104 protein-coding genes and 8 tRNA genes (1 of these 112 running past the window's edge) are annotated in these 115,343 nt (G+C 52.8%); 41 read left to right on the top strand and 71 right to left on the bottom strand.

Features of this window, described 5'->3' with window-relative positions:
* Positions 1–335: 335 nt before the first annotated feature.
* The 5 genes from H6F67_RS01160 to H6F67_RS01180 all read right to left on the bottom strand — a co-directional run bounded on the left by H6F67_RS01160 (position 336) and on the right by H6F67_RS01180 (position 5,142).
* Complete coding sequence (locus H6F67_RS01160; RefSeq protein ID WP_190762504.1) at positions 336–608, bottom strand: DUF3143 domain-containing protein; 273 nt, start codon at positions 606–608, stop codon at positions 336–338.
* Positions 605–1,216, bottom strand: coding sequence for a J domain-containing protein (locus H6F67_RS01165; protein WP_190762506.1), 612 nt, complete (start codon positions 1,214–1,216; stop codon positions 605–607). Before H6F67_RS01165 ends, H6F67_RS01160 begins: the two co-directional genes overlap by 4 nt.
* A gap of 136 nt (positions 1,217–1,352) precedes the next feature.
* Entirely contained in the window at positions 1,353–2,570 is a 1,218-nt protein-coding gene (locus H6F67_RS28290; RefSeq protein WP_190762508.1) for an O-antigen ligase family protein, read from the bottom strand.
* Positions 2,570–4,012: an undecaprenyl-phosphate galactose phosphotransferase WbaP gene (gene wbaP / locus H6F67_RS01175; RefSeq protein WP_190762510.1), complete on the bottom strand. Its 1,443-nt coding sequence runs from the start codon at positions 4,010–4,012 to the stop codon at positions 2,570–2,572. Before wbaP ends, H6F67_RS28290 begins: the two co-directional genes overlap by 1 nt.
* Before the next feature lie 14 nt (positions 4,013–4,026).
* Positions 4,027–5,142, bottom strand: a complete 1,116-nt coding sequence (locus H6F67_RS01180) for a glycosyltransferase (RefSeq protein WP_190762512.1) — start codon at positions 5,140–5,142, stop codon at positions 4,027–4,029.
* Positions 5,143–5,349: 207 nt separating this feature from the next.
* On the opposite strand from H6F67_RS01180, the gene H6F67_RS01185 reads away from it, so the two are divergent.
* The 3 genes from H6F67_RS01185 (at position 5,350) to H6F67_RS01195 (ending at position 8,762) form a co-directional block, all read left to right on the top strand.
* Positions 5,350–6,144 (top strand): ABC transporter permease, encoded by a 795-nt coding sequence (locus H6F67_RS01185; protein ID WP_190762513.1) that lies wholly within the window; start codon positions 5,350–5,352, stop codon positions 6,142–6,144.
* 4 nt (positions 6,145–6,148) lie between these two features.
* Complete coding sequence (locus tag H6F67_RS01190) at positions 6,149–6,955, top strand: ABC transporter ATP-binding protein (RefSeq protein ID WP_190762515.1); 807 nt, start codon at positions 6,149–6,151, stop codon at positions 6,953–6,955.
* A gap of 64 nt (positions 6,956–7,019) precedes the next feature.
* Complete coding sequence (locus H6F67_RS01195; RefSeq protein ID WP_190762517.1) at positions 7,020–8,762, top strand: sulfotransferase family 2 domain-containing protein; 1,743 nt, start codon at positions 7,020–7,022, stop codon at positions 8,760–8,762.
* Positions 8,763–8,783: 21 nt separating this feature from the next.
* On the opposite strand, the gene H6F67_RS01200 is transcribed toward H6F67_RS01195, so the two are convergent.
* From H6F67_RS01200 to H6F67_RS01230, 7 genes are all read right to left on the bottom strand, one after another.
* Positions 8,784–10,769 (bottom strand): glycosyltransferase, encoded by a 1,986-nt coding sequence (locus H6F67_RS01200; RefSeq protein WP_242020438.1) that lies wholly within the window; start codon positions 10,767–10,769, stop codon positions 8,784–8,786.
* A 97-nt stretch (positions 10,770–10,866) separates the two neighbouring features.
* Positions 10,867–12,693, bottom strand: coding sequence for a glycosyltransferase (locus tag H6F67_RS01205; protein ID WP_190762519.1), 1,827 nt, complete (start codon positions 12,691–12,693; stop codon positions 10,867–10,869).
* Between the two features lie 153 nt (positions 12,694–12,846).
* The gene (locus H6F67_RS01210) at positions 12,847–14,076 is read right to left on the bottom strand and encodes a glycosyltransferase (protein WP_206753876.1); all 1,230 of its coding nucleotides are present in this window, start codon (positions 14,074–14,076) and stop codon (positions 12,847–12,849) included.
* Positions 14,049–15,821, bottom strand: a complete 1,773-nt coding sequence (locus tag H6F67_RS01215; RefSeq protein WP_190762522.1) for a methyltransferase domain-containing protein — start codon at positions 15,819–15,821, stop codon at positions 14,049–14,051. Before H6F67_RS01215 ends, H6F67_RS01210 begins: the two co-directional genes overlap by 28 nt.
* 236 nt (positions 15,822–16,057) lie before the next feature.
* Positions 16,058–17,251: a bifunctional 2-polyprenyl-6-hydroxyphenol methylase/3-demethylubiquinol 3-O-methyltransferase UbiG gene (locus H6F67_RS01220; protein ID WP_190762524.1), complete on the bottom strand. Its 1,194-nt coding sequence runs from the start codon at positions 17,249–17,251 to the stop codon at positions 16,058–16,060.
* Between the two features lie 53 nt (positions 17,252–17,304).
* Positions 17,305–18,417, bottom strand: coding sequence for a methyltransferase domain-containing protein (locus H6F67_RS01225; RefSeq protein WP_206753877.1), 1,113 nt, complete (start codon positions 18,415–18,417; stop codon positions 17,305–17,307).
* Positions 18,418–18,622: 205 nt separating this feature from the next.
* Positions 18,623–19,309, bottom strand: coding sequence for a hypothetical protein (locus tag H6F67_RS01230; protein WP_396797461.1), 687 nt, complete (start codon positions 19,307–19,309; stop codon positions 18,623–18,625).
* Positions 19,310–19,853: 544 nt separating this feature from the next.
* Between H6F67_RS01230 and H6F67_RS01235 the strand changes: the two genes are divergently transcribed.
* Positions 19,854–22,235 (top strand): glycosyltransferase, encoded by a 2,382-nt coding sequence (locus H6F67_RS01235; protein WP_190762530.1) that lies wholly within the window; start codon positions 19,854–19,856, stop codon positions 22,233–22,235.
* A 337-nt stretch (positions 22,236–22,572) separates the two neighbouring features.
* On the opposite strand, the gene H6F67_RS01240 is transcribed toward H6F67_RS01235, so the two are convergent.
* Complete coding sequence (locus tag H6F67_RS01240) at positions 22,573–22,875, bottom strand: isochorismate lyase (RefSeq protein ID WP_190762532.1); 303 nt, start codon at positions 22,873–22,875, stop codon at positions 22,573–22,575.
* Between the two features lie 6 nt (positions 22,876–22,881).
* A complete protein-coding gene (thrS, locus tag H6F67_RS01245) occupies positions 22,882–24,714 on the bottom strand; it encodes a threonine--tRNA ligase (RefSeq protein ID WP_190762534.1) in 1,833 nt (610 codons plus the stop codon).
* Positions 24,715–24,899: 185 nt separating this feature from the next.
* Between thrS and H6F67_RS01250 the strand changes: the two genes are divergently transcribed.
* Positions 24,900–25,220 (top strand): DUF2605 domain-containing protein, encoded by a 321-nt coding sequence (locus H6F67_RS01250; RefSeq protein ID WP_190762536.1) that lies wholly within the window; start codon positions 24,900–24,902, stop codon positions 25,218–25,220.
* Between the two features lie 198 nt (positions 25,221–25,418).
* Positions 25,419–25,709, top strand: a complete 291-nt coding sequence (locus H6F67_RS01255; protein ID WP_190762538.1) for a DUF2973 domain-containing protein — start codon at positions 25,419–25,421, stop codon at positions 25,707–25,709.
* Positions 25,710–25,749: 40 nt separating this feature from the next.
* Here the strand turns inward: H6F67_RS01255 and cutA are convergent, their stop codons facing one another.
* On the bottom strand, positions 25,750–26,082 hold the full coding sequence (gene cutA, locus H6F67_RS01260) for a divalent-cation tolerance protein CutA (RefSeq protein WP_190762540.1): 333 nt from the start codon (positions 26,080–26,082) through the stop codon (positions 25,750–25,752).
* 4 nt (positions 26,083–26,086) lie between these two features.
* Complete coding sequence (locus tag H6F67_RS01265; RefSeq protein WP_190762543.1) at positions 26,087–26,998, bottom strand: pentapeptide repeat-containing protein; 912 nt, start codon at positions 26,996–26,998, stop codon at positions 26,087–26,089.
* A 133-nt stretch (positions 26,999–27,131) separates the two neighbouring features.
* Between H6F67_RS01265 and H6F67_RS01270 the strand changes: the two genes are divergently transcribed.
* Complete coding sequence (locus H6F67_RS01270) at positions 27,132–27,803, top strand: DUF2834 domain-containing protein (RefSeq protein WP_190762545.1); 672 nt, start codon at positions 27,132–27,134, stop codon at positions 27,801–27,803.
* Here the strand turns inward: H6F67_RS01270 and H6F67_RS01275 are convergent.
* Both H6F67_RS01275 and H6F67_RS01280 read right to left on the bottom strand, forming a co-directional pair.
* The gene (locus H6F67_RS01275) at positions 27,800–28,141 is read right to left on the bottom strand and encodes a DUF4870 domain-containing protein (protein WP_190762547.1); all 342 of its coding nucleotides are present in this window, start codon (positions 28,139–28,141) and stop codon (positions 27,800–27,802) included. The genes H6F67_RS01270 and H6F67_RS01275 overlap by 4 nt on opposite strands.
* An 88-nt stretch (positions 28,142–28,229) precedes the next feature.
* Positions 28,230–29,162 (bottom strand): Sll0314/Alr1548 family TPR repeat-containing protein, encoded by a 933-nt coding sequence (locus H6F67_RS01280; protein WP_190762549.1) that lies wholly within the window; start codon positions 29,160–29,162, stop codon positions 28,230–28,232.
* Positions 29,163–29,429: 267 nt separating this feature from the next.
* Between H6F67_RS01280 and H6F67_RS01285 the strand changes: the two genes are divergently transcribed.
* Complete coding sequence (locus H6F67_RS01285) at positions 29,430–30,287, top strand: ABC transporter permease subunit (RefSeq protein ID WP_190762551.1); 858 nt, start codon at positions 29,430–29,432, stop codon at positions 30,285–30,287.
* A gap of 40 nt (positions 30,288–30,327) precedes the next feature.
* A complete protein-coding gene (locus H6F67_RS01290) occupies positions 30,328–31,512 on the top strand; it encodes a glycosyltransferase family 2 protein (protein WP_242020439.1) in 1,185 nt (394 codons plus the stop codon).
* Positions 31,513–31,514: 2 nt separating this feature from the next.
* On the opposite strand, the gene xth is transcribed toward H6F67_RS01290, so the two are convergent.
* Both xth and H6F67_RS01300 read right to left on the bottom strand, forming a co-directional pair.
* A complete protein-coding gene (xth, locus tag H6F67_RS01295) occupies positions 31,515–32,300 on the bottom strand; it encodes an exodeoxyribonuclease III (protein WP_190762553.1) in 786 nt (261 codons plus the stop codon).
* Positions 32,301–32,327: 27 nt separating this feature from the next.
* Positions 32,328–33,311 carry a carboxylesterase gene (locus H6F67_RS01300; RefSeq protein ID WP_199304183.1) on the bottom strand — a complete coding sequence of 328 codons (984 nt, stop codon included), beginning with the start codon at positions 33,309–33,311 and terminating at the stop codon, positions 32,328–32,330.
* Positions 33,312–33,901: 590 nt separating this feature from the next.
* Between H6F67_RS01300 and infB the strand changes: the two genes are divergently transcribed.
* A complete protein-coding gene (gene infB / locus H6F67_RS01305; RefSeq protein WP_190762555.1) occupies positions 33,902–36,877 on the top strand; it encodes a translation initiation factor IF-2 in 2,976 nt (991 codons plus the stop codon).
* A 129-nt stretch (positions 36,878–37,006) separates the two neighbouring features.
* Here the strand turns inward: infB and H6F67_RS01310 are convergent, their stop codons facing one another.
* On the bottom strand, positions 37,007–37,246 hold the full coding sequence (locus H6F67_RS01310) for a hypothetical protein (RefSeq protein ID WP_190762557.1): 240 nt from the start codon (positions 37,244–37,246) through the stop codon (positions 37,007–37,009).
* A gap of 150 nt (positions 37,247–37,396) precedes the next feature.
* Here H6F67_RS01310 and H6F67_RS01315 point away from each other — a divergent pair, with 150 nt between their 5' ends.
* Complete coding sequence (locus tag H6F67_RS01315; RefSeq protein WP_190762559.1) at positions 37,397–37,858, top strand: Lrp/AsnC family transcriptional regulator; 462 nt, start codon at positions 37,397–37,399, stop codon at positions 37,856–37,858.
* Here the strand turns inward: H6F67_RS01315 and H6F67_RS01320 are convergent.
* The 15 genes from H6F67_RS01320 to H6F67_RS01385 all read right to left on the bottom strand — a co-directional run bounded on the left by H6F67_RS01320 (position 37,836) and on the right by H6F67_RS01385 (position 48,873).
* Positions 37,836–38,786, bottom strand: a complete 951-nt coding sequence (locus H6F67_RS01320) for a putative 2-dehydropantoate 2-reductase (protein ID WP_190762561.1) — start codon at positions 38,784–38,786, stop codon at positions 37,836–37,838. The two genes, H6F67_RS01315 and H6F67_RS01320, sit on opposite strands and share 23 nt — an antisense overlap.
* Entirely contained in the window at positions 38,783–39,226 is a 444-nt protein-coding gene (locus tag H6F67_RS01325) for an N-acetyltransferase (RefSeq protein WP_190762563.1), read from the bottom strand. The genes H6F67_RS01320 and H6F67_RS01325 overlap by 4 nt, the downstream gene beginning before the upstream one ends.
* A gap of 99 nt (positions 39,227–39,325) precedes the next feature.
* Positions 39,326–40,087: a phycobilisome rod-core linker polypeptide gene (locus H6F67_RS01330; RefSeq protein ID WP_190762565.1), complete on the bottom strand. Its 762-nt coding sequence runs from the start codon at positions 40,085–40,087 to the stop codon at positions 39,326–39,328.
* An 81-nt stretch (positions 40,088–40,168) separates the two neighbouring features.
* Complete coding sequence (locus H6F67_RS01335; RefSeq protein WP_190762567.1) at positions 40,169–40,912, bottom strand: phycobilisome rod-core linker polypeptide; 744 nt, start codon at positions 40,910–40,912, stop codon at positions 40,169–40,171.
* Positions 40,913–41,054: 142 nt separating this feature from the next.
* Complete coding sequence (locus tag H6F67_RS01340; RefSeq protein WP_190762569.1) at positions 41,055–41,864, bottom strand: phycobilisome rod-core linker polypeptide; 810 nt, start codon at positions 41,862–41,864, stop codon at positions 41,055–41,057.
* Positions 41,865–41,878: 14 nt separating this feature from the next.
* A complete protein-coding gene (locus H6F67_RS01345) occupies positions 41,879–42,499 on the bottom strand; it encodes a HEAT repeat domain-containing protein (protein WP_190762740.1) in 621 nt (206 codons plus the stop codon).
* A 2-nt stretch (positions 42,500–42,501) separates the two neighbouring features.
* Entirely contained in the window at positions 42,502–43,302 is an 801-nt protein-coding gene (locus H6F67_RS01350) for a HEAT repeat domain-containing protein (RefSeq protein ID WP_190762571.1), read from the bottom strand.
* Entirely contained in the window at positions 43,302–43,550 is a 249-nt protein-coding gene (locus tag H6F67_RS01355; RefSeq protein WP_190762573.1) for a phycobilisome linker polypeptide, read from the bottom strand. The genes H6F67_RS01350 and H6F67_RS01355 overlap by 1 nt, the downstream gene beginning before the upstream one ends.
* A gap of 37 nt (positions 43,551–43,587) precedes the next feature.
* The gene (locus tag H6F67_RS01360) at positions 43,588–43,935 is read right to left on the bottom strand and encodes a phycobilisome linker polypeptide (RefSeq protein ID WP_190762575.1); all 348 of its coding nucleotides are present in this window, start codon (positions 43,933–43,935) and stop codon (positions 43,588–43,590) included.
* Between the two features lie 166 nt (positions 43,936–44,101).
* A complete protein-coding gene (locus tag H6F67_RS01365; RefSeq protein ID WP_190762577.1) occupies positions 44,102–44,983 on the bottom strand; it encodes a phycobilisome linker polypeptide in 882 nt (293 codons plus the stop codon).
* A 148-nt stretch (positions 44,984–45,131) separates the two neighbouring features.
* On the bottom strand, positions 45,132–45,620 hold the full coding sequence (cpcA, locus tag H6F67_RS01370; protein WP_190762579.1) for a phycocyanin subunit alpha: 489 nt from the start codon (positions 45,618–45,620) through the stop codon (positions 45,132–45,134).
* Positions 45,621–45,685: 65 nt separating this feature from the next.
* Positions 45,686–46,210: a phycocyanin subunit beta gene (locus H6F67_RS01375; protein ID WP_190762581.1), complete on the bottom strand. Its 525-nt coding sequence runs from the start codon at positions 46,208–46,210 to the stop codon at positions 45,686–45,688.
* Between the two features lie 4 nt (positions 46,211–46,214).
* A complete protein-coding gene (locus H6F67_RS28010; protein ID WP_277874544.1) occupies positions 46,215–46,346 on the bottom strand; it encodes a hypothetical protein in 132 nt (43 codons plus the stop codon).
* Positions 46,347–46,781: 435 nt separating this feature from the next.
* Positions 46,782–47,738, bottom strand: a complete 957-nt coding sequence (locus H6F67_RS01380; protein ID WP_396797469.1) for an RluA family pseudouridine synthase — start codon at positions 47,736–47,738, stop codon at positions 46,782–46,784.
* Between the two features lie 10 nt (positions 47,739–47,748).
* Positions 47,749–48,873 carry a calcium-binding protein gene (locus tag H6F67_RS01385; RefSeq protein WP_190762582.1) on the bottom strand — a complete coding sequence of 375 codons (1,125 nt, stop codon included), beginning with the start codon at positions 48,871–48,873 and terminating at the stop codon, positions 47,749–47,751.
* Positions 48,874–49,364: 491 nt separating this feature from the next.
* On the opposite strand from H6F67_RS01385, the gene H6F67_RS01390 reads away from it, so the two are divergent.
* Positions 49,365–49,985 carry a hypothetical protein gene (locus H6F67_RS01390; protein ID WP_190762583.1) on the top strand — a complete coding sequence of 207 codons (621 nt, stop codon included), beginning with the start codon at positions 49,365–49,367 and terminating at the stop codon, positions 49,983–49,985.
* A 22-nt stretch (positions 49,986–50,007) separates the two neighbouring features.
* On the opposite strand, the gene H6F67_RS01395 is transcribed toward H6F67_RS01390, so the two are convergent.
* Complete coding sequence (locus H6F67_RS01395) at positions 50,008–51,003, bottom strand: aspartate carbamoyltransferase catalytic subunit (protein WP_190762744.1); 996 nt, start codon at positions 51,001–51,003, stop codon at positions 50,008–50,010.
* Positions 51,004–51,083: 80 nt separating this feature from the next.
* Here H6F67_RS01395 and H6F67_RS01400 point away from each other — a divergent pair, with 80 nt between their 5' ends.
* A complete protein-coding gene (locus tag H6F67_RS01400; RefSeq protein ID WP_190762585.1) occupies positions 51,084–51,611 on the top strand; it encodes a hypothetical protein in 528 nt (175 codons plus the stop codon).
* 76 nt (positions 51,612–51,687) lie between these two features.
* Here the strand turns inward: H6F67_RS01400 and puuE are convergent, their stop codons facing one another.
* On the bottom strand, positions 51,688–52,593 hold the full coding sequence (gene puuE / locus H6F67_RS01405; RefSeq protein ID WP_190762587.1) for an allantoinase PuuE: 906 nt from the start codon (positions 52,591–52,593) through the stop codon (positions 51,688–51,690).
* Positions 52,594–52,663: 70 nt separating this feature from the next.
* On the opposite strand from puuE, the gene H6F67_RS27560 reads away from it, so the two are divergent.
* Positions 52,664–53,272 carry an MGMT family protein gene (locus tag H6F67_RS27560; protein WP_242020440.1) on the top strand — a complete coding sequence of 203 codons (609 nt, stop codon included), beginning with the start codon at positions 52,664–52,666 and terminating at the stop codon, positions 53,270–53,272.
* A 252-nt stretch (positions 53,273–53,524) separates the two neighbouring features.
* Here H6F67_RS27560 and H6F67_RS01420 read toward each other — a convergent pair whose 3' ends face one another.
* The 3 genes from H6F67_RS01420 to H6F67_RS01430 all read right to left on the bottom strand — a co-directional run bounded on the left by H6F67_RS01420 (position 53,525) and on the right by H6F67_RS01430 (position 56,175).
* Complete coding sequence (locus tag H6F67_RS01420; protein ID WP_242020441.1) at positions 53,525–54,115, bottom strand: L,D-transpeptidase; 591 nt, start codon at positions 54,113–54,115, stop codon at positions 53,525–53,527.
* A 74-nt stretch (positions 54,116–54,189) separates the two neighbouring features.
* Positions 54,190–55,569, bottom strand: coding sequence for a DUF4335 domain-containing protein (locus tag H6F67_RS01425; RefSeq protein ID WP_190762588.1), 1,380 nt, complete (start codon positions 55,567–55,569; stop codon positions 54,190–54,192).
* 21 nt (positions 55,570–55,590) lie between these two features.
* On the bottom strand, positions 55,591–56,175 hold the full coding sequence (locus H6F67_RS01430) for a DUF3038 domain-containing protein (protein ID WP_190762590.1): 585 nt from the start codon (positions 56,173–56,175) through the stop codon (positions 55,591–55,593).
* A gap of 306 nt (positions 56,176–56,481) precedes the next feature.
* Here H6F67_RS01430 and H6F67_RS01435 point away from each other — a divergent pair, with 306 nt between their 5' ends.
* The 3 genes from H6F67_RS01435 to H6F67_RS01445 all read left to right on the top strand — a co-directional run bounded on the left by H6F67_RS01435 (position 56,482) and on the right by H6F67_RS01445 (position 61,804).
* The gene (locus tag H6F67_RS01435; protein WP_190762593.1) at positions 56,482–60,141 is read left to right on the top strand and encodes a response regulator; all 3,660 of its coding nucleotides are present in this window, start codon (positions 56,482–56,484) and stop codon (positions 60,139–60,141) included.
* 242 nt (positions 60,142–60,383) lie between these two features.
* Positions 60,384–61,247 carry a protein-glutamate O-methyltransferase CheR gene (locus H6F67_RS01440; RefSeq protein ID WP_242020442.1) on the top strand — a complete coding sequence of 288 codons (864 nt, stop codon included), beginning with the start codon at positions 60,384–60,386 and terminating at the stop codon, positions 61,245–61,247.
* On the top strand, positions 61,247–61,804 hold the full coding sequence (locus tag H6F67_RS01445) for a chemotaxis protein CheB (protein ID WP_190762595.1): 558 nt from the start codon (positions 61,247–61,249) through the stop codon (positions 61,802–61,804). Before H6F67_RS01440 ends, H6F67_RS01445 begins: the two co-directional genes overlap by 1 nt.
* A 20-nt stretch (positions 61,805–61,824) precedes the next feature.
* Here the strand turns inward: H6F67_RS01445 and H6F67_RS01450 are convergent, their stop codons facing one another.
* From H6F67_RS01450 to H6F67_RS28440, 3 genes are all read right to left on the bottom strand, one after another.
* Complete coding sequence (locus H6F67_RS01450; protein WP_190762597.1) at positions 61,825–62,676, bottom strand: MBL fold metallo-hydrolase; 852 nt, start codon at positions 62,674–62,676, stop codon at positions 61,825–61,827.
* Between the two features lie 132 nt (positions 62,677–62,808).
* Positions 62,809–64,023, bottom strand: a complete 1,215-nt coding sequence (locus H6F67_RS01455) for an AAA family ATPase (protein ID WP_396797496.1) — start codon at positions 64,021–64,023, stop codon at positions 62,809–62,811.
* Positions 63,993–64,160, bottom strand: coding sequence for a hypothetical protein (locus tag H6F67_RS28440; RefSeq protein ID WP_396797474.1), 168 nt, complete (start codon positions 64,158–64,160; stop codon positions 63,993–63,995). Before H6F67_RS28440 ends, H6F67_RS01455 begins: the two co-directional genes overlap by 31 nt.
* 304 nt (positions 64,161–64,464) lie before the next feature.
* Between H6F67_RS28440 and rsmI the strand changes: the two genes are divergently transcribed.
* The 8 genes from rsmI (at position 64,465) to H6F67_RS01495 (ending at position 71,405) form a co-directional block, all read left to right on the top strand.
* Complete coding sequence (gene rsmI, locus H6F67_RS01460; protein WP_199304184.1) at positions 64,465–65,340, top strand: 16S rRNA (cytidine(1402)-2'-O)-methyltransferase; 876 nt, start codon at positions 64,465–64,467, stop codon at positions 65,338–65,340.
* Positions 65,337–66,047, top strand: a complete 711-nt coding sequence (locus tag H6F67_RS01465; RefSeq protein ID WP_190762603.1) for a hypothetical protein — start codon at positions 65,337–65,339, stop codon at positions 66,045–66,047. The genes rsmI and H6F67_RS01465 overlap by 4 nt, the downstream gene beginning before the upstream one ends.
* 38 nt (positions 66,048–66,085) lie before the next feature.
* Positions 66,086–67,504 (top strand): phosphoglucomutase/phosphomannomutase family protein, encoded by a 1,419-nt coding sequence (locus H6F67_RS01470; protein WP_190762605.1) that lies wholly within the window; start codon positions 66,086–66,088, stop codon positions 67,502–67,504.
* Positions 67,497–67,724, top strand: coding sequence for a lipopolysaccharide assembly protein LapA domain-containing protein (locus H6F67_RS01475; RefSeq protein ID WP_190762607.1), 228 nt, complete (start codon positions 67,497–67,499; stop codon positions 67,722–67,724). Before H6F67_RS01470 ends, H6F67_RS01475 begins: the two co-directional genes overlap by 8 nt.
* Before the next feature lie 235 nt (positions 67,725–67,959).
* On the top strand, positions 67,960–69,969 hold the full coding sequence (locus H6F67_RS01480) for an elongation factor G (RefSeq protein ID WP_190762609.1): 2,010 nt from the start codon (positions 67,960–67,962) through the stop codon (positions 69,967–69,969).
* 203 nt (positions 69,970–70,172) lie between these two features.
* Positions 70,173–70,976 carry a hypothetical protein gene (locus H6F67_RS01485; RefSeq protein WP_190762611.1) on the top strand — a complete coding sequence of 268 codons (804 nt, stop codon included), beginning with the start codon at positions 70,173–70,175 and terminating at the stop codon, positions 70,974–70,976.
* A 52-nt stretch (positions 70,977–71,028) separates the two neighbouring features.
* A complete protein-coding gene (locus H6F67_RS01490) occupies positions 71,029–71,256 on the top strand; it encodes a hypothetical protein (protein WP_190762613.1) in 228 nt (75 codons plus the stop codon).
* Positions 71,256–71,405, top strand: coding sequence for a PIN domain-containing protein (locus H6F67_RS01495; RefSeq protein ID WP_190762615.1), 150 nt, complete (start codon positions 71,256–71,258; stop codon positions 71,403–71,405). Before H6F67_RS01490 ends, H6F67_RS01495 begins: the two co-directional genes overlap by 1 nt.
* A gap of 177 nt (positions 71,406–71,582) precedes the next feature.
* Here the strand turns inward: H6F67_RS01495 and H6F67_RS01500 are convergent, their stop codons facing one another.
* Genes H6F67_RS01500 through H6F67_RS01510 form a run of 3 tightly spaced genes read right to left on the bottom strand, consistent with a single transcriptional unit; the run spans position 71,583 to position 72,672 of the window.
* Entirely contained in the window at positions 71,583–71,816 is a 234-nt protein-coding gene (locus tag H6F67_RS01500; protein WP_199304185.1) for a type II toxin-antitoxin system RelE/ParE family toxin, read from the bottom strand.
* Positions 71,817–71,844: 28 nt separating this feature from the next.
* Positions 71,845–72,048: a hypothetical protein gene (locus H6F67_RS01505; RefSeq protein ID WP_190762617.1), complete on the bottom strand. Its 204-nt coding sequence runs from the start codon at positions 72,046–72,048 to the stop codon at positions 71,845–71,847.
* 60 nt (positions 72,049–72,108) lie between these two features.
* The gene (locus H6F67_RS01510; protein WP_190762619.1) at positions 72,109–72,672 is read right to left on the bottom strand and encodes a hypothetical protein; all 564 of its coding nucleotides are present in this window, start codon (positions 72,670–72,672) and stop codon (positions 72,109–72,111) included.
* Between the two features lie 389 nt (positions 72,673–73,061).
* On the opposite strand from H6F67_RS01510, the gene mutS reads away from it, so the two are divergent.
* The 5 genes from mutS to H6F67_RS01535 all read left to right on the top strand — a co-directional run bounded on the left by mutS (position 73,062) and on the right by H6F67_RS01535 (position 79,190).
* Entirely contained in the window at positions 73,062–75,719 is a 2,658-nt protein-coding gene (mutS, locus tag H6F67_RS01515) for a DNA mismatch repair protein MutS (protein ID WP_190762620.1), read from the top strand.
* Between the two features lie 430 nt (positions 75,720–76,149).
* Positions 76,150–76,653 (top strand): DNA recombination-mediator protein A, encoded by a 504-nt coding sequence (locus tag H6F67_RS01520; protein WP_190762622.1) that lies wholly within the window; start codon positions 76,150–76,152, stop codon positions 76,651–76,653.
* Entirely contained in the window at positions 76,654–77,064 is a 411-nt protein-coding gene (locus tag H6F67_RS01525; protein WP_190762624.1) for an MAPEG family protein, read from the top strand.
* Between the two features lie 22 nt (positions 77,065–77,086).
* The gene (locus H6F67_RS01530; protein WP_190762626.1) at positions 77,087–77,578 is read left to right on the top strand and encodes a YajQ family cyclic di-GMP-binding protein; all 492 of its coding nucleotides are present in this window, start codon (positions 77,087–77,089) and stop codon (positions 77,576–77,578) included.
* 25 nt (positions 77,579–77,603) lie between these two features.
* Positions 77,604–79,190 (top strand): glycosyltransferase family 39 protein, encoded by a 1,587-nt coding sequence (locus H6F67_RS01535; RefSeq protein ID WP_190762628.1) that lies wholly within the window; start codon positions 77,604–77,606, stop codon positions 79,188–79,190.
* Here the strand turns inward: H6F67_RS01535 and H6F67_RS01540 are convergent, their stop codons facing one another.
* From H6F67_RS01540 to H6F67_RS01565, 6 genes are all read right to left on the bottom strand, one after another.
* The gene (locus H6F67_RS01540) at positions 79,191–79,997 is read right to left on the bottom strand and encodes an SGNH/GDSL hydrolase family protein (protein WP_190762630.1); all 807 of its coding nucleotides are present in this window, start codon (positions 79,995–79,997) and stop codon (positions 79,191–79,193) included. It abuts the gene before it with no gap.
* Between the two features lie 107 nt (positions 79,998–80,104).
* Positions 80,105–80,935: an SDR family oxidoreductase gene (locus tag H6F67_RS01545; protein ID WP_190762632.1), complete on the bottom strand. Its 831-nt coding sequence runs from the start codon at positions 80,933–80,935 to the stop codon at positions 80,105–80,107.
* Positions 80,936–81,035: 100 nt separating this feature from the next.
* Positions 81,036–81,794: a cobalt-precorrin-6A reductase gene (locus tag H6F67_RS01550; protein ID WP_190762634.1), complete on the bottom strand. Its 759-nt coding sequence runs from the start codon at positions 81,792–81,794 to the stop codon at positions 81,036–81,038.
* A 2-nt stretch (positions 81,795–81,796) separates the two neighbouring features.
* Positions 81,797–82,552: a class I SAM-dependent methyltransferase gene (locus H6F67_RS01555; RefSeq protein WP_190762636.1), complete on the bottom strand. Its 756-nt coding sequence runs from the start codon at positions 82,550–82,552 to the stop codon at positions 81,797–81,799.
* A 98-nt stretch (positions 82,553–82,650) separates the two neighbouring features.
* On the bottom strand, positions 82,651–82,962 hold the full coding sequence (locus H6F67_RS28295; protein WP_313926746.1) for a hypothetical protein: 312 nt from the start codon (positions 82,960–82,962) through the stop codon (positions 82,651–82,653).
* Between the two features lie 42 nt (positions 82,963–83,004).
* Positions 83,005–83,514 (bottom strand): DUF411 domain-containing protein, encoded by a 510-nt coding sequence (locus H6F67_RS01565; protein ID WP_199304186.1) that lies wholly within the window; start codon positions 83,512–83,514, stop codon positions 83,005–83,007.
* 131 nt (positions 83,515–83,645) lie between these two features.
* Between H6F67_RS01565 and scpB the strand changes: the two genes are divergently transcribed.
* Positions 83,646–84,179, top strand: coding sequence for an SMC-Scp complex subunit ScpB (scpB, locus tag H6F67_RS01570; RefSeq protein WP_396797481.1), 534 nt, complete (start codon positions 83,646–83,648; stop codon positions 84,177–84,179).
* Between the two features lie 55 nt (positions 84,180–84,234).
* Here scpB and H6F67_RS01575 read toward each other — a convergent pair whose 3' ends face one another.
* Both H6F67_RS01575 and H6F67_RS01580 read right to left on the bottom strand, forming a co-directional pair.
* Positions 84,235–84,450, bottom strand: coding sequence for a hypothetical protein (locus H6F67_RS01575; protein ID WP_190762639.1), 216 nt, complete (start codon positions 84,448–84,450; stop codon positions 84,235–84,237).
* Positions 84,451–84,513: 63 nt separating this feature from the next.
* Positions 84,514–85,428, bottom strand: a complete 915-nt coding sequence (locus H6F67_RS01580; protein WP_190762641.1) for a calcium-binding protein — start codon at positions 85,426–85,428, stop codon at positions 84,514–84,516.
* 139 nt (positions 85,429–85,567) lie between these two features.
* Here H6F67_RS01580 and H6F67_RS01585 point away from each other — a divergent pair, with 139 nt between their 5' ends.
* The 6 genes from H6F67_RS01585 (at position 85,568) to H6F67_RS01610 (ending at position 94,615) form a co-directional block, all read left to right on the top strand.
* On the top strand, positions 85,568–87,178 hold the full coding sequence (locus H6F67_RS01585) for a gamma-glutamyltransferase family protein (RefSeq protein ID WP_199304187.1): 1,611 nt from the start codon (positions 85,568–85,570) through the stop codon (positions 87,176–87,178).
* A 122-nt stretch (positions 87,179–87,300) separates the two neighbouring features.
* Positions 87,301–88,344, top strand: a complete 1,044-nt coding sequence (gene glpX / locus H6F67_RS01590; RefSeq protein WP_190762643.1) for a class II fructose-bisphosphatase — start codon at positions 87,301–87,303, stop codon at positions 88,342–88,344.
* 360 nt (positions 88,345–88,704) lie between these two features.
* Entirely contained in the window at positions 88,705–89,994 is a 1,290-nt protein-coding gene (locus tag H6F67_RS01595; RefSeq protein ID WP_190762645.1) for a glutamyl-tRNA reductase, read from the top strand.
* A gap of 175 nt (positions 89,995–90,169) precedes the next feature.
* Complete coding sequence (locus H6F67_RS01600) at positions 90,170–91,222, top strand: aldo/keto reductase (RefSeq protein WP_190762647.1); 1,053 nt, start codon at positions 90,170–90,172, stop codon at positions 91,220–91,222.
* A 246-nt stretch (positions 91,223–91,468) separates the two neighbouring features.
* Positions 91,469–92,929, top strand: coding sequence for a BamA/TamA family outer membrane protein (locus tag H6F67_RS01605; RefSeq protein ID WP_190762649.1), 1,461 nt, complete (start codon positions 91,469–91,471; stop codon positions 92,927–92,929).
* A 96-nt stretch (positions 92,930–93,025) separates the two neighbouring features.
* A complete protein-coding gene (locus tag H6F67_RS01610) occupies positions 93,026–94,615 on the top strand; it encodes a glucose-6-phosphate isomerase (protein ID WP_190762651.1) in 1,590 nt (529 codons plus the stop codon).
* A 65-nt stretch (positions 94,616–94,680) separates the two neighbouring features.
* On the opposite strand, the gene H6F67_RS01615 is transcribed toward H6F67_RS01610, so the two are convergent.
* The 4 genes from H6F67_RS01615 to H6F67_RS01630 form a co-directional block, all read right to left on the bottom strand.
* On the bottom strand, positions 94,681–95,571 hold the full coding sequence (locus H6F67_RS01615) for a ferritin-like domain-containing protein (protein ID WP_190762653.1): 891 nt from the start codon (positions 95,569–95,571) through the stop codon (positions 94,681–94,683).
* Between the two features lie 17 nt (positions 95,572–95,588).
* Positions 95,589–96,296: a ferritin-like domain-containing protein gene (locus tag H6F67_RS01620; RefSeq protein ID WP_190762655.1), complete on the bottom strand. Its 708-nt coding sequence runs from the start codon at positions 96,294–96,296 to the stop codon at positions 95,589–95,591.
* A 199-nt stretch (positions 96,297–96,495) separates the two neighbouring features.
* Positions 96,496–98,562, bottom strand: coding sequence for a hypothetical protein (locus H6F67_RS01625; protein ID WP_199304189.1), 2,067 nt, complete (start codon positions 98,560–98,562; stop codon positions 96,496–96,498).
* 207 nt (positions 98,563–98,769) lie between these two features.
* Positions 98,770–99,048, bottom strand: a complete 279-nt coding sequence (locus tag H6F67_RS01630; protein WP_190762659.1) for a hypothetical protein — start codon at positions 99,046–99,048, stop codon at positions 98,770–98,772.
* A 474-nt stretch (positions 99,049–99,522) separates the two neighbouring features.
* On the opposite strand from H6F67_RS01630, the gene H6F67_RS01635 reads away from it, so the two are divergent.
* From H6F67_RS01635 to H6F67_RS01645, 3 genes are all read left to right on the top strand, one after another.
* Positions 99,523–102,120: a CHAT domain-containing protein gene (locus tag H6F67_RS01635; protein ID WP_242020443.1), complete on the top strand. Its 2,598-nt coding sequence runs from the start codon at positions 99,523–99,525 to the stop codon at positions 102,118–102,120.
* 164 nt (positions 102,121–102,284) lie between these two features.
* The gene (locus H6F67_RS01640) at positions 102,285–105,077 is read left to right on the top strand and encodes a calcium-binding protein (protein ID WP_190762661.1); all 2,793 of its coding nucleotides are present in this window, start codon (positions 102,285–102,287) and stop codon (positions 105,075–105,077) included.
* Positions 105,074–107,593, top strand: coding sequence for a filamentous hemagglutinin N-terminal domain-containing protein (locus H6F67_RS01645; RefSeq protein WP_190762663.1), 2,520 nt, complete (start codon positions 105,074–105,076; stop codon positions 107,591–107,593). The genes H6F67_RS01640 and H6F67_RS01645 overlap by 4 nt, the downstream gene beginning before the upstream one ends.
* Before the next feature lie 35 nt (positions 107,594–107,628).
* Here the strand turns inward: H6F67_RS01645 and H6F67_RS01650 are convergent, their stop codons facing one another.
* From H6F67_RS01650 to H6F67_RS01705, 12 genes are all read right to left on the bottom strand, one after another.
* Entirely contained in the window at positions 107,629–108,324 is a 696-nt protein-coding gene (locus H6F67_RS01650) for a DUF928 domain-containing protein (protein WP_190762665.1), read from the bottom strand.
* Positions 108,325–108,360: 36 nt separating this feature from the next.
* On the bottom strand, positions 108,361–110,688 hold the full coding sequence (locus tag H6F67_RS01655; RefSeq protein ID WP_199304190.1) for a CHASE2 domain-containing protein: 2,328 nt from the start codon (positions 110,686–110,688) through the stop codon (positions 108,361–108,363).
* An 11-nt stretch (positions 110,689–110,699) separates the two neighbouring features.
* Entirely contained in the window at positions 110,700–111,593 is an 894-nt protein-coding gene (locus H6F67_RS01660) for a DUF1822 family protein (RefSeq protein ID WP_190762667.1), read from the bottom strand.
* A gap of 13 nt (positions 111,594–111,606) precedes the next feature.
* Positions 111,607–112,239 carry a sigma-70 family RNA polymerase sigma factor gene (locus H6F67_RS01665; protein ID WP_190762669.1) on the bottom strand — a complete coding sequence of 211 codons (633 nt, stop codon included), beginning with the start codon at positions 112,237–112,239 and terminating at the stop codon, positions 111,607–111,609.
* Positions 112,240–112,413: 174 nt separating this feature from the next.
* Positions 112,414–112,486, bottom strand: a tRNA-Phe gene (locus tag H6F67_RS01670).
* 1 nt (position 112,487) lies between these two features.
* Positions 112,488–112,573, bottom strand: a tRNA-OTHER gene (locus tag H6F67_RS01675).
* A 3-nt stretch (positions 112,574–112,576) separates the two neighbouring features.
* A tRNA-Arg gene (locus H6F67_RS01680) sits at positions 112,577–112,653 on the bottom strand.
* Positions 112,654–112,753: 100 nt separating this feature from the next.
* Positions 112,754–112,839, bottom strand: a tRNA-Tyr gene (locus H6F67_RS01685).
* 30 nt (positions 112,840–112,869) lie between these two features.
* A tRNA-Glu gene (locus H6F67_RS01690) sits at positions 112,870–112,946 on the bottom strand.
* 154 nt (positions 112,947–113,100) lie between these two features.
* Positions 113,101–113,171: transfer RNA gene (locus H6F67_RS01695), tRNA-Trp, on the bottom strand.
* A 128-nt stretch (positions 113,172–113,299) separates the two neighbouring features.
* A tRNA-Arg gene (locus H6F67_RS01700) sits at positions 113,300–113,373 on the bottom strand.
* Between the two features lie 3 nt (positions 113,374–113,376).
* A tRNA-Glu gene (locus H6F67_RS01705) sits at positions 113,377–113,453 on the bottom strand.
* Positions 113,454–114,207: 754 nt separating this feature from the next.
* Here H6F67_RS01705 and H6F67_RS01710 point away from each other — a divergent pair.
* Positions 114,208–115,343, top strand: partial view of a filamentous hemagglutinin N-terminal domain-containing protein gene (locus H6F67_RS01710; protein WP_190762672.1) — the beginning only. It continues 1,972 nt past the right edge of the window; the window shows 1,136 of its 3,108 coding nt (coding positions 1–1,136); it begins with the start codon at positions 114,208–114,210; the stop codon falls past the right edge of the window.

A 115,343-nucleotide genomic window follows, 5' to 3' on the forward strand; every position in this document is an offset into this window, starting at 1 on the left:
AAGATTTGGGTCGGTCAAGTTTCTGTTTCAATTAGTCACACATTGTCAAACCTTTGCTTTTGCCAAAGCATTTATGTACGGCTACTGTTCATCTCCTATTTAGGATTGCTGTACCAACTCGGCTTTTCCGCTTGCTGGCCGATTCGCTTCTGGCTGATGCAGAACCTATCATGACTACGGACAGCAGGATATTTTTTCTCTTAACTGTTAATCATTTGCAGATGTTTTGCTCGGCCAGTTAAACAAAACCACATCGCTGCATTCGTGCTGCAATGTGGCATTTGTCCGCTGAGTGCAATTAGAGCACTGTCGGTTTGGTAGATGGAAAAAAGTAATTAGGGGCCAGAAAAAATTGCTTCGTCCAGGTCGCGACGACTGAGCGAATATTTGAACGATCGCACAATATCGCGATCGTCTGCTCCCGCATTTAAATAGCGCACGCTGAGCGAATCGACATCCAAGCAGATATGGGCACGCCAAGTTTCTCGATCGATCAGCCAGCAGTGCAAATCTTCGGGATCGCGATCGCAGCCTTGCGAAATCAGCCAGTTTTCGATTTCCGGCAGCGGATGGTTGTAGAGCGGCGTGTTGGCAGGCGGAAAACTCATAGGTCAGTAGAGGAAATGGGCAAATCTGATTCGACAGCGGCATCTGGACTGGGCGCAACCTGCTCTAGAGCGCTGCTTGCAGGCGAGTGAAATGCGATTTCGCCGCGAGTCCAGCCGATCGCCACAACCAGCAGCAAGCAGGCGACAAACGTGACTCCCAAGATAAATAGCGCAAACAGTTCGCCGGGCGAAAGCGGTCGCTCGACTGGCTCTAGGTATGCGCTCGATCGCTTGCCGCGCTCGGAGACCGGGCGATCGAGATCGAGCGGCGCTTGAATCACCGAAAAGCGCGAATGGCCGTGCTTCAAATCATAAGCGGCTCGCCGCTCTGGACTGCTGAGCATCGCATAAGCTTCATTCAACTGGTGAAACTTGGCCGTTGCGATCGGCGGCGGCAAACTCGTCGTATCCGGATGGTAAAGCTTACTCAGTTCTCGATAAGCACGACGAATCTGCTGCGTTGAAGCCGCAGGATGAATTCCCAACACCGCGTAGCAGCTTGCTTGTTCTGCCCCAGTGCGCCCCGAAACCGCTCCTGGAGCGCTTTGCGATGCCGTACCGGGAGCGCTTTGCGATCGCGCCGACTCCGCTTGATTTGCGTCCGCCATGCCTTGCAAAGAAAGATAACGGTTTTTGTTATTCTACAGTGGTTTTTGGGTTGGCGATACCGTTCCGCCAGCTTCGCGATCGAGTGTCGAGGATTGGCAAAGCAGCGCGGACTGTGGGCGAAGCAAAGGCTGTTCCTCAGTCCTGAGTTCGCATAGGAGGTTCGATCGCAGGAGAACTTGCCGCATACAGCGCTGCCAAAATCACCCAGTTCAGCACGTTGATTCGCGCATCGTAGAAGGTGACATCCAGCAGGGAAAAGGCAATGCAGCTCCAAAAAGCAAGGCAGTAGCCGATCAAAACGGCGCGGTAGGACGGTTCGATCGCTCCTTCCATGAGCCTGCGAACTGTGCGGTAGCAAATCCAGCCGACCAGCAGCGTCAGGGCGATCGTGACGAGCAATCCGGTTTCGCAGCCGAGCAGCAGCCAAAAATTGTGCGGGTGAAAGGCCGGATAAGCTTTGCTGATCGGCAAATCGTCATACAGCAGCTTGTAGTTGCCCAAGCCCCAGCCGAGCAAGGGTCGATCGCGAATGAGATCGATCGCAAATCGCCAAATTTCAACGCGCGGATCGTGCGTCCAACTGCCGACGGATAAAGCGCGTCCGCCAATGCCAAAGACTGCTGCCGCTACGACGATCGCGCCCAAACTGGTCAATCCAGTGATCAGCAGTTTGCGATTGACCTTGACGCACAAGCTAAAGACGACCAGTTGCGAGATTGCCACCAAAAAACCGTTGCGCGACCCGGAGCAGAAGATGCCCAGCAGGTTCAGAAAGGTGGCGCTGTAGAGCAGGGCGCGATCGCTTTGGCTAGCCGTTTTGAATCGCGAATATAGAATCAATCCGAGTCCCAAGCCCAAGACCAGCAGCAAATAGCAGGCGAGGGCGTTGGGCTGGTCAAACATCACCATTGCGCGGCCTTGATCAGGAGCACGACGAACCCAACGCGCGATCGCCAGTCGGCGCATCGATCGCGGGTAATCCCAGTTCTTGAGCAGATATTCGCCCAGCGCAATCAGATTGATGGGAATGCTGGTGAGCAAAATCGGCATCGCCAGTTGCTCTAGCGCGATCGCCGTTCGCAGCAAGACGGGCACAAAGGCGAACAGAAGAAAAAACGGCAGAAAATTCGCAAGCTGCAAAAAAGCTTCACCTTTGTCGTGCGCGAAGCTGGAACTAAGCAGAAGAAGAGCGCTAATCAGCAGGAGCGTGTTGCGGGCGATCGGGTCGAGGCTCGATTTGCGAAACCGGACGATCAGCCGCACCAAAACGCCAAACAGTCCAGCTAAGCTGACGTAGTAGAGAAACGGCAGTCCTCCCACGAAGACATAAAACAGTTTGCTCGTTCTGCCCACTAGTACGCTCCCTCACCGGATACCACAACCCAAATTGTCCGCAGGAGAATGTACAGATCCAGCCAGACCGACCAGTTGCGGACATAGTAGGCATCAAGATTAACGCGCTCTTGGTAGGAAACGTTGTTGCGGCCTGAGACCTGCCACAATCCGGTCAGTCCGGGTGTGACTTTGGTGTAGAGCGAGAACTTTTCGCCGTAGCGGGGAACTTCTTCATCCACGATCGGACGCGGCCCCACCAAGCTCATTTCGCCTCGCAGAATGTTCCAGAGCTGCGGCAGTTCATCCAGGCTGGTGTGCCGCAAGAACCGCCCGACACGAGTAATGCGCGGATCGCGCTTGAGTTTGTGGTCTTGCTGCCACGCGATCGCCAGTTCCGGGTCTAGCTCAAAATGTGCTTTCAGGGCTTGGTCGGCATCCCACACCATCGATCGAAACTTCCAGGCTTTGAAGTGCCGCCCGTCTCGTCCGATCCGAATTTGACGGTAGAAAATGGGACCACGCGAATCGAGCTTGATGGCGATCGCGATCAAAACAATCACAGGCAAGATCAAAATGCCGCCGATTGCGGTGGTTGTGCGATCGATCAAAAACTTGACCAGTCGCGATCCGGGCAGCAAAAGCTGCTGGCGAATTTCCAATCCTAAAACGCCACCAAGATCGCGAGCCGTCACCCACAAACTCGACAGGCCAAACAAATCCGGAATGATCAGCAGATGCGGAAAGGTTTGGCCGTAGCGTTCCAGCAGGTTCAACAATTTGCCTCTGGGCACTCCGGGCATCGCGACGATCGCATAGTGAATTTGCCGAGATTTTGCCAGTCCGGGAGCCAGTTCGATTCCCCCGACGACCGGAACGCCGTGAATCGATCCGTGTTTGGCCGGATCGTCATCGAGAACCAGAACAGGTTTGAGGCCGATTCCCGGTCGCCGCTTGAGCGTGCGAATCACCAGTTCTCCGGTTTTGCCGCCGCCCAGCACCATGACGGGATAGCCCCACCACGATCGACGCGCGAACGCCCGCCTAACGCAAACGCGACCGAGCAGCACAAAAATTAACGTGAGTCCCCACGCCATCAGGAACACGCCCCGCGAATAGACTTCACCTTCGCGCCGCAGAAAAATCGTGGCGGCTAAGGCCAAATACATCAGCGTGGTGGCAAGACTGGTGCGGCGGAGTTCTTCAACGGGCGTAATGGTCACACCAGGATAAAGTCCGATCGCCGCGAACGCCAGCAAAAACAAGCCCAGCACAGGCCAAAGCTGCCAGTACAAGCTGGGATGATATTGCCCATCGAAATACAAGCGGATGTAGACGCTGCTGATTCCAGCGAGACTGAGCGCGATCGCATCAGCACTCACCATCAGGGCAACCGTTTGCCACGATCGCGTCGAAACCGACAGTGCTGATAGCGCAGGCTGTAACGTGCGGTTAAGCTGCATTGCCATTCCTCTCCTCACGCTATTAACTCTATGCCATCCTTCCGCTGAAAATCTGTCCATTTTTGTTCGACAAATGCCCCAAATTCTCGCTGAAAGCGATCGATCGAAAAGCGATCGGCGTTTTGCCGCAATAAATCCGGCTCAAATCGCGCTCCCGCCTCAAATTCCTGCACGGCATTCATTAAGCTTTCCACCGTCTGATCGGGAAACAGGATGCCCGTCTTGCCCGGAATCACAACTTCTGTTGCGCCGCCTTTGCCATACGCGATCACAGGTGCGCCCGCCGCCTGCGCCTCGACCAGCGAAATGCCAAAATCTTCCGCAGCCGCATACACAAACGCCTTGCAGTGCGAGAGATAGGACGCGATCGCTTCTTCCGACTGCGGCGGCAAAAACTGCACGTTCGGTTGAGCGATCGATCGAATTTTTTCCGCCTCGCCGCCCGCTCCGATCACGACTAAAGGCAATCCCAAACGGCTGAACGCTTCGACGACAAGATCAACCCGCTTGTAGGGCACAAACCTGGACATGATCAGGTAGAAGTCGTCGCGCTGGACGGCTGGACGGAAGCGATCGATCGCCACAGGCGGATAGATGACGGTGGCCGATCGTCCGTAAGTTTTCTGGATGCGTCGAGCGACAAATCGTGAATTTGCCACAAAATGATCGACGCGCTGAGCCGTCGCGTAATCCCACAATCGCAGGTAGTGCAAAATCGCAGTGGTCAAAATGCCTTTCATTCCGCGCTGAGCGTAGTCCTGCTGCAAATCCCAGGCGTAGCGCATCGGCGTATGCACATAGCTGATGTGAAGCTGATCGGCGCGAGTGACGACGCCTTTGGCAACGGCGTGGTTACTGGAAATGATTAGATCGTAGGGCGAAAGGTCGAACTGTTCAATCGCGATCGGCATTAAGGGCAAATACTGCCGAAAGTGCTTTTGTGCAAACGGTAAATGCTGCAAAAACGACGTTGTGACAGGCTTGTGGCGAATGAACTGTTCCTGTTCGGGCGTCAAAAACTTGACCAGACTAAACAAATCGGCTGCTGAAAACAGGTCGAGCATTTGCTCCACAACGCGCTCGGAACCCGCCCGCGTCACAAGCCATTCATGCACGATCGCAATTTTCATCACCGCCTCACACCACTTGCCTTCAGACGATCGATCGCCGCCTTCGGTTTCGCGATCGCCGCCCGTCGCTGCGTTTCACATTTTGTCATATTGTCAGATTAGAGTATTATCTTGCTTTGAAGCGTCCGGTTAGAATCAAGGAACTTCAAGGGCGCGATCGAGTTCCAAACACTTGGTGGCGACGCAGGCGGGAGGAGTGGCAGCGCAATGGCAAGGAGCAAAACGGAAATTGGCTTTCATCGAGCCTGGGAGAATTATCGCGACCTGCTGTTTGTGCTGGTCGAAAAAGAAATGCAGGTGCGCTACCACAACAAAGGACTGGGCTACTTGTGGTCGGTTGCAAACCCGCTTGCCAGCGCAATTGTTTTCTACATCGCCTTTAAAGTGATGATGCGCGTGACGGTCGAAGACTACACGCTGGTTTTAATGGCGGGAATTTTTCCCTGGCAGTGGTTTTCCAACTCCGTCAATTCCGCGCCGCGCATTTTTGTCGGGAATGCTTCGCTGATTAAAAAAGTGCGATTTCCAAGAAATATTCTGCCGTTGTCGATGGTTTTGAATAATTTCATTCACTTTTTGCTGTCGATTCCCGTCATTGTCATTCTGCTATTTTTCTTTGGTGAATCTGTCTCCTGGGCTTGGATATATGGCATTCCGCTGTTGTCGATCACCACGCTGATCATGGTCTATGGCATCTCGGTTTTCCTGGGCACGATCAACTTGTTTTTCCGCGATCTAGAGCGGCTAACGGCAATTATCATGCAGTTTGCCTTCTATTTAACGCCGATCGTTTACACCGAAGATATGATTCCAGAAGCATACAAGTATTTAATCTATTTCAGTCCGATCGCGCCCTTGATGATCAACTGGCGACGAATGTTTCTCTACGGCACAATGGATTTTACCTATTTGCTTGCTAGCTTCATCTATGGACTGGCGTTTTTGGCGATCGGTCAGTGGGTATATAACAAACTGTCTTGGAAGTTTGGAGAAGTAATTTAGCGCAATGCAAGAACCCGTCATCAGCTTCCAACAGGTCAGCAAATCCTATCCGCTTTACTATCACGTCCGAGGCGGCTTCAAGCGCTTTTTACTCAACTTCTCAAAAAGCATGAAGTCGCTCCGCGAAGAACGATTTGAAGCGCTACGCGACATTTCTTTTGAAGTATACAAAGGCGAAAAGTTTGGCATCATTGGCCGCAATGGAGCCGGAAAAAGCACAACACTGGGCTTAATTGCCGGAGTCCTCAAACCGAATCAAGGCATCGTCAAAGTACGCGGACGAATTTCACCGCTGCTCGCGCTTGGAGCCGGATTTCAGCGTGAACTCACAGGCCGCGAAAACATCTTTATGAACGGTATTTTGATGGGCTTGACGCGCCGCGAAGTTAAACACAAGCTCGATCAAATCATTGAATTTTCTGAACTCGAAGAGTTCATTGACTTGCCAATTTTGACTTATTCCAGCGGTATGATGGCTCGCCTCGGCTTCTCGGTCGTAGCGCATCTCGACCCAGAAATTCTATTGATTGATGAAGTACTGGGCGTGGGTGACATTCGCTTTCAGAAGAAGTGCGTCAACAAAATGATGGAGTTTAAAGAAAGCGGCACAACCATCGTCCTCGTTACGCACTCGATCGCCAGCGTGATTAAACTGTGCGATCGCTGCATGTGGATTGAAAATCACACGGTTCGCATGATCGGTAAACCGCTTGAAGTGGCTGAAATCTATTGCAAAGAAGCAGGCGTTGACTTCGATCCGACTGCTTATGAAAATACGATTTCCCAACAGGTTGAAAGCACAATGGTGTAGTGATTCATTTTCATAAAGCAGCCGTTCCTCTACTCAACGCGAAACTCAATCAGACAACTTCGAGATGAGAAATTTTCCAGCGCAGTACAACTTAAAGCCCGAAGATGTGATGTATTTCTGTCACATTCCGAAGACTGCGGGAATGACCTTTCGCACGATCGTAGAAGACTATTTTTCCTGCAAAGATGTTTGTCCGGCAACGCTGAACGCACACATCGCCAAATTCTCTCAGGAACAGCTTGAAACCTACCGTTTGTTTCGTGGTCATTTGGTTTTCGTCGATTTGCCAGGAATGCTGCCGCAGCGCAATTTTGTCAACGTGACGATGCTGCGCGACCCGATCGCCCGTGTCATTTCCCATTACGAATACATCCGCCGCACACCGGGAGATCCGCATCACGAAGCGGTAATGAGCATGACGCTGGAAGAGTTTTCGCAGAAGCTTACGGTGGGTAAAGTCGGCAAAAATATTCAGACGTTCTACATTGCCAAAACGCAGCAGTTTCACTTAGAGAAACTTTCACCTCAAGAAGTGCTAGAAATTGCCAAAGAAGGAATTGATCGCTACGCCTTTGCTGGAATTTTAGAACGTTTTCAAGACTCGCTATTTTTGCTTTCCTATATCTTTGGCTGGAAGCCGATTTTGAACCAGCGTAAAGAAAATGCTTCTGCTAAGCAAACGACCTATAACGGTCTGCCTCAAAGTACGATCGACTGTATCCGAGAAAATTCGCTACTTGACATTGAACTGTACGAATATGCAGAGGAAATTTTTAATCAGCGCTTCGATCAAATGTGTGCAGACTTAAAGAAAAAGTACGGCCAGGAAAAGTACGGCGATCGATCGGATGCTCATACCCCAGAAGTGCTTCAAAGCTGGTTAGAGAAACACTACGAGCAGCGCTACGCCGAACAGCAACTTCCTGAAACAGACAGCTTTGACTACAGCTTTTGCGATCCGCTTTGGGGAGCAGGTTGGCAGCGACGCGAGTGCCCGCCAGATGCACCCGCTTATCGCTGGACTGGCCCTGGAACCGTTTCAACTCTTGATCTCCCGGTCAAAGCCAATGAAGATTTGCTGCTTGAGTTTCGCCTAATTTGCAACACTGCAACCGCACCCGATATCCTCGAAAGCCTCACTGTGAAGGTGAATGATCAAGCCATTTCCTATCGATCGCTTTACGCAGATGAAACGATGAAGCTGTGTCGAGGCTGGGTGCCTCGATCGCATGTTGCAGTCGATCGCCCGTTCCAGCAAATTACCTTCACAGTCGATCGAGTGACGACGCTTACTGCGGTCGATCCCCGCAATCCAGACAAGCGTAAAGTCGGCGTTGCGCTCAACTTGATTCAGCTATTTCCGGCAGCGCAAATTGGCGAAAAAAGCGCAATTCACTGGCCGTTTGAAGAAAGTCAGCCTTGGACAGATGCAATCGACTTTATGCGAAATCATTTGCGGCCTGACGAACGTTTAGTTGCACCCGATGCAGTCTTTCAAAGTAAATTCTTTTGCGAGGTATACGACTATGAAACTGCGATCGATAAAGGCATTGATTTTGAGTGGGTGCTATTAAACAAAGGAATGGCACAGCACATCTTTTCGATGACGCTAAAGGCAATGCAGCGCGGCTTGAAGCCCGTTTATGCGAATGATGTGTTTGTGGTGTTTTCAAGTCGATCGGATTTGCCAAGCTTGAGCTACAGTTCGCACCATGTAAAAGCACTGTATCTCGATCGCCTCAAAATATACGCTAAGCAAACTTTGCGAGATTTGTATGTAAGATACTGGGGCAAATCAAGTTCGTAACCGTGTCATTCCACACTCAAATCAGCATTCCCGTATGCTGTAATCCTGTCTGTGGATCGTCAGATTCGGGTTATAGTGCGGGTCACGCTGCATCCACTTTTCCCAACGCTGCATCATATAGTTCGCCTCGCGCAAAAATCGATCGCGCTTTTCGGACGTGTTGTCCTGTCCTCGGCTTTGCGATTCATAGTGATATAGCTTGACGTGCGGCAGGTAAACATGATGCAACCCTTGCGCCATCAGCTTCAGGCACAAATCGATGTCGTTAAAGGAAACGGCAAGATTCTCGTCAAAGCCGCCGATCGCCTCAAAATCACTGCGTTTGCACATCAGACAGGCTCCCGTGACGGCAGAGTAGTTCGTAATCCCAATAATCGAATTGAGATAGCCCGAAGCCTCTGCCGGAAAATGTTTGTGGCTGTGTCCCGAATAGGCGCAGATGCCCAGCACAACGCCCGCATGTTGAATCGTGTTGTCTGGATACAGCAACAAAGCTCCGACTGCACCGATCGATCGCCGTTGCGCCTGCTCAACCATTGCCGTCATCCAGTCCGGCGTGATTACTTCAACATCATTGTTGAGAAACAGCAGATATTCACCACTCGATTGCTGAACGGCAAGATTGTTGATTCTGGCGTAGTTAAACGGAATTTCTAAGCGACGACACTGGAAGCGATCGAATTTCGTTCGCCATTTTTGAATTAATTCGCTTGTTTCAAGTTCAACGCTATTGTTGTCGATCAAAATAATTTCGTAGTTGGGATAAGTTGTTTTTTCGTATATCGAAGTGAGACAGCGATCGAGCAACGCTGCTTTGTCTTTCGTCGGAATAATCACGCTGACTAATCCTTGCTTTTTGATGTCATAGCGCACGATGTAGTTACCCGGAGAACGATCGATCGGTAGCAGTTTTCCCGGTTCACCTCTGCGCTCTAGCGCTTCTGCTAAGGCGCGATCGGAAGCATCGTAGGCATAGGGTTTGGCGGCGGCAGTTTGGGCTGTAGACTGCGGATGAATTCGCCAGTGATAAAGAATTTTGGGAATGTGAAAAACCTGTTGCGTTTTCTCGGTCAGACGCAACACTAAATCGTAGTCCTGACTACCTTCATAGCCAATCCGAAAACCACCGATGTCCTGCACGATCGATCGCCGATATGCGCCCAGATGACAGGTATACATCCGCGACAAAAAACTGTCTGGACTCCAATCGGGCTTGAAGTACGGAGTGGAAAAATTGCCCTGCTCGTCGATTTTGTCTTCGTCTGAATAAATCATGTCGGCTTCCGGATGCCGATTCAGCAGCAGGGCGATTTCAAATAAAGCATCCGGCGACAATAAATCATCGTGGTCGAGCAGCGCAATATATTCACCTGTTGCTAGTTCCAAAGCGGAATTTGAGCAGGCGGAAATATGCCCGTTTTCTGGACGGAAAGCAATCTTAATTCGACTGTCGATCGCCGCATATTCTTTGATGATCGATCGCACATTGGCATCGGTTGAAGCATCATCGGCAATGCACAGTTCCCAATAGGAATACGCCTGCGCCAGCACCGACTCAATCGCCGATCGCAAATAAGCTTCAGGTGGATTGTAAACGGGCATCAAAACGCTGATAGTCGGCTTGGCAGGCAAAATTTCTGCCATTTGTACCATCCGCTCCAGGTCGGCAGCGCGGGGTGTGTTGGCGATGCGCCAGCGATCGTAGGGCGTTTCTCGCTGAATTTTAGGAAATTCTTGGGCAATTTCTGCTTCGATCTGTTCGATCGGCGGCAGTTCCGGTGTCCAGTCCAAACTTTCTTTGCCGCCGAGCTTCTGCCGAATTTGCAGCCATCGAGTGCGAATCTGCCAGAACTTGCTCGACTCCATCGCCGCCAATCGTCCCCGATACTGGTCGCGTTCAGCGATCGCCAACAGCAAATCGCGTTTGCAGTGCCGCAGTTCGGTTTGGAGGCGATCGATCTGCTGCTGGCTTACCTTTGCCTGAAGAGCAGTTGATCTATAAGGCATTTTTCGACGCTCATTCATTGCCATTTCTCAGCAAGAGACTCGATTTCATTTCGCAATTTCGCTGTAAACAAAGCTGCGAACTTATCTGTGCATTATTCTATTCATTCACAGGCAGACCGAGCTTCTTCTTCAGGCGAAGCCAACGGACTCTAACTTGCCAGAACTTGCTGGTTTCCATTGCGGCCATGCGATCGCAAGCCTGCTCAAATTCCTGTTTAATTTCGTCTAGTCTAGCCTGAGTCTTTTTAAGCCGTTGCTGCAATCGATCCCGTTCGGCGCGAACTTTTGCAAGTTCTGCCTCTAGCCGATGTGCATTAGGTGACTGATGGCGTTGATTCACTTTGATACTGTAATCCGATCGCTCCAGGCTGAGATTTGGATTGTAGTGAGGGTCATGCTGAATCATTGATTGCCAGCGATCGCGCATATAAATTGCTTCCTGCTGATTCACAAGCCCATCTGACTCAGAAGCGTTGTAATAAAGAACAACGTGCGGCAAAACAACGTTTTTTAGTCCTTTTTCCTGAAGTTTAAGACAGAAATCAACATCATAGTAAGTTGAAGGCAATGCTTCGGTAAAGCCGCCCACCTGCTCAAACAAATCGCGCCTGCACATCAGGCAATTTCCAGTTACGGCAGAATAGTTGTTGATGCTGATTATTTGACCAAAATAGCCGAGTCCATTTGCCGGAAGATGCCGATGAATGTATCCAGCAATTCCGTTCAACCCCAGAACAATACCAGCGTGCCAAACCGTATTGTTGGGAAGTAAAAGCAATCCGCTGGCTGCACCAATTGACGATCGCTGGGCTTGCTCAATCAAGGCATCAATCCAATCGGATGTGGCGGCTTTTGTCGTTCCGTTTAAGAATAGAAGATACTTTCCCTGCCCTTTTCGTGCCGCTTGATTGAGGCATTGAGAGAGGTTTTTAGTTTCGCAGGCAAGATGCTGAAATCGCTTGAAATCAAAGTGTGAAACGACTTCAGCAATCTCTGACTTCAAGCTTCGATCGCTGACAAAGATAATCTCGTAGTCGGAGGCTGTGCTTTGCTGAATTGTGGTGAGACATTCGTGAAGCCAGTCGATCGAGGTGACTGAGATAATGATTGTGACCGTTCGATCGCCCTCGATTAAATAGCGGGCGATGTAGGCACCAATTAACTCTCTCACAATTGCAACTTTACCCAGTTCCTGCCGTCGAACCAGTGCATCGTTCAAAGCTTTTTCTGCGGCAATAAACGCATAAGGCTTTGCTTCTCCACCACTAGCAGCAGAAATTTGATGAATTCGCCAGTGATACAGGATTTTAGGAATGTGAAAAATGTGCTTTGTTTTCTCGGTGAATCTCAGCACTAGATCGTAATCCTGACTGCCTTCATACTCCGCTCTAAATCCACCAATTTCCATCAGTAAAGCGCGACGATAGACGCCTAGATGACAGGTGTACATCCGCGACAAAAAGCTATCGGGACTCCAATCGGGTTTGAAAAAAGGATTTTGAAGCTGATTGCGATCGTCAATTCGATCTTCGTCCGAGTAGATCATGTCAGCTTCTGGATGCCGATTCAGCAACAGCACGACTTCATAAAGTGCATTAGGAGTAAGTAGGTCATCGTGATCGAGCAGCGCCACAAAATCGCCAGTTGCTAATTCCAGTGCTGAATTCGAGCAGCGTGAAATATGTCCATTCTGCGATCGAAACGTGACTTTAATGCGCGAATCGCGGGCGGCATATTCTTCTAGAATTGGGCGAACATGAAGAGCCGAAGAAGCATCATCGGCAACACACAGTTCCCAATGCGGATAAATCTGGTTTAGAACTGAGTCGATCGCCTGCCTGAGAAACAATTCGGGTGGATTGTAAACTGGAGTCACAATGCTAATTAGCGGTTGATACCTGAATGCTTGCCAGGTTGCAGCCATATTTTTCAGGTCTGCGAGTCTTGGAAAGTTTTCATCCAGCCAATTTTGGTAGACAGGATCAACTAAACATTCAGGTTTTATGTGGCTATGTTCTAGAGAACAGCCCGCTGTTGTGTCTTGCAGCATGGAAAACGACTCCACCGTGAAAGATTGTTACTCTTCGCTTGGCAATCCAACCATTTTTTTAACCCGGAACCAGGTTTTCCTTAACTTCCAAAATTTGCTCGTTTCCATTGCCTCGATTCTGCCCTGTGCATCCTGCAATTGCTGTTGAGCGACTTCACGTTCGGATTCGAGGCGGTTTAGCCGCTTTTTCAACTTTTTAATTTCAGTGGATTGTGCTTCTACAGCTTCAGCAATTACAGGTTGAACATTAGCAGGTTGAACGATCGCAGCTTGAGCAGGATGAACTGAATTGCCTTGCAATATAGCGCGAGGAACACCGAATAGCGTTGCTGAATCGCGATTCAAAGTTGCCAGCGTGGGAAACTTTTTCAGAAAATGCTTTGCAATAAAAATGCTGTAGGAATTCGTCGTTGAAATCATTGAGGTCGGGTGAAGTCGATAGGCAGAAAGAATCTGCGGAACCAGTTTGCATTGATACCCCGCCTGAGCAATCTTCAGCCAAAGATCATAATCCTCCCAGCCACACCATCCGATTTCCATCAACTCAGTAGAATAGCCATCGATCTGATTCAGCACGTTCCTACGCACCATTGCCATTGCATCAATGTAATTGCCAACCACCAACTCTTCTATGTTCCATTCATGATAAGAAACGAGATCGAATCCAGTCCCTGTTTGATCATCAAAACGGCTGATAATGCCATAGACAGCAGCATAGTCGGAATCGTGGATGGCCTCATACAGCACCGAAAGACAGTTGGGGTAAATCCAGTTATCCGCATCCAAAATAAAAATATAGGGAGAACGGGCAAGTCTCCAGCCGACATTTCTTGCATCCGCCAAACCTGTATTAAACAGTTTCTTGACCAGGCAAATCGGCACATCAGTTTGCTGAATATATTGCTCAACCAGTCGAGCAGAGTGATCACTCGAACCGTCATCGATCACAAGCACTTCAAAACCGCCAGGAATGTTGCCAATTTTGGCAGCACAAACGCTGTCCAGACATTCATGAATGTATTGGGCGTAGTTAAACAGCGTGATTACAACCGTGATACTAGAATCTTTGCAGGTTTCATGCGCGGCGTTTGGAACCATCGTCCAGGGATCGCGTCCGAGAAACGTACAAAGTTTTGACATCTCTAAGCGCGTAATACTAAGGTTCCGTCTAGCAGCATCAAGACTTTCTTTCATGGCAATTGCTCCCTGTTCAATCAGATTTTTTGCCTTTATAATTTTTCGAGCAATTTCCGACAAAGCAATTTTGAGCTGAATTTTTGCGTGACAAACTCGTAGGCCTGATTTACAATCTTGAGCCTTTCTTCTTCGTGGTTGAGATAATACTCACACTGCGCTGGAATACCTTCTAAATCTGCCATGATCAAATGCTTTCCATTAACCAGCGGCTCGATATGATCGCTAGTTTCTGTAATAAACAAACAGCGATTGGCAAGACACATGATTGCTCTCAGCCACTCAAAATAGGTATTATCAATTGAATGAACGTTAACCATAATCTTGCTCGATCGCAACAAACGATTTCGCTCAAGATCGCCATAGAAACCTGCTGTCTTTGCAAACTTTGGCTTTTCTAATCGGCTGATCATCAGTTTGCTGTTGTAGCGGTTGAAGACAGGAGCATGACGCGACAGGAAGCCGTTTCGTTTCTCCGATGCGCTACCCAAAAACACAATATCGATCGATCGATCCTGTTCAGAAATATCTGACGTTCCTTCTTCAAAAAACGAAGCATAACCCAGCGGTGTATGAATCGCCTTCAAGCCTCGTTCTCGAAACGCTTTGGTGGTTTGCGCCGTAATATCAAAGATGCCTTTTGCCAGCTTCGATCGCTGACAAAAGATCTTAAACCAGGGCGTGTATGGCTGTTCACCGCTGACCATGTAGACGCTGCGCGTGATATCTTCAATTTCGATCGCCGAGAGTTTATGGTCGAGGAATAGGTTAAAAAATTCGTGTGGAGAAACCACAATTTGCAGCAGGTTTTCGCCCGGATCAATCGAAGGAATTTTATCGATCGCCAGTTCTGAGTCCAGCTCGTTTTCTCGAAAACCTTCTACAAAAATCTGGGCAAGCTCAATCATAAAATAGTTACCCAGCGAAGTCACAAAAACCCTGACCGTATCAATTTTTTGTGAACTTATCGAGAATCGATCGGTTTGGTAGTTTTTGCGATCGAAATCTACTTGCGGTGCTGTGTGGGTTAAGGACACTTCACCTAGACTGCTTTGGGCAGTGAAGCGATTGGTTGAAGCGATTGAATTTGCTGTTGAACTGGAAAGTTTTGAATAACCGGGAACTGAGCTTCCTAACTCAGTTTGTTCTGCCGATTTGACTGCTTCTAGCTCAAACCCAGCCGCAAATCGCTCCTGAATGTCTTGCGGCAGATTGAGTGCTGCTGTCCAAAGAAATCCGGATCTTGCCGCTTCGCTTCTCCAGATTTTGCTCCAGTCTGCTAGAGAAGATTGCGCCAATCGCTCATGCACCGAGGAACCATAAGTTTGTTCTACCAGCCGCAGCAGTTCACTCGACAGCCAGCCAATTGTAAAGGCGGGATTGAAGTTTTTAGAAACGCGACAGGTTTCGATGTCAAATTCAGAAAACCAGCGCATAACGCCGTATTTTGTAGCGTTGTAGAAATGAAACGGTTCTTCGTGCAAGGGCTGGAGAAATGCAGTATGAATAACCGCTCTGCCGCCTGGCTTGAGTACCCGTCGAATCTCCGCTGCTGCCTGCTCTGGATTGTAGAGATGTTCAAAGACATTCATGGCAACCACTGCATCAAATGTTTCGTCTTTGAAGGGAAGATGATGCGCGTCGCCAACCACATCGGTTGTGCTAAAAACAGCATATTCAAACTCGATCGTATTGGGCAGTTTGATTTGACTCGCACCCGCACCAATATTCAAAATATAGCCGTCGATTTGCTTCATCCAGTGCAGAACTGAGTCTGCGATCGGATTGCTGGCATGATCTGGCGGCATGATTTTAATGGTGTCTGGAGAATCAGTAAAAACTGGAACGCCATTGACAGTGGAGTATGTTGCACAACAGCGATGGCACTGCAAATTTGTGTCGTGAGGCCGCAAATGATTTTCACCGCACTTGATACACTTCAGCAGGGAGAGTAAATCGTCCAACGATCGCTTGGCTGGCATATGCTTTTGACCCTCGCTTCTTAATGTTTCCATTTACAGCTCCAGCGGTAATCTTTGAAAGTTTAGTCTCCCTTTAGGCCAAGCCGATGTTTCAAGCCAAACCATTTCGCTCTCAACTTCCAGAATTTGCTGGTTTCCATTGCCTCAACTCGCCCTCTCGATTCCTGTAGCTGTGCTTGAGTAGCTTTGAACCTTTGTCGAACTTTGGCTAACTTTGCTTGAAATCTTTCTGCCCGAAACCGCAAAACTTCGCGATCGAACTCTACTTCTTCATGCTGAATTCGCGCCTGTTCTAGCTCTGCAATCGTCTTTTGCAAAGCTGCTTTCACTTGTTCGAGCTGAGACTGAGATTGCTGATAGAGCTGTGTTGCATCCTCCTGCGTTTGGCGAAGCTGTTCTTGAGCATGGTGGAGCTGCTCTTGCAATTGATTCACCTCAGGTTGCCTGGAAGCCAATTCCCATTTGGTTTGCTTCAGCTCATCCTGAAGCTGCTCATACTGCTCCTCTAGCCGATAAAATTTTGATTCTAAGGCAAAAAATCGACCTGCCTCAGTCAGTGGAAAAGCGCGAACAATATATTGAAAAGTATCTGAATCTTCCTGCTGCTCGATCGATTGAACAACTTCAGGCGAAAAGTCTTCTTTTCTAACCTTTGGAACCCAGTTTCCATCAAATATCGGCATCACGGTTCGATCGATCGTTTCGATGGTGTAGCCTGCTTGCTCGAACAGATCGATGACCGATTGGCGCGTGAAAAACCGCAGATGGGTATTGTCTAACAGCCCCAATTGTTCGTATTGAAACTTGCCCTGCATCATGGCTAATCGTACTGCCCCATGAGCAACATTCGGAATCGAAGCAACCACATAGCCTTCCTCAGTCAGGATCGATCGAACCTCCTCCAAAACCTCCCAAGGATTGCGGAGATGTTCTAGAACGTCTCCGAAGATAGCAACATCAAATTTCTGGTTGGGCAGAATTTCGGACAGTGAAACATAGTCCAAATCAGCAACAATAACTTGTTCGCAGAATTCCTCAGCATGTTTTGCCGCACTTGCGTTAATCTCTAGCCCAGTAACCTCACAACCTCTGGCGCGAAGTAGGCGAGCAAGATAGCCTGTCGCGCAGCCGAAATCAATCACTTTTTTGCTACCTCCGGCTAGGCGAAGCATTTTTTTGAGGCTGCTATTCTCGTCGATTTGCTCCTCGGTGAGATTAGGAACGGTGGGGTAATCTTTCTGCCAGTGGTGTCTCATAGGTAAGGGCAAATCAGGATACGAACATCGAAGAATTTAAATAGAAGTCAAGCCTAACCGGGAACATCTTTCAAACCGATCGATCGCTTGAGCCTGATCCACTGTGTCCGAAGCTGCCAAAATTTACTTGTCTTCATTGCAGCAATTTCGCTTTCAGCTTGTTCTAATTTTCCTTTTAACCGTTTTATTCTGGCTCTTAACTGCTGAGTTGTTTTCCGATATTCTTCTGCGCTTGGCTCGACGCTACCTGAATGCTTGACTTCTGATTGCGCTTCTGCAATCTGAGGCAGGGTGGACTGAGCATGATTGAGCGTTGCTGGAGTTGGAAGTAAATTAAGCTCAGGTTCAACCAAAGGTAGACTTTTGAGTTTGATTTGATGTTGTTCTTCCAGCCCTTTCTTGGAATCTATTTTTTGTAAACTTACATAAAATTCGCAACCTGTTGTTTTTGAGTAATTCATTACTTTGAAGTCAAACAAATCAATTTCGATAAGACTTTTCACCAGTTCAAAGAAAGAATATGGTGTGAAAACCCAGCAATGAACATCGTAATATGAGCCATCTTTGAAGACTTGATGCGTCGTTGCCCAAGCCTGAGCCTCAGAGTGCAAGCGAACAACTTCATCTTCTTTGACCACATCATTTGGATTCCAGTTAAACTGCCCTTTCCAACTTACAACTTTTGAAAAGAATTCAAAAATTTGGCGCGATGATGGCTTACGGTTGCCTTGCAGGTAGGCTTCTACAACTTCAGCAGATTGAGTGGGTTCCCGCAGGTAGTCAAAACAGCATCTTTTATCGGGGATCACAAGCGAGAGAACGCCATCGGGCTTTAAAACAGAATGAATTTCCTTTAGCCATCCAATAAAGTCTGGAACATGCTCGATCACATGGGAAGCAATGACATAGTCAAATGGCGCTTCGTTTCCCACAAGTTCGGGCAGACTCTTTTCGCCCCAGATGTAGTCTACGTCAACAATCTGGCTGATATCGACATTGGGATCTTGAGCATATTTCTGCTTTAATTCTTTGGTTGAAGCATGATCGACATAGCGAATTTCGCCCATTTGCCGCGTGATAATCGGTCGATTGAGCGGTCCAATCTCGAGTCCTATCTGCGTAGCCGGATCGATCGCAGACAAGATCTTCTCTTCTCGAGTCATCATACGCAGATACCCAAAGAAAATGCTGGAGTCAAGCAGATTATGCAGAGATACTACCACGTCGATCGCTATCTTGAAGAAACGTAAATTGATTTAGAGTGCAGACGGTTTTCCTCGCAAAGCATGATAATTGATGGAACAGTCAATCGACAGCAGGTAACCAATCCCAGCCGCGATGAGAAAATGAGTGATACCCATCATTGAGCTTTCAGGAATTTCTGGGAAATTTTGCCTTCAGCTTCATCCAGTGCGATCGAAGCTGCCAAAACTTGCTGGTCTTCATTGCTACAACCTCGTTCTCAGAGGCTTCTAGCTTTGCCTCCAGATTTTTGACTCTCTTTCGTAAACGTTGGATCGTGTCCTGTTGTTTCCGTAGCCGAGCATTTGTCGGGAATTCAGATTGAGGGCTTGCATCCTTTCTGGCTGGACTGAAATACAGCACCGATGCTGAACGCACCTGAGTTTTGTCACTATTAATTTCGTCACCATAAAATCGTTTGATCACAGGTGCTTCCAGTTCGAGTATCTGCGCTTTTAATGCTTCATCCCACACGGGTTTTCCTAGAGGACTAAGACTTACGTTTGCAGGGGCATAGGCGCGAAGAATCGCTTCGTCAAATTCCACTGATCGCAACCTCAATATTTGAATGAGATCATCTGTAAGATGCTCATAGCGACCGACAAAATCCACAAACTCGCCTTCTGGTGGGCCAATGTACCATTCGTACATTCGGGTCACGTAGGCAGGCTCCAACTGGATGCACAGTCGGATGAACTTTGAGAAATCGTTTGATTCGCAACGTTCCAGAATTTTTTGAGGATGCCAAACGCCTGGTTCGTGATCTTTCCAATTGAGCCAAGTCTGAAACTTCCACCAGGATTCGTACCAGGTCAAGGGATGTCGAACAAATGTAAAAACGCAGTCGTAGCGATCGACATAGTGGCGCAGCAGCGAATGTCTCCAGGTTACACCGCTCGTCGTTCTATCAGTTTCGGTTTCAATCCCTGCGGCTAGCATTGCCTGCTCAATCCAGGTGCCACCTGTTTTAGGAATGTGTAGAAAAAGAGCGTTTGACTGGAGAATGTGAACGGACATCTGCACCACCTTTTATTGATTTGCTGTCAGCCGAAACTCGCTACCAAAACTGTCTTCTGCCCCTTAGAGTTGAGCCTGCACCGAATGATGCTCGATCGAGCGGGTTAAGCCCCTGATTCCACTCAGACTCGCCAAAAATTGGTGTCACAGCATTTTGAGGCAAATGAACTATAGCGCAGTAGGGTACAGAGCGCAGTTCCTTCCGCTCATAGGGAAACATGACTCAGACTACTCACGTCAGGAGTGCTCTACCGTCCTTTGTTTGAGGTGAGAGGCTTCAGCAAGCGATCGGCTGACCACAAATGATTAAATGGGAGGTTGGTGAAACGTAGGGGGAAGCGCCGTGAAATTTCCGATCGACGATAGAAGCTGGCTCCAGGTGCGGGATTTTTTGCAGCAGCACGCCCAGCCCCTCGACGGCATTCTTGCCCCCAGCGAATTTTTGGAGCCGTTTCCCGGTACCTATGCATACAGCGTGTCTCCGACTTTGACGATCGATCAGCTTGCCTTTGCCGTAATTCACAAAGGACGCATTGGCGATATTCACACGCTTCTCACCGCCGATGTTGCCCAAAAATTTCATCCGGTTTTTGCCAACGATGTTTTCGTCGTTTTTGCCCGATCGCCGATCGCCCAATTTTCTGCCATCAGCGAAAACGATCTGAAGTCGCTGTTTGAACAACTCGATGCGATCGATCGCTTTTATGACCTGGAAGGCATCAGTCAGCCTGCGGCGGCGGTTGTGATTACTCACAATCGCCCAGATGCGCTTGGTCGATCGCTGCCTCAAATTCTCTCCCTGAAAATTCCCCTAGTGATCGTGGATGATGGCTCAGAACACGAGCAAGCCGCGCAGAATCAAGCCCTTGCCGATCGCCATCAAGTGCCGCTGCTCAAACTGCCCCAGCACCGTCCCGCCGCCGCCATCAGTGCCGGAGTCAGCTACTGGCTCAACGACCCGACAATTCGCTGGGTGTCCTGCTTTCAAGACACGGTAGAAGTGAAGCCCGACGCGATCGCCCTGCTGCAAAAAGTGCAGGATGCCCGCGAACGTCCGCTGCTCGTTGGCGACGATGATCCCAATCATGAAACCCTGCGATCGGACAATATCAACGGCATTGCAGTCAAGCTGAAGCGATCGAGTGCTGGAATTCACTTTCATGCCCATCGGGACTACTGGACATCGCTGCTGCCGATTCCCACTGTGATATCGGGCGATGAACCAGTTGCGGCAACCAATGAGAACGGCTGGATTACAAGCTGGTCGCCGCAGTCGATCGTCAAGCGGGGCGGCTATGTCGTTTGCGTTCCCGGACTGGTGAACGCAACGGAAATGAAGGCGATTGCTTTACCAGCAACACAGGCTGAGGCGATCGGTTTGCCGCTACGCGAAGCGATCGATCCTACGCCTGCTGCAACGGATCACAGTCTTGCCGGAGTCCGCGTTTTGATCGATGGCTATAATTTGCAGCTCACCAAAGGCACAGGCATCAAAACCTATGGCCTGAGTTTGATTCAGGGCTTGATCGAGCTAGGTGCTGAGATCGACGTGCTGCTGAGCCGGGGCGGATACAAAAAGAATTCCGTGCTAGATGAAGTGTTTTTCTTTGACAATCAAGACGGCGATCGAAATTTGCTGTTTGTCTTGAAGGGCTTGATCAAAACGCTGTCGGGTCCGCTGTATCGAGCAAAGCGACGCGACACCAGCAGCGATCTTGTCGTCAAGCGGGGGCAATACAGCGACGATTTTCTCAAGTATGCCGATTCGTTTAATTTGCCGCAGTGCTATGACCTGGCGAACGTGCTCTACAAAAAGCTGAAGATCAACACCCAGATCACCGTGCCCGAAAAAATCGACGTGTGGCACGCCACTTACCCGCTGCCAATTCAGGTGCGAGGCGCAAAAAAAATCACGACCATTCACGATCTCATTCCGCTGCGTTTACCCTACGCGACGCTGGACGACAAAGAAAGCTTCTACTTCAAAACTGAAGCTGCGCTGAAGGAATCAGCGGCAATTATCGCCGTTTCTGAGCATACGAAACAAGATATTTTGACTTACTTTGAGGTTGATCCCGATCGCATCATCGTCACCTATCAGCCGATCGCCCTTCGCCCGCTGGACGAACACGACACTGAGGAAGACATCGAATTCTTCTTACAGCAATACGGCTTGGAGTCGCAAAATTATCTGCTGTTTGTCGGCGCGATCGAACCCAAGAAAAATGTTGGTCGCCTGCTCGATGCTTATGCCACTTTAGAGACTGAAATGCCGCTGATTATTGCGGGCAAAAAAGGCTGGCTTTGGGAAGAAGAACTTAGCAAAACTGCTTATTTGTTTGACCAGAAGCGATCGAAAAAACAGGTCAGACTGCTAGAGTATGTTTCAACCAACGCCCTGCGCTATCTGTACCGGGGAGCCTATTGTTTTCTGTTTCCTTCGCTCTATGAAGGCTTTGGACTGCCGCCGATCGAAGCGATGACGTTTGGCTGTCCCGTCATTACTTCAAACGTCTCCTGCCTGCCGGAAGTCTGCGGCAATGCGGCTCTTTACGTTGATCCTTATGACGTAAAAGACATTCGGCAGAAAATGGAGCAGATTTTGAGCGATCGATCGTTGCGCGATCGATTGGGGAAAGCAGGACAGCAGAATGCTCGTCATTTCAGCCGCGAGAACTATGTGCAGCGATTGTATCAAGCGTATCGAGTCGCGCTGGATGGGTAGGCGATCGAATTGCTAAGTTCTGCAAATAGTCAAACCAGAAACGATCGCTTCAACGCCAGTCAGCGCAAAGAGTACAGCGCTTTTTCGCTCGATTTCCGCCCAAGAAAAACCTCCACCGATCGCTCAGTGAGGGCTGATCGGCCTTAACGTTTCGCAAGTTCGATCACCATCGTCCTATCACTTGGGCGAAATGGCAAAGGTGATCACAGGGTCGGTACAAACGTCGATTTCAGACGGAGATTGCCATCGGCGCAGAAGGTGTCACCATTGCACAATCGACACCCAATAGTGCAATGGTGATGAACGGCAAAAAGCGATCGCAATCAATTACAGCTTCTCAACGACTATCGCTCGCTCGCCAGCGTGTCATTTCTTCCGCAATGAAATGAGCTACTAAATCTTGATACAGTTTTTCGATCGCATCCGCACTCAAGCCTTCTGCTTCCGCCCAAAGCCGCCGCTGCTGCAACATCGCCTGCAAGCGTTCTGGTGCTTTCACGCTGGTTTCGCTGGTCTTGAATTTTGCCGCCGCTTTCACATAGGCAAATCGCTGACCCAAAAGGGCAATCACTTGGCGATCGACTCGATCGATTTCGGCTCGAATTTCACTCAGGTTCTCGCAATCGCTCGGTGTTTTCATAGAAGATTAGAAATTGGTGTAGTTGGCGATCGCTCCCCTCACTTTTTCAATTACTTCGCTAACACCAATTGCGCCCAATTCACCCGATGCTCTTGTGCGAATGTTGAGCGAATTGGATTCAAGTTCTTTTGCACCGACAACGGCCATGACCGGAATTTTTTCCTTCTCGGCATTGCGAATCATTTTGCCTAGTCGTTCGCCACTTTGGTCAACTTCGACGCGAATATTTTGCGATCGCATTTGATTGGCAACTTCTTGGACAAAGCCAACTTGATCTGCCGTCACGGGCAGCAGGCGCACCTGAACAGGAGCGAGCCACAGCGGGAAATCTCCGGCATATTCTTCGATTAAGATGCCGATCAGTCGCTCCAGCGAGCCGAACGGAGCACGGTGAATCATAACGGGGCGTTTGCGCGTGCCGTCTTCCGCGACGTATTCGAGTTCAAAGCGATCGGGCAGGTTGTAGTCCACTTGAGCCGTACCGAGTTGCCATTCACGACCGATCGCATCTTGGAAGATAAAGTCGAGTTTTGGCCCATAAAAGGCGGCTTCCCCAATGCCTTCAAAATGCTCCATGCCCAGCGTTTCCACTGCCCGACGAATGGCGCTTTCGGCTTTGTCCCAGGCTTCATCTGAACCGATGTATTTGTCAGAACTCGGCTCGCGAAAGCTGAGGCGGGCGCGGAAGTTTTTCAGTTGCAGGCTTTTGAAAACGGAGAGCGTCAGATCGACGACGCGCATGAATTCTTCGTCAAGCTGTTCGGGCGTGACGAACAGGTGGGAATCATCGACCGTGAAGCCGCGAACGCGAGTTAGTCCGCCCAGTTCGCCCGACTGTTCGTAGCGGTAGACCGTGCCGAATTCGGCCAGACGCAGGGGTAGATCGCGATACGATCGCAACTCGCTCTTATAAATCTGAATGTGAAACGGACAGTTCATCGGCTTGAGGACAAAGCCTTGTTCCGCCAGACGTGCGGCCTCATCGTCCGCCATCATTGGGAACATGTCTTCTTTGTACTTCTGCCAGTGGCCGGAGGTTTTGAACAGATCGATGCGGGCAATGTGCGGCGTGACAACGCCTAAATAGCCGCGCTTGACTTGTTCCTGCTTGAGGAAGTCTTCGAGAGTCGATCGCAACAAAGTTCCCTTCGGCGTCCACAGCGGCAAACCGGGACCAACTTGATCGGAAAAGACAAACAGGCCAAGTTCTTTGCCCAGCTTGCGGTGATCGCGACGCAGGGCTTCTGCTTTGCGGCGCTTGTATTCATCAAGCTGTTCGGGAGTTTCCCAAGCGGTTGCGTAGATGCGCTGAAGTTGCGCTTTGGTCTCGTCGCCGCGCCAGTAAGCTCCCGCTACGCTTTCCAGTTCGATCGCATCCGGTTTCAGTTCGCTGGTATTCTCCAAGTGCGGTCCCGCGCACAAATCCCACCACTGATCGCCCAGGTGATAGATCGTAATTGGCTCGGTTTTGATGTCTTCGAGAATTTCTAACTTGTAGGGTTCGTTGATGGCGCGGATGCGGCGATCGGCTTCTTCCCGACTCACCTCTTCGCGAATCACGGGCAGTTTACGGTTGATGATCTTGGTCATCTCTTTCTTGATGGCCTTGAGATCTTTTTCCGTGAACGGGTCGGGATTGTCAAAATCGTAGTAAAAGCCGTTTTCGATCCAGGGGCCGATCGTCACCTGTGCCTTCGGAAACAGCTTTTGCACTGCCATCGCCATGACGTGTGAAGCCGTATGGCGAATCTTTTTGAGATTTTCGGAGTTGTCGGGGCGAGGCAAATTCATTCCTTCTGGAGCAGCCATTTCTTTTGGAGCAGCCGATTTGTTTGGCATTTGAGGCGCGATCGAACATTCAAAATTGCCGTTCTATTTTAGCGAATGGCGAGTTACGCCTGACGACGGGGATCAAAGGGCGAAATGGATGCCCAAGTTCTGACCAGCGAAAGAACATAAATTCATATTAAGAAAAGTAAATTGCGTTAAGATTAGATCAACGCATACAAAAGCAATTTTTATCCATGTTTAATTTCGAGTCGCCAGAGCCAGAGTTGCTCAAAGGAATTTTGCAACCGCTGCTCGAAGACTTTCAATACTGGTTTGAGCGATCGCGCTATCTGCTGGAAACGCAAGAAATTGAGTCTTTGGGTACAGAGGGGCAAGCGGATTTGCTAGCTCGGCTGATTCAAGCACAGCAAGAGGTTTCAGCCGCGCAACTGCTGGTCAAAGTGACGGACGGCAAGGCAGGCGTTGATACCGCTGTGCTGATGCCCTGGCACAAATTGGTGACGGAATGCTGGCAGGTCGCTTTGCGGCATCGGCTCGACCACCCGATCGATTAGCAGGCTGTTAAGCTCAACAAATCTTTCGCGATCGACCGTGCGAAATCTGAGAAACTAAAAGCAGTTCCTTAACTCGATCGGCACAGAACCTTAATTTGCTGGTACGTTAAATGCTTTGAACTGATTCAAATTGTTGATTTGAAGTTCCAACGTCACATCTGATTAGATTCGCATTTATAAACCCGGAGGAAAATTAGGATGCTGCAACTGATTTACGTTTTCGCTTTTACCGTGTTGGCATTTTTGGCCGTTGGCAACATGATTCGCAACCTGATGACGCTGGGCATGGAAGCGCAGCGCAGTTCGAGTCGCAACGCCTATCGCCAGCGAGTGATGGGCATTACACACCCAGAACTGCTGGACGATCAGGGAAATTTGGTAGACGAGCCGTTTTTAGTCATGCGATCGATCAACGTGGACGACGCTCGCGAACAGCTTGATGCGCTCTACAAATCATCTCCGGGCGCGACGAACGACGAAGAAGCCTAGCCCCCTAATCTGTAATCCTCCTGGCGATCGCAACCCTTGATCACTCGATTGAGGGTTGCGTTTGCGTTTGCAGCCAGTCGAGATAGGCAGCGGAACCTGCGGCGATCGGCAAGGCGATGATTTCGGGCAGGTCGTAAGCGTGGAGCGATCGCACCTTGGCTTCAAGCTGGGCGAACTGGTTCAAATCCGTTTTAATCAAAAGCTGCCATTCCTGAGAATCTTCAAGTTCTCCCTGCCAAGTGTAGATCGATCGCACAGGCCAAATGCTGACGCAGGCGGCGAGTTTAGTCGCGATCAGGGACTGAGCGATCGTTTTGGCTTCCAGTTCAGAGGCGGCTGTGACGAGAACAACGCCGAGTTGAGCAGATGACATGGCGTTAAGCGTCGTGGGTTGGCAGTGGAGGGCGATCGCCCGCTCCCGGAGCGATATCGCTCGCCGCCAGCAGGTCAAGATACTCGCGCAGGTGTTCGGGCAAGTTGGTGTTTGCAAATTCTGCACCGTCAATTTTGACACCGAGCAGATTGGCTTCGCTCAAATCCGCCGCGCTCAAATTGGCTTTGCGGAGATCGCTCCAGTTCAAGTTGGCGCGATGCAGCACTGCGCCCGTCAGATTAGAAGCGGTCAGGTTGGCTCCGTCGAGGATGACGTTATGCAGTCGAGCAGCGGCTAAATTGGCAGCCTGCAAATTTGCTCCGGCCAAATTCGCGCTGTTGAGTCGAGCTTCGGTTAGGTTGATGCCGCTGAGGTCAACGCCGCGCAGATCGAGTCCATTTAGAAAAGCACCTTTCAGGTTGACGCCATCGAGAAATGCGCCTGCGAGGTTTGCGCCGCTGAGTCTGGCGCGGCTGAGGTTGCTCCAGTTAAGGTTGGCGCGGCTGAGGTTGGCGTTGCGGAGGTTGACGCCCATAAAATTTGCGCCGCAAAGGTTCGATCGCTCCAGATTCGCGCCGCGCAAATTTGCATGACTCAACGCTGCACCGCTCAGTTTGGCCTTTGCAAAGTTGGCCTTCACCAAAAATGCGCCGCTCAAGTTGGCTTTCGTCAAGTCTGCATCGTTGAAGTTGGCGTCGCTGAGTTTGGCAAAGCTCAGATCTGCCCAGTTGAGGAACGCTTCAGAAAAATTGACTTTGGTGAGAAAGGCACGGCTGAAGTTGGCTCCCATCAAATTTGCGCCCGTTAGATCAACATCAACGAGCGTGACACCGCTGAGATCCGCGCTACGAAGATCGATGCCGACGAACGATCGCCGTCCGGCTTCATACTGCTTAAGCAAATAGCAAACATCCATAACCTGAGGAGTGCGGTGACTGGATCAATTTGGCTGTGGTGACAGCTACCCCTAACTTAAAGCAGATTGCTGGCAATGCGGGTTTCGCTTAAGATTGCTTGATTTCTTGGTACAAAACTACTCGATGAGCATCATGGCGAGACGAATCGGCTTTGGGCTGCTGTGGATTGGATTTGCGGCTTATGCGTTTTTACTCGCGCCGCCGAACCAGCCCGACACCTTTGATCTAATTCGGGATTTGTCCACAGGTAACTGGGACGGCATCAATCCCCTGGTCGTTTGCCTGTTCAACATCATGGGCGTGATGCCGATGCTCTATGCCTGCCTGCTGTTTCTGGATGGACACGGGCAGAAGGTTCCGGCATGGCCGTTCGCCACGCTTTCATTTGGCGTGGGCGCATTCATGATTTTGCCGTACCTCGTTTTGCGCGGTTCAAATCCAACATTCAAGGGCGAAAAAAACTGGCTTTTGAAGCTGCTTGATTCGCGCTGGACGGCGATCGCGCTTTCCCTTGGTGCGCTCGGACTGTTCTTCTACGGCATTACAGCAGGCGACTGGGCAAACTTCGCGCAGCAGTGGCGCAGCGATCGCTTCATCCACGTGATGAGCTTGGATTTCTGCTTGCTATCCGTGCTATTTCCGGCTCTGGTGGGTGACGATATGGCACGACGAAACTGGCAGGATTCGCGCATTTTTTGGCTTTCGTTTCTGCCGTTTTTTGGTGGAATTCTTTATTTGTGTTTGCGTCCGCCGATTGGCGATCGATCCGCTGTTTCGACTGAACCGATCGCCAATCGCGGTTAAAAAAAGCGGAACACAAACGGATAGCGATAGGGACGATCGGGCTTGGTGGCAACGCTGACGATCGCAAAGATTGGCATCACAAAGCTAACAATTCCAACTAGGAAAAGCAGCGGAATTCCAATCAGCAAAAATGAGAGGAAAAAGAAAATCACCGAATAGATAATGATGTTGATTTGAAAGTTGAGTGACTGCTTGGCGTTGTCTTTGACGATCGGATCTTCTGACAGCAGCAGAATGGCGATCGGAACCAGAAGGGGAACCCACGCCCAACTGACTAAACAAGCCGCGTGAGCGACAGCAGACAAAATTTTGCGTTGATCGGGATCGTAACTTCTCATAATTTCCTTGTGAATCTGAAGCTGAATCGAGAATGCGATCAGAAACTACCCATTCTAGAAGAACGATTCCCGATCGACGATCGATCGGTCATTGCCCATCGCGGACGGCATCGCGTTCCGCATCGCAGTTGCGCTGTCTACGGTTTTGATTGACGCGATTTTCGACTCGACACTGCTCAAACGTCATTTGCGCGGCGAGGCTGTTCGGCAATTGTGCTCGCAGTGCCAATGCTTGCTCATACAGCGGCAAGCTTTCGGCCAGTTTGCCTTGGCGCGTCAGGATTTGCGCTTTGAGAAACAGCAGGTCTGGATTGTTGGGAGTGAGCGCGATCGCTCGATTGACTGCTTCTAGCGCTTGGTCTTGCTGGTCGAGGTCGCGATAGCCGATCGCAATGCCGCGTTCAGCTAGATAGTCGGGATTGGCATGTTCACGGAGGCGATCGATCGCCTGCTGCGGATTAGAAAACGGCAAATTCACGGCCAGCATCAGATCCATATAGCCTTTGAGCAGATTTAATTCTGGGTCATTGGCGTCGATTTTTTCGGCTTCTTCGAGGTTGTCAAAAACCTGCTGAAGCTTGCCCAAGACGATCGGCGTGGCGCGAATGCGCGATTCGGTCAGAAAGAGGTGTGCGCCTTCGAGGAAATGCCCAACCGCAACGTAGAGATGACCGCGCAACGGATCGGTTGCCACCAGTCGCTCGGCTGATTCGCGGGTCAGTCTCGCATTTTCGCCGAGTGCGTCCACCTGTCCGTCGAGGTAGGCCAGCGATGCCCGCATCGCGTAGGCTAGCGGCTCGTTCGGATCAGCGTTTTGCAACAGTCTTGCGGCTTCTGGATAGTTGCCTTCGACAAAAATCTTGTTGAAGGCGGCTTCAGTTTGAGCATCGATCGAGTGGGAACTTGACGCGCCCCGAAATGGATCGCCTGCCCAAGCCGGAAGCGCCATCAGCGCGATCGATCCTGCCGTCAGCACAGAAGCAATCGATCGGCGGCAGAAATTTCTGAAAGTGGGCGTCATGGAAAACCTCGAAGGCAAGTGACTTTGCTGAAAAACGGTTTAACAAATTCGCTGAAGCAATGGCAGCAACTTTGATCTATCAAAGACTGGTGTACCAAAGTGGAAGTGGTTCTGCCAAATCGCCAACATTACACGCTCAAGACGGAACGAGGCGATCGGAGTTCCTTCAGTTTTATTCTCGCGCTCTGCTTGGCGATCCGTAATATCAGTTACAAAAAATCAATTTCAGCGCTTTAGACTGATCCCAGCACGTTAGGAGAAATCACTGTGGCCGAGTCTAGCTTGCCGTTCGATCGCCCTGCTGAACGTCCAAAATATCGCTACCTCAAGCCCTCGGTCTTCTGGAGCATTCGCCAAGGATTTCCGCACTGGCTTTCGGTGTTGATTATTACCGTTTCGCTGGCCGTGCCGCTGATTGCCTGGGCGATCGTCAGCTATGCCCAACTTTTGCCGCCGATGTTTTTGCCGACGCCGACAGCGGTGATTCAGGCGGGCATCGAAATGTTTACGCAAGACGATTTGATTGTGGATGTGATCGCAAGCTGTGCGCGAGTCGGGGCAGGCTTTTTGCTTTCAGCCGTGATTGGCGTCCCGATGGGAATCGCGATGGGCACGTTCTACAGCATGGAAAGTTTGTTTGCGCCGATCGTCGGAACCGTTCGCTACATGCCCGTGATGGCGTTTGTGCCGCTGATTATCGTTTGGTTTGGGCTGGGCGAATTTCCCAAGGTGCTGATCATCTTTTTGGGCGTGGTTCTCTATAACGCGATGATGGTTGCAGATGCGGTGAAATTTATTCCCAATGAGATGATCAACGTCGCCTATACGCTCGGTGCAAATCGCCGCGACGTGCTGTTTAAGGTGATTATTCCCGCAACATTTCCCAGCGTTCTTGATACGGTTCGCGTTAATATTTCCGGCGCATGGAACTATTTGGTCATTGCCGAATTAGTCGCGGCACAGAATGGATTAGGCTTCAAGATTGTGCAGGCGCAGCGATTTCTGCAAACGGAAAAAGTGTTGTTTTGTATTGCTTTGATCGGGCTGATTGGGCTGGCGATCGACTACGGCCTCAAGTGGATTTCTGCATGGCTGACGCCTTGGGCAGACCAAACGCGCAGCTAAAGGTTAGATGTTAGGGTAAAGCTATTTGGCGAACCCCGCAATGCTCAGTCTTTGCATGATTGTGAAGAACGAGGCGAATCAGTTGCCTCGCTGTCTGGACAGTGTGCGATCGATCGTCGATGAAGCAATTGTTCTTGATACCGGATCAACCGATGAAACCGTGTCGATCGCGCGATCGCTCGGCGCACAAGTTCAGCACTTCACCTGGAACAATGACTTTGCTGCTGCTCGCAATGAATGCCTGAAGTACGCACAAGGCGATTGGGTGCTGGTTCTTGATGCGGATGAAGTCTTGATCGACACGGCAATTTCCGCGATTCGGCAGGCGATCGAGTTCAAAAGCGCGATCGTCGTCAATCTGTTGCGGCAGGAAATTGGAGCCATTCAATCACCTTATTCGCTCGTGTCGCGCTTGTTTCGCAGGCATCCCGCAATTCACTTTACGCGACCCTATCACGCCCAGATTGACGATAGCGTAACCGCGTTGCTTCAGGTGGAACCGCACTGGCAACTGATGGAGTTGCCGGAAGTGGCGGTCGCGCATTACGGCTACGATCCAGGGTCGATCGCCAGTCAAGACAAATTTGCTAGAGCCAGAGCCGCGATGGAAGCGTTCCTCGCAACCTATCCGAATGACGCTTACGATTGCAGCAAGTTAGGAGCGCTGTATGTGCAGCAGGGCGATCTCGATCGCGGCATTGCACTGCTAGAGCGTGGCCTGCAATTTGCTCAAGCTGCGCCAGTTCGCTTTGAACTGCACTATCACTTGGGGATCGCTTGCAGTCGCCGCCAGCAGTTCGATCGCGCCCAAAACCACTATCAGCTTGCGATCGCGCAGCGCATTCTGCCTGCGCTGAAACTGGGAGCCTACATCAATCTGGGTAATTTGCAGAAACTACAGGGTGATTTTGCAGCCGCGAAGACAAGTTATGAAATGGCGATCGCGATCGATCCCAGCTTGGCGATCGCGCACTATAACTTAGGTTTGACGCTGCGATCGATGGGCAATTTGGTAGGGGCGATTGCGAGCTACCAAACCGCGATTTCGCTTCAGCCGCATTACGCCGACGCGCATCAGAATTTGGCGGTTGCGCTGCTAAAAATTGGACGAGTCAGCGAAAGTTTGGCAAATTTTCGGCGGGCGATCGAGCTACACGAGCAAGCCAATTCCCCAGAGGCGAAACGACTGCGGCAGATGCTCCAGGAAATGAATTTGCCCGTGTGAGCTTAAGCAAGTTCAACCACGACGGGCGTATGGTCGCTGGGTTTTTCCAGCTTGCGCGGGGCAACGTCAATTTCGCAGCGCAGGGCGCGATCGCTTAGGCTCGGTGAGAGATAGTGATGGTCAATCCGCCAGCCCATGTTCCGCCGAAATCCGCCTGTGCGATAATCCCACCAGCTAAAGTGGCCTCCTTCCGCCGTGAATTTACGAAAAGCGTCGGTAAGGCCGATCGCCAGCACTTTCCGCAAGGCTTCGCGCTCTGCCTCGGTTGCCATCACCTGCTTCTCGCGATTTTTGGGATCGTGAATGTCGCGATCTTCTAGCGCAATATTAAAGTCGCCGCAGACGAGCAAATTTGGCGACTCGCTTAGCAGTGCGCTGAGGTAGTCGTGCAGGACGGCGAGCCAGCGCAGCTTGTAGATATATTTGTCGCTGTCGATCGATGACCCGTTCGGCACGTACAGATTCACAATCCGCACATCGTTCAGAACGCCCGTAATCACCCGCTTTTGCTCATCCAAATCTTGCACCGAGTCGCCCAAAACCGCCGCAAATCCTCGACTGACCGATTGAAGAGGCGATCGACTGATCAGCGCCACGCCGTTATACGATTTCTGACCGCTAATTTCCAGGTGATAGCCCAATTCCTCAAAGGGCGATCGCGGAAAATCCGCATCCGTGACTTTCGTTTCTTGTACACACAAGACATCGATCGAATGCTGCCGCAGCCAGTCGGTGACGTGATCGATCCGAGTGCGAATCGAGTTGACATTCCAAGTCGCAATTTTCATTTTGGGGGTCGGGGATCGGGTGTCGGGTTATTCTGCGTTCGTCATTAGCGTGACGATCGTGAGGACATCAGGCGAAGTGCGATCGCCCAGTTCTAAAGCGGCAACGGCCTGATCGAATCGTTCACCTCGATCGACCCCATCGCGCAGGGCAAGAACTTCTGCCCAGTCGAGATCGCTTTGGACAAAGGCTTTGGCGATCGCAAAGACAAGATCGGCACAGTCGTTGCCTTCCGCCTCAGTCATCATGTTGTGCGGCACGTCGAACTTGGCGTCGAAGCAGAAGTGCCACGCTTTCGGCTGATAGCGCAGAACCGATTCAAACAGCACTTCGTGGTCTTTCTCATTGACGGCCAAGTCGCGATCGCTCGACACGATCAGCATTGGAGCCGCAGGGATCGCTTCAGCTTCGTCTAGCAATGCCTGACCCTGTTCGACAAGCAGCCGCAAAGCAGGCATGGAAAAACCCGGGTAGCCAAACTGCTTCAGACGAGACGAAGTTTTCCATTCAAAGTAGATATCGAGCGTCCGCACAACCAGCCCGACCGCAAGATTGGCGTTGCTCAAATACGGCGCGAACAGCAAAGCGCGATCGACGCGATCGGCGTGATGCACAGCCAGCCAGCCTGCTAAGTTCGCGCCGCCCGACAGTCCGCCAACGATGACGCGATCGCCAAATGCCGCCGCTTGTTGCAGCCAAAAGCAGCCAAACGTTTCGTACACCTGCCAGTCTTCCGGCAGCGGCGGCGGATGATCGCGGCTCCAGTCGTCTGCAATTCCGTGTCCGGGCAGGAGGGGCACAATCACGTTGTAGCCTGCGGCGTGAAAGACAGTGGCGATCGCGTCAAACTGAGCCGGAATTGCCGTAAACCCGTGAAAAAATACGATCGCTTTTGGGGTGGGGCGATCGAAGCAGTGAAAAATTGAAGCTGCTCCGTCCATCAGCGGTCGGGCTGCTTCTTGTTTTCGTGTAGCCTCAACGACCGCAGCGATCGCAGCATCATCAGACATCATTTCAGCGGCACTTCAAACCAAATCTACTGTGTGATGCCAATCTAGCGTAGTCGGTGGATCGATCGCCTCGATCAACACTCGACACCGCATCCGAACCGGAAATCCGAACCACGACCCTTTTGCCTTTCGCTACAATGAAGAGAATCGCTAAAAATTGAGTTGAATCAGGTGGATCACCTGCACGAAGAAAGCACTACACTCTGAGAGGCATATCTTGAAGCCTGGAGGAGGTGATTGGCGCACCAGAAATCAGCATCAGCCGGATGATCCTTACCGTCAAAACAGTTTGCCCACCCGTTATTGCCTTGGCATTTGCTCTGAACGGTTGCCCCGGTTTTGCAAAATTTCAGGCAAGATTGTAGTAGGAGTTGCCAATCGGATTGACTCCTTGGCGTCTTGCGACCTTCGCTGATTGACCTTGTGGCGATCGCGAACTGCAACTCGTGAACTGCAATTGTTGTCCGTTTCGGTTGAGCCAGCATTCAGGTTAGCCAGTCAAAGGACAAGCATTGTTGTACTCAAAAACGGCGTTGTACTCAAACGGCAGGTCAATATGTGAAAACTTAGCTCGGCACGGGAAGGAAGAGTGAATGAATACCAACGGCAAAGTGAGAATTTACGATCTATCGCGAGAATTGAATTTGGACAATCGAGACATCCTTGCAGTCTGCAACCAATTGAATATTTCCGTTAAAAGCCACAGCAGTACAATTACTGAAGCCGAAGCTGCCCAAATTCGATCGGCAGCCGGAAAGTATTCTGCCAGCAACGGCAGCAATGGCAATTCCTCTTCCCACAAGCAGAACTCCCCGGCTCATCACCCTAGTTCGCAAGTGAAAAAGCCTACCGTGCAACCTCCAGTCAAAAAACAGCAAATCCTCGAAATTCGTCGCCAGCAGCCTGCTGAACCTCCGAAGCGGCCTGATCCCGACGTTCGCCAGCAGCCAGTCGCCCCTGAGTCGGCAGCAACCTCAACGCCAAACCGCCCCGTGACTCGGCCAAACCTGCCCAATCGTCCCACCCGTCCGGGCAGCGAGCCGCCACAAGTTGCTGCTCAAGCTGCACCCGCAGAACCGATCGCCCCGGCAGAAGAGTTGGAGCACGAACAGGCGACTGCTCAACCCGCTGCTGAACTCACCTCACCCCCTCCGCGCCCGGTCATTCGCACGGTTGATCAGCCCGCTGCATCCAATCGCCCGATGCTGAAGCGTCCGCGAAGTGAAGCGTCAGAAGCCGCTGCACCTGCTCGATCGCCAATGCGCGAAGGTCCGGTACGTCCGCGCCCAGCAACGCCCGAAGCGGAAGCACCCCGCCCGCGTCCAGCGATCGAACTGCGGCGCAAGCCTGTTCGTCCGGCTGGAGAGACGGCTGAAGGCGAACCTGCCACCGCGACAGCAGGCGCAGTCGGCACGGCTGTCGCCACTCCTGGAGACGAAAAGCGCACACCGCTGACGCTGCGTCCGCCCAAGCGAGCTAAGACTTGGGAAGAAGAAGAGGAAGAAGAAAATCAGCAGAAGGCCGCTGCGAAAGCTGCCGCCAAAGGCAAGCGTCGCACGCAGGTGATTGACGAAGACGAAGACGAACTGGTTGATGAAGCGCTGGGTCTAGACGAAGATTCGCCAGTTCAGGTCAGCCTGTCGCTGGAGCGTCCACCGAAGCCGAAGAGCCGTGTCGCTCAGGCCAAGCCTGTCGCGGCTGCAATTGCCGCTCCGGTGAAAGGCAAAAGCCGTGAAACCAGCCGCTTCCGCCGCGATCGCCGCGACCAGGAAGTCAAAGAGGAACGCCCCGAAAAGCTTGTGCTCACAGGCAGTCTGACGGTTGCCGACCTTGCCAAAGCGCTGGTTGCCCCGGAAACTGAGATTATTCGGACGCTGTTCTTCAAGGGCATTGCCGCCAACATCAACCAGATCCTCGATATCCCCACTGCGACGATGGTGGCGGAGGAGATGGGCGTTGAAGTGGAAACGGGCGAAGTCGAAGCCGAAGCCCGCAAGGTGACAGAAATGCTCGACGCCAATGACCTGGAAAACCTCCAGCGGCGTCCGCCTGTAGTCACGATTATGGGTCACGTCGATCACGGCAAAACCACGCTGCTCGACTCGATTCGCAAAACCAAAGTCGCAGCCGGAGAAGCAGGCGGCATTACGCAGCATATCGGTGCGTACCACGTTGATGTGGAGCATGACGACCAAATGCAGCAGGTGGTCTTCCTGGATACCCCGGGTCACGAAGCCTTTACCGCCATGCGAGCTAGAGGCGCACGGGTGACGGACATCGCGATTCTGGTTGTTGCGGCGGATGACGGTGTGCGCCCACAGACGATCGAAGCGATTAGCCACGCCAAAGCTGCCGAAGTGCCAATCATCGTTGCCATCAACAAGGTGGACAAGGAAGAAGCGCAGCCCGATCGCGTCAAGCAGGAACTCACCGAATTTGGCTTGGTGCCGGAAGAGTGGGGCGGCGACACGATCATGGTTCCGGTCAGCGCAATCAAGGGCGAAAACCTCGATACGCTGCTGGAGATGATTCTGCTCGTTTCGGAAGTCGAAGACCTCTACGCCAACCCCGATCGCCCCGCCAAAGGCACGGTGATTGAGGCCAACCTCGACAAGGCCAGAGGTCCAGTTGCTACCCTGCTGATTCAAAACGGGACGCTGCGAATCGGCGATGTGCTGGTGGCAGGTTCGGCGTTTGGTAAGGTGCGGGCAATGGTGGACGATCGCGGCCAGCGCGTCGAAGTGGCGGCTCCCTCCTTTGCCGTCGAAGTTCTCGGTCTCAGCGATGTTCCCGCTGCGGGTGACGATTTTGAAGTCTACACCGATGAGCGCGAAGCGCGTGCCGTTGCATCCAGCCGCACTGACCAGCAGCGCCAGTCGCGCCTCCAGCAGGCAATGGCGTCGCGTCGCGTCAGCTTGAACACGCTGTCGGCGCAAGCCAAAGAAGGCGAACTGAAGGAACTCAACTTGATTCTCAAGTCTGACGTTCAAGGCTCGCTCGAAGCGATTCTCAACGCGCTCCAGCAACTCCCTCAGCGCGAAGTTCAAATTCGCGTTCTACTCGCTGCCCCCGGTGAAATCACCGAAACAGACGTTGACCTAGCTGCTGCGAGCGATGCGGTCATCGTTGGCTTCAACACCACATTGGCAAGCGGTGCAAGACAAGCCGCCGACCAAGCAGGCGTGGACGTGCGAGACTACAACATCATCTACAAGCTGCTTGAAGACATTCAAGGCGCAATGGAAGGCTTGCTGGAGCCGGAGATGGTGGAAGAGCCGCTCGGTCAGCTTGAAGTGCGAGCCGTGTTTACGATCGGTCGTGGAGCCGTTGCAGGCTGCTATGTGCAGTCAGGCAAGGCAATCCGGAACTGTCGAGTGCGCGTCCGGCGCGGTGGCACTGTTGTTCACGAAGGCAACCTCGACTCGCTCAAGCGGGTTAAGGAAGACGTGCGCGAAGTCAATGCTGGATACGAATGCGGCATCGGCCTCGATAACTTCAACGCTTGGGAAACTGGCGATATTATCGAAACCTTCCGCCTCGTCTCAAAGCGTCGCACCCTGACCGCATAGACGCGATCGCCAATTTAACTTCAAAAAAGCAGAAGGTTCGCCTCCTGCTTTTTTGATGCGCGATCGAATCTTGTAGGAATGTAATTTGCCACAAAAAAGCCCCTGCCAGGGCAGGAGCTTAAGATTCATTTAGTAGCAGTAGTTGCGAGTTTCGATCCAGCTTCGCATTTCAGCTTCGGTTCCGAAGAACGATCGCTTGCTAATCGGGTCGTAAGCGTGCCACAGAAGCTTACCGTTGCGATCGCGCTCTTGCCAAACTTGCAGTTCTGTCCGGGTAGTCAAACCCTCTACGACTTGCTGCCAAATGGATTTCAGCCACGAGGCGGATTTGGCTCGTGTCGTGTTCGATTTCAGCGTTGATGTCGTCATAATACTCCTCTGATGCTGGCGTCCTCGCGCCGACGCCTTTAGGCTTTACTTAACTTATACTTCTATATTAGAAGCCAAATGCGGGCTTGAGAATGCTAAACTCAAGGTGTTAGCTCTATTTAACCTATTCTTTTAAGGAGTTTTGAGCGAATGGCCTTAGAAACAGAAAATGCTTTAGACACAACAAACTGGCAGATTTTGCGGGCTTTGCAGGAAGACGCTCGCCTGTCTTACAGCGAATTGGGTCGGCGCGTCGGGCTATCTTCGCCTGCGGTGGTCGATCGCATTCGCCGCATGGAAGACGCTGGAATTATTACGGCGTATCGCGCTCAGGTTAACCTGGAAAAGCTTGGCCTGCCGATTATCGCTTTCATGCGTATCGTTTCGGCTCCGGGTCAGTGCATTGAAAGCGGCCAGATCTACGGCAGATTTCCGCAAGTGCTAGAGTGTCATCGCGTTACGGGCAGTGATGATTACATTATGAAGGTGGCAGTTGCCTCGGTTGGCGATCTTGAACGCCTGATCGATCGCCTGCCGCACCATCAAATCACGACAATGCTTGTTCTGTCTTCACTGGTGACTGAACGGATTATCGATCGCCCCCCCGCTTAGATCGCTGTCTGCGATCGAGAAAGTCAAGCTGCTGATAGAGCATGGCCGTTTTCGGTAGCTCTGCACCGTTCGATCGCGCCATTCGCAGCGGATTTTCAAAAATCGCTTGAATTTCTAGCGGTCGCCCGCTGTCATAATCGAGCTTCATGCTGGTTCGATAGGGCTTCATTTTCAGCGTGTGTTCGAGCATGACGTGAATGAAATCCGGATCGATCGATCGTCCACAAGCTGCCGCACCCTGCAACACTTCTCGCATTAAATCTGTCGCCAGCGATCGCGTCGAATCATCCGCCATCATTTCATCCGTTTCGGCATTTAGCACGACGGAAAGACCGTTAAAGGGAATATTCCAAACGAGTTTTTTCCAGCGAGCGGTGAGCAAATCTTCTGCAAGTTCGATCGGAATTGCGGCTCGCTCAAAATCTTGGGCAATTTGCTGCATTCGATCGCTAATTCCTCCGGTTTGATAGTTCGATCGATACTCGCCCAGGGTAATTTTTTTGTAGTCCAAATGGTGAATGTGACCGGGCGCAATTTTGTTGGCGCACAGGAAACATAAGCCGCCCATGACGCGATGCGCTCCAACAATTTCTGCGACTGCGGGTTCGATCGACAATCCATTTTGCAGTACCAAAACCACGCCATTTTCTTTCACAACAGGCGGCAATAATTTCGGCAATAAATGATTCTGCGTCGTCTTCAGAGCTACGATCACAACGTCGCACGGTGGCATCTCAGCAGCGTCACGGTAGGCGTAAATCTGCGACAGCGTAAAGTTTCCGTCTGGTGAATCAATTGTTAAGCCCTGCTGTCGAACAACTTCATAATCGCTGTGCAGCAAAAAATGCACTTCCGATCCGGCCTGCTGCAATCGCGCCCCATAGAAGCCGCCAAGCGCTCCTGTTCCCAGCACCGCATACTTAATCATTGGCTCAAATCTAAATCGTATTGCCAGAAAGCATTGTCCTTCAGATATCCAGCTTTTTGATAGAGGGTTTGAGCGGCCACATTATCCACAGCAGTACGCAGACTAATTCGTTTTGCTTGTGTTTCAATTCCCCATGCTTTTGCGCGTTCTAGAAGTGCCATTCCAATCCCTTGATTTCTCGCTTCAGGCAGCACAAATAGATCGTTGAGAATCCAAATTCTTTGCAGTGAAACCGAGGAGAATGACGGGTAAAGCTGAGTAAATCCTAAGGCGGTTTCGGCCATTGCCACAAACATCACCGATTCGCTTTGCGTGAGGCGATCGCGCAAGAAATCCTTTGCTCGATTCAAATCAGAAGGTTGGCCGTAAAACTGTCGGTAGCGATCAAACAGCGGTGCAACTTGTTCAACCAGCGAAACATCAGCATGAATTATTTGCATATCGATAAAAATGACTGGGTTCTGCCGCTGCCTCATTCAATTCCAAGGAATTTAAAAAAGCAGCAGCAAAACCCAGTTTAGTCGCGGTTTAGATTTGTATTAGCGCTTGCCGCGATAGGGAACTTTGCTCAAAAAGTCGAGATCGGACGCTCTCGTTCCTTGCGCGTAGTTGACCTTGGGCGCGATCGAAGCCGCCATATCGCGATACTTTTGGGGATCGCCTTCGCGCAGTTGCCGCTCTTGGTATTTGCGCGAGTAGAACTTCTCCAATGCAAAGCGCCAGTCGGTTTGCGTCGTGCCCACCTTGTCGCGGAAGTCTTCGCCATAGCGCGGCGTCACCAAATTGAAAGGCCGACCTTCCATCCGCTTGCGCTGATAGGGCACGGTGAAGTCACCGAAGGCACTGGTGTACTCTTCGCTGTCAAGCAGGGCATCCACAAAGCCAAAGAAGCCCAGCGTGGCGATTTTGATCGACCAGGCGATTCGTTCGTCTTGGTTGTAGGAAGCCCGACCGAGGAAGCGCTTCAGGCAAACGTCCACGAGGCGATAGTTGTCGTTGACGGCAACAACGGTTTCGTAGAAGCGATCGGATTTTGCCAAGCCGCGAATGAAGTCTCGCACGGTGATCGATCGATTCTTCAGTTGCGACTCCAGCGTGGCGTTGCGGTTAAACTTCAGCGTTTCATGTTCGCTGAACACTTGCCGATACGATGCCCAAATCAGTCGCTGAGCTTGATCGGGACCCGCCATGTCTTCCATGCGGTAGATGTAAGGCGAATCTTCGTCTTCGTCCGCCTTGCCAAAGCTGGCGACGCGCTGGTTTTGCGTAGTGGGTTTATATTCGAGCAATGGCAATGCCATGAAATGTCTCCCTTGGTTTTGCGTTGGTCAAAAGGGTTGAAAGGCTCACACTGAGCTTATTATCTCGCGTTGAGCGATCGTTTAGCGCACCGGAAAGCTCGCAGACGAATCGATCGAAGCGCGAGCATCTTTCGGCTTGTCCGATTTGGTCATGTCGGGAATCGAAATGTTCGCCGTTGAAACCTGCGTGTACTGCATCGGACGAGTTTGAATCGATCGCGCCAGTTCGCGGAAGTTGTTGATGTCGCCCCACTTATAGCGCGACTCTTCCTGGCGATCGCGCCAATAGTCCGAATAGCGCGGCGTGACCAGATTCGTCGGACGGTCTTTGTAGCGCCGACGCTGATAGGGCACGGTCGTATCGCCAAAGCTGGTCTGATACTCTTCGCTGTCGATCAGTTCGTCTACGAATCCGGGTAGTCCTTTCGTGGCAATTTCGATCGACCAGGCGATCTTTTCGGCTTCGCTATAGGGAGCGCGACCGAGCAATCGCTTCAGGCAGAGTTCCACAACGCGATAGTTGGAGTTCGTATCGACGACCAGACGGCGAAACGTCTCGGATTTTGCGAGTCCGCGAATAAAGTCGCGCACGGTAATCGCTCGATTTTTGAGTTGCGATTCCAGGTTTTGCTGACGGTTGTACTGCAAAATCAAATGCTCGCTGAACACTTGGCGATAGGCAGCGTTGATCAGTTCCAGGATGTCGCTTTGGTCGGCGCAGTCTTCGAGGCGATAGATGTATGGCGTATCTTCGTCGGCAACTTCGTAGCCCGGAACCCGCTGGTTCTGGGACGAGGGGCGGTAGTCGAGGAGAGGAATAGACATGGTTTTTGGGTGCGAATGACTTGGGGAAAGCCCCCTAAATCCCCCACTCGTGGGGGACTTCCGAACCGTTGGCTGTTGGCTTTGTTCCCCCATGAATGGGGGCTAGGGGGCGGCTCGGCAGTTTCAGCTAGGAGCGATCGCCTTAAATTTTGGACGTGCCAGGAATGTAGCGGTAGGGAAGCTTGACTTCGGTGGGCTTCACAGTCGAAACAACAGGCTGTTTGCGCGTCGAGTCGGGGATTTTGACGGCTCCCGATGTGGCGCGGGCGACGTGGCGTTGGGTGTCAAGCTGCGGCGTGATCAGGCTTTGCGCCATGTTGAGGAACGTGGACGGAATTGCCTGACGGACGGGGAGCTTGTTGCTGTTGCTGCGGTATTGCACCTGATAGGAGGAACCGCTGAGTTCGCCTTGGCGGTTGCGCCAGTAGTCGCTGTAGCTCGGCGTGACGAGGTTGAACGGGCGGCCTTCCATGCGGCGGCGCTGGTAGGGGACGATCGTATCTCCGAAGTTTTGGCGATATTCGTCGCTGTCTACGATCGCATCGATGAATCCCGGCAAGCCTTTGGTGGCAATCACGATCGACCAGGCGATCTGCTCTTGCTGGTTGTAGGAAGACCGACCGAGGAAGCGCTTGATCGTGATGTCTACGAGGCGATAGTTGGAGTTCTTTTCGGCAATCAGTTCGCGATAAACGGCGGACTTACCGAGGCCGCGAATGAACTCGCGGACGGAAATCGCGCCGTTTCGCAACTGCGATTCCAGGAACGGCTGACGGTAACTTTCCAGAATCAGGTGTTCGCTGAAAATCTGCCGATAGCCCGCCCAGATCACTTCGTTGATGTCGGTGTCGGTCGATCGATAGGCTCTCGGATCGTCTTCGTCCAGCACGTCATAGCCGTCAACGCGCTGGTTTTGCGTTTTGGGAGTGTATTCCAACAAGGGAATTGCCATCGTTCTTATCCTGTTTAGCTAGGGGAAATCATTTGAGTCGCAAGGGCAACTCGTGCTTTAACGGCAGCATCCGTATCCGCTGCGGCAATCTGAGCGAAGACGGACGCGATCGACTCGCGCAAGTCGGGCACACCTGCTAAGCCTTGCAGTCCGACAATCGCCGCATAGCGAATCGACCAGTCGGCATCTTGGGCGATCGAAGTCAGGGTTTCGATCGCTTTCGTTTGCGCGGTCGATCGCAAGCTGGAATCAAGCAGATCCCAGTGCAACCCGCCTAATCCTTTGGCTGCCGCTCGTCGAACGGAGGGCGCAAAGTCGGTAGCAGCGGCGGCGAGGAGAACGTCCAAGGCGCGGGGATCAGCGATCGCCGCCAGTGCCCGAATTGAGTAGGCTCGTGCGCCGTAGTTGTACTCGTCCAGCAGCGTGATCAGCGGTTGGACGGACGCGCTGCCCAGTTGGATTAGACCGTCGATCGCAATTTCTGCCGCAACTGGGTTGTTATAGCCCAGCACGGCGATCAGCGTCGGAATGCCTGCTTCGTCTTGCGCCTTTGCCAAAGTCTTCACTGCCGCCAGCAGTCGGGGCGGCGTGTCGGCTTGTTCAACGGCGCGAATCAGATCAGCAGTATCGGTCATCGTCACAGCAGCGTGTCCATCAGGTTGAGTACGCGAATCGAGTCGGTGGAAAGCGGCTCGGCGGCGTGAGATTCGATCAGTCCTTTGAGGGCAAGCAGTTTGAAGCTGTTTTCGGCATCGCTGCAGGCGATCGCTTCGGCAGCGGGCAAATAGCCGATCGCGCCCAAATCCGCCAGCACTATTCGCTTTTGCTTCACGTCGCCTTCTGCCAAAGCCTGCACCAAGCGATCACCGTACATTTCATTTCCGGTTAGCTGATACATTGCTCTCGTCGCGGCGAACTGCACGCGGGGAATTGGATGCTGCAAAAACGGCTCGACCAAGGAAACCGCTTCGGATGCACCAATCGCGCCTAACGCCTCCATCACCGACTCATACGGTTCGGCCAAATGCGGACGACCGGGAATCGGCATCGCGCTTGCAACGCCGCCTTCGAGCAGCTTCATCAAGGCTGGCGTGGCAGACGGGTCGCGCAGCAGTTCCAGCGATTGAGCAGCGGCTTCGCGGACGTAGAAGTCGGGACAGTCGAGCGATCGAATCAGTCCGGGAACGGCAGATCGATCGCCCAGTTTGCCCAATGCTCTGGCCGCATTCCGACGCAGCGGATAGCCGCCCAGTTCGGTGCGATCGTCCTCGTCGTCCAAAGCGGCAATCAGCGAGGCGATCGCGTCTGGACTTTGAGTGCGATTTTTGCCCAGCCACCAAGCGGCGTAATAGCGCAAACTCAGATCCGGGGATTTGAGGTTGGCGATCGCGTCCGGTTCGGTGAGCGGCGCGGCGTACTCCTCGGACGGTTCCATCATCAGCCCTTGGCGCTGTCGGCGGTCAGGGGTTCGATGTTGACGATTTTGCCGCCCATGCGTCCGATTCGCTGCATTTCCTCACTCATGCGATCGTAGGGAACCGTCAGAAACACGCTGCCGCTGCGGCGGATGTCGTAGCTGTTTTGGTCGTTGACGGAATTTTGCCGCAGACCTGTCACCTCAAAACGAAAAACACGGCTGGCATCCGAAGACAAACCACCCGTTCCCACTGTTGTTTGACCAAACATGAACTAACTCTCCTGTGTTTTGGTGGATCGATCGCGTCTAGCCTTCGCTTTTGGCCTCAGTCGTTTGCTGAGCTTCGGTGGCTTTACTCTTGCCTTTGGCTTCAAGATTTTGCTGAGCAGTGGCGGCCTGCTGCTTCGCGCCGCCGTCGCCGTCCAGGGTGAGCGGCTGGATGCTGACGATTTTGCCGCCCATTCGCAAAATCCGCTGCATTTCTTCGTTCATCCGCGAATAGGGCACGGTGACATAGAAGCTGCCGCTGCTGCGAATCGGGTAGCTAAGCTGGTCGTTTTCATAGGTCTGGCGCATTCCTTCGACTTCATAGCGGAACATGCGATTGTCCGCGCTATTCAGCCGGCTGCTGCCCAGCGAAGCTTGACCAAACATATTTGGCTCCTGAGAATCAAAATTTTTGAAAAATTTGGGGCAAATTTTGAAAATGATTTTCGATCGCAATTGGCGATCGCCCCCCTGCAATGTACGGGCGAAGCATTCGGGAAATCATTCTTCGGTAACCAGACCAAAATAGTTTCCCGAATGCTTCGCCCCTGCGTTATGCGCGGCTAACGCTGACAATCCGACCGCCCTTCTTCACAATCTCCTGCATCTTCTGAGACAGCTTCTCATAGGGAACCAGGATCGCCGTGCTGCTGCGACGGACTTTCGGATATCCGGGCTGCAAAATTCCCGTCACTTCCAGGCGGAACATCCGACCGCTCTCTTCATTCGTGCCGCCCAGCGCTTTGCGGGGAGCCACGTCAGACGGAATGCCAGCATGACGCCAGCTTCCGCCGCTGTCACCCGACGGTCGGCTGATGTTGGAAACCGAGTTTTGACCGAGTTCGCGAGTCAGGCGCGGGTTGATGCCGCCGATCGTGCCTCTGTCACTGCTCGCATAGCCACGATACAGACGGAACATCCGCGTAAAGTCCGTTGTGCGCGATCCGGCTTTCACCTGGAAGCCGCGATAGTAGGGAACCACGTTGTTGCCAAAAGCTTGCGTGTATTCTTCGCTATCCAGGTGCGAATCGATTTCAGCATCAAAGCCTTGCTCTTCCACCAGTCCGGTGTGGTATGCCCATTCGCGTTCGTCTTGCGGCGGACGACCGAGCAGATGTTTGAAATTCAGTTCAACAAAGCGCTGATTTGAATTGCGATAGAAAAATTTGTTTTTGTACAGGTCTGACTTGGCGACAGCGCGGACAAAATCGCGAACCGAAATGCTGCCCTGCCGCAGCAGCGATTCGGCACTGGTCAAGCGTTCGGCCTTCATCACATAGTCGTTGCCCAAAACCTGCTTATAGACGGCACGAAACACCGTTTGCAGATCGTCTTCTGTCCAGTCCGGGCGAAGTTCAATTCTCGATCCTTCGTCGAAGGCTTCGAGACCGAGCGATCCGGCTGCGGCCAGATTGTGCGCCATTAAAGTGGTCATCTTGCTTCCCCTAACACAGCGAATATAATTTCAACCCATCGATCGAAACTCAGATAAACCTGGGATAAAACAATGCCCGGAAAAATAAGCAACTGTTAGCTTTTAGCCGCCAACACTCGCTGATTCTTCCGGGCACCGCACTAAGCAATTAGCTCAGGGCGTTGATGGCGTAGTCGATGTAGGTGTTTGCTTGGTTGGCAGCTTGGCCGCTCAGACCGTGATTGCTCTTGATGTGCTTCAGAGCTTCAACGTACCACGAGGGCGAAAGCTCGAATGCGCGGTTGATTTCATCCAAGCCAGCGATCAGGTACTCATCCATCGGACCCGTGCCGCCTGCGATCAAGCAGTACGTGACCATGCGGAGGTAGTGGCCGATGTCGCGAGCGCACTTGGATTTGCCACGCGAGTCAGCGGCGTACTGAGGTCCCTGCATTTGAGTGGTGTAGGGGAACTTTTGGTACACCGCGTTGGCTGCACCGTCAATCAGTTGCTGAGCCTTTTGGGTCAGAACGCGAGCGGCTTCCAAACCTGCAACGGCTTGCTCAAAGCGACCGTTGGCGGCTTGAAGTTCGGTGTTGCCAAGGAAACGACCTTGGGTATCTGCTGCGGCGATCGCTTCGGTAATCGGCGTTTTCATGTTCGGTTTCTCTCCCTAAAATTTGTCGTTACACACAGACCCTCAAGCAAAAGCTTGGGCAAAAACTAGGCAACAGCCGAAGCTGCGCGATCGAAGTAGCTTGCCAGTTCCGACATGACGGCGGCACAATCGCCACGCACGATGCCAGGAGCGTCGGGATCGTTGGCGATGCCGATCGCGATTTCCTTCATCTTCGAGACGCCAGCAGCGGTCGAACCACCAGGAACGCCGAGGGCTTGATAGGTTTCGCGCAGACCGTTGAGGCAGCGATCGTCAAGAACGCTGGCATCACCCGCCATCAAAGCGTAGGTGACATAGCGCAAGATGATTTCCATGTCGCGCAAGCAAGCGGCCATGCGACGGTTGGTGTAGGCGTTTCCACCGGGAGCGATCAGTTGGGGCTGCTCTTCAAACAGCGAACGAGCAGCGTCAGCCACGATCGAGGAAGCATTGGTGCTGATGCGGTTGACGGCATCGATGCGCTTGTTGCCTTCTTTGATCATGTTGCTCAGCGCATCAAATTGGCTGCTGCTGAGGAATTCACCTTTCGAGTCGGCTTGCGAAACCACCTTGGCGAATGCATCTAACATTGACTCAATCTCCTACTTGCTTGGTTGAGTTCGGTTTATAAAACTGGAGTTCAGCTAACCAGTCATTTGCTGCTTTCACCAGCAGCGTTCGAGGGCGTCGATCGAGCAAACAGCGAATATCAGGTTGACTACCCATTCTCAGAAATCCACCAGCCGTGAAGACAGGGCTATATGGACTTTTGTAAATCTGAGAGAATTTCACAATTGTATGAGAAAGCGGAAATTCGGTAAATCAACGGTTATTCAACTTTTGTTTGTCATCTCAACCCTTCCGAATCTCTTTATACAATGCGACAAAGCGATATTTTGTTACAAGTTGTGAAGTGTATTTCTTGCGACAGACATACCCCGCAAAGCTAGCTGCAATGGGCGTTTCAAGGCTTAACTCACTGTTAATCCTGCAATATTTAGTTACAGCAGTACAAGTCTTTATACCTACTAGCACAACGCTGGTTTATCTATAGATTCTCTTAAGAATTCGCTAAAAACTCGATGGTGCATAGCAAAAACCGCATCTTGTCGATTCTGAGAAGAAAGACAATTTTGTAAAGATTCTTTCACAGAAATTTTGTTATTTCTCAATTTGTGAAGCGTTGCGTTGCCGAAGAACCCGCAATAGCTTGAGAAATTCTTGTGGAAGTGGGGCGATCGCCTCCACCCATTCCCCCCTGGAGGGATGCTGCAACCGTAGCTTGTAAGCATGTAATGCTTGACCTGTGAGATTCACGCCGATCGATCTTCCCGACCCATAAACCGGATCACCGACGATCGGATGCCCCATCTGCGCCGAGTGAACGCGAATTTGATGTGTCCGTCCCGTCTCCAGCACAAACTTGTTCAGGCTGTAATTTCCCAACCGTTCCAAAACTTCCCAATGTGTGACGGCTCGCCTGCCACCTTTTTCAATCGGGACGATCGCCATCTTTTTTCGATCGACGGGATGCCGTCCAATCGGCAGGTCGATCGTCCCGCTGTTTGCCTGGGGTGAACCGTAGACGATCGCCCAATATTCACGTCCAGCCGTTTTTGCTTTGAGTTGGGCTTGGAGGTGCTGATGCGCGTGATCGGTTTTGGCAATGGCGATCGCGCCGCTGGTGTCTTTATCCAGCCGATGTACAATGCCGGGACGCTGTACGCCGCCAATGCCTTTGAGATTCGGACAGTGGGCAAGGAGGGCGTGAACGAGCGTACCAGATTCGTGACCGGGGGCGGGATGGACGACGAGTCCAGCAGGTTTGTTGAGAATGATCAGTTCGTCGTCTTCGTAGAGAATATCGAGCGGAATGGATTCGGGTAGCAGGTCAAGCGGTTCGGCTGCGGGAATCGTCAGGTGAATCGAATCGCCTGTTTGGACGGTAGCTTTTTTGGACGTGCAAACTTCACCGTTGAGCATCACTTGTCCTTGTTCAACCAATCTTTGCAGGCGCGATCGCGACCAGTCCGGCAGTTGGTCGGCCAGATAGCGATCGAGTCGATCGGATGCACCCGTCACCTGAAGGGTAATTTTGGACAAGGCGGTTTCGGACAAAAAAGCCTCCTTAAGATTCAATTTTGAAATCGTTTGCTGATAGGTTCGGCGTGTTTTGTAGCGTTGCAAATAGCACGCTTCTACCGCTACGCAAATCAAAGCGATAGTACAGCCGTCCAATGTCTTCTACATAGGTAATCACGGCACTTCCCCGCTGCACATCTTCAATGCTATCTACCACGTCAAACTCGCTGCTGCGGCTGAAGCCTCTGCCACCCGATTGTGACTGGATTTGTCTGAATGTGTCTTTGTTCAACACGATCGTATCAACTCCGCTGCGGAAATCGGTGAGCCGATAAGTGCTTCCATTCGTGAGGCCATCAAACACAAATTCATCGTCTCCGGCTCCGCCCACAAGCACATCATCGCCGCCGTTTCCGGTCAGGCGATCGTTTCCGGCTCCGCCATCAAGATTGTCATCTCCATCGCCGCCTGTCAGTTCATCATCGCCGCCCAAGCCAAACAGATTATCAGAGCGTCTGCTGCCCGTAATTTCGTTGTTCAAATTGTTGCCTGTGCCGCTGAAGGCGTTGCCAACCAGCACTAAATTTTCCACGTTGGAAGCATTTTCCAGCGAATAGTTGACCACTGTGAAAATCGTGTCGTCGCCTTCATCAGTGGCTTCAACGACGCGATCGCCCGGATTGTCCACGCCGTAGCTGTCGTTGCCTAGGCCGCCCTGCAACAGGTCGCGGCCTCTGCCACCATCGAGCCGATTTGAGCCGCGATTGCCGATTAGCGTGTTGTTGACGTCGTTGCCTGTGGCGTTGATGGACTGATTGCCGACGAGAACAACGTTCTCGAAAAATTGAGGGAGGGTGATGCTGTAGTTCGCTTGCAGCGTGTCTACGCCGCCGCTTTGATCCTCGCCGCCAACCTCATCGCCCTGCGTCAGAACGTAGTAGTCATCACCTTTGCCGCCAGAGAGCGTGTCTTCGCCTGCGCCACCATCAAGCCGATCGTTGCCCGCGTTGCCTTCCAGATAGTCGTCATCTGTGCCGCCCAACAGCCAATCATCGCCGCCGCTTCCAAACAGGCGATCGTCTCCGGCCAAGCCAAAGATTTTGTCGGCTTCGCGTCCGCCGCGTCGTGTATCGTCTCGATTCGTGCCACGAATCATTTTGTAAGTTACCATCGGTTCCCTTTTGTTCTAAACGGTTTCAACCTGACAACGACGCTCATAATACATCCGTTTGTGGTTTATCGCTGACGATCGATTGATCGAGGTTATTTTAAGTTTTGCTGCTAAGCATTTGTGAAAGCGAAAAAAAGATTGCGCGATCGTCAAGCTGCAAATTCTACACGATTCAAGCTGCTTGCTTGCGATGAAGATTAGGAGGCGATCGAAGCCAACGTTTTGATCATGAAATGTGAATGATAATAATAGTTAATTTGCTGCTGATTGGTAGGGCTGAGCCGCGATTAAAGCAGAAGATTTCGGTTGAAATGATGCCCGGTGGTTTGCCTTGAACACCGCCGCAATTGTCGTTCTAGCAAGTTAAAACGCTGGTCGTTGCACCCGCTTTGCAGATCGCCTAAACTGGGGCAGAATTAGCCCAGATTCAACTGCTGGCGATCGTCCCATCAGCCCGAATCGAATTTCACCTTTGTATATTGACGTTTCCTATGCCTTATTCTCCGCTTCGCCTTTGGCCGATCGCCTGTGCAACGCTGCTCGCCTCGCTGCCGATCGCGCCTGCCCAAGCTTCGATCGATTTTGGAATTCTCGGACGCGATTCGGAATATCGTGCTCGCGAGGCCGACTATTTTTCCTGCGCGACAAATTTGCTTTCGACAGGCATCTCTGAAGCAGAAGCCGCTGCTGCTTGTTCTGCTGCGCTTGCACCGCGCCAGATTGGAGATTGCGCGATCGACCTGTACAACAACACGGAATTGCAGCCAGAGGCGATCGTGGCAGGCTGTCGGCAAGTGCGCCGCCCGCTGGAACTTGCCGATTGCGTTGTGGATGTTCGCGCTGCCACAACCGACACCGCCGAAACCGACATCCTCGATAGCTGTCGCCGCAGCTTGCTTCCCCGCCGCTATGGAAACTGCGTCGTCGGCTTGGCGCGATCGACTGCTACAACTGGCATCGGAGCGCTGAGTAGCTGCATCCAAGCAGGCGATCGACCCCGCAACTTGCGCCCCAGCTTTGTGCCGTCCTCTCAACCCATTCCGACCACGCCGCGATCGAACGTTTCGACCGAGGGTGCAGACGCAGAATCACAGGGTATTCCGCTTCGGTAGGAAGTAGGGGCACGCCGTGCCCCTACGTGTTGCCGCTGCCCATTAGGTAGAGAAGCGCCATGCGAACGGCCACGCCGCTTGTCACCTGCTGCGAAATTAAGCTGAACTGCGGGTCGTCCATCAGATCCGAGCTAATTTCAACGCCGCGATTGGTCGGGCCAGGATGAAGAAGTTTTACATTGGGCTGGCACTGGTGGAGGCGATCGCGCGTGATTCCAAACTGTTGATGATATTCGCGCAAGCTGGGCAGCAAATTTTGCGTCATGCGTTCATGCTGAAGCCGCAAGGTCATGACGAAATCGGCGTTTTCAAGAGCGGGATCGATCGACCAGTGGATGAATAGCTTTTGGGAAGCCGAAGCCTCACTGACAAATTCAGCAAATACCCTGGGCAGCAGGGTCGGCGGAGCGGCGAGATGAACTTCGGCTCCGCTGGCGGTGAGGCTCCAAATGTTCGATCGCGCAACACGCGAATGGAGAATGTCACCGACGATCGCAATTTTTTTGCCTGCCAAAAGCGAGAGGCGGGGGCGATCGGGGTCGAGCAGCGTGCAAATCGTGAACAGATCGAGCAGGGCTTGGGAGGGATGTTCGTGCTGACCGTCGCCCGCATTGAGAACGCCGACTTTTGAGTCAAGCCTGTCCATTTCTTGGGCGATCGCCAGCGGCACTCCGGCTTCACGATGGCGAATCACCATCAAGTCTGTTCCCATTGCCAGATAGGTTTTGGCCGTATCAAGAATCGTTTCACCCTTGGTGAGCGAGGAGGTGGCAGCGGCAAAGTTGAGCGTATCGGCGGAGAGGCGTTTGGCGGCTAGCTCAAAGCTGCTGCGGGTGCGCGTCGAAGATTCAAAAAATAAATTTGCCACAACCTGACCCTGCAAGGTCGGAACTTTCTTGGTGCGGCGCGATAGAACTTCCCGGAAACTGGCGGCAGTTTGCAGAACAGTGTCGTATTCGGCTGGCGTAAAGTCGGCCAGCGAAATGACGTGGCGGCGATTCCAGGCTGTAGTCACCATACGGGTGTCGAGGTTTCCTTTCGATCGCTTGCGATCGAGTGTCGGATGCAAAGGCTGCAAAGAAATTATAGAGGGTGGCTGTGACGCGATTTTCTCAGGGTTGGTTGGCGCTGTTGCTGATTGGGTTGAGCAGTTGTTCGATCGCGCCACTGCCTTCGTCCGATCAAGTAAGCGATGCGGGAGCGATCGAATCTCCCACGCTTCCAGCCGCCAGCCCAACGCCCAGCTTGCGATCGAGTCCTGCCGCACCTGCTGCCAACACTGAGAACGTCAAAATTTATCGACTGGATCTTCAGTGTCAGTGGTTCCAGTCAGAAACGGTGGCTTTGCCGAAGGATCGATCGATGGAAGCTGCCGTTGGCAAAGTGCTGGCCGATCAGCAAAATGGTGATTTCACCATCAGCGGCTATCGCGTCATTCGTCGCCCCAATGGAGAAGTCATCATTGATTTTCGACTCGCGGCGGATTCCAAACGGCAGTTCACTTCGCTTTCAAGCTGCGAGCAGACCGCACTGTTTGGCAGTTTGCGGCAAACGCTGTTGCGAAATCCGCAGTGGGGCGTGAAGCTGATTCGATTTCGCAATCGCGGCGCGGCGATCGTGCTTTGAGCGGATGCGTATACCAATTTGAAATCGCGGATAGCCGGTGTGCATGACTTCGTAAACACACAAGATCTTGTGTTTCTTACTGAAACGGGTGTTTTTCGTGCCAGTGGCGAGCGATGTCGAGGCGACGGCAGAGCCAAACGCGATCGAACCCCTGCACATAGTCTAAAAAGCGAGCAAGGGCGGCGGCGCGTCCCGGTCGTCCGACCAGTCGGCAGTGGAGGCCAACGCTCATCATTTTTGGGGCGGTTTCTCCTTCGGCATACAGCACATCAAAGGCATCGCGCAGGTAGGCAAAAAACTGGTCGCCGGAATTGAAGCCTTGCGTGGTGGCGAAGCGCATATCGTTGTTGTCGAGCGTGTAGGGAATGATCAGATGCGGGCGACCAAACTCAATATCCCAGTAAGGCAAATCGTCCGCATAGCTGTCGGCATCATAGAGAAATCCACCTTCCTCGACCACCAAGCGGCGGGTGTGGCGGCTGTTGCGTCCTGTATACCAGCCCAAAGGACGCGATCCGGTAACGCGAGTGTGAATCTCGATCGCCCTTTGCAAATGCTCGCGCTCTTCGGTTTCACCAAAATACTTGTAGTCGATCCAGCGATAGCCGTGACTGGCAATTTCCCAATCGGCTTCGAGCATCGCCGCGACTGCTTCCGGATTGCGATCGAGCGCCATCGCCACACCGTAAACCGTAACGGGAATTTGTCGAGTGCAAAACATGCGATGCAGCCGCCAAAAGCCCGCCCGACTGCCATAGTCATAGCAAGACTCCATGTTCATGTGGCGCAGTCCCAGCAGCGGTTCTGCACCGACAATTTCTGATAGAAACGTTTCGGAAGCGCGATCGCCGTGCAAAATGCTCGATTCGCCGCCTTCCTCATAATTGATCACAAACTGCACGGCCACTCGCGCCTGATTCGGCCAGTTTGGATGCGGCGGATTGCGCCCATAGCCCACTAGATCACGCGGATAATCAGTCATGCTTGGTTTCTCGATCGTCGGTAATGCTACAAGAAGAACGCTACAAGAAAAAAAGGCGCAAGCAAAGCGAATGTCAAGCTATGACCAAATTTATGCCGTCGTTCGACTCATTCCCTACGGTCAAGTTGCCACCTACGGCCAAATTGCCGAACTCGCCAACCTTCCCGGACAAGCGCGACTGGTCGGATATGCGCTGTTCCGTGCGCCCGACGATGACATTCCTTGGCATCGTGTGATCAACGCCAAAGGTGAAATCTCGCAATCGCCTTGGCGGATGGGCAACGATGACTTGCAGCGATCGCGCCTCGAAGCCGAAGGCATTGAATTCACCAACGACAAAGTCAACCTGCGCCAGTATCGCTGGCAGCCGCAGAACTCCCCTGCGGCAGAGTTAGCGATCGAACAGACCTGGGAAAATAGCGATCGTCCCTTCACCGATTCACCAATGGAACGCGAAGTCACCGACGCAGACGGAACCACCTGGACTTGCGTACAGGCTTTCTCCGGCCTCTCCCAAGACGAAGAACACCAAGACGCCGCCAAAGTCAAAGGTGAAGATGCCTACTGGGTCGTCTGCACCCCCAGCGGCGGTGCACAATCGGTGCGCGTCAAGCTGCCAAAAGACTGGGAAGGCTTGCCGGACGAGAAATTGCTAGAGGCGATCGAAGCGGCGCGGTGAAGGGCGATCGGGTGTCGGCTCGGAAGCGAGAGACGCGGACGGCACACCGATGTGGCGCACATTGTCACACACGAGCAACCCCTTTGGGAGTCCAGAGGGTGGAACCCTTTGGTCGGGGTTGGAGGTGTGGAGGAGGGGTGGCCCTAGCCTCCACTGGCTCGGAAAACCGAGAGCAATTTAAAGGGCAATCGATCCATCCGCAACCGAAATTTCAGCCACAAAGGATTAAAGCGATCGCTCGTCACTCGATCGCTAAGGACGAACCACCACCGTCGTCCCCACCTCCACCTGCTCATACATCTCCTCAATATCCGCATTCATCATCCGAATGCACCCATGCGAAACCGCCAGCCCAATCAGTTCCGCCTGATTCGTGCCATGAAAGCCAATTTGATTAATTCCATCCGTCCAAAAGCCAATCCAGCGCGACCCCAGCGGATTATCCGCCCCAGCCGGAACCACTTCACCCGTAATCGGATGCTCCCACTCCGGATCGGGATGCTTATCTTCAACCGTAAACGTTCCCGTCGGCGTCTCCCAACCTTCTTGCCCCACCGCGATCGGGTACTCCGCGATCGCCTTTCCGCGCCGAAACAGCGTCACGCTGCGATCGCTCAAATCCACCAGGAGGCGACTTTGCACCGCCTGCGGCGATCGTGCCACTCGTGAGGCCGACGCCCCTTTGGGCGATCGCGCATTCGTCACGATCGGCTCAGCCGCAGCAGGCAGCGGACTAGTATCCCCGTGCCACTGCACGGCAATCATCAAACTTGCCGCAGCAAAACTCGAAATCATCAAGCTTCGCCGCAGCAGTTGCGACTCGTCCTGCTTGCGCTGCAACATGCCGAAATCGACCCTCCGAAACCAACCCTAAACTGCTTCCTTCATATTTTATGGGTAAGTTCTCGATCGATCGACTAGTTCACCGATTCCAAAAACGTCCTCACCCGACCATCAGGACTGAGAACCAAGCGAATTTGAGCACTTTCAGCCGAAGCAAGCGGTGCAACAAACGGTTCACCTACCAGGGGGATTTGGGTGCGATCGACAAAGTTGCCTGCCGCCTGACCGAGCGGCGTGATTTGCGCGATCGTTCCATCAGCGGCAATTTGCAGTCGATATTCCAGCGTTTGCGTCAAACCTTCGGGTGGCTGCCAGCGCTGCGTGAAATAGTCTCGCGCCTCAGCCACCTGCGGAATCGTATCAAACGCCGTTGGACTTTGGAGGGTCGAACCTTGGTTGGCAGACGGTGCAGACACAGCGGGCGGCTGAGCAGTTCTGGCCGCTTCGGGTGCAGTTGCGATCGACGCAGGCGGATCGCTTGGCAGCGGCTGCGTCGGAATTTGCGTTTGTGGCTGTGACCTTGGCACAACCGCGATCGACGGCAAAGGCGGCACCGATCGCGGTGCAGACTGCTGTGGACGCGCAGGCGTCGTCGGACGAGTCGGCGTTGTGGGACGCGCAGGTGCTTGGCGCGGCACAGGAACAGCAGTGCCCGGCAGCGTTGCTCCAGCAGGCGGAGGCGGCGGCAAGACGAGCGGCTTTGGTGAAGCAAATTCTGAGCCAGGAGAAACCGTCACGGTTGGCGGGGCAGTGGGTGCAGTTGGCACGGTGGCAGGTGCAGAGGCTACTTCTGAATTTTCATCGGACGCTGCCGTTTGCACCGGAGCCGAAACGTCATTGACAAAGCGCAACAGCGTCGTTCCCAGCCCGATCGCCAGCACGGTTCCCGCCGCGATCGGCAACCAGCTTCGGCGCGGCGACCAGCGCGATCGCTCCAAAGTCGGCAAAGTAGCAGCCTCTTGACGATAAGCATCCAGCGCATCCGCCAGATCCGCAAGCTGCACAGCACTCAGACGAATCATCCCACCCGTTTCGGGGGTTGCCAGCTCGCCTAAATGCAGTTCATGCGACACCAAACCGTTTGGCCGCAGGTGAACGCCCGCATCGATCGCACCCGGAGGCGGAGCTTCCACAGGCTGAAGGACGGTTAAAGCGGCTCGCTCAGCCATTGCCGTTGCGCTATTGCCGTTTACGCCTGTCAGCGGCAAAGTCGATTGCGACAGAAACGACTGCACATAAGCGCTGACGGCTTCCGACAGCGCTTCAAGCTGTGCGCCGTCTCCCTGCAAGCGCACTTGGCGATCGCTCGGCAAGGTCGGGTCATCAAAGCTGAGCTGAAACTGCACCTGCTTCACCAGCGATCGATCGCTCCAGCGCGACAGGGCAGACTGGCGACCGGAAACTTCCAGGGTGCAAGTTGGCGGCGTATAGCGACGGGAAACAGAATTAAACATAGCGGGTGCTTCAAATTCCAACTAGCTGCGTGTGCGATCGAGCAGGGCCAGCCAAAGCCTGCGTGCTCCGTTCGCTGAACCATAGAACAACAGGTCAATCAGCAGTTTGAGGGCAAGATGCGTCAGTTCATCGGGATTGGCCGACTCCCCTTCCTCCATGCGCTCTTGGTAGGTGTTGCTGAAGCGATCGAGATAGTCGCCTAGCAGTGCGGCCTGATGCGGCGGGCGATGCTGTTCGGTCAACTGCTCAAGCAAAGCGACGGCGCGGCGGACAAGTTCTTGATGCTGTTTTGCCAGATGCGCGCAGATCAACACGAGCGATCGCGCTTCCTCAACATCCATCCGCTTGCGTCCTTGCCCTTTGCGTAGGGGACTTGCCTGCCGCAGCCGCCACAGCGCCACGCGATCGCCCACCATTTCGGTGAGGTTGAGGTCTTCCGCCGCCTGAAGCATTGCCTCTGAGCCGATTCCCGCCAGAGCCTCTAGCGCCAGCAGCACCAGATCAAGCTGAGCTTTGATGTTGTTCAACTGAGTGGGATCAGGCGAATTGGCGAGCGGCAGTTGCTCCAGGGAATTGGGATGCGGCAGCTTGGCGGTGGATGGCATAAGAGATCAGGAAGATCAAGAAATAAAGGCAAAATCAGCAGCAAACCGCTTGAGCATCGAGGTTATTGTGGCTCAAGAATCAGCGACAGAGGCGATCGGTTTCAGGTCTTGAAACAAGACGAGTTCCATTTTGACTAAGTTTCTTATTCAGATTACAGGCTTATGCGATCGAAACACATCTGCCCTTTGAGCTGCTGCCATATTTCAAAATACGGCCAGCTTTGTGCGTCACCAGGTCAAATCTTCCAAATCAACCAAATGGCTGTGGCAAGATGAGGAATAGCGTCTTGCGGTTCTCCAGTGGTCATGCTGAGTCGATTGAAAATTGGCACAAAAATTGCGTTGAGTTTTGCCTTAGGGTTAGGAATTTTTGCGGTCATTGCCGCGCTTGCCTATCGCAACACGAAGCAGCTTGTGAGTCGATCAGCGCAGCAGTCGCACACCTATGAGGTGCTAGCTGAACTTCAAGATTTAGAAACGCAAATTGTCACGGCTGAATCTAATAGTCGCGCCTTCATCATCACTAGAGATGATTCTTTTTTACCTCCCCATGAGGCAGCTTTGCGCGAACTGCGGCAAAACATCAATGATTTGCGGCGATTAACGGTAGATAACTCTGTTCAGCAGCAGAACCTCGATCGATTACAGCTACTAATTGATGAACGCATTGAGGTTTTTGAAGAAAATATTGTTTTAACGCGACAAGGGGGAGTGGCTGCAATTAATGCCCGCCCCGCTGCTCGCCGTCAGCAAATCCGCGATCTCGCTGAAAACATCCGCACGGTTATCGGTGAAATGGAGGCCGAAGAGCAAAGATTGCTCGCTGAGCGCAGTGGTCAAACAGATGTGGCAGCCCAGCAAACGATCGACAGCATCCGCCTTGGATTTCCGATTTACTGCTTGCTGATCGGCATGATTGGCTATGCTTTAAGCCGCAACATTTCACGTCCTTTGCATCGCATTTCTGAAGTGGCCGATCGCGTCGGCGAGGGCGATCTAACAACGCGAATTCCTGTTTATGAAGATCGACGGGACGAAATTGGATCGCTGGTAAAAACCTTTAATGACATGATCGATCGCCTGCAACAAACGACCGATCGCAGCGAAGCGCAAAACTGGTTGAAGTCAAATTTAGCTGAGCTTTCGCGAATTTTGCAGGGTCGGCGCGATCGCCTGGCGATTAGTCAGCGCATCCTATCAGAAATTGTGCCGCTGGTGAATGCACAGCACGGCGTTTTCTACATCATGGATGCCGAAGCAGATCCGCCCGTTCTGCGAATGCTGGCGAGCTATGCCTATCAGGAACGACGGCAGCTATCCAATGAGTTTCACTTGGGCGAAAGCCTGGTGGGACAGTGTGCGATCGAGAAACAGCGCATTCTGTTAACCGATGTCCCAGGCGACTATATTCGCGTTTCGTCTGGCCTAGGAGCCGCGCCACCGCTGAACATTGTTGTGCTGCCTGTCCTATTTGAAAAAGAAGTTGTAGCGGTTCTAGAACTTGCCTCGTTAAAGCGATTTACGCCGATTCAGCTTGAATTTCTCGACCAGGTGACAGAAAGTATTGGTGTCGTTTTGAATACGATCGCCTTTGATGTTCGCAACGCTCAACTGCTTGAACAAGCGCAGCACTTAGCCGTTGAATTGCAGCATCAGCAAGAAGAATTGGTCGAAAGCAATCGTCGTTTAGAAGAGCAAGCGGGAGCTTTACAAGCGTCTGAAGCACTGCTAAAAGAACAGCAGGAAGAATTGCAGCAAACGAACGAAGAATTGCAGCAGTTGAATACTGAACTGGAAGAGAAAGCCGAGCTACTTTCAAATCAAAAGCAGGAAGTTGAGCGGAAGAACGTTGAGATTGAACTTGCTCGCGTCGCGCTAGCAGACAAAGCCGAACAGCTTGCCCTCAGTTCTAAATACAAGTCGGAATTTTTGGCAAATATGAGTCACGAACTCAGAACGCCGCTCAATAGCTTGCTGATTCTTGCCAAGCTGCTTTCTGAAAATGGCGAAGGCAACTTGAGCGACAAGCAAATGGAATACAGCCGCACAATTTATTCAGCAGGAACCGATTTGCTGGAATTGATTAACGACATTCTTGATCTTGCGAAGATTGAGTCTGGAATGATGACGTTGAATGTCGAGCCAATGCCGTTTGTGGAACTGAAAGGACATCTCGATCGCACCTTCGAGCAGGTCGCTCAAAATAAAAACTTGTCGTTCACCGTGTCGATCGATCCCAACTTGCCCAGTACGCTTCAAACCGACGCCAAACGCCTACAGCAAATTCTCAAAAATCTACTTTCCAATGCGTTCAAATTTACCGATAAAGGCGGCGTGACGCTGAAAATTTTTGCAACTCAACATCCGCTGAATGGATTGATGAGCGATGCGATCGCGTTTGCTGTAACCGATACTGGAATTGGCATTCCTGCCGAAAAGCAAAAAATTATTTTTGAAGCCTTCCAGCAAGCCGATGGTACAACCAGTCGCAAATACGGCGGCACAGGCTTAGGACTGTCGATTAGTCGAGAACTCGCTCAGCTTTTGGGTGGAGCGATCGAAATTGCCAGCCAGCCCGGACAAGGCAGCACCTTCACCTTGTATCTGCCGCTGAACACGCCTGCCTTGCCGCCCGCAGTCGCTGCCGCTCAACCTGCGCCAGAAGTGCCGCTGATTGCTACGCCTCGTGAGAAACCGCCTGCTCCGCCGGAACCGGAACCAATCATTGCACAGGCGTTTCCAGAAGTACCAGACGATCGCGACTCGGTTCGCGTGGGCGATCGGACGCTGCTGATTGTCGAAGATGACGTGAATTTTGCCAGAATCCTGCTGGGCATGGCGCGACAAAACGGCTTCAAGGGCATTGTCACGCTGCGCGGCAATCCGGCTCTCGCGCTGACACGACAGTTTAAGCCGGACGCGATCATGCTCGATTTGCGCCTGCCAGATATGGACGGTTGGGCAGTCCTCGATCGCCTCAAGCACGATCCGCAGACGCGCCACATTCCCGTTCACATCCTTTCGGTTGATGAAGCGCAGCAGCGCGGTTTGCAGCAGGGCGCGATCGCTTTTCTGCAAAAGCCTGTTTCACCCGAAGCGTTAACACAAGCGCTAAACGACATCAAAGGATTTGTCGATCGACAAGTGCGCCAGCTTTTGATTATTGAAGACGATTCCATTCAAGCGCAAAGCATTGTGGAACTGATTGGCAATGGTGATGTAGAAAGTACCGCTGTCGGTAGCGGAGTCGAAGCATTAGCCATGCTTGAAGCACGACAATTTGATTGTGTCGTTCTCGATTTGGGACTGCCCGACATGAGCGGTTTTGATTTAATGGAGCAGATTAAACGGGTGGTCGAGCGCCAAGGTGCGCCGCCTTTGCCGATCATTGTTTACACCGGAAAAGAACTGTCGAGACAGGAAGAAACCGAACTCAAACGATTAGCAGAAACAATCATCGTCAAAGATGTGCAGTCGCCCGAACGACTGCTCGATGAAACAGCTTTGTTTCTGCATCGCGTTCAGGCCAATCTGCCAAAACCCAAGCGCCAAATTCTTGAACAGCTACATCAAAATGATCCCGTTTTGGCTGGCAAGAAAGTTTTGATTGTTGATGATGATGTCCGCAATATCTTTGCGCTCACCAGCTTGTTAGAACGCTATCAAATGCAGGTGCTTTATGCGGAAAATGGACGGGATGGAATCGCCGCGCTGCAAAATCATCCCGACGTGAATGTCGTTTTGATGGACGTGATGATGCCAGAGATGGACGGCTATGAAACGACTCGCGCCATTCGTGAACAAGACTCGTTTCGATCGCTTCCCATCATTGCACTGACAGCCAAAGCCATGCAGGGCGATCGCGAAAAGTGCCTTGAAGCTGGAGCATCTGACTACATCACCAAGCCCGTCGATACCGAACAGCTCCTTTCACTGCTGCGCGTTTGGCTCTATGGTCGGGCATAGGGCAAAAGAGAGAGAAAGCGCGATCGCACTTGGCACTTATGATAGTTTCCTAACAAGCTTTAAAGATTTACCTTAATTTAAAGTAGAAGTCAATTGATTTTCAGCAAGCAATTTGCTTGCTGAATTTCTACCGATCGTCCATTGCATTCGGCTTCGCATTTCTTGTTCAAATTGCCTCGATCGTTATGGTTGCAGGCGAGAGACTGCTCGATTTTTTATAAAAATCTTTCTAAACTCAATCTATGCTGTCCTCGATCAGCGATCGCAAAACGCAGATGCTTGCGCTCAAACCCAGCCTTGAAGATATCGAAATTCAGCTATTGCTTGAGGGCGTCTATCGCTACTACGGGTTTGATTTTCGCCACTATGCACTTTCTTCACTCAAGCGACGGATTCGGCGCGTTTTACAGAACGAGAACTTGCCGACGATTTCCGCACTGCAAAATCAAGTGTTGCACGATGGCGACTGTCTTCAGCGACTTTTGTTGGGGCTAACCGTCAACGTTACTTCAATGTTTCGCGACCCTAGTTTTTTTCTTGCCTTTCGTCAGCAAGTCGTACCTTTACTGCGGACTTATCCCTACATTCGGATTTGGCACGCAGGCTGTTCGACCGGACAAGAAGTGTATTCGATGGCGATTTTGCTGCAAGAAGAAAATCTCTATCATCGCTGCCGAATTTACGCCACTGACACGAATGAACTGGTTTTGCAGCAGGCAAAAAACGGCATCTATCCGATCGATTTGCTGCAAGGATACACACAGCTTTATATCAAGGCAGGCGGCAAGCGATCGTTTTCGGAATACTACACGGCAGCCTATGGAAACGCAATGTTTCGATCGAGCTTGAAGGAAAACATCGTCTTTTCTCAACATAATCTCGCGACTGACGGCTCATTTAATGAGTTTAATGTGATCATCTGTCGAAACGTGATGATCTACTTCGATCGCATTTTGCAAAAGCGTGTTCATCAACTTTTTTATGAGAGTCTATGTAAGTTTGGCATCTTGGGATTAGGGAAACAGGAATCCTTGCGGCTGTCGGCTTATGAGCAATACTATGAGGAGATTCAGCGAGGCGAAAAGCTGTATCGGAGGTTGAATTAGTGACAGTGAAACTGGTTGTGATTGGCGCATCACTCGGCGGTTTTTCTGCTCTCAAGCTAATCTTAGGTAAACTGCCACCTGCTTTTTCTGTCCCGATCGCGATCGTGCAGCATCGTCACAAAGAATCACAAACGACTTTAGCAAGCTATCTGCAACCGCTAATTCCGCTGCCCATTCGCGAAGTCGAAGACAAAGACGAAATTGCGCCCGGAACGATCTATCTTGCTCCGGCTGACTATCATCTACTGGTGGAATTTGGCTATTTTACGCTGACGACAGATGAGCCTGTTTGCTATGCTCGGCCTTCGATCGATGTGCTGTTTGAATCTGCCGCCGATGCCTATGGCGATCGCGTCATTGGCATCATTCTAACGGGAGCCAATCAAGATGGCGCACAGGGAGCCGCTGCCATCAAAACAAAAGGCGGACGGGTAATTGTGCAAGACCCTTCAACTGCCGAAAGTCCCGTCATGCCGGATGCTGCAATCGCTGCGACTCAAGTTGATGCGATCGTGCCGCTGACGGCGATCGCATCAACTTTATTGACCTATTTGTAAGTAGCTACTACGTGAATCAATCAGCGCTTGGATGTTTGCGAAACACGATTCAATCGATCGGCCAATGTCTTGAACTCGATTGCATCGTGACTGCAAAATAAGCGAACCTCCTCGCGATCGCGATTGAGCTGTCGTAGTCGATTTTGATTGAATAATCGCGTCGGGCGATCGACTTCCATCAGTCGTTGATAGGCGCGGAGTCCGGGTGTGCAGTTTGGTTCAGACGGATGCATTTCCTCGCGATAGAAATAAGCATCGCCTGCGTGCAGCAGCCATCCTTCTGAGGTTTGAATCGCCACGCCTGCGTGACCTTTTGTATGTCCAGCAAGCGGAATGAGCAAAATTTCAGGAGGCAATCCGGCCAGATCGCGAACTGCTTCAAAGCCAAACCAGGGTTCACCGCCTGCTGCATAGAACTTCCAGTTTTTCACTTCATCCCACTGCTTAGGCCGATAGCGTCGGTGAGCAATAAAACCTTGGCGATCGCGACTCGCTTCTACTTCGCTTTGCATCACATGCACGGTTGCTTCGGGAAAATCTTCCAGTCCACCTGCATGATCAAAATCTAGATGTGTCAGCACAATATGACGCACATCTTGAGCAGAAAACCCAAGCTTTTCAACTTGCTCGATCGCCGTATATTTCGATTCAAATTGAATGTTATTGAAGTGAACAAAGAAAGGACTGAGCCGCGAATAAGGCGATCGCACATCGCGCAGTCCAAACCCCGTATCAACTAACACTAATCCCTGATTGGTTTCAATGAGTAAACAGTGGCAAACTAGATGAGCCGTGAAGCCGCGACTGAAGCCATCAAATAGCGCTCCGCCGATCGGACACATGCAGCCGCAATTGAGATGATGAATGTGCATAAGTTCCCCTGACAGCTTGAGATTGAGCCAGCGATCGATGTGGCGTTCATGGATTCAGTTAGCCGATTTTTTCGATCGTAAAAAGACCGTCAGAGGAATGCTTCTTCCTAATGAGATAGAGCGATCGTCATCTCAAAAAGATGTTTTTATCAAGCTGGCAAGCTGCGGATCGATCGCCTGCGTCGTGTCCAGCACTTGCACATAGGATTGCTCTGTCTCGGTAAACGGATCAAATTCCTGCTGCGGCAACAGATCAACCGTCGCATCAGCAATGTCGCCTGTGCGTTGGGCAACGCGATCGCGCCGCACCTCAGCCGGAGCATCGCAGAAGAGAATTTGCAGCGGCATGTCGTGAGATTTGGCTTGTTCGATCGCGGCTTGGCGGTAGTGTTGGCGATCGTATTTAGCATCGAGAATCACGGTGTAGCCGGATTCGGCCAGCAGTAGGCCAAGCTCCAGCAGGCGATCGTAGGTTTTCTCGTGCATTTCCGGCGTGTAGAGGCTGGCATCGCCGCGATCCTCGACCGAAATGCCGCCCAAGTGTTTGCGAACCGCGTCCGATCGCAGGTGAATCGCGTTAAGCTGCTTTGCCAAAGTGCGAGCCGTCGTACTTTTGCCTGCGCCAGACAAGCCGGAAATCAGGATGATGCAGCCTTGCTGCTGCTGACAGTAGCGCCATGCCTGACGGTAGAATCGGGCGGCGAGCTTTTGAATTCCGGCTTTGTCGCTGGCGGGAATAGCCGGGTCGTCAAGCAAAAATGACAGAATTTTAGCGCGGACGTAGGCTTGCCGATTCACATAGAAGGGCAAAACCTGCAAGCCTTCCCAGTCTCCGGTTTGCTCTAGATAGGTGTTGAGAAATAGCGTTGTCAGGTCTTGGCGATCGCCCGAATCGAAGTCGCGCACAATGTATGCCACGTCGAACATCGTATCGACAAAGCGGAACGGCTCGTTGAATTCGATGCAGTCAAACAAAAGAAGCTGGTCGTTCCAGTAGGCGATGTTGTTGAGGTGTATGTCGCCATGACATTCGCGAATTTTGTCTTGAGCGATGCGGCGATCGAACCAGTGCTGACAGTCGGCAAATAAGCGATCGGTGTATTGGCGGCAGTCGTCAAATTGCTCCTGCGTTTGGGCAATGCCGATGTATTTTTCGGTTTGCTCGTAGTTTTGATCGATCGCTTCGCGCACCTGTTCGACTTTGCCGAAGCTGCGGATGTAATCGTTGGTAGCGGTTTTGCGATGGAAGCGGGCGATCGCTTTGGCAAGTTCAATCACCAGTTCTTCGCTAAGTTCGCCGCGCTCAAACATTGCCATTAGCAGCGTGTCTTGTGGGAACTGGCGCATTTTGACGAGATATTCGATCGGTTCTCCCTCGCCATCGATGCCGTTTTCGCTGACGGGCAACACTTCGAGATAAAGCTCTGCTGCGCCGAGACGGTTGAGCCGCAGTTCTTCTTCGCAATAGTGTCGTCGCTGTTCAAGGGTGGAATAGTCTAGAAAACCAAAGTTGACGGGTTTTTTGATTTTGTAGGCGTATTCTCCGGTCAAGATCACGTAGGAAACGTGGGTTTGAATCAGTTGCAGCGGCTCCTGAACGGGATGCGGATAAAAAGCAGGATCGAGCATTTGCAAGATCAGGGGCGGTAAGCTGCTGTCGGTCATGGCAATGGGGTGGGCGTCAGAGGTGAGCGATTTTTGAGTTCACAGCAATCATAAAGCTTGAGTGGCGATCGCGTTTGAATCTGGACGTTTCGCTGCTTGTCTGCTTGCGCTAGGATGCTCGACATGAAGATTCAACCGCAAACGCTTTATGTCGTCGGCACGCCGATCGGCAACTTGGAAGATATGACGTTTCGCGCCGTGCAGGTGTTGAAAGAAGTCGATCTGATTGCGGCAGAAGACACAAGGCACACGGGCGGACTGCTTTCCCATTTCCAAATTGCGACGCCACAAATCAGCTATCACGACCACAATCGCCACAGTCGGCTGGCGGAACTGATCGCACGGCTGCAACAGGGACAGTCGATCGCCCTCGTCACCGATGCGGGAATGCCTGGAATTTCTGATCCGGGTTACGAACTGGTCGCCGCCTGCGTCGAAGCGGGATTTGCCGTTGTGCCGATTCCCGGTGCAAGTGCGGTCGTTACGGCTCTGAGTGCGGGTGGATTGCCCAGCGATCGCTTTGTGTTTGAAGGCTTTTTGCCGCCCAAAGGCCAGGAACGCCGCGATCGACTCGAAGCGTTGCAGTCCGAATCGCGCACGATCGTTCTCTATGAAGCGCCGCACCGACTAAAGCAGACATTGACCGATCTCGCTGCTACACTAGGCGACAATCGATCGATCGTTTTGGCTCGCGAACTCACCAAGCGGTTTGAAGAATTTTGGCGCGGCACCCTAGCCGAGGCGATCGTGGCTTATGGCGATCGGGAACCAATGGGCGAATTTACCGTCCTCGTTGCCGGGGCAGAAGCCGCAGTTCCGCTGCTGTCGGAAGCTGCGCTCAAAAGCGAACTTCAGCGCTTGTTGCAGCAGGGCTTGTCGCGATCGCAAGCGAGTCGTCAGCTTGCCCAGCAAGCCGCTTTGCCGCGCCGCCAAGTCTATCAGCTTGCGCTTTCGGTTCCCGATCCCAATGATGACGCCGACTCTGTAGGACAATCATGAATTTTCGCACTGTGCAACTGGTGGCGATTGCGCTGCTGCTGGCGGGCTGCAATGCGCCTGCACCAACCGCCACACCCGAACCCGAATCTGCTGCGTCGCCTGCTCCCACAACCGCGAACTCTACGCCAACCGCAAGCGCAAGTTCGCCCGCCCCAAGCCCGACCGCAGCCGCCGAACAGCCCGCCGTCATTTCTGAAACGGGCATCGGCGCGGCACAGTTGGGCATGACGATCGCCCAGCTTCGGCAAACTCTTGGTACGTCGGCAGAATTTGTGGTGCAGGCTCCGTTTATGGTGGATTTTGATGCGATTGCCGTGCGCCAAAACGGACAAATACAGTACTACATTCTCTATTTGGCTGGACAGCAGCCGAACGAAAATTTGCCGATTCAAGGTTTGCTAACGACCAATCCGCGCTACAAAACGGCGGCAGGCGTAGGCGTGGGCGTGTCGATCGCGCAGGCAGAATCCGCTTATGGCAAAGCGATTTTGTCCTACAACACGCAAAACGAATCGCGAGAATATGCCCGCTTTGAGCATCAGCCTGCTGACAACATTTCGTTTGGAACCGGAAACGGCGCTCAGCAAACCGCCGGAGTTTACCCTGCTGGAAACGGCGAATTTCGCGAAACGCAAGAGTATCGATCGGACGCGGTGATTCAGTCGATTCTCGTAGTTTGCCTGGCTCAAGGCTGTGCGGCTCAGTAACCGGGGGTAGGATGGAGGCAGTGATTTCTCTGTGATTCATGCCCGATTCTGAGGCGATCGAGTTTGGGACGGACGGCTGGCGCGGCATTATTGCCGAAAATTTCACCTTTGCGAATGTCTGCAAAGTGACAAGAGCGATCGCTCGCTACCTCGAAACCGCTTACGATCGCGATCGACCCGTTCTCGTTGGCTACGATACGCGCTTTCTGGCCGAATCTTTCGCCCAAACTGCCGCCGAAATTCTCGCCGCTCAAGGCTGGTCAGTGCGAATGGTCGATCGCGACTGCCCCACGCCCGTCTTGGCCTACTGCGCTCGCGAATTTCACACAGTGGGCGCACTGATGTTTACAGCCAGCCACAATCCCGCCATCTACTGCGGGATCAAATACATCCCCGACTACGCTGGCCCCGCCACAACCGAAATTACCGATGCGATCGCCGCTTTCCTCGACGCTGCCGAAATTGCGGTGAGTGAACCCGGAACGATTACCGCATTTAATCCGGCGATCGACTATCAAAACTACCTTCTGACCCTGCTGGATTGCGATCGCCTCCGTCAGGCTCATCTCTTGGTCAAATACGACGCTTTATATTCCACTTCTCGCGGCTATCTCGATGTACTGCTGCGGCAGTGCGGCTGTCGAGTGGAAACGCTGCACGATCGTCGCGATGTCCTGTTTGGCGGCGGCGTTCCGGAACCGAACGGCGAACAGCTACGCGAACTCGTCCAAGCCGTACAGTGCGATCGCGCCGACTTGGGAGTGGCAACCGATGGCGACAGCGATCGCTTTGGCATTGTCGATGAGCAGGGCAATCGGCTCGAACCGATTCAGGTTTTGCTGGTTTTGGTGCGGCATTTGGTTGAGCAAAAAGGGCAGAGCGGGGCGATCGTCCGCACAGTCGCAACGACGCATCTGCTCGATTCATTGGCGCAGCACTATGGCCTCAAGTCGATCGAAACCGCAGTTGGCTTCAAGCACATCGGGCAGGTGATGCGCCAGACGGAAGTGTTGATCGGCGGCGAAGAATCCGGCGGACTGAGCATCGGTTCCCACATCCCCGAAAAAGACGGCATTCTCGCAGGGTTGCTAGTAGCAGAAGCGATCGCCTGTGCCCAAAAGCCGCTGAGCGTTTTGGTGGCTGAAGTGATTGCGATCGCAGGCGGAATGCGCTTCAACTACCGCATCGATTACTGCCTTAATGCCGCCGCAAAACAAATCGTCCTCGCAACTTTTCAAACCGATCCACCACTCACAATTGCCGGAGTTTCTGTGCAGTCGATCGGCCACAAAGACGGCGTCAAACTTTATCTTGAAGATGATAGCTGGGTGCTGCTGCGAGCATCAGGAACCGAACCGCTTTTGCGCGTCTATGTCGAGGCGCGATCGCCCCTTCAACAGCAGCAAATGACCGCTCAACTCAAAGATTTCATCGATCAAATCCTCACTCATGGCTAACTTCCTCACCGCTTTAATTCTTGGCGCTTGGGTCTGCGCGATCGCCTTGATCTCCGTCCAAAACGCCACCCCCGTCTCGCTGCGATTTCTCACCTTTCAATCGGTTGCCATCCCGGTCGGCGTCGTCCTTGCCTTTTGCGCGACGTTGGGAATGGTGAGTATGGCGATCGCGCTTCCTCGTCCCCGCCGCCGCAGACGCAACGAACTCGACGAATTTTAGATCGATCCGCTGTTTGCCCACTCCCTACTCCCAAGTTGCGATCGATTAACTTTCTTGCTCTAAATGTCACAAAATAAACTTTCCTAACCGACTGATCCCCAAAGGTTAGCCTCAGGTTAATGTTAGGAACATGCAGTTGGGATCGCTTCGATTGAAGTTAGGTTGCCTCGATACAAACACCTAATTTCAAGCCAACTTTTGATGTGAACTTTTTGCAACATTGGAGTGAGTTTTTATGAACGAAAATGTCTTGTGCAACTCACGAAACGTGGCGATCGTCGGGCCTTACCTCAGTGGCAAAACCACTCTGCTTGAGAGTCTGCTTTCCGTGACGGGAGCCATTTCTCGCAAAGGCAGAGTGGCCGATCGCAACACTGTGGGGGACGCTTCAGCCGAAGCCCGCGATCGCCAAATGAGCGTGGAAGTCAATGCCGCCAGTACTCAGTACGGCGGCATTCATTTTACGTTTCTCGACTGTCCTGGATCGGTGGAATTTTGCCAGGAAACCTACAATGCTTTGATTGGCGTCGATGCGGCGATCGTCGTCTGCGAACCTGACCCCGCCCGCGCCATGACGCTTGCTCCGCTGTTTCAATTTTTGGACGATTGGGAAATTCCGCACCTGATTTTCCTGAACAAGATGGATCGCGCCAACGGCAATTTCAGCGAAACGCTACAAGCGCTGAAGGAAGTCTCAAGCCGTCCGCTCGTTCTGCACCAATACCCAATTCGTCAAGGCGAAACCACAACCGGATTTATTGATTTGGTGAGCGAAGAAGCGTTCCAATATCATCCCGGCGCACCTGCCGATCGAATTCCCCTCCCGGAAGAATTGCGAGACCAAGAACACAACGCCCGCGTCGAAATGTTAGAAACGCTGGCCGATTTTGACGATCATTTGTTGGAAGAACTGCTCGAAGAAATCGAGCCGCCCCAAGACGAAATTATTCAAGATTTGAAGATGGAATTGGGCGCAGATTTGATCGTCCCCGTCTTCATTGGCATGGCCGATCAAGACTTTGGCGTCCGGCCTTTGCTAAATGCCCTTCTGCGCGAAGCCCCTGAACCGGAAGTCACTGCCGATCGGCGCAAACTCAGCGGCAACAAACCTGTTGCCCAAGTCCTGAAAACCTACAGCACCGCTCAAGGTAGCCGCCTCTCGCTCGTCCGCGTTTGGCAAGGCAGCATCAGCGACGGCATGACCTTGAACGGCATTCGCATCGGTGGCCTGTATCGCCTGATGGGTCAGCAGCAGCAAAGTTTGCAAGCGGCAGAAGCCGGATCGATCGTCGCTTTAGGACGGATGGAAGGCATCAAAACCGGAACCACGCTGAGCGCGGACGGTTCGATCGATCTGCCCCGCGCCGAGAGCCTCGCGCCCGTGTATGCGCTGGCGATCACTCCTGAAAAGCGCAACGATGAAGTCAAGCTCAGCAGCGCCCTCAACAAGCTGCTGGAGGAAGACCCCGCGCTTTTCTGGGAGCAGCACGGCGACACGCACGAAATTATTCTGTGGGGACAGGGTGACATTCACTTGCAGGTCGCACTCGATCGACTGCGCCGCAAATACAATTTGCCGATGGTGACGCACCTGCCGCAAGTGCCCTACAAAGAAACGATCCGGCGCACCGCTCCCTCCGTGCATGGCCGCTACAAACACCAGTCGGGCGGACATGGCGCATTTGGCGATGTCTATCTGGAAATCAAGCCGCTCGGCAGGGGTGAAGGCTTCCAGTTTGGCGATCGCATCGTCGGCGGCGTTGTGCCCAAGCAGTACATTCCCGGTGTGGAAACGGGAGTGCGCGAATATCTCGTCAACGGGCCGCTGGGCTTCCCGGTCGTGGATGTCGCCGTTACGCTCACCAACGGTTCCTATCACACGGTCGATAGCTCGGAGCAAGCCTTCAGGCAGGCGGCACGACTGGCAATGCAGGAAGGAATGCGCCAGTGCGAACCGACGCTGCTCGAACCGATCGCTTCGATCGCCATCTCCGTCCCCAACGAATTCACCTCCAAAGTTCTCCGCCTAATCAACGGACGGCGCGGCCAAGTCCTCGGCTACGATGCCAAACCCAACTGGCGCGGCTGGGATGAAGTCTCGGCACATCTACCCCAAGCGGAAATGCACGATCTCATTGTCGAGTTGCGATCGCTCACGATGGGCGTTGGCTCGTTCCGCTGGCAGTTTGATCACCTCCAAGAAGTCCCCGATAAGGTGATGGAGCGATTGCTCAAGACCAGCTAAATTTCACAAAGGGCAGTTGAAAAGCTGCCCTTTTTTGTGGGTATAGAATGATGGAAGCACGTTGCAAAAAGGTTGAAGCTCTACGCATGATCACTTTAATGGCAAAGAATTCTAGGCAAAACTACTTAATGGTGGTTTAGTAAGATTCAACGCCTTGAAAAATCCAAATTGCTTGTGTATTGAAAGCTCACTAGATCAATATCATGTTTGCAAAGTTACTAGGCATTTCTGCTCGTACTAATTGGCAAATTTTTATTGCTACCTGTCTAACCATTGGAGCATTAATCTATCGCATTTTATTTCAAAAATCTTATTCTAATCTTGACGTTAGAACAACTACTTTAGCTTTGGGTTCTATTGGCTCAATAATAGCCCTTGCAACATCCATGTCTTTTGCATTTGTTGTATTTTTTGTTAATCAAACTAATAGCAGAAAACATGATTTGTTTTATAAGTTTAAGTCGAGCCTGTTTGATTTTGATCGCTTTCTCAAGGACTATCCTAGATCCCAGAGTATAGTAGGTCAGGCGCAGGCAGTCTCATGGGAATTGAAGTTCATAAAATTCAGCGATTTTCCTCTACTGGATTGGGAGAGCAGAATCGAAAGTTTAACGTTATTCTTTGATAAAGACTGTGATTATAAGGATGACCCCAATCTTGATAACAAGATCCTTGGTTATCTTGGTTATCTTGAAGAGATAGTGTGTGAAATCGGACTTATGTGTGTTCGACAGATTATTGCTGGAGTTTTTGTAAGAACTGTTATTAAGGCATTTGTACTAATCGGATTATTGCTCCTTGTCCTTATAATTAGCTACCTTAATATTGGGGCAGTACCAAACTTAATTTGTAGTATTATGCCTGTATTTTTTGCTACGTTTGCTTGTTTAATTTTTTCAGAGCTTGGCTGGTACTTACATAGAGAAAGCGATGAAATGATTAGCTTTGTCAATGCCGATCAGTCAGAGGCAGAGATTGAGCAAACTGAGAACACTACAAATTACTAGCGCTATTTTAGAACGATCGCCCCATCCAAAACTCTCATTCAGGCTAGTGACGATGACATTACAAGAACTGCAAGAGCAAGCTTTGAAGCTTTCGCTCGAGGAGCGTTGGCAGTTGGTTTATGTGTTGATGCGATCGCTCCAGCCCAATCCTCAATCAACAGCCAAACCAACAGGCTTAGCTGCAAGCTTAATTGGCATCGCCAAGACGAATGCACCACCACCAACAGATGAAGAGGTGAAAGCGATCCTAGACGATCGGTTGACGCAGAAGTATTTGTAATGCGAGTTTTATTTGACACGAATATCTTGCTGGATGCTTTGCTGGCGCGTGAACTTTTTGTCGCAAATGCTGCTTTTCTGTTCAATGCAGTTGAATCAGGACAAATTGAAGGGTTCATGTCAGCAACAACGATTACAGATGTACATTAGCCTGCAAAACGAATGCGATCGCGTAGCATTGTCGGTGTATTCATTGCGATAATTGGTGGAAGCGATATGCTTCGCTGCCTTCGGGCGCACTGCACAGACAATCATTTTGAGTGAGAGCAGATACTTCTCGATGGCAGACGAAGAGCATTTGAAGATTTTGATGGAGGGGGTCGATCGCTAAGGAAAGTAGCGATAAACGTCGCTGCGATGGTGAACGCGAGCAAAAGTAATCGTGTCGTTGGCAAAAGTGAAGCCGATTCGATAATCTCCGACTCGCAGACGATAAGCGTTGTCTGATCCTTTGAGCTTCTTCACGTTGCTGATGTTTTGCAAGCTTGTCGCGTTGGGAATTTGCTCGAAAACGATCGATCGAATCGCTCCATAAGCAGACGTACTCTTGAGCGCTTTCAAGTCTTTGAAGATGGCAGATACTCGACCTTCATGGCCGATCGATCGCGTCCAACGCTTCCTCCAAGCTCAAAGGCTGCTCTTGCGCGACTTCCTGCATGGCACGATAAAGCCCTTCGTCTTCAAGCGCCTCTAAAAGCCGCTGGTAGTCCTCAAACCGCAAAATCACTTTGCGAACTTGACCATCCATATCGGTGACAAGCTCTTGAACAAACGGATAGTCTTGAATTTGCATCTCGATCGCCTATATCACTGTAGCTATTGTAAGATTGGCTACTGCTATCTCGACCAAAGCTTATGCAAGCTCAAGCAGCAAGTCAAGTAGATATTGAGAGGATGTTTCTAGCTTTTTTCGAGCCAGAAATGTAGCTTGACCATTTCGATTTTCTACAGTTTGAAATGTCCAAAAACTCCAAATCAGCGATTCGCCTTGTCCTTGATCTCGACAAATCCATCCGCCTTGCTCAAGCTGGATTGCAAAGTGAGCGGCGATCGCGGCAAGATCTAAATCAGCAAGAAGTGAAACGCTTTGATAATAATCCTCACGATCGCCACCTGAACGAATACTAGAAAACGTTGCCTCATCAGGCGGCAGCAATCGAGGAATGAAGACAGAAAAATCCTCATAGCCTCTAAATCGAGGTGGCTCTATTAGGCAAGAACCGTTATCAGGATCGTCATTTAAGCTGAGTTTAACTTCGGTGACTTCAGCAACAATGCTAGGCGTTACCGCTAGCGACGGCCCCTGTTCGCTATGGCAAAACAGTTTTGTTAAAGAGGTTTCGTATCGATTTTGAAAACCGCCTGAACGATGGAAGTTATGATCATCTTCTCGTTCAAACCAGCCTTGATTGAGCAAACGCGATCGATAAAACTCATAGACGCGATCGGGTGATAAGTTTGTATCAAACTCGATTATGATGCTGTGCCATTGTCGATTCACATAGCTGCCCAGAACCTGACAGTCATCAGGTAAAGGAATATCGACTGGCAAGCGATCGGGCAGTTGTCCAACGAAAAGCCTGCTTGAAGATGTTGAAGCCTCGCCTGGATACTGTCCTGCAAGTAAACGAATCGCTAGTTTGTGAAGCTGCTGATTAACTGTGTCAGAGGAATTCATTGTTGCTACGGTGAATTTAACCCAGTGACGAGCTTCACAAGCGCTTGTTCCAAATCGATCGCCCCCTCGCCAACCCGATCGCCAACCGCCTACGCTAAAGTCAGTACAGGCGATCCGCAACCACTGTAATGAATCCTTCCGCATCTGCTGAGTTCAACCCCGTCAGCGATCTCCCCGAACGACTCGTCAAACACACCGTTCGCTATGCCGACCATCGCGCCGTCAACCGCGACGACTTGACCCCGATGTTGCGGCACTACGTCGAAATCAAAGACCAATACACCCACGCGCTGTTGCTGTATCGGGTTGGCGACTTTTACGAAACCTTTTTTCAAGATGCGATCGTCGTTGCCCGCGAGCTTGAACTCGTCCTCACCAGCAAAGACGGCGGCAAAGAAGTCGGGCGCGTCCCCCTTGCCGGAGTGCCGCATCATGCGCTCGATCGCTACTGCGCCCTGTTAGTCGATCGCGGATACGCCGTTGCCATTTGTGACCAGACCGAGGATGCTGCCGATGTGCAGGGGCGACTCGTCCAGCGCGAAATTACCCGCGTAATCACACCGGGAACCGTGCTGGAAGAAGGCATGTTGAACGCCCGCCGCAACAATTTTTTGGTCTCTGTGGCGATCGCCGGAAATCACTGGGGCTTAGCCTATGCCGACATCTCGACAGGCGAATTTCTCACCACGCAATCGCAAAACCTGGAGCAGCTAACCCAAGAACTGATGCGGCTCCAGCCATCAGAGGTGCTGTTTCCCACCAATGCGCCGGACTTGGGAAGCCTACTGCGACCGGGGCAAAAGTCAAACCAGCTACCGGACTGCTTGCCGACGCAGTTTTGCTACACGTTGCGATCGCAAACCCCCTTCAGCCACCCAGAAGCGCGGCAGCGGATTCTGCAAGAATTCAAGGTGCGATCGCTCGAAGGTTTGGGGTGCGAACATCTGCCCTTGGCCGTTCGTGCCGCAGGTGGCCTGCTGGAATATTTGGACGACACGCAAAAAGGCAATCCCGTTTTGCTGCAACCGCTCAGCACCTACACGCTGACCGAATATCTCGTCTTGGATCACCAAACCCGCCGCAACCTCGAAATCACGCAAACCGTCCGCGACGGCACACTGCACGGCTCGCTGTTGTGGGCGATCGATCAAACCGTCACGGCAATGGGCGGACGAATGCTGCGCCGCTGGCTCTTACAGCCGCTTTTGAAGATTGAGGCGATCGAAGCTCGCCAAGACACGATCCAAGAACTCGTCGAGAACGGCACGCTCCGGCAAGAACTCCAGCAGCTTCTCAAACAAATCTACGACCTCGAACGACTCACCGGACGGGCGGGTTCGGGCACGGCAAACGCCCGCGATCTCGTCGCCTTGGCCGATTCGCTCGAAAAACTGCCGCAATTAGCAAAGCTGGTTGCGAATACTCGATCGCCCTATCTCACCAAGCTGCAAACGGTTTCCCCGACATTGGCGAGTTTGGGTGAACGATTGCGGACAAATCTGGTCGATCGACCCCCGATCTATCTGACCGAGGGCAACCTGATTCGCGATGGCGTGAACGAGCAATTAGATAAGTTGCGGCAGGCGATCGAAGCCGACACCGCTTGGATTGCCGAACTCGAAACAACCGAACGCCAGCGGACGGGAATTTCCAACCTCAAAGTCGGCTTCAACAAAACCTTCGGCTACTACATCAGCGTTTCGCGCAACAAAGGCGATAAAACGCCAGACGGCTACATCCGCAAGCAAACACTGACGAACGAAGAGCGCTTTATCACGCTGGAACTGAAAGACCGCGAAAGCACGATTCTCAACGCTCGTCACGATCTCGGTAAGCTGGAGTACGAAATTTTCGGCAGCTTGCGCGATCAGGTCAGCCAGCACGCCGACGAAATTCGGATTTTGGCACAGGCGATCGCTTCTGTTGATGTCCTTTGCGCTTTTGCTGAAATTGCCGTCTACCGAGGCTACTGCCGCCCGCAAATGGTTTCGACGCGAGAATTGGCGATCGAGTCCGGTCGTCACCCCGTTGTCGAGCAGTCCTTACCATCTGGCTTTTTTGTCCCCAATTCAGTCGAACTTGGCAGCAGCGATCGACCTGATCTCATCATCCTTACAGGTCCCAACGCCAGCGGCAAAAGCTGCTATCTGCGGCAGGTTGGACTGATTCAGCTTCTCGCTCAAGTTGGCAGCTTCGTTCCCGCCACGATCGCACGACTGGGAATTTGCGATCGCATCTTCACCCGTGTCGGAGCCGTTGACGACCTCGCAACGGGACAATCAACCTTCATGGTCGAGATGAACGAAACCGCAAATATTCTCAACCACGCAACCGATCGATCGCTCGTTTTGCTGGACGAAATCGGACGCGGAACCGCGACATTTGACGGACTTTCGATCGCCTGGGCAGTCGCAGAACATCTCGCATCCGAACTTCGCGCCCACACGATTTTCGCCACCCACTATCACGAACTGAACGAACTCGCCTCACTCTTGCCGAACGTGGCAAACTTCCAGGTGACAGTCAAAGAAATGCCCGATCGCATCATTTTCCTACATCAGGTGCGCCCCGGTGGAGCCGATCGCTCCTACGGCATCGAAGCCGGACGGCTGGCCGGATTGCCTGCAAGTGTGATCGATCGCGCCCGTCAAGTGATGGGACAGATTGAAAAGCATTCGCGCATTGCGATCGGACTGCGGAAAGGCTCAAACGGCAACGGCGCAGGTGAAAAAACCGGGAAATATCGCGTCGATCCGAATGAGGCACAACTGGATATCTTTGGGTAAAAGTGAACAGCCTGCCCTCATCCCCCGACCCCTTCTCCCTCAGAGAGAAGAGAAACCGGATTTCAAAGTCCCTCTGCCCTAGGCCGTGCTTTAAAACCGCTTGATCCTCCCCAACCCTCCTTGTTAAGGAGGGAGTCATCCTCAAAGTCCGGGTTCTCAAGGGGACAGGGGGATCTCAGTCGAGAAATCTAACCACCAGGAGGGTTTGACACACCCTAGGGTGAGGGCAGGCTGTCGCCTAGGCGTCAACACTCTGCAACGTCGTCAGACCAAAACACCAAATCCAACTGAGCGACCAAGACAACTCATCGAGACCACACCCTTTTGATCGCTACTACAAGTTTCGGAAAGTTCGATCGAGCGGCGATCGCTTGATTCACGCACCACTCCTGGTAAAATAGCTGGGTTGTTCCAGCCCGCAACGATTCCTTTGAGCCAGTCAGTCGATCTACCCAAAGTTGATGAATTTCTGCAAGAGCTAGCCACGATCCAGCAGTCTGGATCAAAACGCATCGCTCTTCTCGGTTCCCGTCACGTTCCGATCACCCATCAGAATTTAATCGAACTGATGACCTACGCACTGGTGCTAAACGGCAATCGCGTCATCACATCGGGCGCAACCGGAACCAACTCCGCCGTGATCAAAGGCGCAATGCGGGCGGACGCCAACTTGCTGACCGTCATCCTGCCGCAAAGCCTCGCTCGCCAGCCTCGCGAATCTCGCGAACAGCTAGAGCAAGTCATGCACCTGGTCGAAAATCCCGCCAACGACACGCTTTCTCTGGCCGAAGCCAGCGCCATCTGCAACCAGGAAATCGTTTCACGCTGCCAGCAACTCGTTTGCTTTGCCTTTCACGACAGCGCCACGCTGCTCAAAACCTGCCAAGATGCCGAAGACCAGCGCAAAGTCGTCACGCTGTTTTACTTCGATTAAATGATCTTCTCCCTCCCTATTCCTACTCTGCTGCTCTACAGCATCGCGATCGCCGCCGTGCTCGTCTACCTGCCATTTCTCCCGGTCGCTTGGGCACGATTGCAGGTTGGCTACGACATCGCTTCGCCTCGCCTCATGTTCGACAAACTGCCACCCTACGCGCAGCGAGCAACCTGGGCACACCAAAATTCCTTCGAGTCGATCGCCCTGTTTGCCCCCGCTGCCATTCTCGCCTACGTGACCGAACAAAACTCACAGCTTGCGGGCAGTGCCGCGATCGCCTATCTGATTGCTCGTTTGCTATTTTCTGCCTTCTACATTTTCAACGTGCCTTTGCTACGATCGCTGATGTTTGCTGTTGCTTCAGCCAGCACTGCCACGCTTTTCTGGCTGAGCTTGACCAACCGCTAGCAATTCATTTTTGATTAACATCATGGCTTCTAATTCTTCTTTTGATGTCGTCAGCGAATTCGATCGCCAAGAACTCGTGAACGCGATCGATCAAGCCAATCGCGACATTACCAGCCGCTACGATCTAAAAGACACCAAAACGACTTTGGAACTTGGTGAAGACACGATCACGATCAACACCGACAGCGAAATGACGCTGCAAGCAGTGCAAACGATTTTGAGAGAAAAAGCCGCAAAACGAAAGCTGTCGCAAAAGATTTTTGACTTCGGCAAAATGGAGTCAGCAGGCGGCAATCGTGTCCGGCAAGAAGTCAAGCTGCGTAAAGGTTTAACGTCCGAAGTGGCAAAGCAAATTTCTAAGCTGATCCGCGACGAATTCAAGAAAGTTCAAGCGTCAATTCAAGGCGATGCCGTGCGCGTTTCGGCCAAATCGATCGATGATTTGCAAGCCGTGATCGCTCGTCTCAAGCAAGAAGACTATCCGATGGAATTGCAGTTCACCAACTATCGCTAATGCCGCCTACCTGAAGTCGATCTGAGTGAAGCCTACAAGACTTGCGCTGCTGATTTGGTTTGCGATCGCCCTCGTCCTTCGCTTCCTCAATCTGTCTGCAAAATCACCCTGGAACGATGAACTAGCAACGCTAATTTTTAGCTTGGGCAACAGCTTAAAACCCGTTCCGATCGATCAAATCATCAGCCTGGATACGCTGCTAGAACCGCTCAAGCCGCGATCGAATGCCAATTTTGCAGACGTAGTTCGGCACTTGATGAGCGAAAGCACCCATCCGCCGATTTACTTTTTGCTTACTCACGCTTGGCTAAAGCTATTTCCCGCTCAAGACGGACTCGTTTCAGTTTGGGCAGCGCGATCGCTCTCTGCCCTGCTTGGTGCGATCGCCGTTCCCGCAGTTTACGCCTTGGGGCTGCTGTGGAATCGCCGCACTGCGATCGCTGCCGCCGCACTCATGGCCGTTTCTCCTTATGGCGTCTACCTTGCCCAAGAAGCGCGACACTACACGCTGGCAATTTTGCTGATGATCGCGTCGATAGGCTGCTTGCTGATCGCGTTGCAATCGCCCAATCGATCGCGCCGCTTTTCCTTGATCTGGATTGCAGTAAACGCCTTGGGCGTTGCGGTTCACTATTTTTTCACGCTCGTTTTGGCCGCAGAAGGAATCGCAGTTCTCATTTCCGCTTGGCGTTGCCGTCAGCAGGCGAGTTGGCAAGCCATCAGGATCAGTGCGATCGGAACGGCGATCGGCGTTTTGGTGTGGCTTCCCGTTTGGCTGCAAGTGTCCGAAAACGAACTGACGACGTGGATTTATGATCCAAATTTCCTTGAAGCGCGATTCGCTCCGCTAGGCCGACTGGTCATTTGGGTGATGACGATGCTGACGATTTTGCCCGTGCAGGATGTGCCGTCCTCGATCGCAATTTTGTCTGGAGCGATCATGCTGCTGTTTTTGATTTGGGCGATCAAAATAGTGTGGGACGGATTGGCGCAACCGCAGCAGAACACAAACATCCTGCTAGTTTTGCTCGGCTCGATCGCGACCCTCCTCCTCTTCATCACCTACGGCCTGCAAGCCGACCTCACGATCGCCGCCCGCTATCAGTTCATCTATTTCCCAACTTTGCTGCTGCTCGTGGCAGTGGCAATTGCCCAACCACCTCACTTCGCTCGAACGCTGATCGTCTTTGCGATCGTCGGCAGCTTAGGCAGCCTAACCGTCGCTTACAACTACGGCTACCAAAAGCCCGATCGCCCCGATCAGCTTGTTCCCATTCTCGAAGCGTCCACCCAAGCCCCGACGATCGTAATCGCGATGGCGCATCAAACGCACGAACAGACCCGCGAACTGATGGGCTTGGCGCTGGAACTGCATCGATCGCACAGTCCACTTCAGCCGAATTTTTTGCTCGCGCATTTCGATCCAGCCAGTCCGGGTGCGGCGTTAGCCAGCTTGGAAAAAGCGATCGCACCCCTACCGCGTCCGCTCGATCTGTGGCTCATGAATTTTCGACCTGCCGCCGCACCTGCGATCAAAGGCTGCAACTGGGATCTCAACCATCGATCGCCCGTCAACGGCTATAAGCATCGGCTGTATCGCTGTCCAGCCTGATTAAGCCGCCTGCGCTGGAATCAAGCGATCGCCCTGCAACGTTGCAAACGCGCGATCGCTTAGAATTCGGTGCGCTGCTGTTGTCGGGTGAATGCCGTCCCAAAACAGCGATTGATCCGGATTGCCGCCAATTGACTGCGCGGCCTGCATCACGTTTGTAAAGCCAAACTTGGCTGGAGTTTCGATCGCTTCGTGATACAGCGCATTCGCATCAAACAAGGCAATCTGTAAATTTGGATGCTGCTGCATCAACTGCTTAATCGATCGCCGCAACTGCGAATTGTGCGATCGCGAAAGTTCACTCAATCGAGCAGAATTTGCCGTATTTCTTGTAGCAGGAAGCTGACCCAAATCCGGCTGATTGGCAATCAGAATTTTGCTCGCTCCTGCGTTTGCCAAAAGTTCGATCGCCCTCACCAAATTTCCGACCGGAACTGCCGCATTCGTCGCTCCTTGCAAATAATCGTTTCCACCCGCCCACAGCACAAATAGCGACCCTGAATCGAGTTGCGAATGCGTCTGCAAATAGGATTGCACCTGAGCCAGCAATCCTGGGATCATGTTGGTAAAACCGCCGCTGCTAGTGGCGCCACCGCAGGCGAAATTTTCAATTTGGCTCGCAGGAATTGCAAGACGATCGCCCAGATATTCCACCCACACCCGACCATTCGAGTAGCGACCATTGAAGTAGGTCGATCGCGGCGGATACAAACCACCCGTTGCCCGAAAAACCGTGCCCGTATCCGACAGGCTATCGCCAAACACAACCAGGCTGCGAATTAATTCTAAATGTTGAGTGAATGTCATCTTAAAAGCGCGATCGCCAAATCAGTTCCGGCACGATCGCTATTTCCAACTGTAACGAACTTGGCGATCGATTTCAGTCCGGTAAACCCCACGCCACAGGTGAGATTTTACTGCCGCTTCACCAGTCGATCGCGCATTCCAAACACCCGCCGCACGATCGGAATCATAATCGCAGGTGTCAGATGAAATGCCGCTGACCAAAAGTTTGCCGTGCCGACTAAAACATCGCCGCGCTTCTGCTCGATCGCCTTGCGAATAGCCTTCGCCACGACTTCCGGCTTCTCTAGAATCGGGCTGTGAAACATTCCATAAACGAAATCGTAGCGATCGCGCTCCGTCTGTTTCTCTTTTCCGCGAAACAAAGCACGCTCATACAGTTCCGTCCGAATAAAACTTGGATAAATGCCGCAGACGTGAATGCCTTTCGGCTTCAGTTCATGATGCAGAGATTTCGTCAATCCGGTTAGCGCGTGTTTGCTTGTTGTGTAGGGAACCTGATAGGGAATTGGGTCAAGTCCACCGATCGAAACGACATTGACGATCGTTCCACTTTCGCGCTCTAAAAAGTGCGGCAGCAGCGCATGAATCGTGTGAATATATCCCCAAACGTTGGTTTGAATAATCTGCTGCCAATCTTCGATCGACGCTGCTTCCACTGGTCCCATATAGTAAACGCCAGCATTATTCACCAAAACATCGATCGAACCCAAAAAACCGATCGCTTTCTGCACCAAATCATCAACCTGATTGCGATCGCGCACGTCCGTTTGAATCACGAACGCTTGCCGCCCAATCGCTCGAATTTCTTCAGCAACGGCTTCTAACCGATCGATCGTTCTGGCCGCCAAAACCACATCGTAACCATTGCAAGCAAGTTCCAGCGCAGTCGCTCGACCAATGCCATGTGATGCCCCGGTAATTAAAGCAGTTTGCGTCATCGATCGCTCAGTTTTCAACTCGCTACTTGCGTAGAATGTAGCGAATCAAACGGCGATCGCTCCTGTCTCAAAAGACAGAATCATCCTTCTTGAAGGCCGCTCATTGACGCAGCTTTGCCTGACAAAACCGCATCACTTCCATCAAATTGCTTGTCTGCTGCGGATAGGAAAGGCTGGGTCGATCGATCGTCACCAATCTCACGCCCAGTTCCGCCGCCACCTGCCGCTTCACCGCCTCGCCGCCTGCCGTTCCCGATGCCTTTGTCACCACGATCGAAATTTGCCACTGTCGCCACAGCGCCGCTTCCAGTTCAGCCGAAATAGGCGGACGCAAAGCAATCAGGCGATCGCTCGTAAATCCTGCTGCCTGCGCTGCACTCAACGCCTCGATCGACGGCAAAATTCGGGCAAACAAAACGGCGCGATCGTGCCACTGGGCGAACTGCGGCAGCGATCGATATCCCACTGTCAACAGCACTCGCTCACCAATGAGCAAATCTGTTTCCAGCAGTGCGGCGAAGCTGAAAAAGTTCAACGATGGCTCACCGACGACGTTCGATCGCTCAAACCGCAGATAGGGCAACTTCAGCTCGGCAGCGATCGCGATCGCCAACTGCGAAATTTCGATCGCAAACGGATGGGAAGCATCCACGATCGCAAAAATAAAATGTTCTCGTAAGAACATTTTGAGGTCGGCGGGCGTGAGTTTGCCCACGCGAATCGGCATCGGCGGATAGAGCGATCGCGCACTCTCAGTCGTCACCGTTACAATGCAGGGAATTGACTGATCGACACACGCACGGGCAATCTGAGCGCTTTCCTGCGTCCCGCCAATCAGCCAAATGCGTCGATCGCACACGGCTAAAACTTGACTTTATAAAGCTGAAACAGTTCTCCCGGCAGCGTTTTAACGATTTGACCACCCGCCGATTTGATCAATTTCTGCCAGTCCGCGATCGAATCTAGATGCACTTCTGCACCTTGATAGGTTTCCAAAATTGCCCAGTTTTCTGCCAAATCCGCTTCTGGGTTCAGCACGTCGAAGACAAAAAATCCATCCGGCTTCAAAACGCGCTTCGCCTCACTCAAAACCAGCGACCAATAGTCCAGCGGATAGTAGCAGCTAAAGCCTGTGGCGATCGCCAAATCAAACTGCTGTGGCTCATACTGAAGCTGATGCGCCGCGCCCAACTTCACACCCTTAAACAGCTTCGAGTTAAGCTGCGGCCCTCGCGCATTCAGCAAGTCACGTGCCACCAGGCTCACGTCCTGCCCGTAGAATTGCGCTTCCCAATCGCGCCAAGGATAAATCAGAAAGCTCACGCCGCAGCCAATGTCCAAACAGCGCTGTTGCTTTTTCGGCTGAGCAATCTGCCAAAACGGAGAAGTCAACTTTGCCGCCAGCAGGCCGGCTTTGCGCTCCTGCACGATCGGCATTTCCTCGACTTCCGGCGGCAGCGGAATCGGCTCACCTCGATATTCCCGATTAAAACGCAAAGCGATCGCATCAATCTGACTTTGCCAGTCCGTGCGATCGCTTGCCGCTGCGCGACTGCGCGTAGCGCGGTTGCGGTCGCTCAAAAAATTTGACAGATTGTGTTGCGGATTAGTTGCCATTCGTTTTCCGAATCTCAAACAGTATCCAACAAGATTGAGGGACGAGAACTCAAAACTGAGGCGTACCCGACTCATCCCTCATCCTTCATCCCTCCAACCTACCCTTTCAACGCCCGCTGAAAGTTTTGCCGATACGATCGATTCGCCAGCACCAAAACAGGCCACAGCAAGGCAAGATAAACCCGCCCTTGGCTGAAATTCGTGCGGTGAAATCCCCGCCAAAACTTGACAACGCCGCCAATATAAATCGCAATCAACCCCAATAAAAGCAACTTTGCCATGTCGTTCACCTTATCACTCAGCTTTACTCGATCGATCCACTGGCGATCGCTCCATTTGCGGAAGCACTCCAGCAGTTGAAGCAGTCGGTCATTGTGGAGAAAACCGATCGCTTTGCCTAACCAAATCACTACAAGTTTAGAGTAGTCGCTGGAATTGTGACCAGCACCGCATTACCCTTCAGGCGAATACGCGCTAAAAACGGCAGAATTCCCCTGCTCGTCAAACGAAACCACCTCAAACGCATCCTGCACCCCGTCATCTGATTCCATTCCCGGCGTTCCGATCGGCATTCCCGGCACGGCAATTCCAGCAATCTGCGGGCGATCGGCCAGCAACCGCTGAATGTCCGCCACAGGCACATGTCCCTCAATCAAATAGCCGTCCAAAACTGCCGTATGACAAGAGGACAGTTCTTCTGAAATGCCATGATTCCGCTTGAACGCTTCCATATCCTCCGTTGGCACATTCTTCGGTTCAAACCCTTCTGCCCGCAGATGTTCCATCCAGCCACCGCAGCAGCGACAACCCGGATCGCGATAAACCGTCATTTCGATCGCATCTGCTGAAGCGATCGCAGGCAGCGCCAACGAAAACGCGATCGCCACCAAACCAATCATCAATCCGCTCAAAATTCGCCGCGCCAAACCCCAAATATCAAGCTGCATCACAAACCGCCGCAAAATGAACTCCCTCAATCCATTGTGACATTCTTAAATTATTCATACCTGCAAACAGGTTTGCACAGCTTGATTCCAGCTTGCGGCGATTTGCCGCGCTCAACAAGCGAATGCCGCACATTCGAGTAAACTAAATGTTCAGCTTTTTTGTGCTGCCTATGTCGCTTGCCAGCAAAATTGAAGCCATCCTCTATCTCAAAGCGCAGCCTGTGTCGATCGCCGAGATCGCCGAATGCGCCAACTGTCCCCGCCACGAAGCCGAAGAAGGACTCCTCGCCCTAATCAACGACTACGCCCACCGCGAGACCGCCCTCGAAATCGCTGAAACTCCCGAAGGCTACTGCCTCCAGCTTCGCGAAGCCTATCAAGACCTTGTCCAAACTTTGATCCCGCTTGATTTGGGCGTTGGCGCATTGCGAACCTTGGCGGCGATCGCCCTCAAAGGCCCGATCGCCCAAACCGATCTGGTCGAACTGCGTGGCTCAGGCGTCTATCAGCACATTCCCGAACTGGTCGATCTCGGCTTTGTCCGCAAGCGCAGACAGTCCGAGGGGCGATCGTACTGGCTGCAAGTCACCAGCAAGTTTTATCAGTATTTTCAGGTGGAGAAATTGCCGCAGCCGTTTGGCGAAGGAATAGCGAGCGTTGGAGATCAAGGATCGGCCTAAAGCTGGATAGGTTCGATCGATTCAGGCGGGTTGCCCTCCATCTAGGACACGCTCGTCAGTTCTGCGATCGCTCTGTTAATTGCCTCGGTCGGCCTTGCAGCTTGTGCCCCCGATGCAGGATTCGCCTCTGCTGCGTTGGGCGCGAGTCGGCTGCAAACGGCTTGGCGTATGGCGATCGTGACTGCCTGTCGGGAATCACAACCGGGCCATTGCTGGCGATCGCACGAGCAGCGGGCGAAACTGCTCCACCGTTCAAGCGGCGCAAAACCACTCCAAACCGGATGAAGCTGCTGGTTTGGAGTGGTTTCGCAGTGAATAACGTTAGCCGAAAACGTTAGCCAAAATTGAAGCTGGAAGCATCAACCACGCCGATCGAGTTGCGGCTAAGCTGATTTGCCCTGACGCCGTTCAAAATGGCAACCGTGCCATCATCAAATTTGACGAGGGTGCTGCTGCCCTGCTGCGAGAACGTCACATCTTGCAGATCGCGCCCGCTCAAAACGCCCAAGCGGTCTTGACCTACATTGAAGTCGTCAATCACACTCACGCCGTCATCGCTGAGCACAAAGGTATCGCGACCTTTGCCACCCGTAACGGTGTTGCGACCTTTGCCACCGCTGATTAGATCGTCACCCGCTCCACCTTCGATCGTGTCGTTGCCGTTTTCTCCACCGAGAATGTCGTCGCCAAACAAGCCTTTGATCAAATCGCTGCCCGTCCCGCCTGCGATCAAATCGTTGCCGCGCAAACCAGAAATGGTGTCATTGCCGCCATTGCCAAGCAGAATATCGCGCTTGCTTGAGCCGATCAGATTGTCGCTGCTTCGGCCACCTCGAACGATCGAACTGCCTACGAGATCATCGACGAGATCGTCAAACTCACCGCTGCTGAGGAAGTCGCTGACATCTGCAAAAATCGAATCAAAAATATCGCCCAGACCGTTCAACAAATCAAGGTCGCGAATATCATCAAACAAATTGCCCAGATTGATATCGTCAAACAGTTCGTCGGCAACCGCGGCCAAATCATCTGCAACGTCATCCAGGTCAAAGCCACCAATGTTTGGCAGATCAACACCGCCAAACAAATCCGTGACATCGCTCAAGTCAATGCCGTCGAGTACATCCACAACATCTGAAAAATCAAGTCCACCAAACGTCTCGGCAATGTTGCCAAGATCAACATCATCCAGCGCATCGACAACAGTATCGATGACTTCACCGAGGTCAATATCTGATAACAGTCCCATGCCAACCATCCTTAAGCGTGCGATCTTTGAGAACACCAAGAGTTAGACTGTCGGGAACAAGACTGCGTTCCCGAACATAACTTGGGCAACAAAATTGTTCGATCGATCACCTCTGCGTAAAGTTTTATCTTTGCTTTTCATGTTTGATCCTAGCTCACTGGCCTTGACGAGTTATCCGTACCCTTCCGGGCGGCGCGTCGTGATGGGCAACCAGGCAGCAGTCGCAACCAGTCAGCCCTTGGCAAGCTTGGCCGGAATGGAAATGATCGCAGCAGGCGGCAATGCGATCGATGCCGCTGTCGCAATGGCAATCGCCCTCACCGTCGTCGAACCCACCTCCAACGGCATCGGCTCAGATGCCTTTGCGATCGTGTGGGACGGCAGCCAGCTACACGGGCTAAACGGCTCCGGCCACAGTCCCCAAGCGCTTGACCTGAAAGCCTACGCCGAACATCCACAAGTTCCTTTGTATGGCTGGCTTCCTGTCACGGTTCCAGGCGCAGTGTCGGCATGGCGGGCACTCAGCGATCGCTGGGGAAAACTACCGTTCGAGCAACTGTGTGAACCCGCAATTCGCTACGCCTCGCAGGGCTTTCCGGTTTCACCCGAAACGGCTCGCGCTTGGCAACGAGCCGAATCGCGATTTCTGTCGCTGCAAGGTGAAAAATTTCAGCCGTTTCAGGCAACTTTTTTCCCGTTCGATCGCGCCCCGCGTGCCGGAGAAACTTGGCGCAGCGACAATCACGCTCGGACACTGGAGGCGATCGCTTCATCCAAAGGCGAAAGCTTTTATCGCGGCGATCTCGCATGGCAAATTGCCCGCTTTGCTGCTAACACCGGAGGCGCACTGTCACTTCCCGATCTCGAAGCGCATCAGCCCGATTGGGTCGATCCGATTTGCACCACGTATCGCGATCTCACCGTTTGGGAAATGCCGCCGAACACGCAGGGCATGGCCGCGCTGATGGCGCTCAACATTTTGGAAGGGTTTGACTTGGCGAAATTTCCGCGAGACTCGATCGACAGCTTCCATCTGCAAATCGAAGCCATGAAGCTCGCCTTTGCGGATACTTACCGCTACGTGGCCGATCGCCGCTTCATGCAGCATTCACTAGAAGCGCTTTTAAATAAGGAATATGCGGCAGAAAGGCGATCGCAAATTGGCGATCGTGCCCTCACGCTGGCAGAACCGGGAATTCCCAAAGGCGGCACGGTTTATCTGGTTGCAGCCGATCGCGATTTCATGGTGTCGATGATTCAATCCAACTACGAAGGCTTTGGCAGCGGCATTCTAATTCCTGATACGGGGATTGCGCTGCACAATCGCGGCGCAGGCTTTTCGCTTGATCTGAAGCATCCGAACGCGATCGCTCCGGCAAAACGTCCCTTCCACACGATCATTCCCGGATTTTTGACGCGAGGCGATACGGCGATCGGGCCGTTTGGCGTCATGGGCGCACCGATGCAGCCACAAGGCCATGTCCAAGTCGTCGTGAATCTGGCAGACTATGGAATGAATCCGCAATCTGCGCTTGACGCTCCGCGCTGGCGATTTTTGCAGGGAAACACGGTTTTACTTGAATCGACCGCGAATCGATCGATCGCAATGGGCTTGAGCGATCGCGCCCACCACATCCTGGTGAGCGGCGAAGTCGGACAGTTCGGCAAAGGGCAAATGATTTTGAGAAGCGGTGAAACTTTGATTGCTGCTTCGGAACCGAGGGCAGATGGATTGGCGATCGCCCGCTAACCCGTCAATCACTGCGGCTCTAACGTCCGAATTCCTTCAAGCCGATCCCCGGATGCTGATAAACTTTTGAGTTGAGGTTGCGATCGGTAACGCCTCAGCACATCAGCAGTTGGAGGGATAAGGTGGAGAGTACACTCGGTCTGGAAATTATTGAAGTTGTCGAACAAGCGGCGATCGCATCTGCCCGCTGGATGGGCAAAGGTGACAAAAACACCGCCGACGAAGTGGCCGTCGAAGCGATGCGCGAACGCATGAACAAAATTTACATGCGCGGTCGGATCGTGATTGGTGAAGGCGAACGCGACGATGCCCCGATGCTCTACATCGGAGAAGAAGTTGGCATCTGTACCCAGCCCGACGCCAAAAACTTCTGCAACCCGGACGAACTGATCGAGATTGACATCGCCGTTGACCCTTGCGAAGGCACGAATCTTTGCGCCTACGGTCAACCCGGATCGATGGCCGTGCTTGCCATTTCTGAGAAGGGCGGACTGTTTGCCGCACCCGATTTTTACATGAATAAGCTGGCCGCGCCGCCTGCTGCCAAGGGAAAAGTTGATATTCGCAAAACCCCGACCGAAAACCTGAAAATTCTGGCCGAATGCCTCGATCGCGCCATTGACGAACTCGTGATCGTCGTTATGGATCGCAAGCGCCACAAGGAATTGATCCAAGAAATTCGCGAAGCCGGAGCCAGAGTGCGCCTGATCAGCGACGGGGACGTGTCGGCAGCGATCTCCTGCGCCTTTGCCGGAACCAACATTCACGCCTTGATGGGCATCGGCGCGGCTCCCGAAGGCGTGATTTCTGCTGCGGCGATGCGCTGCATGGGCGGCCACTTCCAGGGACAACTGGTTTATGATCCCGCTGTCGCGAAGACCGACGAGTGGGCAAACATGACCAAAGAAGGCAACCTCGAACGGCTGACCTCAATGGGGATCACCGACCCCGATCGCGTGTACGACGCGAATGAACTCGCTTCGGGTCAAACCGTCCTGTTCGCCGCCTGCGGCATCACGTCTGGCACGTTGATGGAAGGCGTTCGCTTCTTTGGTGGCGGCATGAGAACCCAAAGCCTGGTCATCTCGAATCAGTCGAAGACGGCTCGCTTTGTCGATACGATTCACCTGATGAGCGACAATCCCAAATACGTGCAGTTGCGGTAGGGAAGGGAAGGCAGGAGGCAGGAGGCAGAGGGCAGAAGGGAAGTGAGGGGTTAGGGGTTAGGGGTTAGGGGTTAGGGGTTAGGGGTTAGGGGTTAGAGAGGGAATGAGGGGTTGAGCCTTCTGCTTCTGCTTCTGGCCTCTTCCCGCTGCCTCTGTTCACTGCCTTTCCCTTCTGCCTCCTGCCCTCTGCCCTCTGCCTTTTTTTACAAAAAGTTAGAATAATCACAGCAACAACTCCGCGATCGCCGCTCCTTTGACGAGCGTGAAATTGATAGACTTTTTCTTGAACTGCACCACAAACACTATTTGACGGCAAATTTTTCTTCACCAAAAATTTGCCGACCTTTGGGAGAGAACGAGATGAATATCGCCGTTGTGGGTCTTAGCCACAAGACCGCCCCGGTTGAAGTCCGCGAGAAGCTGAGCATTCCGACGCCGCAGGTTGAAGGTGCGATCGCCCAGCTTTGCAGCTATCCGCACATCCAGGAAGCCACAATTCTCAGCACGTGCAACCGCCTGGAGATCTACATCGTCACGACGGACACCGACAGCGGAATGCGCGAAGTCGGCCAGTTTCTATCGGATCACAGCAAACTGCCGCTGCATCAACTGCGCCGCTATCTGTTCCTGCTGCTGCATCAAGACGCGGTGATGCATCTGATGCGCGTTTCTGCCGGACTCGACAGCTTGGTTTTGGGCGAAGGCCAAATTCTCGCGCAGGTGAAGCACACGCACAAAATCGGACGGCAGCACAACGGCATCGGACGCATTCTCAACAAGCTGTTCACCGAAGCCCTCGCAGCGGGAAAGCGCGTCCGCAGCGAAACCAGCATCGGGACGGGAGCCGTCTCGATCAGTTCTGCCGCTGTGGAACTCGCTCAGGTGAAAGCCCAAAACCTTGCGGCCTGTCGCGTTGCGATCATCGGCGCAGGCAAAATGGCAAAACTGCTGGTTCAGCATTTGCTCTCGAAAGGCGCAACCCGAATCGCGATCGTGAATCGATCGATCGAAGGCGCAAAAGAACTCGCCGCCCAATTCCCCAATGCCAATCTTGAACTACACACGCTGAACGATATGATCAGCGTGATTGCCCACTCAGACATTGTGTTCACCAGCACGGCAGCAACCGAACCGCTGCTCGATCGCGCCAAGCTCGAATCGACGCTTGATCCCAGCCAGCATTTGATGTTGTTCGACATTTCTGTGCCGCGCAACGTGGATAGTGACGTAAACGAACTGCCGCAGGTGCAGGCGTTTAACGTGGATGATCTCAAAGCAGTCGTGGCGCAAAACCAGGAAAGCCGCAGGCAAATGGCCTTGGAAGCGGAAGCGCTGCTGGATAAATGCGTGGATGACTTTGATATTTGGTGGCGATCGCAAGAAACAACCTCAACGATCGTCAGCCTCCGCAACAAAATGGAATCGATTCGATCGCAAGAACTCGAAAAAGCCCTGTCGCGACTGGGAACCGATTTCACCGAGAAGCATCAGGCGATCGTCGAAGCGCTCACGATCGGCATCATCAACAAAATTCTTCATCATCCAATGGAGCAACTGAAGATGCAGCGCGACCTCGAATCGCGACAGCAGGCAATGGAAGCCCTCCAACTCCTGTTCAATCTAGAAACAGTGGGTGACAGCGTTTCGTAGGCGATCGCGCAAACTCCACGTTCCAACGAAACCGGAAGTGCAGCGGATGCTTCCGGTTTTTTGCTGTCGTCAATTGCATCCACTACAGCAAGATCTCGACAGAATCGCGCAAGAATTGAGTCTCCAAGCGCCAGCGACATTTCTAAACTGAAAGCAATGGATTGAGGAAGAAAAAATGCGATACAAACTATTGGGAAAAAGCGGCCTGCGCGTCTCGGAACTGTGTCTGGGCACGATGACCTTTGGTGAAGATTGGGGCTGGGGTGCATCGTTTGACGAGTGCAAAAACATCTACGAAACATTTCGATCGCAAGGCGGCAACTTCCTCGATACGGCCAACATCTACACCAACGGCACCAGTGAAAAATACGTCGGCGAACTGATCGCCAGTGAACGAGAAGCGATCGTTGTTGCCACCAAATACTCGAACGGAATGCCCACTGGCGATCCCAACGGTGCAGGCAACCACCGCAAGCGGATGATCCAGTCGGTTGAAGCGAGCTTAAAGCGGCTCAAGACGGACTACATCGATGTCCTGTGGGTGCATTCTTGGGATTTCACCACGCCACCCGAAGAAGTGATGCGATCGTTTGACGATCTCGTCCGGCAAGGCAAGATTCTCTACATCGGCATTTCAGACGCGCCCGCTTGGGTCGTGGCGCAGTGCAATACGATCGCCGATTTGCGCGGCTGGACGCCGTTTGTCGGGCTGCAAATCGAATACAGTCTGATTCAGCGCACGGTCGAGCGCGAACTGCTGCCAATGGCGCGATCGCTCGATATCGGTGTCACCGCATGGTCGCCGCTGGCAAACGGCTGGCTGACCGGAAAATACACCAAAAATAGCGGCAGTGACGAATCGAAACGGCTGGATAACGAAGGGATGTCGGCGTTTGTGCAGCAAACGGATCGCAATCACCAAATTGCCCACGCCGTTGATGAAGTCGCACAGGCGATCGGCTGTAGCTCGGCTCAGGTTGCTCTCGCTTGGCTGCTGCATCAAAACACGATCCCGATCGTCGGAGCCAGAAAAGCCGCTCAGGTGAAAGACAACCTCGACTGTGTGAATGTGAAGCTATCCGCTGAGCAGCTTGATCAGCTCGATCGCGTCAGTGCGATCGAACTCGGCTTCCCGCACGATTTCTTCAATCAGGAGATGCCGCAGCAGTTCATCTTTGGCGGACAGTTCCAGCAAATTGACAACCATCGCTACACGCAGATTCGCTAGGTGTGTATCAACAGGCTGTGATCCTCCCCAACCCTCCTTGCCAAGGAGGGAGCCGAACCACCCCTCAAAGTCCCCCTTACCAAGGGGACAGGGGGATCGACTCCTGCTAGCGCTTCTGAAAACACGCCCTAGTGATCGAGTGACTCCCCGACAGTCGATTGCCCGACCCTCCATTCCACACCCAACACCGATCGCCCCTTCCTGTGCTACGGTGAAGCGCAAATTCATTGCGTGGAGAAATTCCGCATGTCTGCTGCACCTGTGTCACTTTTGGGAATCGCTGGACTGTTTGTGTTGGGCTGGAGCGTTCCGGTTTGGAGTCAAACTGCTGTGCCTGCGGGAAATAATGAGCGCATTTCAGACATTCAAGTGCGCTATGTCGATTCAGACGGAGAACCTGTTGAAGGGCTAACTCGTCCGTTCATCATCACGCGCGAATTTGAGTTGCAGCCCGGAACGGTTTACACCCCAGAAGCGGCACAGGCCGGACTCGATCGCCTGATCGCCCTCGATGCGATTCGCAACGCCAGCTTGAGCTTGCAGCCATCGATCGATCCCACGCAGGCGGTTCTCGTCGTTACAGTGGAAGAAGCCAATCCGGTTTCCGTCAGCTTTCGCACGGCAGCACCCCAACCTTCTGCGCTGCAAGGACCATTTCAGCGGCGGGTCGGGGGCGATGAAGCGACGGGATTTGCGGTTTCGGGAAGCGTTCAGTTTCGCAATGTCGGCGGCAATGATCAAACTTTGGCGCTCAATTTGCGCGGCGGCGAAAGCGTTCTTGATGGCGAAATTATCTTTCGCGATCCTTGGATTGGCAGCGATCGCCAGCGCACCGGATACGCCGTCAACTTCTTCAACCAGCGATCGCAACAAAGCGTCTTCACCGGAGGCGATCGCGAAGTCGATTTGCCCGGAGGCAACGACCCGATCGTGCATCGCTTGGGCGGCGGTGTGCAGGTGACACGCGCGATCGAGCCGGACTTATCGGCGGCTTTGGGCTTGTCCTATCAGCGGATTTCCGTGCGGGACGGCATTTTCTCCGGCGACATTGAACCCGTCGATGAACAGGGGAACGCGCTCACCGTCAGCAATTCCGGGCAAGATGATTTGCTGACGCTGAATTTTTCAGCTCAGTACGATCGCCGCAACAATCCGCTCAATCCCACTTCTGGCTATCGGCTGCGATTCGGCGCAGATCAGGCAATTCCGATCGGAGATGCGAACATTGCCTTTACCCGCTTGTCCGGCAGCTACCTCCAATATTTTCCCGTCCCGCTGTTTGGCTTCGCTGAAGGCGATCGCACCCTTGTTCTCAGCAGCCGCGCCGGAACGATCTTGGGCGATGTGCCGCCGTATGAAGCGTTCAACATCGAAGCGGGTTCGGTGCGCGGCTATGGGGGCAATGGCTTAGGTGCAGGCAGCAGCTTTTTTGAAATCGCAACCGAATATCGCTTTCCGATCGCCAACTTCCGCGCCTTCGATCGACCGATCAATCTGGGCGGTGCTTTGTTCGTCGGCTATGCGACCGATTTGGGCACGGCAGACGACGTAATCGGCATTCCTGCGATCGCTCGCGACCAGCCGGGATCAGGACTCGGCTACGGAATCGGCCTGCGGGCGACCACACCAATCGGTCTGGTGCGCTTGGAGTTGGGCTTTAGCGAAGAAGGCAGCGAAGTCATCTTATCGACAGGCGATCGCTTCTAGCAGCAATCACCACAATCCCAAAATCATCCCGCAGTTATCGCGTTGTGGGAAACCGCTGGCTACACTGTGAACAGATTTAGCGCACAAGGAAACTCTATGGATGCCACCGCACTTTGGCAACGCTACCAGGACTGGCTTTACTACCACGCAGGATTGGGGTTCTACCTGGATGTCAGCCGAATGCGCTTTGATGACGCTTTCGTGCAAAAGATGCAGCCCGCCTTTGAGAAAGCGTTCGCGGCGATGAAAGAGCTTGAGCAAGGCGCGATCGCCAATCCTGACGAAGGCCGCATGGTCGGCCACTACTGGCTCCGCGATCCTGACCTGGCTCCCAGCGACGATTTGAAGCGCGATGTCGTTGAAACAAACCAAAAAATTCGCGACTTTGCCAGCAAAATTCACAGCGGCGCGATCGCGCCTCCGCAAGGCGGCAAATTTACGGACATCATTTCGATCGGCATTGGCGGCTCTGCCCTTGGCCCCGAATTTGTTGCAGAAGCCCTCGCCCCGATCGATGCGCCGATGCAAATTCACTTCATCGACAACACCGATCCGGCAGGAATCGATCGCATCTTGGCAAAACTGGGCGATCGCTTGTCCACCACTCTAGTCATCAACATCTCCAAATCCGGCGGCACACCCGAACCGCGCAACGGCATGTTGGAAGTGAAACACGCCTATCAACAGCGCGGCTTGGATTTTGCTCGTCATGCGGTCGCCGTCACCAGTGCAGACAGCAATCTGGATAAAACGGCGAAATCCGAAGGGTGGCTCGATCGCTTCCCGATGTTCGACTGGATCGGCGGACGCACCTCGGAACTCTCTGCTGTCGGTTTGCTCCCTGCTGCCCTGCAAGGCATCGACATCGACGCAATGCTGGCCGGAGCCAAAGAAATGGATGCCGCCACTCGCGTTCCTGAAATCAAAAATAATCCCGCCGCCCTGCTCGCCCTATCTTGGTACTTCAGCGGTAACGGCAAGGGCGAAAAAGATATGGTCGTCTTGCCCTACAAAGACAGCCTGCTGCTGTTTTCGCGCTATCTTCAGCAGCTTGTGATGGAATCGCTGGGCAAGGAAAAAGACCTGGACGGCAACGTGGTTCATCAGGGCATCGCGGTTTACGGCAACAAAGGCTCGACCGACCAGCACGCCTATGTGCAGCAGTTGCGCGATGGCGTTCCCAACTTTTTCGCCACGCTGATCGAGGTGCTGGAAGATCGGCAGGGAGAATCGATCGATCTGGAACCCGGCATCACATCTGGCGATTACCTTTCCGGCTTCCTGCAAGGCACACGTCAAGCGCTCTACGAAAACGGACGCGACTCGATTACCGTCACGATTCCCCATGTCGATGAACGCTATGTCGGCGCATTGATCGCTCTGTACGAACGCGCGGTCGGCTTCTATGGCACACTCGTCAACATCAACGCCTACCACCAGCCCGGAGTCGAAGCAGGCAAAAAAGCCGCCGCCTCGATTCTGGAACTGCAAATGCAGATCGTCAAAGCTTTGCAGGAATCTGGTTCGGCCATGTCGCTAGAAGAACTCGCCTCAAAGATTGGCGCATCCGATCGCATCGAATCGATCTACAAAATTGTGCGTCACCTCAGCGCCAACGATCGCGGCATCACCATTCAGGGCGACCTCGGAAAACCGGGAAGTTTGTCGATCGCCCGACAGAAGTAGCAAAAAGGGTTAGAAGTGTCTGCTTCTAACCCTGGTTACTGGCTTTGCTGCGATCGCCCACGAACTTACTGAGGTCTACAAATAAATCCTGCGGACAACACTTCTGGTGTTGTTCCAGGCGGGCAGTCGTCTTGCGTGACGCTGGTTGGGTTTGGGGCGGCAGGCGAGGACGAAGCACCGCCCGTATTGGTTCGCTGGGTTGGCGCTAATCCCAAAACTGGACCGACCAGTGCCAGCACTTCATCCGCAGTCGCGAACCCGTCAAAGGCTTGATTGCCAAAATCGATCGGAGAACGCGATCGATTCTCGTTATAGATCACTTCGTTGGGGCGACGAATCCAAGGCCGAACATCGGCATTTTGCAACACCTGCCGCAGATAACGCACGCCCGCCGCATGACGCGCTTCAACCGTATGGATTTCGAGCGCTCCCGCCAAAATCACATCCGCATTTGCTGCCTGCAAGTTTTGCACCTGTCCTTTGTAAGCGGCGACCCCTAAATCTTCGACATACTGAAGCGCTAGCAGAAAATCTCGGATGTTGGCAAACGGATTGCGCCCCAAAATGGCGTTGTAGTTCGGGTTAGCCGGAATCGTGACCGCATCGGGATTGCCACCGATCGATCGCAACACTGCTGACAGATCGACGACGTGCTGCGCTTCATCATCGCCATAAGCGGCGATGGCATTTTTGGCAATCTGAGGCGCGTTTCTCAAGCCGCCGCGCCGTGTCGCCTGCACTGCCCGTTGATAAAAATCAGCTTCCAGCTTCTCCAACGTCAGCGCATACTCAACCACCTGCCGAGGCGACAGAACCGCTTGCGCCTGGGCTGGAGGGGCAACGAACAGCGTGGTGACAAACAGCAGCAGCGACAGAACCGCACCTGCGAGCCAGCGACGAACCTGCGGGATCAGCCAGAAGCGATCGATCGGGTGCTGAACTTCAAAATTTCTCATGGTTAAATTCCTTCTGCTTAAGCGACCAAAGCGCCATTGATCGGGTTGTTAATCAGGTTGAGCGAACCGACGATCTGGATAATTTGTTTGGGCGTGTAGAGTTCGTCGTAGGCGCGTCCCCGAAACGGATTGAGATCCGGATTCAAGTTTGCGGAGCTAATTGCCTGATCGTTCATGGTTTCAGTGACCGATCGCCGCAGCAATGCGCGAACGCCTGCCGCATGACGCGCTTCGACCGAAACGATCGAACCCGCCGCCAAAATGTAGGTCGGATTGGTCAGGCTTGGCCCCGCGCCGTTGTAGGCGTGAACACCCGTATCTTCAAGCGCAACCGCCGCCGCGAGAATGCTGTCTCGACTTCTTAGCAGCCTTGCCAAGCCCGCCCGATTAAATCTGAGATCTTGAGTACGGAAAGTGACGTTGTTGCCCAGCACATTCCGCAAAAACGTTACGTGCGTCGCTTCGTGGTTGCCGAGAACTTGCAGATACTCGCGCTCTCTGGGGTTGCGGATTGCGCTCGATCGAGCAGCGGCAGCATAAAAGGCAGATTCAAGCTCTTCCAGCAGCAGGGCAAAATTGAGAATGCCTACATCGTCCGCATTGAAGGTTAAGGCTCTGGCTCGTTCTGGCGATTGGGCAAGTAGGGCGGTGGGCACGGTTGTTAAGGCGGCTGCGCCCAAACCACACAGCCCCCATTTGAGCAGTTTGCGTCGTGATGTTGTCATGATTCGTGACTAAGATGGATTTTGAAGCGTGTGAAACCGCAAAAATTTGGGCAAAAGCGATCGCCACAGCAACGATGCGCGGGGTTCGCTCAACTGCCAATTCTTGGGGTGATCAAAACGGCCTTGAAACTTGTCTGAATCATGGTTCAGCCAATTCCCGTTTTCCAGACCAAAAACTGCTCACTTTCTGCTCACTTTTTTATTCCAACCGACCCGTTTCCTGAAACCACAAAATTTCAGTCACTCGCGTAATTCCGGCTTTAAGATGGCGACGAAACGTGCTGAAGGGCAAATCGAGCCGTTCCGCCGCTTTTTCCTGGGTCGGCGCAGGCTGCAAATAGCTGTGATCAAGTGCCCGATAGAGTTTTGCCTCGCGGGGTGACGACTGCAACGACTCGATCGCCGATCGCAGCAAGTTCTGTAAAGCCACGACCCGCTCAGATTTATCCGCTTTTACAGACTGCTCAACAACGAGGCGCGATCGCAACAGCGGACTTTGAGCCAGCATATCCGGCTGAGCAAGCTGGCCTAAAGCGGTTTTGACGGCGATCGCAAAGTCAGACTGGCTCAGGACGACGAGCGGCTCCGTCACCTGAGCAGGCAAAGCAGCCTGAGAAGCGGCGATCTCGCGCTGCGCCAGCAGTTCTTGCCACACATCCGGCGGCGTGACGCGCCAATCATGTCCGTACACGCCATAGCGCTGACTGCCGACGATAAAATCCGCTTCAGGCAGGCGAGTCAAATCGGCGTAGGCAAACATTGCCGCCCACTCTTCCGGCTCGGCGCAAGCAAAAAAGGTGTAGGCCAGTCCCGCTGTGTTGCGGTGATATTGAACAAACGTAATGAAAATTAAACTTTGAATCGGCGATACGGCCTGATAGCTGTCGTGCGCCATCCAAAAGCGAAAGAAAGTCGCGCCTTCCCCCGATCGCAGCGGCGCGTGATTCGTCAAATAGCGCCAAGCGGCAGCAGTGGCAGGATCAACCTGCAAATCTTCCGCGCTGGCTTGATGCAGGGCGATTGTCAAAATAAACCCAACAGGTTGATGTTGAGCATCTCGGCAAATCAGCACCCCTTCAGGCTGCTTTGTCATCCAATGAGCGGCGAGATTGGCTGAAGTTTCACCTTCATGTTTTGTCACCATTTCTAATAGGTGAGATCGATCGCGCTCTTGTAGTCGATCGATCTTCAAACTGCTGGTTTCCTGCCAGGTAAATCGCGGTCGCACCGCAGGATTATCTCGATGCAAAAAAATGTAATCGAACAAGACGCGATGCTGTTCATGACCTTGAGTTTGGCCGAGTCGAGTCGTGTAATAGCGACGGGCGCGAGAATGCAGTTCGATATACCAGTCAGGATTGCGCCAGCGGACATCGGCAATGAGAACTTCGCGCACCAAATCATGTGGAAAGATTCCGGCTGACCCTAGCTCAATAAACGATAGTCCTCGCAGCCATTCAAACAGCGAATGTACATCGGGCAAATCGAGCATTTTTGCTAGCAAAGTTTCAGTCGTCAGTCGCACCAGAGCGCAAGCTTCTAAAGCCATACGATGAGCAGGACTAGGCACTTCTTCTACAAATCTTTCGAGCAGCGTTTTCACCACATCGGGTGCAGCTTCAGGTTGAAAGAACAGGTCTTGCTTTTGAGCAAACACATCTGCAATTAGCGATAACGCTAAAGGATGCCCGTAGGTGAAATCAAGAACAGCCTGATGCTGAGTGAAGGGAATCGATCGCCTGCTCAGATAGGTTCGACTCTCTTCGGAATTCAAATTACGCAGCGGCAGCGATCGAATTAATGCTTGCCAGCCTGGATCAATTCGCCATCCGATTGCTGGAGGTTGACGACTTGCTAAAACCACCAGTGTATTTGCCGACAACTGCGGTAGAAAGGTTTCGTGAAGCCATCGATCGAGCGCGAATAGCGTTTCATAAGTATCAATAAAAATAACTTGTCGATCGAACTGATTTAGATAGGCGACTGGATTTTCAGTCGTATCTAATACTCGACCCAGCGCTGCAAGAAATGAATCTGAAGTTGGTTCGATCGATCGGCTATCGAGATAGGTTGACCTAATCTGTAGCTGATTGCAAATATCAATAAATTCTTTGAGAAGCGTTGTTTTTCCCACGCCACCCGGTCCAAAAATATGCAGAAGCGCGACTGGCATTTCGGTCGCTTTGAGAATCGATCGAAATAAGTTTAACTCTTCAATTCGTCCCACAAATTGACGACGACGCTCTGCATATAATCGGCTTGCCAAATTCACGACCATACGACCCTGTCAGAACTTACATTCGATCGTCGCGATTATAAAGTGCTAATGTATCGTTTTTCATCTTCTGTATGATGGAATTTACGCGATCGATCGCTTTCTAGTTTCTCAGGCTTCCCTTAAAACAGCTAGCGGTAGTGCATCAAGTAACTGAGGGACGATCGATTGCTTGCAGGCGATCGTCCCTCAAACAAACTACTCGAAACGCATATAGCGCACCAGCAAACTAATCACATCGCCGGGATCAGGCACAAGGTTCAGCGGTTCGTTGAGGTCGAGCGGTTGTGCCCATTCGATTGCCTGTGCGTAACCTGCCTGCTCTAAACGGCGCGTCGTGAATTCAACGATCTGAGGCGTCCCAATCAAGATGTGCTTGATCGGGGTGCGATTGTCGCCTGGGATTTTCGCAGTTGAGCGAATTTGCGGCGTCACAGAATCGTTCCGCTCTGAGGCTGAATAATCAGAAGTGTTCATGAGTTTTCCTTGTTTTGATGGGTAGGAAAACCCAAAAGTCTAGCCGCCCCGACGCAAGACGCAGCAATCGAGACGGCTAGGAGGGTATGATCCCAGTTAGCCTATCAACTGCCAGTATCAGTTTGGTGGGTCAGCGGCTCGAAGTCTGTTGCTACCAGCTTCGGGTCGCGTGGCTAGACCTTGGGTCTAAGCGATCGAGACACCTGCCACCGGAAAGCGGCATTAGGAAGAAACGTTAGCGGATTTGTTTGGGGATGTCAAGCAATTTTCTCATCTCGAAAGAGTGCCGTTGGGTTTGCCTATCCACAATTTAATGAGGGTGGGGTAAACCCGCGATTCTACCCTATTCCTGATAGCTATCAGGACAAGTGGCGCGATCGTCCATCTTGCAGAACGTTACAAAAGTCCGAATCGGCCAGCATCTTCTGCTACACCAGAGGCAGTAGAAACCCGAATCGAAGCGGCGATCGATCCATGAGAAGCAAACGAAGCTGGATGCGGTGGATAGTGCTGTTTTGGCTGACGATTGCATTGTGTTTTGTGCCGTCTTTCGTTGCGCCCGGAGCGGCAACCGAACCGCCAATCTTAGAGCGGCCAACCCTAGAGCAGCAAAGTCGATCGCACTACGAAGCCGGACAATATCCAGCCGCGATCGATTTGCTTGAGCAGGCGATTCAACAATATCAATCGCAAGGAGACTGGCTGCGGCAGGCGATCGCGCTGGGCAATTTGGCGCTGGTCTATCGACAAACAGGCAACTGGACAGAAGCCAATGCCGCGATCGATCGCAGCCTCGATTTGCTGCAACCGGAATCGCCCGCATTGGCACTGGCGCAAATTCTTGATATCCAGGCGCAACTGCAACTCGCGCAGGGACAGGCACAGCAGGCACTCGGCACTTGGGAACGCGCTGCCCGTTTGTATGAACAAGGTGGCGATCGATCGGGCAGGATTCGCACTCAAATCAATCAGGCGCAAGCGCTTCAAGAATTAGGATTGATTCGCCGATCGATCGCGCTGCTGACCGACTTGCGGCAAACGCTTCCGCCCGACTCACAGTGGCTAGCAAGCGTGCAGCATCGGTTGGGCGATGCGCTAATTGTCACAGGCAACTTGCAGCAGGCGCGAATGAATTTGGAGCCGCTGGGCGATGCGACGACAGATTTGCAGTTGAGTCTGGGAAATTTAATTAGGGCAGAAGCGATCGCTCATCTTGGGTTTCGGAATCTGCTGCCGTCTGAAGCGGTCGCCCTGCTTGCCCAGTCCGACCCGTCCGCGAATCGTCGTCAGGCCGAAGCTGCACAGCAGTTTATGCAGGAAACGCAAACCGCGATCGATCGCTACCAGCAGGCCGCCCGCTCCACCAATCTGCCGGAAATTCGCTTTCAGGCTCAACTGAACGGACTCAGCTTGCTGATTGAAACGGAACGGCGATCGACTGCTGAAACACTGGCGGCTGAGCTGGTTGCCCAAGTTGAGCAGTTGCCGATCGGTCATGACAGCCTGTTCGATCGCATTGGACTGGCACAAAATTTGATTAAGCTCAACCACAGTTCCACGCAAATCGCTCAACTGCTGCAAACCGCGCAGCAGCAAGCAATTCAGCTTCAAGACCGCCGCGCCCAATCGTTTGCCTTGGGAACGCTGGGCGAACTGTATGAGCCGCAACAGCCTGCCGAAGCGCGATCGCTCACGCAGCAAGCCTTGATCCTTGCCCAATCCGAAAATGCGGCTGATATTGCGTATCGCTGGCAGTGGCAAATCGGACGGTTGCTGAAGGCACAAGGCGATCGATCCGGGGCGATCGCGGCCTACACCGAAGCCGTCAACTCGCTGCAAATTCTGCGGCAAGATTTGGTTGCCATGAATCGCGATGTGCAGTTTTCGTTTCGCGAAGGCGTTGAACCTGTCTATCGTCAACTGGTCGATCTGCTGCTGCAACCGGGATCAGATGCGACAGAACTGCAACAGGCTCGCAGCGTGATCGAAGGCTTGCAGATAGCTGAACTCGATAACTTTTTCCGCGAAGCCTGCCTTGATACGGCTTTCCAACTCGATCGCGTCGTTGACCAAGCCGATCGCCCCAGCGCTATTTTCTACACGATCGGACTGGGCGATCGGCTTGAAGTGATTCTCAAACTGCCGCAGCAAAATTTGATTCACTACACCGCTGAGGTTTCGCAAATCGAACTGGAAGCTGCTGCCGATGCGCTTTTGGCCGAACTGAAGCGTCCGTTTGCCGCCCGTCCCGCCCAAGATTTGGCGCAGCAACTTTATCGCTGGCTGATTGCGCCTGCCGAATCTGCGCTGGCGCAAGCATCGATCGAAACGTTGGTCTTTGTCCTCGACGGCACATTGCGAAATCTCCCAATGGCCGCGCTCTATGACGGTCAGCACTACCTGATCGAGCGCTACAGCATCGCCCTCGCCCCCGGACTGCAACTGCTTGATCCCCGCCCGCTGAACGCTCAGCAGTTGCGGGCACTCGTCGCCGGACTCAGCGAAGCTCGCGAAAATTTTCCGCCGCTGAGCTTTGTGCAAACCGAAGTCGATCGCATTCAGGCCGACGTTTCCAGCAGCGTTTTGTTCAACGAAAGCTTCACCAAAGCGAATCTGCGCGATCGTCTGCGCCGTGATCCGGTGGCGATCGTTCACATTGCCACGCACGGCCAGTTCAGCTCGAACGCTGAGGAAACTTTTATCCTCGCTTGGGATTCTCCCATTCGCGTCAATGAACTGAGCCAAATCCTCGAAACGCGCAGTCTCGACCGCGACCCGATCGAACTGCTGGTCTTGAGTGCCTGCCGAACTGCTGTCGGGGATAGACGCGCCGCACTGGGACTGGCAGGTGTCGCAGTGCGAGCCGGGGCGAGAAGTACGATCGCCTCTCTGTGGAGTTTGGACGACGATTCGGGCGCAGTTTTGATGAGCGAATTTTACAAGGAACTCGCGCAAAATCCCGCTTCAAAAGCCGAAGCTTTACGCCGCGCTCAGCAAACCCTGATTGCCAATCCCCGCTATGCCGCTCCGCGCTTTTGGGCACCGTATGTGCTGCTGGGAAATTGGCTTTAGGAACACGATCGACATGCTTCGCAACACAATTCTGAAGAAGAACTTTAATCTCTAAAGTCTATCGGGAATTCAGCTTACGATCGCCGTATTTCCATCTAGGTTGCTGTGTTTGGCGATGCAGCGATCGCTTTAGGCAACTTTACAAACAAATAAGAATAAAGCTCATGGCAAAAATCAAAAGTAAGCCCAATAAAGGTACAGCCAATCGACTGGATGGCCGATTTGACTACGATCTTCCTGCTCCTTGGAATACAGACGACGGACAATCACCCCAAGGAGAAGTTTCGGCGGATACAGCTTCACTGCCAACGCTGCCGGATGGCACTCCATTTCTGCCACTGGAAATCTGGAACTATGGCAGTCCGGGAGAAGGCAGAAATGACGATGATGATGGCTTTTTCTATGATGTTTTGAATTGGGAAATTGACCCTGGCTCGAATCTTGGCTTTGAACAAGATGTTTATATTTTCCAAGAAGCTGCTGATAGTTCTGAATTTTTAGATCGAACAACGGTGCAGGTGAGATTAAAGCCGGGTGGCTCAATTAAAACAGCAACGATTTTGATTGCAGATTCCAACAGTCCTCCGGTGTCGCTTGGCGGCGATGCAGCAGAACAACTGTTTGATACCGAAGGCAGCGGCGCGATCGCGGCAGGCGGCGGCAACGATATTTTGATGGGGCTGGAAGGATTTGATGCGCTGGTAGGTGGAGCCGGAAATGATTTGGTATTCGGTGGTTCCGGCTTCGATGTCTTGGTCGGCGGTGAGGGCAGTGACGAACTGTATGGTGAAGGGGAAGGAGACACGCTCAACGGCGACGTGGGCAGCGATCGCCTCTATGGTGGCTCTGGCGATGATGCACTCTATGGCGGCACTGAAGACGATATTCTCGATGGCGGCACGGGCAACGACACGCTAAATGGCGAAGCCGGAAGCGATACGTTATCTGGTGATTCTGGCAACGATCGCTATGTCGTTGATAGCCTGGACGATCGCATTGTTGAACTTGCAAATGAAGGTCAAGACAAAGTTTCATCTTCGGTTAGCTATACGCTCGGTGCAAATTTAGAAGACCTGAATCTATCAGGTGAAAATGCGATCGTTGGCGTTGGCAACGAGCTAGACAACACCATTACTGATGAGTACGAATCTTCTTCGTATTCCAGCTTCAACGTTCCATCCGTCAACAATGTGATTGATGCAAAAGGCGGAAACGATCGCGTTTTCTTGAGAGACGGCAATGATTTCATCAACGGCGGCGATGGCGATGACACGCTTAATGGTGGCAGTGGTGATGACACCTTAGAAGGCGGTAATGGTAATGATTCGCTCAATGGTGGCAGCGGCTTCAATAGTGGTAACGACACTCTCAACGGCGGCAGTGGTAACGACCAGCTTCAAGGTGGAGAAGGCAACGACACACTGAACGGCGGCAGTGGTAACGATATCCTCAACGGCGACAACGAAAACGATGTCCTCAATGGCGGTGATGGCGATGATGTATTAGAAGCAGGTTGGGAAGAAGATCAATTAACCGGGGGAACAGGTGCAGATGTTTTTATTCCCTTTGACTCTTCAAATCCCTTCTTTTCTGATGGAATCGATACAATTACCGACTTTCGATATTTTGAAGGCGATCGCCTGCGCGTCTATGCTGATGAGTTAGATATTGCCGTTGGCGATTCCAGTCAGTTCTTCTACAACAGCACAACGGGCGTACTATCCTACAGCGGCAGTTCTGGCTTTGAGCAACTCATCAATTTTCAGCCCTTCACCGATTTTGTAGTGACGAGAGATCTGCAAATTCTAGCTTCTCGTCCCGATGAACCTTCTGTGCCCTTTGAGCCAACTCCGGATAACTACGTTGCGCCAGCCAGTCAATCGCTGGTCGGCACGGCAAACGGCGATCGCCTCATCGGAGACGAAAACGACGATGCGCTTTCAGGATTGGCGGGTGCAGATCTGCTGAACGGGCAAGAAGGCAATGACAGCCTCAACGGTGGCGACGATGCCGATGCGCTCAATGGCGGCACAGGAAACGATCGCTTGCAGGGCGAACAAGGCCACGACAATTTGTTTGGCGAAGCGGGCGACGATGCGATCGAAGGTGGACAAGGCAGCGACACGCTCACGGGCGGCACGGGCAGCGACACGCTCACGGGCGGCACGGGAACCGATCGCTTCAACTTCTACACCACAGCGGGAGGAAGCGATCGGATCACCGACTTCAACTTAGCTGAAGACAAAATCGGCTTCTACGTCGGCAACAAGAATGTCGAAGTTGAAACTGAAAGCAACGAATTTGTCGCCAACGTTCCCAATACCTCCTTTAGAGCAGCGGGATTCACGGCGAATGTAGCGATCGCCGCCAGCCAGTTTCGCGTGGGCACGGCAGCAGCCACAAGCAGCGATCGCATCATCTATGACAGCAGCACGGGCGCACTGTTTTTCGATGCAGATGGCACGGGCGCAACGGCTCAGGTGCAAATCGCTACCTTAGCTGCCGGATTGAACCTGAACAGCACTCACATTCTGGCCTTTGATGATGCCAATCTCACCGCTTCCCCAACCCGCACAACCGGAACCAATCGCAAAGACACCCTGATTGGAACCAGTGACGATGAGCGGCTTTTGGGCTTGAAGGGCAACGATGTCCTCAATGGTGGAGAAGGCAGCGATCGCTTGTGGGGCGGCAAAGGCAGCGATCGCCTGACTGGGGGTGCAAGTCGCGATTGGTTTGTGCTGGAGAAAAAAGGCGGCAAAGATACCGTTCGCGATTTTCAAGACCGTCAAGACCGAATTGGACTGGCGACTGGTCTAAAGTTCAATCAGCTTGACATCACCCAAACAGGCCGCAACACGCTGATCAGCTTTGGAAATGAGCGACTGGCCGTGCTGCTCAACGTCCGCAAAAATCAAATCACCAAAGCTGATTTTGTTTCAGCCCGATCGCTATGAAACGTCGTGCTAATCTCGATCGAATGTTGCTTTGCTTGATCAGTTTCAGCGGCGCGATTCCGGCTCAGGCGCAGATCGCACCCGATCGATCGCTTCCCAATGCCTCGGTCGTTACCCGTGATGGCAACACGCTCAACATCACAGGCGGCACAACAGCGGAAAGCAACTTGTTTCACAGCTTCGAGCGATTTTCGGTTCCGCAGGGCGACGTGGCTCACTTCCAAAACGGCAGCGAGATTCGCAACATTTTTGGTCGCGTCACGGGCACAGCTCGATCGCAAATTGACGGCACAATTCGCACAAACGGCACGGCCAATTTATTTTTGCTCAATCCCAACGGAATTGTCTTCGGAGCCGATGCCGCGCTGAATGTGGCGGGTTCGTTTGTGGCAACCACTGCCGATCGCATCACGTTTGCCGATGGCAGTTCGTTTCGCGCTGTTGAGTCGCCCTCGCCCTTGCTGACGATCAGTGCGCCGATCGGTTTGCAGTTTGGGCGATCGCCTGCGGAAATCCTCAGTCGTGCAGGCGCAAATTTGGAAATCGAGTCGATCGATGATCCGGTTACAAGCGGCTTGGAAACAAATCAAACGCTGGCGCTGATTGGCGGCGATGTTACGGTGCGCGGCGGATTTTTGCGATCGAATCAAATTGAACTGGGCAGCGTTGGCAGTGGCGGCTCGGTCAGCTTCGACACAGCGGCGAGGAATTGGAATTTTCGCTATGACACCCCGCAATTTCAAACGCTTCACCTTTCGGAAGCGCTGCTGATCGGAAATGGGATTAACAGCAATCTGCGGCTCAGCGGTGAGGAAATCATTTTGACGAATGAATCCAATCTGATTGCGGATGGGGCGGCGGGCGGCGGCATCCGCATTCGGGGCAGCGAAATTCTGCTCACCAATGCGTCTAACGTTTATGCGACGACGCTGGGCGATCGCAACGGCCAACCCGTGCAAATCCAAGCCGATCGCTTTACGATCGACAACTTTTCGCTGTTGAATACGGATACGGTCGGCGCGGGCGATGGCGGCGACATCCGCGTCCGCAGCGATCGCTTGATTCTCGCCAGTGGCGGACAAATTTCAGCCCTTGCCAACGGAGCGGGCAATGGCGGCGACCTGACAATTCAGGCAAATGCGATCGAGCTATCGGGTCGCGGCAGCGTCGTTGGCAATCAGCTAAACACCCCGACTGGCCTGTTTACCCAGGCACAAGCAGATAGCGGTGATGGCGGCAATTTGTCGATCGCCACTCAAACCTTAAGGTTGGTGGAAGGCGCGCAAATTGGCGCAGATACGTCGAGCGAGGGAAATGCCGGAACAATTCGCGTTGCGGCAGAGGCGATCGAACTGAATGGAATTGCTTTGCGAACCAACGGGACACCGCTCGTCGATGCGGACAGATTGCCGTTTCCCAGCGGTTTGTTTGTCGATTCTAATCCGGGTGCAACAGGCAGCAGTGGCGCGATCGTGATTGAGACCGATCGCCTCAGTCTGCAAGCAGGCGCGGTTTTGCAGGTGAACACGGAAAGCAGCATCGACGCGGGCAACCTGACGATTCGGGCTGCTGACTTTGTGGAGGTGACAGGGCGCGGCTCTACGGGACTGCCAACGCTGCTGTTTGGGGCATCCGGCGGCCTTTTGATTGAAGAAATCACGATCGGTGTCCCGGATGCCACTGGACGCGGCGGCACGATTCGCATCAATACGCCGGATTTGCGCGTTGAAGACGGTGGCGCGATTGCGGTGAGCAGCCTCAATCGCGATCGCAACATTGCAGCAGGCAATTTGTTGGTTCAGGCCGAAACGATTCAGCTTCAAAATCAAGGCAGACTCTTGGCTGAAACCGCGTCCGGGCAAGGCGGCGATCTGCGCTTGCAGGCGCAACAAATTGTCCTGCGAGGCAACAGCAGCATTTCCACGACTGCGGGAGTTGAAAATAGAGGCGGCAACGGCGGCGACATCCGCATCAACACGGACTTTATTCTCTCGACGCTGCCGGAGGACAACGACATTACGGCGAACGCCTATACCGGAAACGGTGGCAATGTGAGAATCGCCGCCCAAGGCATCTTGGGCATCGTCCCGCAAGACCGACCCACAACCGCTAGCGACATCACGGCCAGTTCTGAGTTTGGCAACAGCGGCGCGATCGTGATCACCAGTCCCACCGACGATCCGAGTCGGGGCTTGGTAGAACTGCCCGCCAATTTGATTGATGCTTCCTCGCAAATTGCTCAAGGCTGCGGCAGTGGCGCAACGGCTCGCCAGTCAAGCGAGTTTGTCGTCACAGGTCGCGGCGGACTGCCGCCCAGCCCGATCGATTCGCGCAGCAGTGCGGCCATCCTCAGCCAGTGGGCAACGTCCGAAGCAGGGGAAACGGTGGCAATCGCCGCTCCTGCTGCCCCGTCGATCGTGGAAGCACAAAGCTGGGTGACGAGCGCAAACGGCGAGGTGATGCTGGTTGCTGCCGCTCCGATCGCGCCTGCCCCCATGACGATCGCCTGCCGCTAGGGTGTGTCTTCAGAAGCGCTAGCAGGAACCTCGCCCTAGTCAATCAAGGGCTGATCGGCAAGGTCGGAGAGTCCGACCGACTGCAAAAAGCTGTGCCAGTTGGAGGTCGTCGTTCGATCGGTGGGATTGGCGCTGTGCAGTTCTGCCAACGTGGTCAGAGCGTCGTACCAGATGCCTGCATCGGCAAAGAGCGCGCCTTGTTCGGCAGGAGAAGATTGTGCCAGTCGATCGCGCAGGTCGGCAGGAAGAGCAATGCGATCGATGCTGCCCTGCGTGAAGACCGGATTATCCACTTCGCACTGAATCATCAGCGTCCACTGATAGCGGCCAACTGCGAGCGGCGGCAGGTCGGGCGGCAGCGTAATTTTGATGATGCCTGCCTGAGTCGATCGAATGCTCGACGTTTGATAAACATAGTTGCGATCGCTATCGAGCAGGACGAAGGTTGCAGGGCGATCGTCAGTCAGGCTGTAGGGCACATAGAACCAGAACGTCGGGCGATCGCGAGTCGTCAACCCCCACACCGATTCGGCAGGAGCCAGCGCAGTCAAGGGCGTTGCAGTGGGAGGACAATCGCCACGACTCGCGCCACCTCGGAGGCTTCCGGGCGGATAGCCCTGATCGGGCGGCGGCGGCGGAATGAACTGCACGGAGGCGATCGCGGGCGATCCGGCCAGCAAAACGGCGGCAGTCAGGACGGGGGCAATCGATCGAGCCAGGTGAATTTTCATAGTGGCTGTCAAGTTTTCATGGTAGCTGTCAAGTTTTTATTGTGGCTGTCGAGAGGGAGCGTTCAAGTAGCAGGTGACTACACCGTTTGCAACTCCGATCGCGACCAGTCCGGGCACAAACGGCAACCATCCGGCCTGGAGGCAAAAGACGGCAAAGCAAATGATGCCCAGCCCGATCGCCCCCAGCCCGATCGCGATCAGTCCCGATTTGCCGCGCCAGCCGATACCGTTCCGCAAGCTCGCGATCGCGATCAGTCCGCCCACGACTGCCCAAACGCCAATCCACAACACATCGCCTGTCCAGTGCCACACCCAAATCAGAGGACGACGATCGATCGCCGCGCTCAAAATTTGGCTAATCATTTGCGCCTGCACCGTCACTCCGGGCATTCGCTGCGTGGGATGTGTGCCGTAGGGCGTTGCCCAGATGTCCGCAGAATTTTCAGAGACCACGCCGATCAGGACGATGCGATCGCGAATCGCGCTGGGCTGCACCTGACCGTTCAGCACTTGTGTCAGCGTCACCTGAGCCGCTTTGGGGCGATAGTTGATCAGAATTTGGTTGCCCTGCGCGTTGATGCCCTGATAGCCTCCGGCATGAGCGGCGAGGCGCGGCAGCACCCGATCGCCAAGCTGGAGATTGCCCTCCGGCGTGAAGCGGGGTGTGATGCCTTCGGCGTGAAGATAGCGAAAGGCGAGTTGCGTACTAAAGGCGTAAGGCGTGGCGCAGGGCGAAGCGGGATCGGGCGTCATGAATAAAACCTGTCGCCTGAGAACGCCGTCGGCATCTTCCCAAAAATCGCTGAAGCCGACGCGATCGATCGGCACTTCTGGCGGCGGCGCAACTCCGGTAATGTCGTTTTCGGGATCGCTGGCTTTGCAGACGGCAATCAGATTGGGTGTGTTCTGGAGGCGATCGCGCAGCGCTCCCGGAACGGTATCGGCTAGGCGCGGCTGATTCGGCTCAACCGGAAAATCGCGGTACAAATCTAGGCCGATCGCTCGCGGTTTGGCTGGTTCCAACCGCGTCAGCACTCGATCGAGCGTCGCATCGGAAAGCGACCCACCCTGCTGCGCTTGAATTTCGGCTTCGGTGATGCCGACGATCAGCAGGCGCGAATCGATCGGTTCAGCCGGACGCGATCGCAGCATTCGATCGAACGCCCAAAGCTCGATCGGCTGAAGCATTCCGGCATAGCGCACGGCACTGGTCACGGCGGCGACGGCGAGGCTAATCAGCAAAACGGCAGCGATCGGGCGTCGAGCAGGACGAACGGATTGACCGCGTAAGCTGTGCCAAGTGGGAGGCACGATCGCTGGATGCTGACAAAGCATCGGCAGCCAGGTTGCACAGGGAAATTGGCTTTCCAGTCCTTGCAGGTGTTCTCGCGCCTCGCGCACAGCAGCATAGAGCGGCATTCCTTGGGAAAAAGCCGTCAGAAACGACTTGAGAAACGTTTGCGCGACGCGATCGGGCACGGGTTCGCGCATCACGATCATCTGGGGAATCTGGAGATCGGCGAGATTGCGAGCGAGTCCGAGGCCGTCGCAGGAATTGAAGATCGCAAGCTGCAATCCGCGATCGATCGCTTTTCGCAACCCGTAGCGCAACTCCGCGATCGACAAGCTTTCCAGCGGGTTGATCGCCAGCTTGCCCTCGGCGCTATCTTCTGTACTGAAACTATGTCCGGCGAAAAACAAAATGTCCCAGGCTTGCGACCACAGGCGATCGCTCAATTCTGCTCGCGCAGGCTCGACCAAAAAACAAACTTCTGCATCCGGCAGTTGTGCTAAAAGCTGGCGATCGGCTTCGATGTTAATCCCGTCACTGCTGCCCAGGATTGCCAGAATTTTGATGCCAGGGGACGAAGGCGATCGCCCTCGTCGTTCGTAGTTGGGCAGGCTGAGGGCGAGTTCGGCGTTGCGGTAGCGATCGATCACGTCCCACTCATGCCAAGGTAAGCGTTGCAGAATCGGATCTTCGGTTTGCAGCAGAATTCGCAGCGGGTCAGTGGGCTGAAGCTGCTCCAGCCATTTTTCGCGAATTGGGCGGAAGGATTCATGACTCAGCCACGCATTCAGGCGATCGCTCAAGGTTTGCGCGGTCGATCGACAATCGGCCACCAGGGAAATATTCATCTTCTGCGCTTTGGGCGCGTTCAGCCGAAACGAGCCGAACTGCCGATAGCTCGATCGCCAATTCTGATACGCCTGCGGCAAATCGGCATTTGCGGGCAAGCTGGCCGTGATTTCGATCGCAGGCAAGCTGCCGTCTTCGCCAATCTGCATCGTGACGGTGAAGCCCGACTCAAAGCTGCCGCTGAATTTCAAGACGACGCATTGATTCAAGCAGTCTTGATTCACAAGGTCGCCTCCTAAATGATGAATTCCTCGGTGACGCTGGACTGCGCGATCGCCAGTTGCACATTGAAGCGTTCGCCTGCGCTGCCGCTGAAACGCAACTGTAGAAAATCGTCTGCCTGTCGCGATCGCGCTTCCAAAAACACCGTTCCCTCATCATCCAAAATCGTTAGCTGTAGCTGCGGTGGCAAAGTTGGCGCGTCGAGCGGATGCACCCGAAGCAAAATTTCAATTTCGTCCACTACCTCAGTCAGTTCGATCGTCAAGGCGATCGCGTGATTGCCCAAGGCGATCGATTTGCCGCGCCGCGTCGTGGAAGACGGCTGACCGCGAAAAGCCAACTGCGGCGGATTCAGCAGCGATTCGATCGATTGCCATCCAGTTTCGATCGCGCCTTGCAGCCATTGACTCAAAACGGTGAGATTGGTTGCGATCGGATGCAGGAGGCGATCGAGATGATCGAGCAGAGCTTCGATCGGCTGAAGCTGATCGATCGGGAATTCCTCGGCGTCCACCGTTTGGACAAAGCCAAGCAAACTCGCTTGCTGCTGTGCCTCGTCAATCCGCACGACCACGTAGCCGATTCGGTCTTCCCAAACTTCCGGCGGCACGAAGCAGGTTTGGGCATTGGGCAGAAGCGGGCGACATTCAAGCCGTCCGGCGTTGGGAATCATCAGATCGGCAATGTCGGCGCTCAGTTGCATGACGGGATTTGAGCTATCGCTGGCGGCGCGATCGACCACAATTCCCATCAGTTGCAGATAGTTTTCCACGACCGACACGGCGATCGTATTTTGGCGCACCTGAGCCGTTTTGGAACTTGGCAGGCGGGCAGCGAGGCGATCGGCCATTTGGAAAGTGGCTTGTGGAATCGGTAGAGCAAATTCAAGGTCGTCTGTGTGGGTCATCGGAACACCTCCTTTACAGATATCCTTCCGATTCGCCAAATTTACGCAAGCGGGGCAAACATTGCCGCTGATAAAAGCTGCTGAGTGTGGAAACCGACAGGCCAAATTCTGCCGCCAACGCTTTCCAACTGGTTTCTGGCGGCAACCGTCGCAGAATTAACTGTTGAACTGTCACAGTCGGATGTCCTTCGATGTGAACTCGCCGCAGTTCGCCGCTGAAATCCGCTTCTACCCAAGCTTTCACGTCTTCCAGAATCGGCGGGGCGTCTGGTTCTGCTGCGAGATTGTCTACCGGATCGAGTTCTTCCTCGCTGTGCGATCGCTTCACCTGCGCCGTCTGCGTCGCCCGCTTTTGCTGTTCAATAAATCCGTCTTGCAGCCGCCGCTTCAGGTAGGCATTCAGCCAGGTGGCAACGCTGCCAAAGTTGGGGTCGTATTGCGCTCCGGTTTTGGCTTCGCAGATGTTTTGGCAAAAGTACATCCAGGTTTGTTGCAGCGCATCGGCATAGTAGGGCGAATAGTCGCGCCACAATTTCGGCGTGGTCGATCGAATAATTTGCGTCAGACCGCGCTGTCGCTTGACGCTGCCCGCAGGATGCCGACAGGTTTCTTCCACCAAGTTGCGTAGCCGTTCAGCTTCACTCATAGGACGACGGGCATGGGCGATCGCTCTGACTCAGGGCAGGAAGACTTAGGGCAAGAAGACTTAAGGCAAGAACGAGTCTATCAACCCTTGAGGCTTTCGGCTAGCGGTGAATATCAGCGGCACAAGTGATCGAGTTGCAACCGTGTTTTGGTCATCACGACTATGATATTTCAGCGGGAAGTGACGGGATCGAACCGCCGTCTCGCCGTCTTCAGCGGCACGTGAGCACCAGCTTCACCAACTTCCCTTGGCGGAGGACAGAGGAATCGAACCCCTAGTCCAAGAACTACCCTGGTTTTCAAGACCAGTTGCCGACCATTCAGCGGTGTCCTCCTAATGGCGAGAACGGAGAGATTCAAACTCTCAATCTTCGGTTTCGTAGACCGATATGTTATTCCGTTACACCACGTTCTCATTAGGCGGAGAGCAGTGGAATCGAACCACAATTGTTCATCCATCTGTTTAGCAAACAGCGTCGATCGCCCGATCGATTTACTCTCCATAATTGAACCGTTGGTAGGTCGGGCAGGAGTTGCACCTGCAACGCAAAGTGCGGCGGTTTTACAGACCGTTGCCCACGCTGACTAGGCGAGCCGACCTATAGTTTTTTCTGCTTAAAAATGAGCCAGTTGGCAGTGCCGACGGGAATCGAACCCGCAAACACAAGTTTGAAAGACTTGCGGCTTTACCAGTTTGCCTACGGCACCAAACTTTGAAATTTCTGCTTTCAAGTTTCTACAGTGTGCAAGTTTGAAAAGCTGTTTTAGTCTGCGAACAGACAATAGGATTTGAACCTATAGAACCGATCGAAATCAGTTTTTACCAGTTTGTAAGCTTTCCGAATTGGGGCACACCATAGAACGCACAGACCAGGATTTGAACCCGAACCAAAGGTTTTGGAGACCCTTGTGCTGCCGTTACACCATCTGTGCAGGAGTTGCGGAGTTTAGCTAACACAAATGCAACCCGAAGTTGTTGGAGACGTGGGGAATTGAACCCCATCCTGCAACCGTCCGTTTGTTGGTTTCAGAAGCAGGTGATGCCATCGCGTCCCCACGAGCGAGGATGACAGGAATTGAACCTGTGACCATTTGTTTCGGAAACAAATGCTCTGTCCGTCTGAGCTACATCCTCAATTGGAAGCCGCGACGAGAATTGCACTCGCTTCTCTCTGGCTGAGAACCAGAGCGACTTTTCTAGTCGTCCACACGGCTTTGTCAGGTTGATGATTCAAAAGGTGAACAATTAACGCATTGAACGCATCAACATCAAATGGCAATTTAGTTGTCAAGGTTCAGTCATTGCTGTGGAGTGAGCAGAAATTAAGGAAATCGCTCTTCCAGAAAATAGTTTTAAGATTGCGTAGCGATCGAACCTACTGCGATTCAGATAGCTTTTTGGAACTCAATGGCTTTTCTTGCCAAGGCATAGAAGCACCAAGAAGATCAGCCGTTAAGAATGAAGTCTTTAGTTGAAGATTCAAGCATGGCAGCGATCGTTCAGTGAGTCGTTCATTGGATTGCTCCTTTCTCATCTCATGCTACAAGCGTAATACAATATGCTACATAGCGTCAAGGGGGTACTACAACTTTTTTGGATTTTTTTCGAGAAGGGGAAGGACGAGCGCAACAAAATCGCAATAAAAATGTCTGTAATGCCCTCTCTGTCTCGATCGCACTTCCTACAAAACAAACCCTGCCCCTAGTGATTCAGGAGCAGGGAAAAAAAATTCGATGGATTCCCTGCAATTGCTCAGATTGGCAAACTTGATGCAGCGTGTTCTTCATAAAAATACACGGTTAGAATTTGCCAAACAGGTTGAGAATGAGCGCTAGAGTTATCCGCTCGATCGCACCATCAATGCTACACAAACTACATTTCGATCTCAGCGAGATGCGATATGCTGGCAGCTATTCGAGTTTGTCATGAAAGGTGTAGTCGCTCAAAATTTCGATCAGGGGAATGCAGATGAGTGGAAGTTGGAAGCTGTGGTCTGCCTGCTTGCTTGCTAGTGGAGCGATCGCCTTCTCTACTGATGCTGCGCTTGCCCAAAACCGCCCCGATGCTGACATAAGCCTGGGCAGTGCAAGCTCGATCGTCATACCAGAAGGAGAGTTGCGCGATCGAATTGAGGGCGGAGCAAGACATGGTGCAAACCTACTGCATAGCTTTGAGCAATTCAATATCGGTGAAGGGCGATCGGCTTACTTTGTTGATCCCGGTGGTGGCATTGAAAACATTCTGGCTCGTGTCACAGGAGAGCGATCGCAAATTGACGGCACGTTAGGCGTATTAGGCGACGCCAACCTATTTTTGTTGAACCCTAGGGGCATCGTTTTTGGCCCCAATGCTCGCCTCGATCTGCGAGGTTCTTTTGTTGCCAGCAGTGCCGATCGAATCCAATTCGATCAGGGAGATTTCAGCGCTGATCCACAAGCACCATTGCCTCCAATCACAATTAGTGTGCCAATTGGTTTGCAGTATGGAGCACAACAACCAGCAAACATTCGGGTTGAAGGATCATTAGAAGTTGATCCAGGAGAAAATTTAATTTTAGCAGGCGGCAGCATTCGGCTTGATAGTGGTAATTTGCTTGCACCAGGCGGACAAGTTGATTTAGCTGGAGTCGGTGGAGCCGGAACGCTAAGTTTTTTTGAAAATCAAGTGCGGTTACGATCGATCGCGGCCAACATCGATCGCGCAGATATCACGCTCGCGAATGGCGCTTTCGTCAGTGTTCGGGCTGAAAACAGCGGAGGGATTTCGATCGACGCCCAAAATTTCACCCTCACAGAAACGAGCGGATTGATTGCTGGAATTTTAGATTCAGCACCGACTGGTTTTCGTGCTGGAAACATTGAGGTAAATGCATTGGGAGAAGTTCGCCTGAGCGACAATAGTTTCATCAGCAATCGAATTTTTTCTGAAGCATTTGGTGAAGGTGGTGATATCAATATTAATGCTGGTTTGCTGTTGCTTGAAAGCGGTTCTCAACTGAATACGGTTGCTTCAGGAGGTACTGCCGGGGATATTACTATTAATGCCGCTCGTCGCATTGAAGTGTCTGGCGGTAGTTTGCCGACTGGCAATACAAGAGAAGCCGA

The organism is Microcoleus sp. FACHB-1515, from assembly GCF_014696105.1.
In the GTDB taxonomy this organism is placed as follows: domain Bacteria; phylum Cyanobacteriota; class Cyanobacteriia; order Elainellales; family Elainellaceae; genus JAAUTJ01.

Excerpts from the sequence above, each read along its gene's own strand:
- H6F67_RS01365 (WP_190762577.1), bottom strand. The coding sequence starts at position 44,983 with ATGACCACTTTAATGGCGCACAATCTGGCCGCAGCCGGATCGCTCGGT.
- rsmI (WP_199304184.1), top strand. The coding sequence starts at position 64,465 with ATGAAGATTCAACCGCAAACGCTTTATGTCGTCGGCACGCCGATCGGC.
- H6F67_RS01240 (WP_190762532.1), bottom strand. The coding sequence starts at position 22,875 with ATGAAAACACCGAGCGATTGCGAGAACCTGAGTGAAATTCGAGCCGAA.
- H6F67_RS01330 (WP_190762565.1), bottom strand. The coding sequence starts at position 40,087 with ATGGCATTGCCATTGCTCGAATATAAACCCACTACGCAAAACCAGCGC.
- H6F67_RS01605 (WP_190762649.1), top strand. The coding sequence starts at position 91,469 with ATGTCTGCTGCACCTGTGTCACTTTTGGGAATCGCTGGACTGTTTGTG.
- H6F67_RS01180 (WP_190762512.1), bottom strand. The coding sequence starts at position 5,142 with ATGAAAATTGCGATCGTGCATGAATGGCTTGTGACGCGGGCGGGTTCC.
- H6F67_RS01660 (WP_190762667.1), bottom strand. The coding sequence starts at position 111,593 with ATGACCCACACAGACGACCTTGAATTTGCTCTACCGATTCCACAAGCC.
- H6F67_RS01250 (WP_190762536.1), top strand. The coding sequence starts at position 24,900 with ATGTTTAATTTCGAGTCGCCAGAGCCAGAGTTGCTCAAAGGAATTTTG.
- H6F67_RS01335 (WP_190762567.1), bottom strand. The coding sequence starts at position 40,912 with ATGTCTATTCCTCTCCTCGACTACCGCCCCTCGTCCCAGAACCAGCGG.
- H6F67_RS01620 (WP_190762655.1), bottom strand. The coding sequence starts at position 96,296 with ATGACAACATCACGACGCAAACTGCTCAAATGGGGGCTGTGTGGTTTG.
- H6F67_RS01440 (WP_242020442.1), top strand. The coding sequence starts at position 60,384 with ATGCTGTCCTCGATCAGCGATCGCAAAACGCAGATGCTTGCGCTCAAA.
- H6F67_RS01540 (WP_190762630.1), bottom strand. The coding sequence starts at position 79,997 with ATGACATTCACTCAACATTTAGAATTAATTCGCAGCCTGGTTGTGTTT.
- mutS (WP_190762620.1), top strand. The coding sequence starts at position 73,062 with ATGAATCCTTCCGCATCTGCTGAGTTCAACCCCGTCAGCGATCTCCCC.
- H6F67_RS01310 (WP_190762557.1), bottom strand. The coding sequence starts at position 37,246 with ATGACGACATCAACGCTGAAATCGAACACGACACGAGCCAAATCCGCC.
- H6F67_RS01470 (WP_190762605.1), top strand. The coding sequence starts at position 66,086 with ATGCCCGATTCTGAGGCGATCGAGTTTGGGACGGACGGCTGGCGCGGC.
- H6F67_RS01205 (WP_190762519.1), bottom strand. The coding sequence starts at position 12,693 with ATGGCTGCAACCTGGCAAGCATTCAGGTATCAACCGCTAATTAGCATT.
- H6F67_RS01300 (WP_199304183.1), bottom strand. The coding sequence starts at position 33,311 with ATGATGTCTGATGATGCTGCGATCGCTGCGGTCGTTGAGGCTACACGA.
- H6F67_RS01545 (WP_190762632.1), bottom strand. The coding sequence starts at position 80,935 with ATGACGCAAACTGCTTTAATTACCGGGGCATCACATGGCATTGGTCGA.
- H6F67_RS01325 (WP_190762563.1), bottom strand. The coding sequence starts at position 39,226 with ATGCAAATAATTCATGCTGATGTTTCGCTGGTTGAACAAGTTGCACCG.
- H6F67_RS01160 (WP_190762504.1), bottom strand. The coding sequence starts at position 608 with ATGAGTTTTCCGCCTGCCAACACGCCGCTCTACAACCATCCGCTGCCG.
- puuE (WP_190762587.1), bottom strand. The coding sequence starts at position 52,593 with ATGACTGATTATCCGCGTGATCTAGTGGGCTATGGGCGCAATCCGCCG.
- H6F67_RS01355 (WP_190762573.1), bottom strand. The coding sequence starts at position 43,550 with ATGTTTGGTCAAACAACAGTGGGAACGGGTGGTTTGTCTTCGGATGCC.
- H6F67_RS01350 (WP_190762571.1), bottom strand. The coding sequence starts at position 43,302 with ATGATGGAACCGTCCGAGGAGTACGCCGCGCCGCTCACCGAACCGGAC.
- H6F67_RS01585 (WP_199304187.1), top strand. The coding sequence starts at position 85,568 with ATGTTTGATCCTAGCTCACTGGCCTTGACGAGTTATCCGTACCCTTCC.
- H6F67_RS01435 (WP_190762593.1), top strand. The coding sequence starts at position 56,482 with ATGCTGAGTCGATTGAAAATTGGCACAAAAATTGCGTTGAGTTTTGCC.
- H6F67_RS01220 (WP_190762524.1), bottom strand. The coding sequence starts at position 17,251 with ATGAGACACCACTGGCAGAAAGATTACCCCACCGTTCCTAATCTCACC.
- xth (WP_190762553.1), bottom strand. The coding sequence starts at position 32,300 with ATGAAAATTGCGACTTGGAATGTCAACTCGATTCGCACTCGGATCGAT.
- H6F67_RS01635 (WP_242020443.1), top strand. The coding sequence starts at position 99,523 with ATGAGAAGCAAACGAAGCTGGATGCGGTGGATAGTGCTGTTTTGGCTG.
- H6F67_RS01595 (WP_190762645.1), top strand. The coding sequence starts at position 88,705 with ATGAATATCGCCGTTGTGGGTCTTAGCCACAAGACCGCCCCGGTTGAA.
- H6F67_RS01505 (WP_190762617.1), bottom strand. The coding sequence starts at position 72,048 with ATGCAAATTCAAGACTATCCGTTTGTTCAAGAGCTTGTCACCGATATG.
- H6F67_RS28010 (WP_277874544.1), bottom strand. The coding sequence starts at position 46,346 with ATGGGTAGTCAACCTGATATTCGCTGTTTGCTCGATCGACGCCCTCGA.
- H6F67_RS01525 (WP_190762624.1), top strand. The coding sequence starts at position 76,654 with ATGATCTTCTCCCTCCCTATTCCTACTCTGCTGCTCTACAGCATCGCG.
- H6F67_RS01555 (WP_190762636.1), bottom strand. The coding sequence starts at position 82,552 with ATGGCAACTAATCCGCAACACAATCTGTCAAATTTTTTGAGCGACCGC.
- H6F67_RS01490 (WP_190762613.1), top strand. The coding sequence starts at position 71,029 with ATGACATTACAAGAACTGCAAGAGCAAGCTTTGAAGCTTTCGCTCGAG.
- infB (WP_190762555.1), top strand. The coding sequence starts at position 33,902 with ATGAATACCAACGGCAAAGTGAGAATTTACGATCTATCGCGAGAATTG.
- H6F67_RS01480 (WP_190762609.1), top strand. The coding sequence starts at position 67,960 with ATGAACGAAAATGTCTTGTGCAACTCACGAAACGTGGCGATCGTCGGG.
- H6F67_RS01215 (WP_190762522.1), bottom strand. The coding sequence starts at position 15,821 with ATGCCGCCAGATCATGCCAGCAATCCGATCGCAGACTCAGTTCTGCAC.
- scpB (WP_396797481.1), top strand. The coding sequence starts at position 83,646 with ATGTTCAGCTTTTTTGTGCTGCCTATGTCGCTTGCCAGCAAAATTGAA.
- H6F67_RS01255 (WP_190762538.1), top strand. The coding sequence starts at position 25,419 with ATGCTGCAACTGATTTACGTTTTCGCTTTTACCGTGTTGGCATTTTTG.
- H6F67_RS01645 (WP_190762663.1), top strand. The coding sequence starts at position 105,074 with ATGAAACGTCGTGCTAATCTCGATCGAATGTTGCTTTGCTTGATCAGT.
- H6F67_RS01375 (WP_190762581.1), bottom strand. The coding sequence starts at position 46,210 with ATGTTAGATGCATTCGCCAAGGTGGTTTCGCAAGCCGACTCGAAAGGT.
- H6F67_RS01600 (WP_190762647.1), top strand. The coding sequence starts at position 90,170 with ATGCGATACAAACTATTGGGAAAAAGCGGCCTGCGCGTCTCGGAACTG.
- H6F67_RS27560 (WP_242020440.1), top strand. The coding sequence starts at position 52,664 with ATGTCAAGCTATGACCAAATTTATGCCGTCGTTCGACTCATTCCCTAC.
- H6F67_RS01420 (WP_242020441.1), bottom strand. The coding sequence starts at position 54,115 with ATGTTGCAGCGCAAGCAGGACGAGTCGCAACTGCTGCGGCGAAGCTTG.
- cutA (WP_190762540.1), bottom strand. The coding sequence starts at position 26,082 with ATGTCATCTGCTCAACTCGGCGTTGTTCTCGTCACAGCCGCCTCTGAA.
- H6F67_RS01225 (WP_206753877.1), bottom strand. The coding sequence starts at position 18,417 with ATGATGACTCGAGAAGAGAAGATCTTGTCTGCGATCGATCCGGCTACG.
- H6F67_RS01190 (WP_190762515.1), top strand. The coding sequence starts at position 6,149 with ATGCAAGAACCCGTCATCAGCTTCCAACAGGTCAGCAAATCCTATCCG.
- H6F67_RS01665 (WP_190762669.1), bottom strand. The coding sequence starts at position 112,239 with ATGAGTGAAGCTGAACGGCTACGCAACTTGGTGGAAGAAACCTGTCGG.
- H6F67_RS01385 (WP_190762582.1), bottom strand. The coding sequence starts at position 48,873 with ATGGTAACTTACAAAATGATTCGTGGCACGAATCGAGACGATACACGA.
- H6F67_RS01280 (WP_190762549.1), bottom strand. The coding sequence starts at position 29,162 with ATGACGCCCACTTTCAGAAATTTCTGCCGCCGATCGATTGCTTCTGTG.
- H6F67_RS01185 (WP_190762513.1), top strand. The coding sequence starts at position 5,350 with ATGGCAAGGAGCAAAACGGAAATTGGCTTTCATCGAGCCTGGGAGAAT.
- H6F67_RS01395 (WP_190762744.1), bottom strand. The coding sequence starts at position 51,003 with ATGGTGACTACAGCCTGGAATCGCCGCCACGTCATTTCGCTGGCCGAC.
- H6F67_RS01275 (WP_190762547.1), bottom strand. The coding sequence starts at position 28,141 with ATGAGAAGTTACGATCCCGATCAACGCAAAATTTTGTCTGCTGTCGCT.
- H6F67_RS01475 (WP_190762607.1), top strand. The coding sequence starts at position 67,497 with ATGGCTAACTTCCTCACCGCTTTAATTCTTGGCGCTTGGGTCTGCGCG.
- H6F67_RS01425 (WP_190762588.1), bottom strand. The coding sequence starts at position 55,569 with ATGTTTAATTCTGTTTCCCGTCGCTATACGCCGCCAACTTGCACCCTG.
- H6F67_RS01640 (WP_190762661.1), top strand. The coding sequence starts at position 102,285 with ATGGCAAAAATCAAAAGTAAGCCCAATAAAGGTACAGCCAATCGACTG.
- thrS (WP_190762534.1), bottom strand. The coding sequence starts at position 24,714 with ATGCCAAACAAATCGGCTGCTCCAAAAGAAATGGCTGCTCCAGAAGGA.
- H6F67_RS01450 (WP_190762597.1), bottom strand. The coding sequence starts at position 62,676 with ATGCACATTCATCATCTCAATTGCGGCTGCATGTGTCCGATCGGCGGA.
- H6F67_RS01320 (WP_190762561.1), bottom strand. The coding sequence starts at position 38,786 with ATGATTAAGTATGCGGTGCTGGGAACAGGAGCGCTTGGCGGCTTCTAT.
- H6F67_RS01495 (WP_190762615.1), top strand. The coding sequence starts at position 71,256 with ATGCGAGTTTTATTTGACACGAATATCTTGCTGGATGCTTTGCTGGCG.
- H6F67_RS01345 (WP_190762740.1), bottom strand. The coding sequence starts at position 42,499 with ATGACCGATACTGCTGATCTGATTCGCGCCGTTGAACAAGCCGACACG.
- H6F67_RS01290 (WP_242020439.1), top strand. The coding sequence starts at position 30,328 with ATGCTCAGTCTTTGCATGATTGTGAAGAACGAGGCGAATCAGTTGCCT.
- H6F67_RS01200 (WP_242020438.1), bottom strand. The coding sequence starts at position 10,769 with ATGCCTTATAGATCAACTGCTCTTCAGGCAAAGGTAAGCCAGCAGCAG.
- H6F67_RS01390 (WP_190762583.1), top strand. The coding sequence starts at position 49,365 with ATGCCTTATTCTCCGCTTCGCCTTTGGCCGATCGCCTGTGCAACGCTG.
- H6F67_RS01270 (WP_190762545.1), top strand. The coding sequence starts at position 27,132 with ATGGCGAGACGAATCGGCTTTGGGCTGCTGTGGATTGGATTTGCGGCT.
- H6F67_RS01630 (WP_190762659.1), bottom strand. The coding sequence starts at position 99,048 with ATGAACACTTCTGATTATTCAGCCTCAGAGCGGAACGATTCTGTGACG.
- H6F67_RS01455 (WP_396797496.1), bottom strand. The coding sequence starts at position 64,023 with ATGCGCCAGTTCCCACAAGACACGCTGCTAATGGCAATGTTTGAGCGC.
- H6F67_RS01465 (WP_190762603.1), top strand. The coding sequence starts at position 65,337 with ATGAATTTTCGCACTGTGCAACTGGTGGCGATTGCGCTGCTGCTGGCG.
- wbaP (WP_190762510.1), bottom strand. The coding sequence starts at position 4,012 with ATGCAGCTTAACCGCACGTTACAGCCTGCGCTATCAGCACTGTCGGTT.
- H6F67_RS01360 (WP_190762575.1), bottom strand. The coding sequence starts at position 43,935 with ATGTTTGGTCAAGCTTCGCTGGGCAGCAGCCGGCTGAATAGCGCGGAC.
- cpcA (WP_190762579.1), bottom strand. The coding sequence starts at position 45,620 with ATGAAAACGCCGATTACCGAAGCGATCGCCGCAGCAGATACCCAAGGT.
- H6F67_RS01315 (WP_190762559.1), top strand. The coding sequence starts at position 37,397 with ATGGCCTTAGAAACAGAAAATGCTTTAGACACAACAAACTGGCAGATT.
- H6F67_RS01340 (WP_190762569.1), bottom strand. The coding sequence starts at position 41,864 with ATGGCAATTCCCTTGTTGGAATACACTCCCAAAACGCAAAACCAGCGC.
- H6F67_RS01530 (WP_190762626.1), top strand. The coding sequence starts at position 77,087 with ATGGCTTCTAATTCTTCTTTTGATGTCGTCAGCGAATTCGATCGCCAA.
- H6F67_RS01195 (WP_190762517.1), top strand. The coding sequence starts at position 7,020 with ATGAGAAATTTTCCAGCGCAGTACAACTTAAAGCCCGAAGATGTGATG.
- H6F67_RS01265 (WP_190762543.1), bottom strand. The coding sequence starts at position 26,998 with ATGGATGTTTGCTATTTGCTTAAGCAGTATGAAGCCGGACGGCGATCG.
- H6F67_RS01485 (WP_190762611.1), top strand. The coding sequence starts at position 70,173 with ATGTTTGCAAAGTTACTAGGCATTTCTGCTCGTACTAATTGGCAAATT.
- H6F67_RS01430 (WP_190762590.1), bottom strand. The coding sequence starts at position 56,175 with ATGCCATCCACCGCCAAGCTGCCGCATCCCAATTCCCTGGAGCAACTG.
- H6F67_RS01165 (WP_190762506.1), bottom strand. The coding sequence starts at position 1,216 with ATGGCGGACGCAAATCAAGCGGAGTCGGCGCGATCGCAAAGCGCTCCC.
- H6F67_RS01610 (WP_190762651.1), top strand. The coding sequence starts at position 93,026 with ATGGATGCCACCGCACTTTGGCAACGCTACCAGGACTGGCTTTACTAC.
- H6F67_RS01650 (WP_190762665.1), bottom strand. The coding sequence starts at position 108,324 with ATGAAAATTCACCTGGCTCGATCGATTGCCCCCGTCCTGACTGCCGCC.
- H6F67_RS01580 (WP_190762641.1), bottom strand. The coding sequence starts at position 85,428 with ATGGGACTGTTATCAGATATTGACCTCGGTGAAGTCATCGATACTGTT.
- H6F67_RS01615 (WP_190762653.1), bottom strand. The coding sequence starts at position 95,571 with ATGAGAAATTTTGAAGTTCAGCACCCGATCGATCGCTTCTGGCTGATC.